The sequence below is a fragment of the Serratia sp. CoH_122_TC_1 genome (assembly GCF_058191755.1).
Genome location: NZ_JBXWLA010000006.1, coordinates 1 through 115,343 on the forward strand (window position 1 = coordinate 1; position 115,343 = coordinate 115,343).

Annotated in this window: 101 protein-coding genes (1 of these 101 running past the window's edge); 57 read left to right on the forward strand and 44 right to left on the reverse strand. The window is 54.1% G+C overall.

The annotated features are described in order from the left end of the window. Positions 1–179: 179 nt before the first annotated feature. Positions 180–869 (forward strand): FadR/GntR family transcriptional regulator, encoded by a 690-nt coding sequence (locus AC2FC2_RS09020; RefSeq protein ID WP_490659103.1) that lies wholly within the window; start codon positions 180–182, stop codon positions 867–869. A 67-nt stretch (positions 870–936) separates the two neighbouring features. Then, a complete protein-coding gene (mdtD, locus tag AC2FC2_RS09025; protein WP_490659104.1) occupies positions 937–2,352 on the forward strand; it encodes a multidrug transporter subunit MdtD in 1,416 nt (471 codons plus the stop codon). Here the strand turns inward: mdtD and rbsR are convergent. The 7 genes from rbsR to kup form a co-directional block, all read right to left on the reverse strand. Then, the gene (gene rbsR / locus AC2FC2_RS09030) at positions 2,349–3,350 is read right to left on the reverse strand and encodes a ribose operon transcriptional repressor RbsR (protein WP_209638117.1); all 1,002 of its coding nucleotides are present in this window, start codon (positions 3,348–3,350) and stop codon (positions 2,349–2,351) included. The genes mdtD and rbsR overlap by 4 nt on opposite strands. Positions 3,351–3,355: 5 nt before the next feature. Next, positions 3,356–4,282, reverse strand: a complete 927-nt coding sequence (gene rbsK / locus AC2FC2_RS09035) for a ribokinase (RefSeq protein WP_490659105.1) — start codon at positions 4,280–4,282, stop codon at positions 3,356–3,358. 49 nt (positions 4,283–4,331) lie between these two features. Further along, entirely contained in the window at positions 4,332–5,219 is an 888-nt protein-coding gene (gene rbsB, locus AC2FC2_RS09040) for a ribose ABC transporter substrate-binding protein RbsB (RefSeq protein ID WP_037421308.1), read from the reverse strand. Between the two features lie 24 nt (positions 5,220–5,243). Next, positions 5,244–6,209: a ribose ABC transporter permease gene (gene rbsC, locus AC2FC2_RS09045; protein WP_037421280.1), complete on the reverse strand. Its 966-nt coding sequence runs from the start codon at positions 6,207–6,209 to the stop codon at positions 5,244–5,246. Positions 6,210–6,215: 6 nt separating this feature from the next. After that, on the reverse strand, positions 6,216–7,721 hold the full coding sequence (gene rbsA / locus AC2FC2_RS09050; protein WP_209638113.1) for a ribose ABC transporter ATP-binding protein RbsA: 1,506 nt from the start codon (positions 7,719–7,721) through the stop codon (positions 6,216–6,218). 7 nt (positions 7,722–7,728) lie between these two features. Beyond that, complete coding sequence (rbsD, locus tag AC2FC2_RS09055) at positions 7,729–8,148, reverse strand: D-ribose pyranase (protein ID WP_209638111.1); 420 nt, start codon at positions 8,146–8,148, stop codon at positions 7,729–7,731. Positions 8,149–8,323: 175 nt separating this feature from the next. Then, complete coding sequence (gene kup / locus AC2FC2_RS09060) at positions 8,324–10,192, reverse strand: low affinity potassium transporter Kup (protein ID WP_209638109.1); 1,869 nt, start codon at positions 10,190–10,192, stop codon at positions 8,324–8,326. A 283-nt stretch (positions 10,193–10,475) separates the two neighbouring features. Between kup and ravA the strand changes: the two genes are divergently transcribed. Both ravA and viaA read left to right on the forward strand, forming a co-directional pair. Beyond that, positions 10,476–11,984 (forward strand): ATPase RavA, encoded by a 1,509-nt coding sequence (ravA, locus tag AC2FC2_RS09065; RefSeq protein WP_209638107.1) that lies wholly within the window; start codon positions 10,476–10,478, stop codon positions 11,982–11,984. A gap of 2 nt (positions 11,985–11,986) precedes the next feature. After that, positions 11,987–13,450: an ATPase RavA stimulator ViaA gene (gene viaA, locus AC2FC2_RS09070; protein ID WP_265556626.1), complete on the forward strand. Its 1,464-nt coding sequence runs from the start codon at positions 11,987–11,989 to the stop codon at positions 13,448–13,450. Positions 13,451–13,453: 3 nt separating this feature from the next. On the opposite strand, the gene asnA is transcribed toward viaA, so the two are convergent. Next, a complete protein-coding gene (gene asnA, locus AC2FC2_RS09075) occupies positions 13,454–14,446 on the reverse strand; it encodes an aspartate--ammonia ligase (protein ID WP_209638103.1) in 993 nt (330 codons plus the stop codon). Positions 14,447–14,601: 155 nt separating this feature from the next. Between asnA and asnC the strand changes: the two genes are divergently transcribed. The 24 genes from asnC to AC2FC2_RS09195 all read left to right on the forward strand — a co-directional run bounded on the left by asnC (position 14,602) and on the right by AC2FC2_RS09195 (position 38,169). Beyond that, complete coding sequence (gene asnC / locus AC2FC2_RS09080; protein WP_004950461.1) at positions 14,602–15,063, forward strand: transcriptional regulator AsnC; 462 nt, start codon at positions 14,602–14,604, stop codon at positions 15,061–15,063. 97 nt (positions 15,064–15,160) lie between these two features. After that, entirely contained in the window at positions 15,161–15,601 is a 441-nt protein-coding gene (gene mioC, locus AC2FC2_RS09085) for an FMN-binding protein MioC (RefSeq protein ID WP_265556628.1), read from the forward strand. A gap of 381 nt (positions 15,602–15,982) precedes the next feature. Then, entirely contained in the window at positions 15,983–17,872 is a 1,890-nt protein-coding gene (gene mnmG, locus AC2FC2_RS09090; protein WP_265556629.1) for a tRNA uridine-5-carboxymethylaminomethyl(34) synthesis enzyme MnmG, read from the forward strand. A gap of 136 nt (positions 17,873–18,008) precedes the next feature. Beyond that, the gene (gene rsmG, locus AC2FC2_RS09095; RefSeq protein WP_404760653.1) at positions 18,009–18,629 is read left to right on the forward strand and encodes a 16S rRNA (guanine(527)-N(7))-methyltransferase RsmG; all 621 of its coding nucleotides are present in this window, start codon (positions 18,009–18,011) and stop codon (positions 18,627–18,629) included. A 640-nt stretch (positions 18,630–19,269) separates the two neighbouring features. After that, positions 19,270–19,653 (forward strand): F0F1 ATP synthase subunit I, encoded by a 384-nt coding sequence (gene atpI / locus AC2FC2_RS09100; protein WP_209638099.1) that lies wholly within the window; start codon positions 19,270–19,272, stop codon positions 19,651–19,653. A 21-nt stretch (positions 19,654–19,674) separates the two neighbouring features. Beyond that, entirely contained in the window at positions 19,675–20,451 is a 777-nt protein-coding gene (gene atpB, locus AC2FC2_RS09105) for a F0F1 ATP synthase subunit A (protein WP_265556630.1), read from the forward strand. 49 nt (positions 20,452–20,500) lie between these two features. After that, complete coding sequence (atpE, locus tag AC2FC2_RS09110) at positions 20,501–20,740, forward strand: F0F1 ATP synthase subunit C (protein ID WP_004093904.1); 240 nt, start codon at positions 20,501–20,503, stop codon at positions 20,738–20,740. Between the two features lie 58 nt (positions 20,741–20,798). Further along, on the forward strand, positions 20,799–21,269 hold the full coding sequence (atpF, locus tag AC2FC2_RS09115) for a F0F1 ATP synthase subunit B (RefSeq protein ID WP_004950476.1): 471 nt from the start codon (positions 20,799–20,801) through the stop codon (positions 21,267–21,269). A gap of 14 nt (positions 21,270–21,283) precedes the next feature. Then, on the forward strand, positions 21,284–21,817 hold the full coding sequence (gene atpH, locus AC2FC2_RS09120) for a F0F1 ATP synthase subunit delta (RefSeq protein ID WP_209638095.1): 534 nt from the start codon (positions 21,284–21,286) through the stop codon (positions 21,815–21,817). A gap of 12 nt (positions 21,818–21,829) precedes the next feature. Next, entirely contained in the window at positions 21,830–23,371 is a 1,542-nt protein-coding gene (gene atpA, locus AC2FC2_RS09125; RefSeq protein ID WP_209638093.1) for a F0F1 ATP synthase subunit alpha, read from the forward strand. A 58-nt stretch (positions 23,372–23,429) separates the two neighbouring features. Further along, entirely contained in the window at positions 23,430–24,293 is an 864-nt protein-coding gene (gene atpG / locus AC2FC2_RS09130) for a F0F1 ATP synthase subunit gamma (RefSeq protein ID WP_209638091.1), read from the forward strand. Between the two features lie 155 nt (positions 24,294–24,448). Then, positions 24,449–25,831, forward strand: a complete 1,383-nt coding sequence (gene atpD, locus AC2FC2_RS09135) for a F0F1 ATP synthase subunit beta (RefSeq protein WP_020837712.1) — start codon at positions 24,449–24,451, stop codon at positions 25,829–25,831. 20 nt (positions 25,832–25,851) lie between these two features. Beyond that, positions 25,852–26,271: a F0F1 ATP synthase subunit epsilon gene (locus AC2FC2_RS09140; RefSeq protein WP_209638090.1), complete on the forward strand. Its 420-nt coding sequence runs from the start codon at positions 25,852–25,854 to the stop codon at positions 26,269–26,271. A 297-nt stretch (positions 26,272–26,568) separates the two neighbouring features. Continuing rightward, positions 26,569–27,939: a bifunctional UDP-N-acetylglucosamine diphosphorylase/glucosamine-1-phosphate N-acetyltransferase GlmU gene (gene glmU, locus AC2FC2_RS09145; RefSeq protein ID WP_404760652.1), complete on the forward strand. Its 1,371-nt coding sequence runs from the start codon at positions 26,569–26,571 to the stop codon at positions 27,937–27,939. 280 nt (positions 27,940–28,219) lie between these two features. Continuing rightward, the gene (gene glmS / locus AC2FC2_RS09150; protein ID WP_490659106.1) at positions 28,220–30,049 is read left to right on the forward strand and encodes a glutamine--fructose-6-phosphate transaminase (isomerizing); all 1,830 of its coding nucleotides are present in this window, start codon (positions 28,220–28,222) and stop codon (positions 30,047–30,049) included. A gap of 336 nt (positions 30,050–30,385) precedes the next feature. Further along, positions 30,386–31,426: a phosphate ABC transporter substrate-binding protein PstS gene (gene pstS / locus AC2FC2_RS09155; protein WP_265556633.1), complete on the forward strand. Its 1,041-nt coding sequence runs from the start codon at positions 30,386–30,388 to the stop codon at positions 31,424–31,426. 91 nt (positions 31,427–31,517) lie between these two features. Beyond that, positions 31,518–32,474, forward strand: a complete 957-nt coding sequence (pstC, locus tag AC2FC2_RS09160) for a phosphate ABC transporter permease PstC (protein ID WP_037421236.1) — start codon at positions 31,518–31,520, stop codon at positions 32,472–32,474. Position 32,475: 1 nt separating this feature from the next. Beyond that, positions 32,476–33,366, forward strand: coding sequence for a phosphate ABC transporter permease PstA (gene pstA, locus AC2FC2_RS09165; RefSeq protein WP_265556634.1), 891 nt, complete (start codon positions 32,476–32,478; stop codon positions 33,364–33,366). Positions 33,367–33,420: 54 nt separating this feature from the next. Then, the gene (pstB, locus tag AC2FC2_RS09170) at positions 33,421–34,191 is read left to right on the forward strand and encodes a phosphate ABC transporter ATP-binding protein PstB (protein WP_369804765.1); all 771 of its coding nucleotides are present in this window, start codon (positions 33,421–33,423) and stop codon (positions 34,189–34,191) included. Positions 34,192–34,202: 11 nt separating this feature from the next. Next, positions 34,203–34,937 carry a phosphate signaling complex protein PhoU gene (gene phoU, locus AC2FC2_RS09175; protein ID WP_209638080.1) on the forward strand — a complete coding sequence of 245 codons (735 nt, stop codon included), beginning with the start codon at positions 34,203–34,205 and terminating at the stop codon, positions 34,935–34,937. A 168-nt stretch (positions 34,938–35,105) separates the two neighbouring features. Then, a complete protein-coding gene (locus tag AC2FC2_RS09180; RefSeq protein WP_209638078.1) occupies positions 35,106–35,945 on the forward strand; it encodes an ABC transporter substrate-binding protein in 840 nt (279 codons plus the stop codon). Positions 35,946–36,024: 79 nt separating this feature from the next. Further along, positions 36,025–36,738, forward strand: a complete 714-nt coding sequence (locus tag AC2FC2_RS09185; RefSeq protein WP_490308404.1) for an amino acid ABC transporter permease — start codon at positions 36,025–36,027, stop codon at positions 36,736–36,738. 1 nt (position 36,739) lies between these two features. Next, entirely contained in the window at positions 36,740–37,480 is a 741-nt protein-coding gene (locus tag AC2FC2_RS09190; RefSeq protein ID WP_265556638.1) for an amino acid ABC transporter permease, read from the forward strand. A gap of 368 nt (positions 37,481–37,848) precedes the next feature. Beyond that, complete coding sequence (locus tag AC2FC2_RS09195) at positions 37,849–38,169, forward strand: glycine zipper domain-containing protein (protein WP_490659107.1); 321 nt, start codon at positions 37,849–37,851, stop codon at positions 38,167–38,169. Between the two features lie 263 nt (positions 38,170–38,432). Here the strand turns inward: AC2FC2_RS09195 and AC2FC2_RS09200 are convergent, their stop codons facing one another. From AC2FC2_RS09200 to AC2FC2_RS09210, 3 genes are read right to left on the reverse strand one after another with little or no spacing between them, the layout of a single operon-like run. Next, positions 38,433–39,080 carry a CPBP family intramembrane glutamic endopeptidase gene (locus AC2FC2_RS09200; protein ID WP_490659108.1) on the reverse strand — a complete coding sequence of 216 codons (648 nt, stop codon included), beginning with the start codon at positions 39,078–39,080 and terminating at the stop codon, positions 38,433–38,435. A gap of 11 nt (positions 39,081–39,091) precedes the next feature. Then, complete coding sequence (locus AC2FC2_RS09205; protein WP_490659109.1) at positions 39,092–41,191, reverse strand: peptidase domain-containing ABC transporter; 2,100 nt, start codon at positions 41,189–41,191, stop codon at positions 39,092–39,094. Then, positions 41,184–42,458, reverse strand: coding sequence for an HlyD family secretion protein (locus AC2FC2_RS09210; RefSeq protein WP_490659110.1), 1,275 nt, complete (start codon positions 42,456–42,458; stop codon positions 41,184–41,186). Before AC2FC2_RS09210 ends, AC2FC2_RS09205 begins: the two co-directional genes overlap by 8 nt. Positions 42,459–42,973: 515 nt before the next feature. On the opposite strand from AC2FC2_RS09210, the gene AC2FC2_RS09215 reads away from it, so the two are divergent. Next, positions 42,974–44,311, forward strand: coding sequence for an NCS2 family permease (locus AC2FC2_RS09215; protein ID WP_037421216.1), 1,338 nt, complete (start codon positions 42,974–42,976; stop codon positions 44,309–44,311). Positions 44,312–44,346: 35 nt separating this feature from the next. Here the strand turns inward: AC2FC2_RS09215 and AC2FC2_RS09220 are convergent, their stop codons facing one another. From AC2FC2_RS09220 to rpmH, 9 genes are all read right to left on the reverse strand, one after another. Further along, positions 44,347–45,399 carry an alpha/beta hydrolase gene (locus tag AC2FC2_RS09220; RefSeq protein WP_490659111.1) on the reverse strand — a complete coding sequence of 351 codons (1,053 nt, stop codon included), beginning with the start codon at positions 45,397–45,399 and terminating at the stop codon, positions 44,347–44,349. A gap of 93 nt (positions 45,400–45,492) precedes the next feature. Next, positions 45,493–46,059 (reverse strand): NADPH-dependent FMN reductase, encoded by a 567-nt coding sequence (locus AC2FC2_RS09225; RefSeq protein WP_490659112.1) that lies wholly within the window; start codon positions 46,057–46,059, stop codon positions 45,493–45,495. 174 nt (positions 46,060–46,233) lie between these two features. After that, positions 46,234–46,959, reverse strand: a complete 726-nt coding sequence (locus AC2FC2_RS09230; protein WP_209638066.1) for a 4'-phosphopantetheinyl transferase family protein — start codon at positions 46,957–46,959, stop codon at positions 46,234–46,236. Positions 46,960–47,135: 176 nt separating this feature from the next. Then, complete coding sequence (locus tag AC2FC2_RS09235; RefSeq protein ID WP_209638063.1) at positions 47,136–47,936, reverse strand: MBL fold metallo-hydrolase; 801 nt, start codon at positions 47,934–47,936, stop codon at positions 47,136–47,138. A gap of 154 nt (positions 47,937–48,090) precedes the next feature. Next, positions 48,091–49,455, reverse strand: a complete 1,365-nt coding sequence (mnmE, locus tag AC2FC2_RS09240; RefSeq protein WP_265556642.1) for a tRNA uridine-5-carboxymethylaminomethyl(34) synthesis GTPase MnmE — start codon at positions 49,453–49,455, stop codon at positions 48,091–48,093. 222 nt (positions 49,456–49,677) lie between these two features. Beyond that, the gene (gene yidC, locus AC2FC2_RS09245; RefSeq protein WP_037421197.1) at positions 49,678–51,315 is read right to left on the reverse strand and encodes a membrane protein insertase YidC; all 1,638 of its coding nucleotides are present in this window, start codon (positions 51,313–51,315) and stop codon (positions 49,678–49,680) included. Between the two features lie 2 nt (positions 51,316–51,317). Then, complete coding sequence (yidD, locus tag AC2FC2_RS09250) at positions 51,318–51,575, reverse strand: membrane protein insertion efficiency factor YidD (protein ID WP_012004505.1); 258 nt, start codon at positions 51,573–51,575, stop codon at positions 51,318–51,320. Beyond that, positions 51,539–51,898 (reverse strand): ribonuclease P protein component, encoded by a 360-nt coding sequence (rnpA, locus tag AC2FC2_RS09255; RefSeq protein WP_004950547.1) that lies wholly within the window; start codon positions 51,896–51,898, stop codon positions 51,539–51,541. The genes yidD and rnpA overlap by 37 nt, the downstream gene beginning before the upstream one ends. A gap of 18 nt (positions 51,899–51,916) precedes the next feature. Beyond that, complete coding sequence (rpmH, locus tag AC2FC2_RS09260; RefSeq protein WP_003849659.1) at positions 51,917–52,057, reverse strand: 50S ribosomal protein L34; 141 nt, start codon at positions 52,055–52,057, stop codon at positions 51,917–51,919. Positions 52,058–52,739: 682 nt separating this feature from the next. Here rpmH and dnaA point away from each other — a divergent pair. The 5 genes from dnaA (at position 52,740) to yidA (ending at position 59,974) form a co-directional block, all read left to right on the forward strand. Next, positions 52,740–54,131, forward strand: coding sequence for a chromosomal replication initiator protein DnaA (dnaA, locus tag AC2FC2_RS09265; RefSeq protein WP_037421193.1), 1,392 nt, complete (start codon positions 52,740–52,742; stop codon positions 54,129–54,131). Positions 54,132–54,135: 4 nt separating this feature from the next. Continuing rightward, positions 54,136–55,236 carry a DNA polymerase III subunit beta gene (dnaN, locus tag AC2FC2_RS09270; RefSeq protein WP_012004507.1) on the forward strand — a complete coding sequence of 367 codons (1,101 nt, stop codon included), beginning with the start codon at positions 54,136–54,138 and terminating at the stop codon, positions 55,234–55,236. A 161-nt stretch (positions 55,237–55,397) separates the two neighbouring features. Then, on the forward strand, positions 55,398–56,483 hold the full coding sequence (recF, locus tag AC2FC2_RS09275) for a DNA replication/repair protein RecF (RefSeq protein ID WP_209638060.1): 1,086 nt from the start codon (positions 55,398–55,400) through the stop codon (positions 56,481–56,483). 18 nt (positions 56,484–56,501) lie between these two features. Continuing rightward, positions 56,502–58,916, forward strand: a complete 2,415-nt coding sequence (gene gyrB / locus AC2FC2_RS09280; RefSeq protein WP_209638058.1) for a DNA topoisomerase (ATP-hydrolyzing) subunit B — start codon at positions 56,502–56,504, stop codon at positions 58,914–58,916. Between the two features lie 242 nt (positions 58,917–59,158). Beyond that, positions 59,159–59,974, forward strand: coding sequence for a sugar-phosphatase (gene yidA / locus AC2FC2_RS09285; protein WP_209638056.1), 816 nt, complete (start codon positions 59,159–59,161; stop codon positions 59,972–59,974). A gap of 41 nt (positions 59,975–60,015) precedes the next feature. Here the strand turns inward: yidA and AC2FC2_RS09290 are convergent, their stop codons facing one another. Then, complete coding sequence (locus AC2FC2_RS09290) at positions 60,016–60,957, reverse strand: ornithine cyclodeaminase family protein (protein ID WP_490659113.1); 942 nt, start codon at positions 60,955–60,957, stop codon at positions 60,016–60,018. After that, a complete protein-coding gene (locus tag AC2FC2_RS09295) occupies positions 60,944–61,912 on the reverse strand; it encodes a threonine/serine dehydratase (protein ID WP_404760645.1) in 969 nt (322 codons plus the stop codon). The genes AC2FC2_RS09290 and AC2FC2_RS09295 overlap by 14 nt, the downstream gene beginning before the upstream one ends. 172 nt (positions 61,913–62,084) lie before the next feature. Here AC2FC2_RS09295 and AC2FC2_RS09300 point away from each other — a divergent pair, with 172 nt between their 5' ends. Continuing rightward, positions 62,085–63,365 (forward strand): YidR family protein, encoded by a 1,281-nt coding sequence (locus tag AC2FC2_RS09300; protein WP_209638049.1) that lies wholly within the window; start codon positions 62,085–62,087, stop codon positions 63,363–63,365. Positions 63,366–63,398: 33 nt separating this feature from the next. On the opposite strand, the gene AC2FC2_RS09305 is transcribed toward AC2FC2_RS09300, so the two are convergent. Next, positions 63,399–63,743, reverse strand: a complete 345-nt coding sequence (locus AC2FC2_RS09305) for a YceK/YidQ family lipoprotein (RefSeq protein WP_209638047.1) — start codon at positions 63,741–63,743, stop codon at positions 63,399–63,401. Between the two features lie 307 nt (positions 63,744–64,050). Between AC2FC2_RS09305 and ibpA the strand changes: the two genes are divergently transcribed. From ibpA to AC2FC2_RS09320, 3 genes are all read left to right on the forward strand, one after another. Next, positions 64,051–64,464 carry a small heat shock chaperone IbpA gene (gene ibpA / locus AC2FC2_RS09310; protein WP_209638045.1) on the forward strand — a complete coding sequence of 138 codons (414 nt, stop codon included), beginning with the start codon at positions 64,051–64,053 and terminating at the stop codon, positions 64,462–64,464. Positions 64,465–64,570: 106 nt separating this feature from the next. Then, positions 64,571–64,999, forward strand: a complete 429-nt coding sequence (gene ibpB / locus AC2FC2_RS09315) for a small heat shock chaperone IbpB (RefSeq protein ID WP_037421171.1) — start codon at positions 64,571–64,573, stop codon at positions 64,997–64,999. Between the two features lie 168 nt (positions 65,000–65,167). Further along, positions 65,168–66,826: a putative transporter gene (locus tag AC2FC2_RS09320; RefSeq protein ID WP_209638043.1), complete on the forward strand. Its 1,659-nt coding sequence runs from the start codon at positions 65,168–65,170 to the stop codon at positions 66,824–66,826. A gap of 42 nt (positions 66,827–66,868) precedes the next feature. Here the strand turns inward: AC2FC2_RS09320 and AC2FC2_RS09325 are convergent, their stop codons facing one another. The 10 genes from AC2FC2_RS09325 to AC2FC2_RS09370 all read right to left on the reverse strand — a co-directional run bounded on the left by AC2FC2_RS09325 (position 66,869) and on the right by AC2FC2_RS09370 (position 78,124). Beyond that, entirely contained in the window at positions 66,869–68,122 is a 1,254-nt protein-coding gene (locus AC2FC2_RS09325; RefSeq protein WP_209638041.1) for a valine--pyruvate transaminase, read from the reverse strand. Between the two features lie 134 nt (positions 68,123–68,256). After that, a complete protein-coding gene (locus AC2FC2_RS09330; RefSeq protein ID WP_490659114.1) occupies positions 68,257–70,323 on the reverse strand; it encodes an alpha-amylase in 2,067 nt (688 codons plus the stop codon). 160 nt (positions 70,324–70,483) lie between these two features. After that, positions 70,484–71,461, reverse strand: coding sequence for a glyoxylate/hydroxypyruvate reductase GhrB (ghrB, locus tag AC2FC2_RS09335; protein WP_209638038.1), 978 nt, complete (start codon positions 71,459–71,461; stop codon positions 70,484–70,486). 114 nt (positions 71,462–71,575) lie between these two features. Beyond that, positions 71,576–72,844 carry an MFS transporter gene (locus AC2FC2_RS09340; RefSeq protein WP_490659115.1) on the reverse strand — a complete coding sequence of 423 codons (1,269 nt, stop codon included), beginning with the start codon at positions 72,842–72,844 and terminating at the stop codon, positions 71,576–71,578. Positions 72,845–73,133: 289 nt separating this feature from the next. Then, the gene (locus tag AC2FC2_RS09345) at positions 73,134–74,093 is read right to left on the reverse strand and encodes a sugar kinase (protein WP_490659116.1); all 960 of its coding nucleotides are present in this window, start codon (positions 74,091–74,093) and stop codon (positions 73,134–73,136) included. Between the two features lie 5 nt (positions 74,094–74,098). Further along, entirely contained in the window at positions 74,099–74,851 is a 753-nt protein-coding gene (locus tag AC2FC2_RS09350) for a sugar phosphate isomerase/epimerase family protein (protein ID WP_209638032.1), read from the reverse strand. Between the two features lie 183 nt (positions 74,852–75,034). Then, entirely contained in the window at positions 75,035–76,069 is a 1,035-nt protein-coding gene (locus AC2FC2_RS09355) for a LacI family DNA-binding transcriptional regulator (RefSeq protein WP_490659117.1), read from the reverse strand. A 127-nt stretch (positions 76,070–76,196) separates the two neighbouring features. Next, positions 76,197–76,859, reverse strand: coding sequence for an OmpA family lipoprotein (locus tag AC2FC2_RS09360; protein ID WP_209638030.1), 663 nt, complete (start codon positions 76,857–76,859; stop codon positions 76,197–76,199). A gap of 267 nt (positions 76,860–77,126) precedes the next feature. Beyond that, positions 77,127–77,561, reverse strand: a complete 435-nt coding sequence (locus tag AC2FC2_RS09365; RefSeq protein WP_209638136.1) for an N-acetyltransferase — start codon at positions 77,559–77,561, stop codon at positions 77,127–77,129. After that, positions 77,558–78,124 (reverse strand): DNA-3-methyladenine glycosylase I, encoded by a 567-nt coding sequence (locus AC2FC2_RS09370; protein ID WP_209638028.1) that lies wholly within the window; start codon positions 78,122–78,124, stop codon positions 77,558–77,560. The genes AC2FC2_RS09365 and AC2FC2_RS09370 overlap by 4 nt, the downstream gene beginning before the upstream one ends. 197 nt (positions 78,125–78,321) lie before the next feature. On the opposite strand from AC2FC2_RS09370, the gene AC2FC2_RS09375 reads away from it, so the two are divergent. From AC2FC2_RS09375 to AC2FC2_RS09410, 8 genes are all read left to right on the forward strand, one after another. Next, the gene (locus tag AC2FC2_RS09375; protein WP_209638026.1) at positions 78,322–80,313 is read left to right on the forward strand and encodes an autotransporter outer membrane beta-barrel domain-containing protein; all 1,992 of its coding nucleotides are present in this window, start codon (positions 78,322–78,324) and stop codon (positions 80,311–80,313) included. A gap of 699 nt (positions 80,314–81,012) precedes the next feature. Then, positions 81,013–81,756, forward strand: a complete 744-nt coding sequence (locus tag AC2FC2_RS09380; RefSeq protein WP_490659118.1) for a helix-turn-helix transcriptional regulator — start codon at positions 81,013–81,015, stop codon at positions 81,754–81,756. A 157-nt stretch (positions 81,757–81,913) separates the two neighbouring features. Then, the gene (gene glyQ, locus AC2FC2_RS09385; protein WP_012004542.1) at positions 81,914–82,828 is read left to right on the forward strand and encodes a glycine--tRNA ligase subunit alpha; all 915 of its coding nucleotides are present in this window, start codon (positions 81,914–81,916) and stop codon (positions 82,826–82,828) included. 9 nt (positions 82,829–82,837) lie between these two features. Further along, complete coding sequence (gene glyS, locus AC2FC2_RS09390) at positions 82,838–84,907, forward strand: glycine--tRNA ligase subunit beta (RefSeq protein ID WP_490659119.1); 2,070 nt, start codon at positions 82,838–82,840, stop codon at positions 84,905–84,907. Positions 84,908–85,182: 275 nt separating this feature from the next. Next, the gene (locus AC2FC2_RS09395) at positions 85,183–85,902 is read left to right on the forward strand and encodes a DUF3053 domain-containing protein (RefSeq protein ID WP_490659120.1); all 720 of its coding nucleotides are present in this window, start codon (positions 85,183–85,185) and stop codon (positions 85,900–85,902) included. A 548-nt stretch (positions 85,903–86,450) separates the two neighbouring features. Then, positions 86,451–88,367 (forward strand): PTS mannitol transporter subunit IICBA, encoded by a 1,917-nt coding sequence (locus AC2FC2_RS09400; protein WP_209638019.1) that lies wholly within the window; start codon positions 86,451–86,453, stop codon positions 88,365–88,367. Positions 88,368–88,428: 61 nt separating this feature from the next. Beyond that, on the forward strand, positions 88,429–89,583 hold the full coding sequence (locus AC2FC2_RS09405) for a mannitol-1-phosphate 5-dehydrogenase (protein WP_265556652.1): 1,155 nt from the start codon (positions 88,429–88,431) through the stop codon (positions 89,581–89,583). Between the two features lie 173 nt (positions 89,584–89,756). Next, on the forward strand, positions 89,757–90,308 hold the full coding sequence (locus AC2FC2_RS09410) for an MltR family transcriptional regulator (RefSeq protein WP_037421127.1): 552 nt from the start codon (positions 89,757–89,759) through the stop codon (positions 90,306–90,308). Here the strand turns inward: AC2FC2_RS09410 and AC2FC2_RS09415 are convergent. Continuing rightward, positions 90,305–90,913: a LysE family translocator gene (locus tag AC2FC2_RS09415; RefSeq protein ID WP_209638015.1), complete on the reverse strand. Its 609-nt coding sequence runs from the start codon at positions 90,911–90,913 to the stop codon at positions 90,305–90,307. The two genes, AC2FC2_RS09410 and AC2FC2_RS09415, sit on opposite strands and share 4 nt — an antisense overlap. Positions 90,914–91,052: 139 nt before the next feature. Here AC2FC2_RS09415 and AC2FC2_RS09420 point away from each other — a divergent pair, with 139 nt between their 5' ends. Both AC2FC2_RS09420 and AC2FC2_RS09425 read left to right on the forward strand, forming a co-directional pair. After that, a complete protein-coding gene (locus tag AC2FC2_RS09420) occupies positions 91,053–92,519 on the forward strand; it encodes an aminotransferase-like domain-containing protein (RefSeq protein WP_209638013.1) in 1,467 nt (488 codons plus the stop codon). Between the two features lie 72 nt (positions 92,520–92,591). Beyond that, positions 92,592–92,954: a YibL family ribosome-associated protein gene (locus AC2FC2_RS09425; protein ID WP_209638011.1), complete on the forward strand. Its 363-nt coding sequence runs from the start codon at positions 92,592–92,594 to the stop codon at positions 92,952–92,954. A gap of 107 nt (positions 92,955–93,061) precedes the next feature. On the opposite strand, the gene AC2FC2_RS09430 is transcribed toward AC2FC2_RS09425, so the two are convergent. The 5 genes from AC2FC2_RS09430 to fdhD form a co-directional block, all read right to left on the reverse strand. Beyond that, complete coding sequence (locus AC2FC2_RS09430) at positions 93,062–93,841, reverse strand: class I SAM-dependent methyltransferase (RefSeq protein WP_209638009.1); 780 nt, start codon at positions 93,839–93,841, stop codon at positions 93,062–93,064. 111 nt (positions 93,842–93,952) lie between these two features. Then, positions 93,953–94,624, reverse strand: a complete 672-nt coding sequence (gene yiiM / locus AC2FC2_RS09435; RefSeq protein WP_490659121.1) for a 6-hydroxyaminopurine reductase — start codon at positions 94,622–94,624, stop codon at positions 93,953–93,955. Positions 94,625–94,717: 93 nt separating this feature from the next. Then, positions 94,718–96,646 (reverse strand): methyl-accepting chemotaxis protein, encoded by a 1,929-nt coding sequence (locus tag AC2FC2_RS09440; RefSeq protein WP_490659122.1) that lies wholly within the window; start codon positions 96,644–96,646, stop codon positions 94,718–94,720. A 124-nt stretch (positions 96,647–96,770) separates the two neighbouring features. Next, the gene (sodA, locus tag AC2FC2_RS09445; protein WP_037421110.1) at positions 96,771–97,391 is read right to left on the reverse strand and encodes a superoxide dismutase [Mn]; all 621 of its coding nucleotides are present in this window, start codon (positions 97,389–97,391) and stop codon (positions 96,771–96,773) included. A 127-nt stretch (positions 97,392–97,518) separates the two neighbouring features. Next, positions 97,519–98,337 (reverse strand): formate dehydrogenase accessory sulfurtransferase FdhD, encoded by an 819-nt coding sequence (fdhD, locus tag AC2FC2_RS09450; RefSeq protein WP_265556673.1) that lies wholly within the window; start codon positions 98,335–98,337, stop codon positions 97,519–97,521. A 154-nt stretch (positions 98,338–98,491) separates the two neighbouring features. Here fdhD and fdnG point away from each other — a divergent pair, with 154 nt between their 5' ends. From fdnG to selB, 8 genes are all read left to right on the forward strand, one after another. After that, the gene (gene fdnG / locus AC2FC2_RS09455; RefSeq protein WP_490659123.1) at positions 98,492–101,539 is read left to right on the forward strand and encodes a formate dehydrogenase-N subunit alpha; all 3,048 of its coding nucleotides are present in this window, start codon (positions 98,492–98,494) and stop codon (positions 101,537–101,539) included. Between the two features lie 12 nt (positions 101,540–101,551). Then, positions 101,552–102,451 carry a formate dehydrogenase subunit beta gene (fdxH, locus tag AC2FC2_RS09460; RefSeq protein WP_209637999.1) on the forward strand — a complete coding sequence of 300 codons (900 nt, stop codon included), beginning with the start codon at positions 101,552–101,554 and terminating at the stop codon, positions 102,449–102,451. Beyond that, positions 102,448–103,083 (forward strand): formate dehydrogenase cytochrome b556 subunit, encoded by a 636-nt coding sequence (gene fdoI / locus AC2FC2_RS09465; RefSeq protein ID WP_209637997.1) that lies wholly within the window; start codon positions 102,448–102,450, stop codon positions 103,081–103,083. The genes fdxH and fdoI overlap by 4 nt, the downstream gene beginning before the upstream one ends. Beyond that, complete coding sequence (gene fdhE / locus AC2FC2_RS09470) at positions 103,084–104,013, forward strand: formate dehydrogenase accessory protein FdhE (protein WP_209637995.1); 930 nt, start codon at positions 103,084–103,086, stop codon at positions 104,011–104,013. Between the two features lie 358 nt (positions 104,014–104,371). After that, positions 104,372–105,019: a DcrB-related protein gene (locus AC2FC2_RS09475; protein WP_209637993.1), complete on the forward strand. Its 648-nt coding sequence runs from the start codon at positions 104,372–104,374 to the stop codon at positions 105,017–105,019. Positions 105,020–105,053: 34 nt separating this feature from the next. After that, a complete protein-coding gene (locus tag AC2FC2_RS09480) occupies positions 105,054–105,659 on the forward strand; it encodes a glutathione S-transferase (RefSeq protein ID WP_209637991.1) in 606 nt (201 codons plus the stop codon). A gap of 68 nt (positions 105,660–105,727) precedes the next feature. Beyond that, positions 105,728–107,119, forward strand: a complete 1,392-nt coding sequence (gene selA / locus AC2FC2_RS09485) for an L-seryl-tRNA(Sec) selenium transferase (RefSeq protein WP_490659124.1) — start codon at positions 105,728–105,730, stop codon at positions 107,117–107,119. Further along, on the forward strand, positions 107,116–108,957 hold the full coding sequence (selB, locus tag AC2FC2_RS09490) for a selenocysteine-specific translation elongation factor (protein WP_490659125.1): 1,842 nt from the start codon (positions 107,116–107,118) through the stop codon (positions 108,955–108,957). The genes selA and selB overlap by 4 nt, the downstream gene beginning before the upstream one ends. Before the next feature lie 23 nt (positions 108,958–108,980). Here the strand turns inward: selB and AC2FC2_RS09495 are convergent, their stop codons facing one another. Then, positions 108,981–110,228 carry an MFS transporter gene (locus AC2FC2_RS09495; RefSeq protein ID WP_265556663.1) on the reverse strand — a complete coding sequence of 416 codons (1,248 nt, stop codon included), beginning with the start codon at positions 110,226–110,228 and terminating at the stop codon, positions 108,981–108,983. Between the two features lie 219 nt (positions 110,229–110,447). Between AC2FC2_RS09495 and AC2FC2_RS09500 the strand changes: the two genes are divergently transcribed. After that, positions 110,448–111,440 (forward strand): acyltransferase, encoded by a 993-nt coding sequence (locus tag AC2FC2_RS09500; RefSeq protein WP_490659126.1) that lies wholly within the window; start codon positions 110,448–110,450, stop codon positions 111,438–111,440. On the opposite strand, the gene AC2FC2_RS09505 is transcribed toward AC2FC2_RS09500, so the two are convergent. From AC2FC2_RS09505 to xylB, 4 genes are all read right to left on the reverse strand, one after another. Next, the gene (locus AC2FC2_RS09505) at positions 111,435–112,358 is read right to left on the reverse strand and encodes a GlxA family transcriptional regulator (protein WP_490308383.1); all 924 of its coding nucleotides are present in this window, start codon (positions 112,356–112,358) and stop codon (positions 111,435–111,437) included. The genes AC2FC2_RS09500 and AC2FC2_RS09505 overlap by 6 nt on opposite strands. An 8-nt stretch (positions 112,359–112,366) precedes the next feature. Beyond that, complete coding sequence (locus AC2FC2_RS09510; protein ID WP_265556666.1) at positions 112,367–112,912, reverse strand: cysteine hydrolase family protein; 546 nt, start codon at positions 112,910–112,912, stop codon at positions 112,367–112,369. A 100-nt stretch (positions 112,913–113,012) separates the two neighbouring features. Continuing rightward, positions 113,013–114,407: an amidohydrolase family protein gene (locus AC2FC2_RS09515; protein WP_490659127.1), complete on the reverse strand. Its 1,395-nt coding sequence runs from the start codon at positions 114,405–114,407 to the stop codon at positions 113,013–113,015. Positions 114,408–114,700: 293 nt separating this feature from the next. Next, positions 114,701–115,343 carry the 3' end of a xylulokinase gene (gene xylB / locus AC2FC2_RS09520; protein WP_490659128.1) on the reverse strand. 809 nt of this gene lie beyond the right edge of the window, so 643 of the gene's 1,452 nt are visible here — the last part of the coding sequence; the start codon falls outside the window, past its right edge; it ends in the stop codon at positions 114,701–114,703.

Below are 115,343 nucleotides of genomic sequence, written 5' to 3' on the forward strand. Positions count from 1 at the left end.
TATAGGGAGTTCTCAGAAGGCCGCAACCCCTAAATGCAAAAAACTTTTCAAGCGCGTTTTTTTTCAACAAAGCGCTGCACAAGTCAGCGTTTTCGTCACTTTTTCCGGTAAACAGCCACAAAAGCTGGCGGTCCGTGGAGTAAAATAAGAGTAACAATGTCAGTAAAGGAATCGCAGCCATGCAATTTAATGCTCAACAACAGGCCGCCCAACGCAATCTTTCTTATCTTCTTGCAGAAAAACTCGGCCAACAAATTCTGGCAGGCGATTATCAGGCCGGTAGCATCCTGCCCGGGGAGATGGAGCTGGGTGAACAATTCGGCGTTAGCCGCACAGCGGTACGCGAAGCTGTGAAGATGCTGGCGGCCAAAGGCATGCTGTTACCTCGCCCACGCATCGGTACCCGTGTGATGCCGCAAAGCCAATGGAATTTTCTCGATCAGGATTTACTGACCTGGTGGATGACCAAAGAGAACTTCGATCAGGTGATGCAGCACTTCCTTATATTACGCACCTCATTGGAACCTCAGGCCTGCTCACTGGCGGCGGCCCATGCCAGCACTCAGCAAACCGCCCGGCTGGCTGAACTGATGGCAGAGATGCGAGCACTGCATATCCAGTTCGATCGCGAACACTGGATTCAGGTTGATACCCAGTTCCACCAGCTCATCTATGAGGCCAGCGGCAATCCGTTTCTAACGTCGTTCGCTAATTTGTTCAGTTCGGTGTATCAAAGTTACTTCCGTGCCATTACCGGTAACGAAGTGATTAAGCTGCAGCACCATCAGGCCATCGTCGATGCAATACTCGCCGGTGACAGCGCAGAGGCATTATCCGCCTGCCAAATTTTGCTCAGAGAAAAAGACTAACTCACTCCCTACTTATATATAGAAGAAAGATGAAAGGGACGAATACGACGGTTAACCAGGACTCATAATGATTAAATCCGCGCGCAGTATGGCAGGGCTACCTTGGATCGCCGCAATGGCGTTCTTTATGCAGGCGCTGGACGCCACTATCCTCAATACCGCGTTACCGGCAATAGCTCAAAGCCTGGAGCGCTCTCCGTTGGCAATGCAGTCGGCCGTGATCAGCTACACCTTGACGGTCGCCATGCTGATCCCGGTCAGCGGCTGGCTGGCAGATCGCTTCGGCACCCGCCGCGTGTTTATCATCGCGGTTTCGCTGTTTACTCTCGGCTCCCTGCTGTGCGCCCTTTCCCCGACGCTCAGCGTTCTGGTGACGTCACGCGTCATTCAGGGCGTCGGCGGTGCGATGATGATGCCCGTGGCACGCTTGGCGCTGCTACGCGCCTACCCGCGCAGCGAACTGTTACCGGTGTTGAACTTCGTGACCATGCCCGGGTTGGTTGGTCCGATCATGGGCCCGATGCTGGGCGGTTGGCTGGTAACCTATGCCACCTGGCACTGGATTTTCCTTATCAATATCCCCATTGGCCTGCTCGGCATCTTCTATGCACGCAAATATATGCCGGATTTCACCACGCCCAAGCGCCGCTTCGACTTTATTGGCTTTATGTTGTTTGGTTTGAGCCTGGTGCTGGTTTCCACTGGGTTGGAGCTGTTTGGTGAACAAGTCCTGGCCAGCTATATCTCTCTGGGCATTCTGCTCAGCGGCGTGGTGATGCTGTTTGGCTATATCGCCCATGCCCGCAGACACCCCCAGCCCCTCATTGGCCTGGATTTATTCCAGACCCGGACCTTCTCGGTAGGCATTGCCGGTAATGTTGCCTCACGCCTTGGTACCGGCTGTGTTCCGTTTTTGATGCCGTTGATGCTGCAAGTCGGTTTTGGTTACTCAGCAATAATTGCCGGTTGCATGATGGCACCGACAGCCGTCGGTTCGTTGATGGCAAAATCCACCGTCACTCAAGTGCTGCGGTGGTTTGGCTATCGCAAAACATTGGTTGGTATCACCATCATTATTGGCGTACTGATAGCTCAGTTCGCACTGCAAAGCCCTGGCATGCCGCTGTGGTTGATGATTCTGCCGCTGTTTGTGCTGGGAATGGCCATGTCTACGCAATTCACCGCCATGAACACCATCAGCCTGGCTGACCTGAACGACAGCAATGCCAGCTCCGGCAACAGCGTGCTGGCCGTCACGCAACAATTATCCATTAGCTTCGGCGTGGCGATCAGTGCGGCGGTACTGCGTTTCTATCAAACGATGTCACTCGGCACCATGGTTGATCACTTCCACTACACCTTTGTTACCATGGGCATTGTCACCGTGGCGTCGGCATTTGTGTTTCTATTATTAAGAAGAAAAGACGGCCGTAACCTGATCAGCGGCCAAGACCCAAAGAAACCGGCAAAGGTCACAGGTTAACGCCACCCCACCGAGGCGCGTTCCACCAGCTCAGGCGTTAAAACCAAAACCTGAGCGTCACGTTCTGGGTTTTGCAGGCGGTTGATCAACGCATCGATCGCCAGCTCCCCCAGAGAATCTTTTGGCTGGTGAATAGTACTGAGTGGCGGAGCCAGGTATTTGGCTAGCTCAATATCATCGTAGCCCATCACTGCCATGTCCTGCGGTACCGATAACCCGGCCTGGTACAAGGCCTGATAGGCCCCTACCGCAACAGCGTCATTACCGGCAAATACCGCATGCGGTGGCTCAGCCAACGCCAGCAATTGTTTCATGGCATCAACGCCACCTTCAAATTCAAAATCACAGTGCACTTCATATCCCGGCAGGACAGCCAACCCGGCGCGTTGCATCGCCCGGCGATAGCCTTCTAACCGATGGCGTGCCGTGGTTTTATCCTGTGGCCCGGCAATACAGGCAATTTTGCGATACCCGCGGGCGATCAGGTGATCGGTCGCCATCTCACCGCCCAGCAACGAATTGTCCTGGATAATGTCGTTAGCCCCCTCGAACGGAGCCCAGTCCATCATCACTATAGGGAGTGAGGGATAACGGCTCAGCGCATCTTGCGATGGCCGGTGGTTCTCGGTGCACATTAATAGCAAACCATCGACACGTTTTTGCAGCAGCGTTTCCATGTTGCGATTCATGCGCGCGGCGTCCTCTTCCGTATTGCACAGGATCAGGCTGTAGCCACGCTCATAGCAACTGCGTTCAACGCCGCGTACGACCTCAGCATAGAAAGGGTTGTTACTGGAGGTGACCAACATGCCGATGGTGCGCGTCTGATTCAGTTTGAGGCTACGCGCAAGTGCAGAGGGGGCATAGTTAAGGTGTTCAACGGCCGCCATGACTTTAGCTCGCACACTGTCGCTGACAAAGCGATTGTTATTAATGACGTGCGAGACCGTCGAGGTTGAAACACCCGCCAGACGGGCGACATCTTTCATGGTGGCCAAAGGGGTTACTCCTGCTGCTGCAAAAAGGCATCAATCTCTTCGCGCCAAGGCACGGAAGGCTGTGCGCCCGGTCGGGTCACCGCAATCGCCGCCGCCGCATGAGCAAAACGCACCGCATCAGCCATCACTTTCCCTTCCAATAGCGCCGTTACCAGTGCGCCATTGAACGTGTCACCGGCAGCGATGGTGTCTACCGCTTTGACCTTAAAACCTGGCACCAATTTGCCGTTACCCTGCTCACTCAGCCAGACACCTCGGCTACCAAGAGTGATGATCACCGTGGCAATGCCTTTATCATGCAAAGCCTGGGCGGCTTGTGCAGCATCATCGTCATTGTTGACCGTAATACCGGTCAGGCGGTGGGCTTCTGTCTCGTTTGGCGTGATCATATCGACCATTGCCAGCAGCTCATCCGGCAATTCACGTGCCGGTGCCGGATTGAGGATCACCTGAGTTTGGTGCTGTTTCGCCAGTTTGGCGGCGCCAATAACGGTCTCCAACGGAGATTCGAGCTGCATCAGCAGCGCATCGGCATCCACAATCTTTTGCTGGTAACGCGCCAGATAGTCTGGTGTCACTGCGGCATTGGCGCCGGCATCAATGCCGATCACATTCTCGCCCTCCGCGTTGACGAAAATCAGCGCCACGCCGGTGGTGCTGTTGGCAATAGCTTCAATCGGTTGGGTATCAATGCGATCGGTCGCCAGCTGTTTGCGGATGCGTTCGCCGATATCGTCAGCCCCCACGCAGGCGATAAAGGCAATATCTGCCCCGCTGCGCCCTGCAGCCACCGCCTGGTTAGCGCCCTTGCCACCGAACGCCACCTTATACTGTTTCCCGATCACCGTTTCACCCGGATGTGGGAAATGCTCAATATTGAGGATATGGTCGGCATTAATGCTGCCCAGAACCACCAGCTTACCTGTTTCCATCGCATTGATTCCTGAATTGCGCGCCATCATAAGATGGCGCGGGTGTGTCTTATTTGGTGACCAGTTTCAAATCTACCGGAATCGTGGCCGGTACTTTTTCGCCCTTCAGCACTTTGTCGGCAGTTTCTACGCCGATCACACCAATTTGATCTGGACGCTGTGCCACGGTTGCCGCCAGTTTGCCGCCTTCAACCGCTTTCACGCCATCGGCAGTGCCGTCGAAGCCTACCACGACCACATCGGTTTTACCGGCGGTTTGCAGTGCACGCAATGCACCCAGCGCCATTTCATCATTCTGTGCAAAAACGGCCTGCACGTCTGGGTGAGCGGTCAGCAGGTTCTGCATCACGTTCAACCCTTTGGTGCGGTCGAAGTCTGCCGGTTGGCTAGCCAACAGTTTGAATTTGTTCTGATCCAGAGACTGTTTAAACCCTTCGCCGCGTTCACGTGCCGCAGAAGTACCGGCAATCCCTTCCAGCTGGATCACTTTAGCGTCTGCACCGACTTTTTTGGCAATAAAATCACCGGCCATTTTACCGCCGACACGGTTATCAGACGCGATATGGCTGACGACGTCACCTTTGCTCGCCACACGGTCCAATGTGATGACAGGGATCTTGGCCTGATTAGCCATCTTGATAGCATTACCAACGGCATCAGAATCCGTTGGGTTGATCAACAGCAACTTAGGTGCTTGCACCATCAGGTCCTGCACGTTTGCCAGCTCTTTCGCCGGGTTGTTTTGCGAATCAAGCACCACCAGGTTGTAGCCCAGTTTATTCGCTTCTTGTTGTGCGCCTTCCTTCATCGAAACGAAGAACGGGTTATTCAGGGTAGAGACCACCAGCGCGATGGTGTCTTTAGCCAGTGCGTTAGCACTCAGGGTAGCGCTCAGCGCGAAGGCTGAAGCCAGAATTGCCAATTTTTTCATTTTCATCATCGTGATTCCTGTAGGGGGAGGTTATTTGTTGCTTTTGTTCTCTACCAGAACCGCCAGCAGTATCACCACTGCCTTCACGATCATTTGGTAGTAGGAAGAAACACCCAATAAATTCAGGCCATTATTCAGGAAGCCAAGGATCAGCGCCCCGATCAGCGTGCCAACAATGCGGCCTTTGCCACCCGCCAGGCTGGTACCGCCCAGCACGACTGCTGCAATGGCGTCCAACTCATAGCCGGTACCGGCGGTTGGCTGTGCCGAAGACAAACGCGCCACTTCAATCACGCCCGCCAGCGCAGCCAGCAATCCACAGAGTGAATAGACGATAATCTTTACTTTATCGACGCTGATACCGGACAGGCGGGTCGCCGCTTCGTTACCGCCCAGGGCATAAATATAACGGCCCAAACGGGTATGGTGCAGCATGTACCAGGCGGCGATAAATACGATCGCCATGATCCAGATCGGGGTTGGAACCCCCAATGGGCGGCCGATGCCGAACCAGCCGAAAGTATCCGCCACGTCGGTAAAGCCGGTATTCACCGGGCTGCCGTTGGTGTACACCATGGTGACCCCGCGCAACAACAGCATCATGACCAGGGTGGCAATAAATGCCTGAACCTTGCCTTTGGCAACGATCACCCCGGTACAGGCCCCCACTGCCGCACCCAATGCCAATGCCGCCGCGACGGCAACCACCGCGTTAATTTCAAAACCGACGATCGACGCCGCCACTGCGCCAGTCAATGCCAGCAACGATCCTACCGACAAATCAATGCCGGAAGTGAGGATCACTAATGTCATCCCTACCGCCATAATGGCGTTCACCGACGTTTGCTGCAGAATATTGAACAGGTTGTTTACCGTGAAGAAATTCGGGCTCATTGAAGAAACCACGGCGATCAGCACCAGCAGAGCAATCAGTGATTTTTGCTCTAACAGCCACTCTTTACTGAACCAGCGCTTTGCCACACTCTGGGAACTCATATCTGATTACTCCTGCTTTACGCCGTATTGCTTGCCAACAGCCGCAGCCATCAACGCTTCCTGGGTGGCCTGTTCAATCGGGAACTCGCCGCTGAGATGTCCTTCGTGCATGACCAGAATACGGTCACTCATGCCCATAACCTCCGGCATTTCCGACGACACCAGAATGATGCTCAACCCTTCCTGCTTGAACTGGTTGATTAACTGATAGATTTCTTTTTTGGCACCGACGTCGACCCCCCGCGTTGGTTCATCGAGGATCAACACCTTTGGCCGCGTCATCAGGCCGCGGGCAATTGCCACTTTCTGCTGGTTGCCGCCGGAGAGCAGGCCTATCGGCTGTTCCATCGACGGTGTCTTGATATTGAACAAGCGGATGAAATCGCCCACCGCCTGCTGTTCTTCGGCCTGTTTCAGGCTGCCACCGGCGCGGCTGAAATAACGCAGCGCAGTCAGCGACATGTTTTCCTTCACTGACATCCCCAACACCAGGCCATCGCGCTTACGGTCTTCTGAGATATACACAATGCCGTTTGCCAAGCCATCCTGTGGAGAATGGGTGACCACCTCATGCCCGTCGAGTTTGACGGTACCGGCTTTACGCGGTGCGGCACCGTAGAGAATTTTCATCAACTCGGTACGCCCAGCGCCCATCAACCCGGCAACGCCAAGTATTTCGCCGCGGTATAGCGTAAAGCTGACGTCATGCACGCCCGGGCCGGAGACCTGGCTGACTTCCAGCCTTTTTTCACCACGCGGCTGATTCAAACGCGGATATTGTTCTTCCAGCTTGCGGCCTACCATCATTTCTATCAGCGAATCTTCCTGCAGCTCGCTGACCGGTCGTTCGGCGATGAACTGCCCATCACGAAATACCGTAACGTCATCGCAAATTTCAAAAATCTCTTTCAACCGGTGCGAAATGTAAACAATGCCTCGCCCTTCGGCCTTAAGTTCGTTGATCACTTTAAATAAAGAAGCGGTTTCGGTGTCGGTCAACGCATCCGTTGGCTCATCCATGATGATGACCTTCGATTCGAAGCTCAGCACCTTGGCGATTTCCACCATCTGCTGATCGCCAATCGACAGTTCACCCACCAGCCGGTGACTGCTGTAACTCAGGTTCAACCGCGCCAGCAGTTTGTCGGCTTCGGCATACATGCGTTTCCAGTCGATGCGGCCGATACGGTTGACAAACTCACGCCCGAGAAAGATGTTCTCCGCAATCGTCAATTGCGGGATCAGATTAAGTTCCTGATGGATGATACCTATACCCGCTTCCTGCGAATCCTTCGGGCCGTTGAACGCCACTTCTTTACCGAGAAAATACTGACTGCCGGCGTCTTTGTTATAAATGCCGGTCAGCACTTTCATCATGGTGGATTTTCCCGCACCGTTTTCCCCCACCAGCGCCATCACCTTGCCGGGATAAACGCTGAGCGCAGCGCCGGAAAGCGCCTTCACGCCGGGAAAGGCTTTATCGATCCCTTTCAGTTGCAGTAAAGGTTGCATAGACGCCTCAGAAAGTTACGCCGGCACAGAGGATCACATTCGCGTATGGCGAGCATTCCCCGCTGCGGATCACCGCCCGGCTGTGTTCAGTTTGCGCTTTGAAGGCACGGTGACTGATATAGCTCACGCTAATGGTATTGCCCTGGTGTTGGCCGAGTTCGGTCAGTTGAGCCAACAATGCGTTGTGGAGCGGCGGATTTTGTTTGATGATCTCTTCTGCCAGAATGGCGCTTTCTACCTGCATCTCCTGAGTCACCACCTCGAGCACCTGTAAAAACGTCGGCACTCCCTGCGTCAGCGCCAGATCGATACGCTGCGTTGCCGCTGGAATAGGCAACCCCGCATCGCAAATGGCGATCTGATCGGTATGGCCGAGGCGGGAAACCACGGCAGAGACATCAGCATTCAGCAGCACGCCTTTTTTCATTTTCTTTTTCTCATTCCGCCAGCGAAACGTTTCGCTTGTGTCTGGAGTTTAAAAAAACGTCAGGAGAAGGCAACCGGGATAATGCAGAAATGTGATCATTATCGAAACGTTTCGCTCGTGTTACCGAGAACATCAACAGAAAGGGCCCAGCGATTGCTGAGCCCTTGAGGGAGAGTTAAATCTCGACCTGGGTGCCGAGTTCGATCACCCGATTCGGTGGGATCTCAAACTGGTCTGGCGCGCGCAGCGCGTTACGGCTCAATGCGATAAACAACTTGCCACGCAGGAACAAATACCAAGGGCGTTTAGTGAGAATCAGCGACTCGTGCGACATAAAGAACGAGGTTTCCGTCATCCTGCACGGTAGCCCTTCCAGCCCGCAGCGGTGGAACACCTCCTCAACGTTCGGCGTTTCGCGCCAGCCATAGCTAGCCACCACCCGCCAGAAGGTCGGTGACAGTTGCTCGATAGTCACCCGGCGTACGTTATGTACGTAAGGCGCATCCTCAGTACGCAGCGTCAACAGCACCACCCGCTCATGCAGCACCTTGTTGTGCTTCAGGTTATGCAGCAGGGCAAAAGGAATCACGTTGATGGCACGCGACATAAATACCGCAGTACCAGGCACACGCACCGGCGGTGATTTCTCCAATGAAGCAATCATCGCCTCAAGGGAATTACCGTGCTCATGCATGCGACGCAGTAAGCGGAAGCGTTCGCTTTTCCAGGTTGTCATGATGATGAACATCACCAGCGCCAGCAGCAGCGGCAGCCAACCGCCAGAGAACAGCTTCAAGGCGTTTGCAGCGAACATCGGCACGTCAATAATCAGCAGGATGACCAGAATGCCCACCGCGAAGAAGCGGTTCCAATGCCAGTTTTTGATCGCCACGGAGGTCACCAGAATACTGGTCAGTACCATGGTCCCAGTTACGGCAATACCGTATGCCGCGGCCAAATTACTGGAGTGTTCAAACCCGACAATCACTAATACCACCGCGATATACAGTGTCCAGTTAATCACCGGAATGTAAATTTGGCCCGACTCCATTTCCGACGTATGAATAATGCGCATCGGTGACAGGTAACCCAAACGTACTGCCTGACGCGTCAGTGAGAATACGCCGGAGATCACCGCCTGAGAGGCGATAACCGTGGCCAGCGTCGCCAGGATCAATAACGGGATCAGCGCCCAGTCCGGGGCTAACAGGAAGAATGGGTTCTTGATGGCCTCAGGGTTTTTCAGTAGCAGCGCACCTTGGCCGAAATAGTTCAGCACCAGTGAAGGCAACACGACGGTGAACCAGGCCAGGCGGATAGGGAATTTACCAAAGTGCCCCATGTCGGCGTACAACGCCTCGACACCGGTGATCGACAGCACTACCGCCCCCAGCGCAAAGAACGAAACCTTCTTATATTCAATAAAGAAGTTCAGCGCCCATTTCGGGTTTAACGCCTGCAGCACTTCTGGGTTGGCCATAATGCTACGTGCACCCAACACAGCCAGCACGATAAACCACAGTAACATCACTGGCGCAAACAGCTTACCGACGCTCCCCGTACCGTGCTTCTGAATGGCAAACAGCACCGTCAGCACCAAGATAGACAGCGGAACGATATAGGGATCAAGCGACGGGGCAGCAATTTCCAGCCCTTCTATCGCCGACATCACCGATATTGCTGGCGTGATTACCACCTCGCCATAGAAGAAGCTGCCACCAATCAGGCCCAGAATCACCAATATAGCGGTGGTGCGCGCCGACGTGTGGCGCCCAGCCAATGACATCAACGTCAGAATACCGCCTTCACCAGCGTTATCCGCTCGCATGACGTAGGTAAGGTATTTCAGGGAAACAATGACGATCAGCATCCAGAAAATCAGTGACAGGAAGCCGAAAACAACGTCTGGACGAACATCGAAGCCATAATGGCCGGAGAAACACTCTCTGAGAGTATAGAGAGGGCTGGTGCCGATATCACCGTAAACGACCCCAATCGCTGCAAGGGTTACCGCCGATAAAGACTGTTTATGCTCTGTGCTCATAATTCGTTTCTTTATTAGAACATCCGTTAGCGATGCATCCGCATCAGCCAGAGATACGGGCTCTAAGATCCGTTACGCCCACTAAAAGGCGCACAGTATGCACGATTTATACTGCTTGCCTACTCTTATATCAGACCCTAAAAATAAACAAAATGTGAACCAGCCGCTCTTTTGATAATAGAAAGATTTTACTAATCAACAAGCTATACCATTAAAAATAATGGTGGTTTATCATCGGATTATCCACCAAGATTGGCTAACTCTCGGACAACACGGCAATAATATGGCGCCATCATCACTTCTGGCAGAACGGATATCCCGCCTCAGCAACGCGCTTGAGAGCGGCCTTTATGAACGACAGGAAGCAATTCGCCTGTGTTTGCTGGCAGCGCTAAGCGGTGAAAGCGTGTTTCTGCTTGGCCCACCCGGCATCGCCAAGAGCCTGATCGCACGCCGGTTAAAATTTGCCTTTCGCAGCGCGCGCTCATTTGAATATCTGATGACGCGTTTCTCAACGCCAGAAGAAGTGTTCGGCCCATTGTCTATCCAGGCATTAAAAGATGAAGGCCGCTATCAGCGCCTGACCGCCGGTTATCTGCCCGAGGCAGAAATCGTGTTCCTGGATGAGATCTGGAAAGCGGGCCCGGCGATCCTCAATACGTTACTCACGGCGATCAACGAACGTCGCTTCCGTAACGGTAACGCGGAAGAGCCGATCCCACTAAGATTGCTGGTCACGGCCTCTAACGAACTGCCGGAATCCGATAACAGCCTGGAAGCCCTGTACGACCGTATGCTGATACGTCTGTGGTTGGATAAAGTGCAGGACAAACAGAATTTCCGCTCACTGCTGGTCAGTCGTCAGAACGAGAATGAAAACCCGGTGCCGGAAGCGCTGAGCATCAGTGACGAGGAGTATCATCAATGGCAGCCACAGATAGACAAAATCAAGCTGCCAGAAACGTGCTTTGAACTGATCTTCCAGTTGCGCCAACGGCTGGATGCATTAGACCACGCCCCTTATGTCTCCGATCGTCGGTGGAAAAAAGCACTTCGGCTGTTACAGGCCTGTGCTTTCTTCAGCGGCCGCGATGCCGTGGCTCCGCTTGACCTGATGCTATTGAAAGACTGCCTGTGGCACGACCTCACCTCATTGAAACTGCTGCAACAGCAAATTGACCAGTTGCTGACCGAGTCAGCCTACCAACAGCAAACGTTATTGATTCAACTTCAACAGATTCACACCCGTTGGGTGCAGCATCAGCAACAGCAGAGTGACAGCCGAGCGATCGCCTTAGTAAAAAAAGGCGGCATGTTCAGCAGGAAACCGCAGTATGCCCTGGCAACACCGCTTGGGACCGGCGCCCTGACCTTGTTACTGCAAAAACCACTGCAACTGCATGATATTCAGGTTAACCATCTGAGTATTGAAAATAGCGTTCTGGAAAACTGGCTGCAAAAAGGCGGTGACGTACGCGCTAAGCTCAATGGCATTGGCTTTGCACAACAAATTGATCTGGAAGTAGACGAACAACTGCATCTCACCGTGTTGGATGTTAGCCGTCAGCCTTCACTGTTGGCCCTGCCCGGCATACAGACCGGCGGAACACCCCAGGCGATGCTGGATGAAATGGACGCACTGGCGCAGCGCCTGGCGGAGCAACGTCGGTTGTTCAGTCAGCATCAGCCCTGCTTGTTTACCCCCGCGGCTGGCCTGGCAAAAATTGAAGCCAGCCTGTTGCAAGTGGCGGAACAAATCAAACAGCAGCACCAGCAGATGCGCGGCCAGTAATTATGCTCAGTCTGGAAACACTCGATCTGCTGTTAGCGATCACCGAAGGTGAGCTGATCGAGGAGATGATCATCGGCATGCTGGCCGCGCCGCAGCTGACGGTTTTCTTCAAAAAGTTTCCAGCAATACGTCGAGCGTTGGATAACGATCTACCGCGCTGGAAGCTGCAACTCAAAGAACGCCTTCATGAGGCCATGGTACCGCCCGCGCTGGCACAGGAATTTTATCGCTACCAACAGTGCCAATTAGAAAACAACACCCAGTTCTTTCATAACCTTAATGACACCCTGGACCTACTGCGCCAACTGGTTTCTCCTTTCTATGAGCAGGCCCGCACGCTGGTGGATGCAGCGGATCTGCCTAACCATCCGCTGGATGACAGCTTCCAAACCCTGTTTCTACAGCGCTGGCGTATCAGCCTGACGCTGCAGGCTACCATGATGCATCATCAGTTATTGGAACAGGAACGTGAACAACTGATGGCCGAATTGCAGGAACGCCTGGCGTTGAGTGGTGCGCTAGAGCCGGTATTGTCGGAAAATGACACTGCCGCGGGGCGGTTGTGGGATATGAGTAAAGGCCATTTGCAGCGCGGTGACTATCAGAGGCTGGTGGAGTACGGCAACTTTTTACAGCAACAGCCCGAGCTGAAAAAGCTGGCGCAGCAGCTTGGTCGCAGCTATCAGGCCAAAGCGGTGCAGCAACAGGATGCGCTGCCGGAGCCGTTTCGCGTGATGGTGCAGGTGCCGGCCACGCTGCCTGAGGAAGTTAGCGGTATTCATCAAAGCGACGACATTCTTCGTCTGCTGCCGCCCGAGCTGGTTACGTTGGGCATTGAAGAGCTGGAGTTTGAATTTTATCGCCGGCTGCTGGAAAAACGGCTGTTAAGTTATCGTCTGCAAGGCGATGTCTGGCAGGAACAGATCACGATCCGTCAGGTTACCCACCAGCAACAGGATCAACAGCCTCGCGGGCCATTTATTGTCTGTGTGGATACTTCAGGTTCCATGGGCGGGTTTAATGAACAGTGCGCAAAAGCCTTCTGCCTGGCGCTGTTACGCATTGCGTTAGCAGATAACCGCCGCTGCTACATCATGTTATTCGCCAATCAAATCGTGCATTACGAACTCACGGCGGCCAGCGGTATTGAGCAAGCAGTGCGTTTTCTTGGTCAACACTTTCGCGGCGGTACCGATCTGGCGGCATGCCTGAACGCTACGGTGAGCAAAATGGCTGAAAGCGGTTGGTTTGACGCCGACGCGGTGATCATTTCAGATTTTATCGCCCAGCGGTTGCCGGAAGACGTAATAAAGAAGGTGAAACAGCAGCAGCAGAGCCACCAACAGCGTTTTCACGCGGTGGCCATGTCCAGCTACGGCAAACCCGGCATCATGCGCATATTCGATCATATCTGGCGCTTTGATACCGGGTTAAAAAGCCGTTTGATGCGCCGCTGGCGGCGCTGATAATTACAACAGCCCGTCGACCGCTTCGCGTACTTGCGGTGACCACACACCGCATTGTACCTGGCCGATATGAGACAGTTGCAGCAGCAGCATCACCAGACGCGACTGACCGATACCCCCACCGATAGTTTGCGGCATGTCGCCACGCAACAGTGATTGATGCCATTCCAGTGCTAAGCGGTCTTCATCACCGGTTTGCGCCAACTGGCGTTTCAGTGCGCCGGCATCAACACGAATCCCCATGGATGAAAGCTCAAACGCGTCCTGCAGAACCGGGTTCCATACCAGAATATCGCCGTTCAAACCGGCCAGGCCGTCTGCTGCTGGCGTCGTCCAGTCATCATAATCCGGCGCTCGCACATCGTGTGATTTACCGTGTGACAGTTTGCCGCCAATGCCGATCAAGAATACCGCGCCCAATTCTTTGGCAATCGCGCGTTCGCGGCCTTTGGCATCCAGCTCAGGGTAGCGTTGTAACAGGGTTTCGCTGTGCACGAAATGAATCTGTTCTGGCAGGAACGGCGTTAAGCCATATTCGCGGCTGACCTCACCTTCGGTCGCTTTAATCGCCGCATAAATGCTGCGCACGGTGCTTTCGAGGTAATCCTGGCTACGTTCGCCATCGCCCATCACTCGCTCCCAGTCCCATTGATCGACATAGACCGAATGGATCGCGCTCAGACGATCTTCGTCCGGACGCAGCGCTTTCATATGGGTATACAGGCCTTCACCAGCGCCGAAGTCGTAGCTGCCCAGTGTCTTACGCTTCCACTTGGCCAGTGAATGCACCACTTCAAAGGTCGCATCCGGCAACGTTTTTACCTTTACCTGCACAGCTTTCTCGCTGCCAGACAAGTTGTCCTGGGTACCATCGCCCAAGCGGCTGAGGATCGGTGCTTGCACCTCGATCAAACCCAGCTGCTGTTCTAATTGGCGAGAGAAGAAGGATTTAACCAGGCTGATTTGTTGTTGTTTTTGGATAAACTGTTTTTTCATTGCCGTATCTCTTATAAATCTGTCTCTGTTGCCACTGATTAAGCAACAGAATCGCACCGTAATTCAATATCCACTAATCAATATTGCCTTTTCACTTTTAATCATTCATTTTGATACGGTAATAATTCAATAATCAGCAATGAGTGGGGGATTAAATGGCTGAAAATTATCAGATCGATAATCTCGATCGCGGCATCCTTAACGCCCTGATGGAGAACGCACGCACACCGTATGCCGAACTGGCGAAGAATTTTGCAGTGAGCCCCGGCACTATTCATGTGCGGGTAGAGAAGATGAAACAAGCCGGTATCATCACCGGTGCGCGGGTAGACGTAAATCCCAAACGATTGGGTTACGACGTCTGTTGTTTTATCGGCATTATATTAAAGAGTGCTAAAGACTATCCTTCCGCGCTGAAAAAGCTCGAAAGCCTGGAAGAAGTGGTAGAGGCTTATTACACCACCGGCCATTACAGCGTGTTCATTAAGGTGATGTGCCGCTCGATAGATGCGTTGCAACAAGTACTTATCAACAAGATCCAGACGATAGACGAGATCCAGTCTACTGAAACCCTGATCTCGCTGCAGAACCCCATCATGCGTACCATCACTCCTTAGCCAATTATTTACTATACCCATATTATCCACAGGTAGATCCCAGCCGATTCACAGCGTACAATGCTGCCACTTTGAGAAGGTTGGGATCATTCATTTCATGGCAGACATTACTCTGATCAGTGGCAGTACCCTTGGCAGTGCTGAGTACGTAGCCGAGCACCTGGCTGAAAAGCTGGAAGCCGCGGGCTTTACGACTGAGACCCTGCATGGCCCTGAATTGGATGAACTGACCCTGTCCGGGCGTTGGCTGGTGGTGTCTTCTACCCACGGCGCCGGTGATTTACCGGATAATCTGCAACCCCTGCTGGAACAAATAGAAGAACAGCTTCCTGACTTATCCCAGGTGCAGTTCGGTGCAGTGGGTTTAGGCAGCTCTGAATACGATACTTTCTGTGGTGCGATCCAACGGATCGACGATCTTCTGATTGCTCGTGGAGCGAAAAGGATCGGCGATCGGCTAGAGATCGACGTGACTGAACACGAAATTCCTGAGGATCCAGCTGAGGAATGGGTGAAAAAGTGGATTAATTTACTCTAATTCGTACAAAGTTCACCCGAACGATTGTGGATAACTAAGCTTAAAAGCAGGGTAAAACCAGTAGTTATCCCAATAACAACCTTAGGTCGCTTTTTGTCCTGTGCATAACATGCCATTTAGATCCCAGCTTATAAGCCTTAGGATCACCGATCATTCACAGCTAACGATCCTCCTTAATTCGCTGATCTCAATCACGAATAATCACTTATCCACAGAAGATCGCGATCCTAATAAGAGATCTAATAAAGAGATCTTTAAATAAAAAAGATCTTCTTTTAATTACCTACGATCCTGACCACTTGGTCGATCGACTAAACTTGAGTAGAATCGCCCACCCCAGGGCAAACAACGATCGTTCGCAATACGGCGAGGTGCAGTTCCATGTTTTATCCAGAGCAATTTGACGTCATCATCATCGGTGGTGGACATGCCGGTACCGAAGCCGCTATGGCTGCGGCACGCATGGGGCGTCAGACTTTATTATTGACACACAATATCGATACGTTGGGGCAGATGTCTTGCAACCCGGCGATTGGCGGTATTGGTAAAGGGCATCTGGTTAAGGAAATTGATGCACTTGGCGGCCTAATGGCGACTGCGATCGATCATGCAGGCATCCAGTTTAGGATACTAAACGCCAGCAAAGGCCCAGCGGTGCGAGCCACTCGTGCTCAGGCAGACCGTGTGCTGTATCGCCAAGCTGTACGCACCGCACTGGAAAACCAGCCAAACCTGATGATCTTCCAACAGCCCGTCGAAGATCTGATTGTGGAAAACGATCGCGTCGTCGGGGCGGTGACCCAAATGGGGTTGAAATTCCGCGCCAAGGCGGTTGTGCTGACCGTCGGTACCTTCCTGGACGGCAAGATTCACATCGGCCTGGAAAACTACAGTGGTGGCCGTGCAGGGGATCCTCCGTCGATCTCATTGTCACAGCGCTTACGTGAGTTACCTTTGCGTGTTAACCGCTTGAAAACCGGTACGCCTCCGCGTATCGATGCCCGGACTATCGATTTCAGCGTATTGGCACCGCAACACGGTGATACTCCTATCCCCGTATTCTCGTTTATGGGCAATGCGGAACAGCACCCAGAACAAATGGCGTGCTACATCACCTACACCAACGAAAAAACGCACGACGTGATCCGCAATAACCTCGATCGCAGCCCGATGTATGCCGGGATCATCGAAGGGATCGGCCCACGTTACTGCCCGTCGATCGAAGACAAAGTGATGCGTTTTGCCGATCGTAACGCGCACCAGATCTTCCTCGAGCCAGAAGGCCTGACCAGCAATGAGATTTATCCAAACGGCATTTCCACCAGCTTGCCGTTTGACGTGCAGATGCAGATTGTTCGCTCAATGGAAGGGATGCAAAATGCTCGGATCATTCGACCAGGCTATGCCATTGAGTATGATTTCTTCGATCCACGCGATCTGAAACCGACACTGGAAAGCAAATTTATCCAGGGCCTGTTCTTCGCTGGGCAAATTAACGGTACTACCGGCTATGAAGAGGCGGCTGCTCAAGGCTTATTAGCGGGTCTGAATGCAGGCCGTTATGCCAACGAAGATGAAGGTTGGTCTCCACGCCGCGATCAAGCTTACCTCGGCGTCTTGGTGGACGATCTCAGCACGCTGGGTACCAAAGAGCCGTACCGTATGTTCACCTCTCGTGCCGAATATCGCCTGATGTTGCGTGAAGACAATGCCGATATCCGCCTAACCGAAAAAGGCCGCGAGTTGGGTTTGGTTGACGACACCCGCTGGGCACGCTTTAGCGAAAAACTCGAGCGTATCGAACAAGAACGCCAGCGCCTGCGTGACATTTGGATGCATCCGCATGCTGAGAACGTCGATCAGGTCAACGCACTGTTGAAAGCGCCGTTATCGCGTGAAGCCAACGGTGAAGAGCTGCTGCGTCGTCCAGAAATGGATTACACCCAATTGACCTCTGTCGCGGCATTCGCACCACCGCTGGCTGATGTTCAAGCCGCTGAGCAAGTTGAGATACAGGTAAAATACGAAGGTTATATTGCTCGCCAGCAGGAAGAGATCGAAAAACAGCAGCGCAATGAAAATACGGTGCTGCCTTTGGATCTCGATTATCAGCAAGTTTCCGGTCTGTCGAATGAAGTAATTGCCAAACTGAATGACCATAAGCCGAACTCGATCGGCCAGGCTTCACGTATCTCAGGCATTACCCCTGCGGCAATCTCAATTCTACTGATTTGGCTGAAAAAGCAGGGGCTGCTGCGCCGCAGCGCATAAATACTGCTTTTAGGCGATCGTTTGTTTACTTGATAAACAAACGATCGCTGACATCACCCCAACCCTGAATTATCATAGTCGCCACCTTGGCCAGCCCTAACCGGCTTGCCGTTCCGCGCCTGTCAGAGGACACGTTGTGCAGAAAAAATTAGACTCGCTGCTGTCGGCAGCAGGCATTGCGCTTCCCGATCAGCAAAAACAGCAGTTGCTGGGTTATGTTGGTATGTTGGACAAGTGGAACAAAGCTTACAACCTCACTTCAGTGCGTGATCCGCAGCAAATGCTGGTACGCCATATTCTCGACAGCATTGTGGTAAATCCACATCTGCAAGGTTCTCGTTTCATCGACGTTGGCACCGGCCCTGGCTTACCAGGCATTCCGCTGGCGATCGTTCGTCCTGATGCTCACTTCACCTTACTGGACAGTTTGGGCAAGCGCGTGCGTTTCTTACGCCAGGTACAACATGAGCTTGGTCTGACTAACATTGAACCGGTGCAAAGTCGTGTTGAGGATTTCCCGGCGGAGCCGCCGTTTGACGGTGTTATCAGCCGTGCCTTTGCTTCTCTGCAAGATATGCTGTCCTGGTGTCATCATCTGCCGGCAAAAGGGCAGGGGCGCTTCTATGCGCTGAAAGGGGTGCGTCCGGACGAAGAACTGACTCAGCTGCCAGAAGGCATACAACTGGAATCGGTGGTACGTCTGCAGGTGCCGGAGCTTGAAGGTGAACGCCATCTGATCATCCTTAAGGCAAACTGAGTTTGTTTTTGATCAAATAAGCGTGAATTAAAAGATAGTGGCAATAGGGAAGATAAGCAGGCTAATTAAATGATGGTTTTTTTAGTTAATTTACTTTTTATTAACACAAAAATAGCCGCCAATTAGCGACAATAAGGTAATTGCAGATCGTAATAGTTACGTTAGCAACGATAAGTGAAGGATCTTGCTTTACTGCTAATGTTAATTGCCTGTTGTAATATTGTCCCCGAAGCTGTCAATAAAAGGTTTTTATCGGGTATACGGATTGTTTTTGAACAGTTAACTTGTAATATTTTGATTTATAATATCTTTTTGATCGCCCAATTTGCTAAAGACGCTTTTGCTTTTGATGGGCTATAAATCAGAAACAGGTATTACTGTGAGCAGTACCACGTTTCTTACTGTAACGCTGGAATAATCAGACAATTAAATGAGCCCTATTATTCCGACTGTTTTCTTGTGAAAATAGCCTCAAATGGGGAAATTTAAATAATTGTTCACCTTTTCGCTACTTATCGATTGAATTCGTTGGTATGCCCCGTATAATTTGCTCGTTTTTTGCAGCTTGACTCAGAGCAGCAAAGACAGTTTTATACGTCACTCAGCATACCCACTCTGGGGTACGGAGAGAACAAACGTCATGTCTGTGTCCCTTTACAGCGGAAAAGTTGCTCGCAAATTGCTGTTTCTGCAGTTAATGACTTTTGTTCTGATCAGCGCTGCTTTCGGTCTGAAAAGCCTGGAATGGAGCGGTTCGGCACTGGCGGGCGGTCTGGCTGCCTGGTTGCCGAGTACCATGTTTATGCTGTTTGCCTTGCGCCATCAGGCGCAGACGCCGGCACCCGGTCGGGTTGCCTGGTCGTTTGCCATCGGCGAAGGATTGAAGGTCTTGATCACCATAGTTTTGTTGATCGTGGCGCTTGGGGTGTTCAAAGCGGCGTTTATACCGCTTGGCCTGACCTATTTAGCGGTGTTAGTGGTGCAGATAGTGGCACCCGCCGTGATTAACAGTTACCGAAATTAACTAAATAAGGGTAGAGGCATCATGTCTGCAGAGGGATACAACAGTCCACAGGAGTATATCGGTCACCACCTGACGCAACTTCAGGTCGGGACTGGTTTTTGGTCGATTAACCTCGACTCGATGTTTTTCTCCGTTGTCCTCGGGGTTTTGTTCCTGGTGATTTTCCGCAAGGTTGCCAAAAACGCCACCAGCGGTGTGCCGGGCAAACTGCAAACCGCAGTGGAACTGGTCGTTGGATTCGTCGACAGCAGCGTCAAAGATATGTATCACGGCAAGAGCAAGGTCATTGCTCCGCTGGCGCTGACGGTGTTTGTTTGGGTATTCCTGATGAACATGATGGACCTGATCCCGGTAGACTTCTTGCCGTTCATCGGGGCTCAGCTCGGTCTGCCGGCATTACGCGTGGTGCCAACAGCTGACGTAAACGTCACCCTGTCGATGGCGTTGGGTGTGTTTATCCTGATTCTGTTCTATAGCATTAAAATGAAAGGCGTTGGTGGGTTCGTTAAAGAGTTAACCATGCAGCCGTTCAACCACCCAGTATTCATTCCTATCAACCTGATTCTTGAAGGTGTCAGCCTGCTGTCCAAGCCTGTTTCACTCGGCCTGCGACTGTTCGGCAACATGTATGCGGGTGAGTTGATCTTCATCCTGATTGCTGGTCTGTTGCCGTGGTGGTCACAGTGGATCCTGAGCTTGCCTTGGGCTATTTTCCACATCCTGATCATTACGCTTCAAGCCTTTATTTTCATGGTTCTGACGATTGTCTATCTCTCGATGGCATCTGAAGAGCACTGATTTTCTTAAAACACTTGCACTTTTAAACTGAAACAAACTGGAGACTGTCATGGAAAACCTGAGTATGGATCTGCTGTACATGGCTGCCGCTGTGATGATGGGTTTAGCGGCAATCGGTGCTGCGATCGGTATCGGCATCCTGGGTGGTAAATTCTTGGAAGGCGCTGCACGTCAGCCTGACCTGATTCCTCTGCTGCGTACACAGTTCTTTATCGTTATGGGTCTGGTTGACGCCATCCCGATGATCGCTGTTGGTCTGGGTCTGTACGTGATGTTTGCTGTCGCGTAAGTAGAGAATTTCTCTACACTGAAACCACACTATTTAACTTTTAAAGAGGCATTGTGCTGTGAATCTTAACGCAACAATCCTCGGCCAGGCCATCGCGTTCGTTCTGTTTGTCTGGTTCTGTATGAAGTACGTATGGCCGCCGATTATGGCAGCCATCGAGAAGCGTCAGGGAGAAATTGCTGACGGTCTCGCTTCTGCAGAACGTGCCAAAAAAGATTTGGACTTAGCGCAAGCCAATGCGACCGACCAGCTGAAAACTGCTAAAGCAGAAGCTCAGGTGATCATCGAGCAAGCAAACAAACGCAAAGCTCAGATCATGGATGAAGCGAAAGCCGAAGCCGAGCAGGAACGTAACAAAATCGTGGCGCAGGCTCAGGCTGAGATCGAAGCCGAACGTAAGCGCGCTCGTGAAGAGTTGCGTAAGCAAGTCGCGATGCTGGCAATTGCCGGCGCCGAGAAGATCATCGAACGTTCCGTGGATGAAGCTGCTAACAGCGACATCGTTGATAAACTGGTCGCTGAACTGTAAGGAGGGAGGGGCTGATGTCTGAATTTGTAACTGTAGCTCGCCCCTACGCCAAAGCAGCTTTTGACTTTGCCGTTGAGCATCAAAGCGTAGAGCGCTGGCAGGATATGCTGGCGTTTGCTGCTGATGTCACTCGCAATGAACAGATTTCTGAACTGCTGTCTGGCGCTATGGCGCCAGAGATGCTGTCCAAGACGTTCATCGCGGTATGTGGCGATCAACTCGACGAACATGGCCAGAACTTTATCCGTGTAATGGCCGAAAATGGACGTTTACTGGTTCTTCCTGCCGTGCTGCAGCAGTTCACCGAACTGCGCGCCTTGCTGGAATCCACCGTCGAAGTCGACGTGCTCTCTGCGAGCGCACTGAGCGACAAACAGCAGGCAAATATTGTCGCTGCGATGGAAAAACGTCTGTCACGCAAAGTTAAGCTGAATTGCAAAATTGACAAGTCTGTACTGGCCGGCGTAATTATCCGTGCTGGCGATATGGTGATTGATGGCAGCGTTCGCGGTCGTCTTGAACGCCTGACAGACGTCTTGCAGTCTTAAGGGGACTGGAGCATGCAACTGAATTCCACCGAAATCAGCGAACTGATCAAGCAGCGCATTGCTCAGTTCAATGTGGTGAGCGAAGCTCACAATGAAGGTACTATTGTTTCCGTCAGTGACGGGATCATCCGCGTACACGGTCTGGCCGAAGTTATGCAGGGCGAAATGATCGCACTGCCAGGTAACCGTTACGCAATCGCATTGAACCTGGAGCGCGACTCCGTAGGTGCCGTGGTTATGGGTCCGTACGCGGATCTGGCCGAGGGCATGAAGGTAAAATGTACTGGCCGTATTCTGGAAGTTCCGGTTGGCCGTGGCCTGCTGGGCCGTGTAGTTAACACCCTGGGCGCACCTATTGACGGTAAAGGCCCGGTTGATAACGACGGTTTCTCCCCGGTTGAAGCTATTGCCCCTGGTGTTATCGAGCGTCAGTCTGTAGATCAACCAGTTCAAACTGGCTACAAATCTGTTGACGCCATGATCCCAATCGGCCGTGGCCAGCGTGAGCTGGTGATCGGTGACCGTCAGACAGGTAAAACTGCTCTGGCAATCGATGCGATCATCAACCAGCGCGATTCAGGCATCAAATGTGTCTACGTGGCTATCGGCCAGAAAGCGTCTACCATCGCTAACGTGGTGCGCAAACTGGAAGAGCACGGTGCACTGGCAAACACCATCGTTGTGGTTGCTACCGCGTCTGAATCTGCTGCATTGCAATACCTGGCACCGTATGCAGGTTGTGCGATGGGCGAATACTTCCGTGACCGCGGTGAAGACGCGCTGATCGTTTATGATGACCTGTCCAAACAGGCCGTTGCTTACCGTCAGATTTCCCTGCTGCTTCGTCGTCCACCAGGTCGTGAAGCTTACCCAGGCGACGTATTCTACCTCCACTCCCGTTTGCTGGAGCGTGCTGCGCGTGTTAACGCCGAGTATGTTGAAGCCTTCACTAAAGGTGAAGTCAAAGGCCAAACCGGTTCACTGACTGCTCTGCCAATCATTGAAACCCAGGCGGGTGACGTTTCCGCGTTCGTTCCGACCAACGTAATCTCGATTACCGATGGTCAGATCTTCCTGGAATCCAACCTGTTTAACTCCGGTATTCGTCCGGCAGTTAACCCGGGTATCTCTGTATCCCGTGTGGGCGGTGCAGCGCAAACCAAGATCATGAAAAAACTGTCCGGTGGTATTCGTACCGCATTGGCACAGTATCGTGAACTGGCTGCGTTCTCTCAGTTCGCTTCCGATCTGGATGATGCGACCCGCAAACAGCTGAGCCACGGTCAGAAAGTGACCGAGCTGCTGAAACAGAAACAGTATGCGCCGATGTCCGTCGCACAACAGTCTCTGGTCCTGTTTGCCGCAGAACGTGGCTACCTGAACGACGTTGAAGTCGCGAAAGTCGTGAGCTTCGAAGCCGCGCTGGTTGCTTACGCAGACCGCGAGCATGCCGAGTTGCTGAACCACATCAACCAAACTGGCAATTTCAATGATGAGATCGAGGGCAAGCTGAAAGGCATCCTCGAGACCTTCAAGAAAACCCAGTCCTGGTAACGCTCAGCGGCCTGCAGTTGAAAGACAGCAGGCCGTCTGGCAATGAGGAGAAGCAGAGATGGCCGGCGCAAAAGAGATACGTAGTAAGATCGCGAGCGTGCAAAACACGCAAAAGATCACTAAAGCGATGGAAATGGTCGCCGCCTCCAAAATGCGTAAATCGCAGGAACGCATGGCGGCCAGCCGTCCTTATGCAGAGACCATGCGCAAAGTGATTGGTCACCTTGCTCTGGGTAATCTGGAATATAAGCACCCGTACCTGGATGAGCGTGACGTTAAGCGCGTCGGGTATCTGGTGGTGTCGACTGACCGTGGTCTCTGTGGCGGCTTGAACATCAACCTGTTCAAGCGTCTGTTGGCAGAGATGAAAGGCTGGTCCGAAAAAGGCGTTGAAGTTGATTTGGCGCTGATTGGCTCTAAAGCGGCTTCTTTCTTTGGTTCCGTTGGCGGTAACGTTGTTGCCCAGGTCACCGGCATGGGGGATAAACCTTCCCTGTCAGACCTGATCGGACCGGTGAAAGTGATGCTGCAAGCCTACGACGAAGGTCGTTTGGACAAGCTGTACATTGTCAGTAACAAATTTATCAATACGATGTCCCAGGAACCGCAGATCGTTCAGCTGCTGCCGTTGCCGCCTTCCGATGACGGTGAGCTGAAGAAAAAATCTTGGGATTACCTGTATGAACCCGATCCAAAAGTGCTGCTTGATACCTTGCTGCGCCGCTATGTGGAATCGCAGGTTTATCAGGGCGTCGTGGAAAACCTGGCCAGCGAGCAGGCCGCACGAATGGTAGCGATGAAAGCCGCAACCGATAACGGCGGTAGCCTGATCAAAGAGCTGCAGTTGGTATACAACAAGGCTCGTCAGGCCAGCATCACTCAGGAACTCACCGAGATCGTTTCGGGAGCCTCCGCGGTTTAACCAGGTTATTACCCTAAATCGTTCAGATTGCGGGAAGGCGACAACTGGCACGTCCCCAGGCGCTTACTAAAGTAAGCCACTGGGGTGAGATAAGACAGTCAACGCACCAGCAGTTTGAACTAGGCCGGGTAAACGAATTACGTAGAGGATTCAAGATGGCTACTGGAAAGATTATCCAGGTAATCGGCGCCGTAGTGGACGTCGAGTTCCCTCAGGATGCCGTACCAAAAGTGTACAATGCTCTTGAGGTAGAAAACGGTACCGAGAAGTTGGTGCTGGAAGTTCAGCAGCAGTTGGGCGGTGGCGTAGTTCGCTGTATCGCGATGGGGACCTCAGATGGTCTGCGCCGCGGTCTGAAAGTGAACGATCTGGAACACCCAATTGAAGTACCGGTAGGTAAAGCTACCCTGGGCCGTATCATGAACGTATTGGGTGAACCAATCGACATGAAAGGCGACATCGGCGAAGAAGAACGTTGGGCGATTCACCGTCCGGCGCCAAGCTACGAAGATCTGTCCAACTCCCAGGACCTGCTGGAAACCGGTATCAAGGTTATGGACCTGATCTGTCCGTTCGCTAAGGGCGGTAAAGTCGGTCTGTTCGGTGGTGCGGGTGTGGGTAAAACTGTAAACATGATGGAGCTGATCCGTAACATCGCGATCGAGCACTCCGGTTATTCCGTGTTTGCAGGCGTGGGTGAGCGTACTCGTGAGGGTAACGACTTCTACCACGAAATGAACGACTCCAACGTACTGGACAAAGTATCCCTGGTTTACGGCCAAATGAACGAGCCACCGGGTAACCGTCTGCGCGTTGCTCTGACCGGTCTGACCATGGCGGAGAAATTCCGTGATGAAGGCCGCGACGTTCTGCTGTTCGTTGACAACATTTACCGTTATACCCTGGCCGGTACCGAAGTGTCCGCACTTCTGGGCCGTATGCCATCTGCGGTAGGTTATCAGCCAACGCTGGCGGAAGAGATGGGCGTTCTGCAAGAACGTATCACCTCTACCAAGACCGGTTCTATCACCTCCGTACAGGCCGTTTACGTTCCTGCGGATGACTTGACTGACCCGTCACCAGCCACCACCTTTGCTCACTTGGATGCAACCGTGGTACTGAGCCGTAATATCGCTTCTCTGGGTATCTACCCGGCCGTTGACCCGCTGGATTCCACCAGCCGTCAGTTGGATCCGCTGGTAGTTGGCCAGGAGCACTACGATGTAGCGCGTGGCGTGCAGTCCATTCTGCAACGCTACCAGGAACTGAAAGATATCATCGCAATCCTGGGTATGGACGAGCTGTCAGAAGATGACAAACTGGTCGTATCCCGTGCGCGTAAAATCCAACGCTTCCTGTCTCAGCCGTTCTTCGTGGCAGAAGTCTTCACCGGTTCTCCGGGCAAGTTCGTATCGCTGAAAGACACCATCCGTGGTTTCAAAGGCATTATGGACGGCGACTATGACCACCTGCCTGAACAAGCGTTCTACATGGTTGGCGCCATTGAAGAAGCAGTGGAAAAAGCCAAGAAACTGTAACGCCTTGAGAGGAGGGTGATATGGCTATGACTTACCATCTGGATGTAGTCAGCGCGGAAAAACATATGTTTTCCGGCCTGGTACAAAAGATCCAGGTGACAGGTAGCGAAGGCGAACTGGGGATTTTCCCTGGCCATGCGCCGCTGCTGACTGCCATCAAGCCTGGCATGGTACGTATTGTTAAACAACACGGTGAAGAAGAGTTCATCTACCTGTCCGGCGGTATCCTTGAGGTACAACCGAGCGTGGTCACCGTGCTGGCTGACACTGCTATCCGTGGAACGGACCTCGACGAAGCGAGAGCGTTGGAAGCTAAGCGTAAAGCTGAAGAACATATCAACAGCTCTCATGGCGATGTCGACTATGCTCAGGCATCTGCAGAACTGGCGAAAGCGATCGCAAAATTGCGCGTTATCGAGCTCACCAGAAGAACGATGTAATATTTTGGCTCGTTTATAACGCAGTCAAAATTAAGAAAGCGGCCTATTTGGTCGCTTTTTTTTTGCTTTAAAATAAGCATTTCAGCCAGGTTGGCACAGTGGTGTTATAACCGGTTATAGAGGCTAAAAATGTCTCCGATCGCCGACAGTTCTGCCAATCTCTGGGCTGTGAGCGTCTTAGCGGCGGCGTGCTTAGTGCCCCATGGTCTGGGCCGGGTTCGTGAAGAGAAATATGTAGTAATATCGTCACTAAAAGGTTCTACTTTCGTCTATTAAAATGGAGTTATCAGGTAGCTTATGTCTAACAGCACAATGAGTGTGGTGATCCTCGCCGCGGGCAAGGGAACACGCATGTATTCCGATCTTCCCAAGGTGTTACATCCATTAGCCGGTAAGCCCATGGTGCAGCACGTCATTGATGCCGCAATGAAATTGGGCGCGAAAAATGTCCATCTGGTATATGGCCACGGCGGCGATCTGCTGAAAAGTACGTTGACTGACGGCGCACTGAACTGGGTGTTACAGGCCGAGCAATTGGGTACGGGTCATGCCATGCAACAGGCTGCACCACATTTTGCCGATGACGAAGACGTGCTGATGTTGTACGGCGATGTCCCGCTGATTTCTGTCGATACCTTGCAACGCTTGATGGCCGCGAAGCCACAAGGTGGCATTGGCTTGCTGACGGTGAAACTGGCTGACCCAAGCGGCTACGGCCGAATCGTGCGTGAGAACGATGCAGTGGTGGGGATTGTCGAGCATAAGGACGCCAGCGAAACCCAGCGCCAAATTAATGAAATCAACACCGGTATCCTGGTGGCTAATGGCGGCGATCTAAAACGCTGGCTGGGGATGCTGAACAACGACAACGCGCAGGGTGAGTTCTACATCACCGATATTATTGCGTTGGCTCATGCTGACGGTAAGAAAATTGAAGCGGTGCACCCATCGCGCCTGAGCGAAGTAGAAGGTGTGAATAACCGCCTGCAGTTGTCGCGGCTTGAACGTATTTATCAGGCAGAACAGTCTGAAAAGTTGTTGTTGGCGGGCGTAATGCTGCTGGATCCGGCGCGTTTTGACCTCCGTGGGGAACTTGTGCACGGTCGTGATATCTCTATTGATGCCAACGTTATTATTGAAGGGTCGGTTAAGCTGGGAGATCGCGTGAAAATCGGTGCCGGCTGCGTGTTGAAAAACTGCGTGATCGGCGATGATTGCGAGATCAGTCCGTACAGCGTGTTGGAAGACGCGGTGTTGGCCGCTGAATGTACCGTGGGTCCTTTTGCTCGCCTGCGTCCTGGGGCTGAGCTGGCTGTCGGTGCTCATGTCGGTAACTTCGTAGAAATGAAAAAGGCGCGCTTGGGCAAAGGCTCAAAAGCAGGTCATTTGAGTTACCTTGGCGACGCCGAGATTGGCGATGATGTAAATATCGGTGCCGGAACCATCACCTGCAACTACGATGGCGCCAACAAGCATAAAACCCTTATCGGCGACGGTGTGTTTGTCGGTTCTGACACCCAACTGGTGGCACCGGTCTCTGTGGGTAAAGGCGCGACGATTGCTGCCGGTACTACAGTAACCCGTGATATCGCTGATGACGAACTGGTGCTGAGCCGCGTCAAGCAGGTGCATATTCAGGGCTGGCAGCGCCCGGTGAAGAAGAAATAACGAGTGTGTTTTGCGTTGGGCTCTGCTTACGAGCCCAATACAAAACATAAAAGTCCTCAATAGATTTTGCGTTGCTGCTAGGCGGCAAGAGTGTGAATTCCCAGGAGCTTAGTTCGCTAAGTGACTGGGATGAGCACTCGTAGCCAACAACGCAGCAGCGCGAAAGATGAAGAGGATAATCCCCACCATCTACAGGCTCGGGGAAGCACGGTAATAACCGGCAAAATCAGGTCAAGACATCGAAAGCGCCCCGAAAGGCGTTTAATTAGGAATACAACTAATGTGTGGAATTGTAGGCGCAGTAGCGCAACGTGATATTGCAGAAATTCTGTTGGAAGGGTTACGCCGACTTGAATACCGTGGCTACGACTCAGCGGGTTTGGTTGTGGTGGACGCGGAAGGGAGCGTCAACCGCTTACGCCGCGTAGGCAAAGTGAATAAACTGGCCGAAGCCGCAGAACAACATGAATTGCATGGGGGCACTGGTATTGCTCACACCCGCTGGGCAACGCACGGTGAACCTACCGAAGCTAACGCGCACCCGCATGTTTCTGATTACATTACGGTAGTGCATAACGGCATTATCGAAAACCACGAACCGCTGCGTGAACTGCTGATCGAACGCGGTTATCACTTCAGCTCCGAGACCGACACCGAGGTTATTGCTCACCTGGTGCATTGGGAGCAGCGCCAGGGTGGCACTTTGCTGGAAGTCGTTCAGCGTGTGATCCCTCAGCTGCGCGGCGCTTATGGTACCGTGGTGATGGACAGCCGTGACCCAAGCGTGCTGGTGGCCGCACGTTCCGGAAGCCCGTTGGTTATCGGTCGTGGCGTGGGTGAAAACTTCCTGGCATCCGATCAGTTGGCACTGTTGCCGGTTACCCGCCGCTTTATCTTCCTTGAGGAAGGTGACGTGGTAGAAATGACCCGCCGCAGCGTGAGCATTTTCGATAAGCAGGGCAACGCCGTTGAGCGTCCTGAGATTGAATCCCAGGTGCAGTACGATGCGGGTGATAAAGGCGCTTACCGCCATTACATGCAAAAAGAGATCTATGAACAGCCGCTGGCGTTGAAGAATACCCTTGAAGGGCGTTTCAGCCATGGCCAAATCAACCTGAGCGAGCTGGGCCCGCGTGCCGACGAACTGCTGTCGAAGGTTCAGCACGTGCAAATTATCGCCTGTGGGACGTCTTACCACTCCGGGATGGTTGCGCGTTATTGGTTCGAATCCCTGGCTGGCGTCCCTTGCGACGTCGAAATTGCATCCGAATTCCGTTACCGCAAGTCTGCCGTGCGTCCAGGTAGCCTGATCATTACGCTGTCGCAGTCCGGTGAAACCGCCGATACGCTGGCGGCGCTGCGCCTGTCGAAAGAACTGGGGTATCTGGGGTCGCTGGCGGTGTGCAACGTGGCCGGTTCTTCACTGGTGCGTGAGTCCGATTTGGCGCTGATGACCAAAGCCGGTACAGAGATCGGCGTTGCTTCGACCAAAGCCTTCACCACCCAGCTTGCGGTATTGCTGATGCTGGTGGCGCGTTTGGGCCGTTTGAAAGGCATGGCAGAAAGCGTTGAGCATGACATTGTGCATGGCCTGCAGGCGTTGCCGGCACGTATCGAACAGATGCTGTCGATGGATAAGAGCATCGAGGCGCTGGCGGAAGGTTTCTCCGACAAGCATCACGCATTGTTCCTGGGCCGTGGCGATCAGTACCCTATCGCGATGGAAGGGGCGCTGAAGCTGAAAGAGATCTCCTATATTCACGCGGAAGCCTATGCTGCCGGTGAATTGAAACACGGCCCGCTGGCGTTGATCGACGCCGATATGCCAGTGATCGTGGTTGCGCCAAACAACGAACTGCTGGAAAAGCTGAAGTCCAACATTGAAGAAGTGCGCGCGCGCGGCGGCCAGCTGTACGTGTTTGCCGATCAGGACGCCGGTTTCGTCAGCAGCGAAGGCATGACCATCATCCCGTTGCCGCATGTTGAAGAGATCGTGGCTCCTATCTTCTACACCGTGCCGTTGCAGTTGCTCTCTTACCACGTTGCGCTGATCAAAGGCACCGACGTTGACCAGCCGCGTAACCTGGCGAAGTCTGTCACAGTAGAGTAATCCCTCTTTGTTAGACTCTGGAAGCCGGCCACTGCGCCGGCTTTTTTCATGGCCTAATCAAATATGACAATGATGCGACAGCCGGGATAAAAGTTGTCATATTCAAGCGGATAGATGAGATGTAATGTGTTTTTTTATTGATTAATTATTGCGTGTTTTTGTCTTTAACTGCATGATTTTTATTTGATTACTGTGTTTCTTTTTGCGTTGTAATATAACTGTCATATTTCGTACATTTTACTGTCACCAAACTGTCCTATTTTCCCTCCTGCAGCAATACTTACTCTGATGAAAACGACTCGAAGTCGATTTTTAAATATCCCATTAGGAGGGATTATGAAACTGATGCGTACCACCGTCGCCAGTATTGTGGCAGCGACTTTCTCCCTGACCGCCGTGTCCGCGTTCGCTGCTGCTAGCCTGACCGGTGCAGGTGCGACATTCCCCGCTCCGGTATATGCCAAGTGGGCAGATTCTTATCAGAAAGAAACCGGCAACAAAGTTAACTATCAGGGCATCGGCTCTTCTGGCGGCGTGAAGCAAATCGTTGCCAACACCGTTGACTTTGGTGCTTCTGATGCGCCTTTGACGGACGAAAAACTGGCTGCTGATGGCCTGTTCCAGTTCCCTACCGTGATCGGTGGCGTCGTACTGGCGGTGAATATTCCGGGTATCAAATCCGGCGAACTGATCCTGGACGGCAAAACCCTGGGCGATATCTACCTGGGTAACGTGAAGAAATGGAACGACCCGGCGATCACCAAACTGAACCCAGGCGTTAAGCTGCCGGATCAGAACATTGCCGTTGTCCGCCGCGCTGACGGTTCAGGCACTTCGTTCGTGTTCACCAGCTACCTGTCAAAAGCCAACGCACAGTGGAAAGAGAAAATCGGTGCAGGCTCTACCGTTAACTGGCCAACCGGTCTGGGCGGCAAGGGTAACGACGGCATCGCAGCCTTCGTACAACGTCTGCCAGGCTCTATCGGTTACGTTGAATACGCTTACGCCAAGCAAAATAACCTGGCTTACACCAAGCTGATTTCTGCCGACGGCAAAGCCGTTAGCCCAACAGAAGAGAGCTTCAGCGCTGCCGCCAAAGGCGTGGATTGGAGCAAAACCTTCGCTCAGGATCTGACTGACCAGAAAGGCGACAATGTGTGGCCAATCACGTCCACCACCTTCATTCTGGTGCACAAAGAGCAGAAAAACCCAGCTCAGGGCACTGAAGTCCTGAAGTTCTTTGACTGGGCATACAAAACGGGCGCCAAACAGGCTAATGACCTGGATTACGCTACTCTGCCGAACGAAGTTATCGAGCAGGTGCGCGCAGCATGGAAATCCAACGTAAAAGACAGTTCAGGTAAAGCGCTGTACTAACAACGCAGGGGCGCGTGTTTCAGCGCGCCCCACTCAGTTTTCAGGGTCTAACCCATGTTGGGCCTGCCAGGGTTAAAATAGAGAGTGATCTATGGCTGAGTACAAGCCGACCATTAAAGCACCGAGTAAAAATGGTGACGTTATCTTCAGCGCGCTGGTAAAACTGGCAGCGCTGATTACCCTATTGTTGCTGGGCGGCATTATTGTTTCACTGATCTTTGCCTCCTGGCCGAGCATGCAGAAATTCGGCTTCTCCTTCCTGTGGACAAAAGAGTGGGATGCACCTGCTGAGCAATTCGGTGCATTGGTACCTATCTACGGCACCGTTGTCACCTCGCTGATTGCTCTGATTATCGCCGTGCCTGTCAGCTTTGGTATTGCGTTGTTCCTGACCGAGCTGGCACCTAACTGGTTGAGACGCCCGCTGGGTATCGCCATTGAATTGCTGGCAGCAATCCCGAGTATTGTGTACGGCATGTGGGGCCTGTTCGTGTTTGCCCCGCTGTTTGCCAAATATTTCCAGACCCCGGTCGGCGACGTTTTGTCGGGTATCCCTATTGTCGGTGAGCTGTTCTCTGGCCCGGCATTCGGTATCGGTATTCTGGCTGCTGGGGTGATCCTGGCGATTATGATTATTCCTTACATCGCCGCGGTAATGCGCGACGTGTTCGAACAAACCCCGGTGATGATGAAAGAGTCGGCCTACGGCATCGGCTGCACCACCTGGGAAGTGATCTGGCGTATCGTGCTGCCATTTACCAAGAATGGTGTGATCGGGGGCGTGATGCTCGGCTTGGGCCGCGCGCTGGGCGAAACGATGGCCGTGACCTTCATCATCGGTAACACCTATCAGCTCGACAGTGCTTCACTGTATATGCCGGGTAACAGCATCACCTCGGCACTGGCCAACGAATTCGCTGAAGCAGAATCAGGGGTGCACACCGCAGCGCTGATGGAGCTGGGGCTGATTCTGTTTGTTATCACCTTTATCGTCCTGGCGCTGTCGAAGTTGATGGTTATGCGTCTGGCCAAGAATGAGGGACGCTAACGTGGCGACTATGGAAATGCAAAACGACCTGGCGCTGTTAGAAAGCCGCCGCAAAATGCAGGCATGGCGCCGCCAGAAGAATCGATTGGCGCTGTTTTTGTCGATGGCGACCATGGCCTTTGGCCTGTTCTGGCTGGTGTGGATCCTGTTCTCTACCGTGACCAAAGGCATTGATGGCATGTCGCTGGCGTTGTTCACCGAAATGACGCCGCCACCGAACACCGCAGGCGGCGGTCTGGCGAACGCCATCGCCGGCAGCGGTCTGCTGATCCTGTGGGCTACCGTGTTCGGTACGCCGTTGGGCATCATGGCTGGCATTTACCTGGCGGAATATGGCCGTAAATCCTGGCTGGCAGAGGTGATCCGTTTTATTAACGACATTCTGCTATCAGCACCGTCGATCGTCGTGGGCCTGTTCGTGTACACCATCGTGGTGGCGAAGATGCAGCACTTCTCCGGCTGGGCTGGGATCATCGCGCTGGCGCTGTTGCAGGTGCCGATCGTTATCCGAACCACCGAGAATATGCTGAAGCTGGTACCGGATACGCTGCGTGAGGCTGCCTACGCGCTGGGTACGCCGAAATGGCGCATGATTTCCGCCATCACGTTGAAAGCGTCGGTTTCCGGCATCATCACCGGTGTGCTGCTGGCGATTGCGCGTATTGCCGGGGAAACAGCACCGCTGCTGTTTACCTCGCTGTCGAATCAGTTCTGGAGCACAGACCTGATGCAGCCGATCGCCAACTTACCGGTGACTATTTTCAAATTCGCCATGAGCCCGTTTGCCGAATGGCAAGAGCTGGCCTGGGCAGGGGTGCTGTTGATTACCCTGTGCGTACTGCTACTGAATATCTTGGCGCGTGTGGTTTTCGCCAAGCAAAAGCATTCATAAAATTTTGAGCGCTGCCATGGCGGCGCTGATGAAAAGAGAGAAGTCTTGATGAGTATGGTTACTGACGCTTCCAGCAGCAAAATTCAGGTACGCGATCTGAACTTCTACTATGGCAAATTCCATGCGCTGAAAAACATCACGCTGGATATCGCCAAAAACAAGGTCACCGCGTTTATCGGTCCGTCCGGCTGCGGCAAATCTACCCTGCTGCGCACCTTCAACAAGATGTATCAGTTATACCCCGAGCAGCGTGCTGAAGGCGGCATCCTGCTGGATGGGCAAAATATTCTGACGGATAACTCGGATATCGCCCTGCTGCGCGCCAAGGTTGGCATGGTGTTCCAGAAACCGACACCGTTCCCAATGTCGATTTACGACAATATCGCCTTCGGTGTACGTCTGTTTGAAAAGCTCTCGCGTGCCGATATGGATGAGCGCGTGCAATGGGCTCTGACCAAGGCAGCGCTGTGGAACGAGACCAAAGACAAGCTGCACCAGAGCGGTTATAGCCTGTCTGGTGGCCAGCAACAGCGTTTGTGCATCGCCCGCGGGATTGCTATTCGCCCTGACGTCTTATTGCTGGACGAACCCTGCTCGGCGCTGGATCCGATTTCCACCGGTAAAATTGAAGAGCTGATCAGCGAGCTGAAGTCTGACTACACCGTGGTGATCGTCACTCACAACATGCAGCAGGCCGCGCGTTGTTCTGATTCCACGGCATTTATGTATCTGGGCGAACTGATCGAGTTCAGTGATACTGATACCCTGTTCACCGCGCCACAGAAAAAACAGACCGAAGACTACATCACTGGCCGTTATGGTTGATAGGATGCATCATGGATAACCTGAATTTAAATAAACACATTTCCGGCCAGTTCAACGCAGAACTTGAGCACATCCGTACCCAGGTGTTGACCATGGGTGGGCTGGTGGAACAGCAACTGACTGACGCCATTACCGCGATGCATAACCAGGACGGTGAGTTGGCCAAGCGGGTGATCGAAGGCGACGCCAAGGTCAATATGATGGAAGTGGCAATCGATGAGGCCTGTGTGCGCATCATTGCCAAACGCCAGCCGACCGCCAGCGACCTGCGTTTGGTGATGGCGATCATCAAAACTATCTCTGAGCTGGAGCGTATCGGCGATGTGGCAGACAAAATCTGTCGCACGGCACTGGAGAAATTCTCGCACCAGCACCAGCCTCTGCTGGTCAGTCTGGAGTCTCTTGGCCGCCATACCGTGCAGATGTTGCATGATGTGCTGGATGCCTTTGCGCGCATGGATCTGGACGAAGCGATCCGAATTTATCGCGAAGACAGAAAAGTCGATCAGGAATATGAAGGCATTGTACGCCAGTTAATGACTTATATGATGGAAGACACACGCACTATTCCAAGCGTGCTGACTGCATTGTTCTGCGCACGTTCTATTGAGCGTATCGGTGACCGTTGCCAGAATATTTGCGAATTCATCTTCTACTTCGTGAAAGGCCAGGACTTCCGCCATATTGGTGGTGATGCCTTGGAAAAACTGTTGTCTTCCGACGGTACAGACGAGAAAAAAGAGTAATTCTCTTCGCGAGTTACCCTATAAAGGCGCAGAAAACTGCGCCTTTATGCCGTTTAAAACCCTTAAATACAAAATGGTTATAAATATAGCTTTTTATATTATTTCCTGACCTAAGTGGGTCTTGCTAGCGTAGCAGCCAGCAGGACATCAACCCCTTAGGAGCTTCCCATGAAACATCGCGTTTTGGCCTTAACGTTATTAGCCAGCTTGACCAGCCTCGCTACCGGTGCCGCGCATGCGGACAAACTCGACGACATCAAGAAAGCTGGCGTAGTGCGTATCGCGGTATTCGACAGTAACCCGCCGTTCGGTTATATCGATCCGCAAACTAAAAAGCTGGTGGGTTATGACGTTGATGTGGCCGATGCGATTGGTAAAGCGCTGGGTGTAAAGGTGGAGCTGCGTGCCACCAATCCAGCTAACCGTATTCCTTTATTGGTCTCGAAAAAGGTCGATCTGATCGCCGCCAATTTCACCATTACCGATGAGCGCGCCAAGGAAGTGAACTTCAGCGTACCCTATTTTGCTACCGGCCAGAAATTTATTGCCCATAAAGGCGTGCTGAAATCCCCGGAAGATATCAAAAAGCTGCGTATCGGTGCGGACAAGGGGACAGTGCAGGAAATCACGCTGCGTGAGCATTATCCAACGGCGAAAGTGATCTCCTACGATGACACACCGCTGGCGTTCGTTGCGTTGCGTAACGGCAACGTGCAGGCAATCACCCAGGATGACGCCAAGCTGGTGGGCCTGTTAGGCAACCTGCCGGCCGCGCAGAAAGCGGACTTCGAAATATCCCCGTTCAGCATTACCAAAGAGTACCAGGGCGTCGGTATTCCAAAAGGGGAAGATCGCCTGACGGCCACGGTTAATGACACGCTGATCGCGCTGGAAAAAGACGGCGAAGCGGTGAAGATCTACGATCGCTGGTTCGGACCGGAAACCAAAACCGCACAGCCGCGCGGCGATTTCAAAATCGCGCCGTTGGATCAACAGCCGAAGGCCTGATTTTTTGCGGGGCTGAGATCTGTTTGTAGGGGCGCAGCTTGCTGCGCCCCTGACGCATTTTGTAAGACAAGGATTGACCATGAATCTGGACTGGTTGCTGGCGCCGCAATACCTAAACTGGCTGTGGCAGGGTTTTCTGTTGACGCTGTGGCTTTCTGCCTGTGCGAGCCTGGCCGCCACGTTGTTGGGTTTTTTACTGACGACGATGCGTGACAGCCACCTGCGCCCATTGCGATGGCTGGCGATGGGCTACAGTTCGTTGTTTCGCAATACGCCGCTTCTGGTACAGCTGTTCTTCTGGTATTTCGCCGCCGGGCAGATCCTGCCTTCAGCCACAATGCAATGGCTTAACACCTCACATCACATTGGCCCGCTTGAATGGCCGTCGTTTGAATTTCTTGCCGGTTTCTTTGGCCTGACGTTGTACTCCAGCGCCTTTATCGCCGAAGAGATCCGATCCGGTATTCGTGGCGTTGCCAGTGGGCAAAAATATGCGGCCAATGCGCTGGGATTAACCGGCTGGCAGGCTATGCGTTATGTGGTGTTGCCGCAGGCGCTAAACATCGCCATGCCGCCGCTGCTGGGTCAGTATATGAACGTGATAAAGAACTCCTCGTTGACGATGGCGATCGGCGTGGCCGAACTGTCTTATGCTTCGCGTCAGGTGGAAACTGAGACACTACGCACCTTCCAGGCATTTGGTGTGGCGACGGTGTTGTACATCGCCATCATTGCCTTGCTGGAAGGCTGGGGAATGTGGCGACAGCAGCGCAAGCCGCTGAGAGGACATTAAGATGGATTTCAGCATTATTCATGACAACCTGGGCTATCTGCTGTGGGGAACCTGGCCCGACGGGCCATTGGGCGGTGCGGCGCTGACGCTGGCGATCAGTCTGATGGCCGGTGTGGCCTCGGCCATTCTCGGCACGCTGCTGGGCGTGGCATTGGCAATGTCGCGCGGTGTGGCGGCTGGCTTGCTGGCGGCGGTGTTGGGTTTCTTCCGCGCCATCCCGGTGATCATGCTGATTTTCTGGACCTATTTCTTATTGCCGATGGTGTTTGGCGTCGATATCCCGGAAATCACCACCGTGGTATGCGCGTTGGCGCTGATCGCCTCCGCGTATTTGGCCCATGCGGTGAAGGCCGGCATTGTCGCTATCGGCGCTGGGCAGTGGCAAGCCGGCTTGTCACTGGGGCTGACCCGTTGGCAAACACTGCGCATGATCGTGCTGCCGCAGGCGCTGCGTATGATGGTGCCGTCGTTTATCAACCAATGGATTTCGTTGATCAAAGACACCTCCCTGGCTTATATCGTCGGCGTCGGAGAACTGACCTTCTTGGCGACTCAGGTCAATAACCGCAGCATGGTGTACCCGATGGAAGTGTTCCTGTTTGTCGCATGGGTGTACTTCGTGTTTTGTCTGGCGCTGGATTTGCTGGCCAACGCGGCCAACCGCCGCTTCAGCCCACAGACCCGAGCGCTGAAACGGTCATGGCGCTGGTGGCGCAATAAACCACCGCTACCAGCCAGTTAATCTGCCGTTAGCTGCCAACCCCGCTCGCGCCACAGCGCGGGCAGCTGCGCCAGATCGTCAAAATTTTTGGTCTGGGGTTGCAAGTAAAAAACGTTAAATATCTCTGCATATTTTTTATTTATAAATAAAAAGTAATGCTCTTGCTTAAATGATGTTTTTTTGTATAAAAAATTGATTTTAATCATGAAAACAAAAGAATTAATGTAACGAGTAGGACGGGTTAAAGCGGTGATGTATCGAAAAGCATAAAGGATAAACAAAAATACATAAAATATTCTAACCAAACCCGTTGAAAGATTTACACATAGGGATTAATAATTACTCGCTTTACATAAATTTACATAGGCCATTATCAAAGGGAGTTGTTTATGAAGGTTCTTGACTCATCCATGCTCGATCATGTTTCTGGCGGCCGAGGTAATAACGGTGGCGATCGTTGTGACAATGGTGGTAGAAATAACGGTTCTAACGGAAATTCTGGTAACAAATCAGGCTTAGGGGAATCTGTCGGTTCATCGTTAGGAAGTTATCTTGGCGGCTATTTGGGCGGGAAAGTAGGCGGGGGTCCAGGTAAGGCCGTAGGTGCTGGTGTTGGCGGCTATGTTGGTGGGAAAGTAGGCGGGAGTATGCACGAAGCTCCTAGCGTGTCACATACTCCAGCAGGTATAGGCACCTGTAATAAATGGTAATGATTTTTAAGGCAAAGGTAAGACTTTGCCTTATTATTAAGGAGGTGAAAATTGTTGAAATATAACGTCACGAATTTCCTTCAGTCCTCTCCAGTTATTGTAAAACTACTGATTGTTTTTCTGGTTGAATATTTTACAAAGTATGTGGTGAAAGTTGCAACGAATCAAGATGACTTGGTATTCCCATATAACTTACTCCCCTTTACTTTCATGGTGTTTACGGTTTGCGTTTTAATCCCAAGAGGTAAAAAAGAAAGTGGTTTTCATAAATAAATAACAATTAAGTTCATTGATATGTGTAAAGTGATGGGTAGGACAATCCCATTGGATTTCTGCTTTGCAACGCCAAAAACTATTGAGACTAAGAACAATGCAATGAGTATTCTATAGTCTTCATACTGCGAATGAAAATAAACAAATGCAGCAGAGCTCAAGATTATTGTTGCAATGGTATTATTAAACCAATGTTGAATCAATTTAAAAAGGCAACCTCTAAAAATCATCTCTTCATATATCGGCGCTAAAAAAACAGTAGATAATAATGTTATGATTACACTGGGGGTATATGCTGAAGCCTCAAAAATGTCAGACGGCTTTTTATCATTAATCCCCATTAGTGGTAACACTAAAAATTGTACAATAACGATAATAGACAGATAGAAAAAGAAATCTACTGCTTTCAATTTCCCCTTCCCGAACCCAGATCTTTTAACGAAAAATGTAAGATATACAGGTACAATAATAGCAAACTCAATCAGAAACAATACTGGATAAATACTACCATTTAAAGCTGAGTGGATAGAGGTTGGTAATTCATTGATAATATAAGCAACGCCATACATGAGTAAGGTCATCGATAGGCAGCCAGAAACATCTTTATGCCTTCTGATATATTCCTCATCGTAAACCATATAAACCCATCCTATATTAATTCAATAACTCTTTCTGCAGACGCAATGGTGCTTTCACGGTGTGCAATGATAACCCGTGTAATATTAAGATTCTGTATAGCCTGATTTACCATTGCCTCACTCTCCTTGTCCAGAGCACTGGTCGCTTCATCCATAAACAGGAGTCCAGGTTTTTTATAAATGGCCCTGGCGATGAATAGGCGTTGCTTTTGTCCGCCAGACAACCCTTCGCCCAGTTCGCCGATCAATGTTTCATACCCCATTGGCATGCGCATAATGACCTCATGAAGATAGCTGGCTTGGGCGCATTCCTGCATCCAATTCTCATCCACGACATCCGTAAATCCGCAGATATTTTCGCGGATAGAGCCCGAGAACAGCTTATCGTCCTGCATTACGCAAGCGATCATCTTGTGGTAGTTATTAATCCCCAATTGCTGAATGTCGATACCGTTCACCTCAACTCTACCGTTGTCGGGAGCAAAGAGCCCACACAACACCTTCATCAGGGTCGTTTTTCCTGCACCGGAAGGCCCCACTATTGCCACGCTTTCTCCTGCCGCAATGGTGATATTCAGTGCGCTGAAAATGGTTGGTGACTGACTGTCGTAGCGATAACTCAGCGCATGAGTGCTGAGGGAAATCGGCTGCAGTTGGGCTTCATAGGGGAGATCGGGTTTGCGATTATCACACGAATGCAGGGCAATATCGGCAATACGCTCGTTGTGCATGCTCATCATACGTAACTGCAGCAAGAAGTTGGTTAATGAGCTCACGCGATCAGAGAACTGCCCCCTGAATGCACTGAACGCCACGAACATGCCAATAGTCATCTGATTGCCGATCACCAGACTGGTTCCCAACCACAGGATTACCACCTGATCACAGGCGGCAATCAGGGTGTTGATACCACCAAACAGCATGTCCATCTTGGTCACTCGTATACCGGTATTAATGCTGTCGATTTCGAGGTTAAGCCAGTGGGCACTGCGCCTTTCCGTCATACCTTGCATCTTGACGGTGGCGATGCCGTAAAGTGTTTCCATAAAATACGAGCCGGCCCGGGCGTTTCTCACCAATGATTCCTCGGACAACTGCCGGTAGTAGCCGTAGGTCAGCAAACGCAGTAGCACGTACAGGGCTGTGAAAGCCAGTACGACCCAGGTCAACCATCCTCCGTACAGCACCATCATCACCAGTACGCCGATCACCATGATGCTATCCATGATGGCGCCGACGACACTGGCTGTGAAGGTGGTATGCAACGCATCGAGTGAACCAAAACGTGACTGGATGTCACCTAATTTGCGCCGTTCGAAATACGCCAACGGCAAACGCAGCAAATGATTGAACAGTCCAGATTGCCACTGAACGTTGATGAGCGTTGTCATGACCAGCGACGACCAGGCGCGTACCATGCTGACTGCTGCACGCAGCAGAATAAAGAATAATAAGCCGATGCATATGATAGTTAACAGTCCGCGATCCCCAGCGGGTATCGCGTGATCCATAATCAGTTGCGTGCCAATCGGCATTACCAGGTTGATGGTCTCAATCACCATTGAAAGGCAAAATATCTTCCCGAGTGTGCCCTTTAGTCCGTGCACGCTACCCATCAATGTGCTGAGGCTGAACTGGTTGCGCTCAGTGCGCGCTTTAAATGCACTGCTGGGCCAAGCTTCAAGTGCTACGCCGGTAAAACTTTGCGACAGCTCTGTCATACCCACGATTCGACGCCCACGCGCCGGATCGTGTAAAATCGCACGGTTGTGCTTAACACTCACTAGCACTACAAAGTGGTTGAACTCCCAGTGCAGTATGCAAGGCATTTTCAGGGCACCAAGCTCGTCGATATCCAGTGACAGGGGGCGGGTGGTCAACCCCAGTTGTTCGGCGATGCCGGTCAGTCCGGACAACGTGGCACCACGAGCCGACAGATTAAACTGCTGTCGCAGTGCAATCAGATCAACGTTCTTGCCATAGTGGCCGCAAATCATCGCCAGGCAGGCTAAACCGCACTCAGAGGCTTCGGTTTGATGAACCAGCGGAACGCGTTGACGCAGCCGCATATCCAATTGGTTGACCAAATTTTTAAAGCGGCGTTTACTCATTAACTGGCCCCGTCGCACTGTGTTTCATGTCGTAGAACGGGGATAGCATCCATTGATAAATCTTCCTTTTTTCCAGAAATAGAGTGCTTTGTGCCTTCATGCCGTTTTCCAGGCTTAGACGTTTGCCGTTGTAGGCAACGGCCTGTTCCGTCGGTCTGACAATCACTTTGTAGTAGGGTATGGCAGCGGTCAGTGCGGTTTTGGGTGCCCCCTGGTAGGTCAGCATTTCCTGCGGTGAGGCCGGGCTTTTGGATATGACGGAGACCGTACCGGCGAACTGGCCGAATTTTTCCGCCGGGAAGGCGTCATAACGTACATTGACCTTATCTCCAGATGCAATGTAGGGGATGGCATCGTTGGGTACCCAGAGCACCAGGGCATAGTGATCAATGTCATGTGGTAGCACCTGCAACAGGCTGTCGCCGACGTTGACCATTTGTCCGACCGTGACGCTCAGTGAATCGACGCAACCGTCTGCCAGCGTGCGGACGACGATAACTCCGCTGGCATCGATGTTTTGCAGCTCCTTTTGCAACTCGTAGCGTTGTAACTCCATCTGATAAATCCGGTTATCGAATTCGGAGGCTTGGGTATGGATCTGGCTTTCCAATGTGGTGATCTGTAGGGCGTTTTGCTCGTTTTGGCCGGAGAGGCCCAGCAGGTTGTTCTGCTGTTGATAATAGAGCGCCACCTGGTTGGTCAATTGATCTTTGTTGATTAGCCCCTTGGTTTGATAGTGTCGGTAGTTATCCATGTTCACCTTCATGATACGTATCCCTTCCTGTGCCCGCAGGAGGATGTCGGTGGAGTGGGTGAACGCGGCGATATACTGTGCCTTTTGTTTTTCCAACATCGCGAGGGTAGCTTGCTTGCTGCTTTCCAATCGGCTGATGATTTGTGCAATGCGCGCCAGTTGGCCATTTATGTCCTGGCGCTGGTTGTCGCTAACCACGCCGCTACGGGTACTTTTGCTGACGTCGATCTGGTAAATGGGTTCACCGGCTTTGATCGTTTGCCCTTCGATAACGAATTGCTTGACCACCACACCTTGAACAGTGGAATAAACATTGGCGGCGCGCGGATAGGTACTGATCTCGCCGGTCACGTTGACCCGCCGGGTATAGGTGCCAGCGATAACGAAGGTAAGAAAAGCGACGAGAAAAAATAGACACAACACAGCAGTGAGCCAAAAAGGGATTCCGGGGAGGAGAAGCGCCCGGCCGCGCCATTTCATTTTTTGATTATCAATCGCTTCCTGGCGAAACACCGTCTGTCTTCCTTAAAAAAGGGATGGTATGGGTCACATCTTATTATTCTGATAGATATTCGCTATGCACTTGTCTTGCTGCGAGCCTGCATCCGATACGCCATTGGCCGTGAGATTGAAAAAAACTCTGCCAGATCGCTGATTGAATACTGCCCGGTTTCATGTGTTCGGCACAGCTCTTTTTTTGTTTATCAGACAGTTTAAGTTAATTCCCCTTAGAACATCGTAAAATGTAACCGGCATGTTGAAGCATATTTTCCATTGGGTCTGCCGGATCATGAACCTGGTTCATCAGCGTCATGTCCTTTAATTAAGCAGCGATAGTGGCACTTTACCCAGATCGGATGCGATTACGACAGCAGAATCCCGGTTTGCCTATCAATTTCAGTAAATACAATCTGTTGAGGGTTATAGCCGTAAAGACGGCGAAAAAAATCTGTGAGCGGCGTCAAAACCCCTACTTTTTGTTATAGGATAGCCGGCGACTCTCCATTCCCTTCTTCGGAATTCTGATAATGAGCAAACCAGTATCTGGCCTTGACGTTGAGCAAGGCTTGCTTGGGCGCGTGTTTAAACTCAAGCAACATGGAACTACGGCGCGTACGGAAACGATTGCCGGTATTACGACCTTTTTGACTATGGTGTATATCGTGTTCGTTAACCCCCAAATTCTGGGCGCGGCGGGCATGGATACGCAGGCCGTGTTTGTCACAACCTGTCTGATTGCCGCTTTCGGCAGTATTTTGATGGGCTTGCTGGCAAACCTGCCGGTTGCGCTGGCACCCGCGATGGGCCTCAATGCGTTCTTCGCCTTTGTGGTCGTGGGTGCAATGGGCATTTCATGGCAGGTTGGCATGGGAGCCATTTTCTGGGGCGCGGTCGGTTTACTGTTGCTGACTATTTTCCGTATCCGCTATTGGATGATTGCCAATATTCCCATGAGCCTGCGGGTGGGGATTACCAGTGGTATCGGCCTGTTTATCGGCATGATGGGGCTGAAAAATGCCGGTATCGTGGTGGCTAATCCGGACACGCTGGTGACCATAGGCAGCCTGACCTCGCACAACGTGCTGTTAGGTGCGCTGGGCTTCTTTATCATCGCTGTGCTGTCTTCGCGTAACTTCCACGCGGCGGTGCTGGTTTCTATCGTGGTGACAACCCTGATCGGTTGGGCATTGGGTGATGTGAAATACGGCGGTCTGTTCTCCATGCCACCGAACATTACTTCGGTCGTGGGTCAGGTTGATCTGGCAGGCGCGCTGAACATTGGTCTGGCAGGGGTCATTTTCTCCTTCATGCTGGTAAACCTGTTCGACTCCTCCGGTACTCTGATCGGGGTGACTGACAAGGCTGGGCTGACCGATGACAAAGGCAAGTTCCCGCGCATGAAGCAGGCACTGTATGTTGATAGTATCAGCTCGGTAGCAGGTTCGTTTGTCGGCACGTCTTCCGTTACAGCCTACATTGAAAGTTCCGCCGGGGTTTCTGTCGGTGGCCGTACCGGCCTGACCGCAGTGGTGACCGGTATCTTGTTCCTGTTGGTGATTTTCCTGTCACCGCTGGCGGGTATGGTTCCGGCTTATGCCGCTGCCGGTGCGCTGATCTACGTTGGCGTACTGATGACATCCAGCCTGGCACGGGTGAAGTGGGATGACCTGACCGAAGCCGTACCGGCGTTTGTTACTGCGGTGATGATGCCGTTCAGTTTCTCGATTACCGAAGGTATCGCACTCGGTTTTATTTCGTACTGTGTGATGAAATTGGGTACCGGCCGCTGGCGTGAAATCAGCCCATGCGTGGTCGTTGTCGCGCTGTTGTTTGTGCTGAAGATTGTCTTTGTCGACGGACATTAATGCCACCGGGGTCGACAAGCGTCGGCCCCGGTGTTCTATGCGTCAGGCGTTGCATCCGGCGCCTGATTCAGTAGCCACTGTAATGGCCGTTTGAAGCGTGCCTGCCAGCCCGCGTCTGGGTTCTCTCCCTGCGCAAAATGCAGTGCCTCAACCTGATTATCTTCGCTGAACAGATTGGCAAAGTGCATTGCCAGCGCTTGATCGCTAAATTTTTGCCGATCGTAATACACCACCACCATCCGTTTATTTTTCGCCAGAGATTGCTGTGCCTGTTTGATCTCGCCCTGAGGCGCAATTAACAGAGCACCAGCATAATGCTGTGGGTACTTGGCTAACAGATTGGCGGCATGCAGCGCTCCCTGGCCACGAGCGCTCAGATAGACCTGTTGTGGGTTGAGTTTTAATTCCACTATTAACGGTTGCAGTGCCCGCTGAATGGCGCTTTGGGTGCTCTCGTCACTGTAATTCGACCAGCGGAAACTGTTTTCCGACAGCATCTGGGTGCCGTTGATTTCAATATAGGCGACGCCCATCTCACTAAACAGCACGCGCTCCTCGGGAGATATACCGGCACTTTTGCCATAGGCATGCAGATATACCACCGTTGGCCATCCTTCGGGGGGCGGTGTGCCAGCCGGAATGGCGTAGCTGGCTTTGCCTTCAAACCAATGCGCATGCTGCAGATAGCGGGCCTTGGTAACGGCCAAGATCGACTGATAGGTGCTGCTGTGTTGGATACTATTGAAGGCGTCGTCTTCCAGCAGATTGTAGTAATACCATAATCCGCGATCGGCGCTCAGCTGCAGGTACCGCTCTGCCAGTTCGGTTTGGCCTTTTTCCGCTGACGAAGCCGCCAGCTGGTAGGGGGCCCAGATGTTGCGACCGTCTTCTCGCATGAGCGTCAGATATAACGACATGGCTGCGATCTTTTTATCTTCCTGATTCTGAGCCGTGCGCGACAGTTGAGCATTGAGTGGGCTATGTACCGGCAGCGCGATGGGCTCTTCTCCGGCGGGGTAGCGCATTTCTGTGGCTAATAATGGTCTGGTGATGAAAGCCAGTAATATGGCTAAAATGAAAAAATACATAATGTAATGACTTTATTTTTAATGGGTTGGCAATGGTTCTCTCATTAGCGTGACGCCCCCATTCGGCTTTCTGCTGAGGGCGTCAAAAAACATTTACTCCACGCGGCGGATATAATCGCCGAACGCGGAGAGCTGCCCGGTCAGGAAGTCCAGCGTACCTTGGTCGATCAATTCACCTGCCTGAGCATCCACTTTATTTTGGATCACGCCACCCATAAATTCCGGCTTATTCATCACCATGGCATCAAGGAATACCAGAATCTGGCGCAGGTGATACTGGCATCGTGCGCCGCCAATAGGCCCCATGGAACTGGTCTGAATGGCCACTGGTTTACCGGCTAAGGGTTGATTTGGCAGACGAGAAAGCCAGTCGATAGCGTTTTTTAATCCGCCTGGCACAGAATAGTTATATTCCGGGGTTACGATGATAACGCCGTCAGCCTGACGAATTTGCTCGGCAATGGCTTCCACCGTAGCGGGGAAACCCTCTTCCTGTTGCATATCGGCATCGTATAACGGGATATCACGGATTGAAGGAAGCGCTTCAATGGTGACGCCTTGTGGTGCAAGGCTTGGCAGCGCGTGCGCAACCATCGCGTTGTACGAACCTTTGCGCAAACTACCGAGCAGAGTGACGATTTTTAATGCTTGGTCTGACATGGTGATTCTCCCTTTCGAATGAACAGATTCAGCTTAGAACACCTGAAGATAGTAGGGCAAAGCGTGCGGAGAGAATAGACGATTTCTGAATATTTAGCTGACTTTACATTTTTATTAAGAAATTTATATGGTAAAGAAAGTTTTATCTTGGTTTTTGCGCTATTTCCGCCCTTTTTAACCAGGCGTCGCCAGGCTGGTCAGTTTGACGAAGCGCGTTGAAACGGCTGGGTTGCGCGGTGATATCTCGCCGTCTTTTTGCAGGCCCTGCTGTTCTGCATATTGCCAACACACCAAGCGTTCCAAGCCGGGAGTGTGGGCACAGGCCCAGCTCAGATACTCATCGGCGTCGCTCATCACATGGACATCTGGTGTAGTGCTGGAACGCAGGTGGCCGGAAAAAGGATGCAGACGTAGGGTTGATTGGCCGCTGTTGCCCTGGCCGGAAAGTTTCAGCACGCTCTGGCGGATGCTCCACAGTTGCGTTTCTGCCTCCAGTCTATCGTACTGCGCGCTTATCCAGGCACTTTCAGCTGGTGTAAGATATTGGTGCTGAAGCTCTTTATGTTGCCCGCCGCGTGCGCGCATCACTTCAATATCCAGGCCAACCTTGCCTTCTTCGCTGAGTAAAACTCCCACCGTATTGCTGGCATAGGCCAGACTGAAATCGGGCAGATGATTGTCGATAAAACAAGGACGTCCGGTGGGGGTAGTGGCAATAGGAGGGAGTGTCGGTAGCCCGTAAAGATAAAACATCATTTCTGCGAGCAGAACACGCCCTTGCAGGAATCTCTGGCGGCGTTTAACGGAAAAAGCAGTAGCTGCAGCAATCACGTCGGTGGGGAGTCTACGGGTATCCAATACGGTGGATGTGGGGATCCATCGGGCAAAATGACACGCCATTATTCACTCCATGACAGAGGGTTCACTGAAAATGCTGGGGGATTAGATTAAGCATAAGCCTAGGATTTATCATCAAAAAACAGTATGCGTTTTATCCTATTTATTGGTTTTTGCTATGTATTTTCCCGTGAGGAAAGAGGGCGGAGGCCATGAGGGGCCGCCGCCGGAGACGGTATTTATTCCAGAACGAAAGTCTCTCCCGTTGCTGGCGCAATCACTTTCGGCAGCCATAGCCGGCCCCATGCACCGGTACAATGGCATCCCATTAATTTTTCCGGTTTTTGCTGGTTTAGAAACCGTCTGACCTGCCATATTGTGTGCGGTGACGCACAGCGCAGATGAAAACCGCCGATCAGCGCATGGATCTGATTTATCCCGGTGATTTTTTGGCAGTGACGAACGATGTTAACGATCCCCCGATGTCCGCAGCCTGTAATGATCACCAATCCGCGGTCAGATTTATAAATCAGTACACCTTCGTCTATCACGTAATCCACAGACTCCGTTTTGCCACTGAGCACACCATAGGCCTGCGGTTGGGTAACCGAGATTTCCCCTGACCATATAAAGCGCTCGCTGATATGCAGAGGTTCACTGCTGTATTCCATGTGATGGCGTGAGTAATCAATATTCAGTGATAATTTTTTGATTTTCCTGGTATATCCAAGAAATGTTACCGCTGAGTGGCGTTCATTAGCTATGTGCGGGTGGCAGATGATGCGACTGTTATCGGGTAACCAGGGTACGCCACCGCAGTGGTCGTAGTGGCCGTGTGAAAGCACCGTTGCGGTCATTCGGGAGAGGTCGACGCCCATTTGCGCTGCGTTATGCAGAAAACTGCCATCGGGGCCGGTATCGAACAAAACCGCGTCTGTTTCATCCTGGATCCACAGGCTCAACCCGGCTTTCGCTTTTAGCGATTTGTCTACGCCAGCGGCACGCCGGTTTTCCAGTAATACCTTGATGGTTAACGGCATGTTCGCTCTTTCCTGAGAGGGGATCCCTTATTGCTCAGTATATAGCGCTTATTCTGAAGGGGCTGTGACATATCGCGCAGACATTATGCGATAAGCCAACGGTGGAACAGGCGGCAGTGCGTCGCCTGCTCCGATCGTTAATACCTGCGGTTGTTTACTTACCGATACAGAAGCTGGAGAAAATGCGTCCCAGCAGATCATCAGAGGTAAATTCACCGGTGATTTCACTTAACGCCTGCTGTGCCAGGCGCAGTTCTTCGGCCAACAGCTCCCCCGCGTAAGCGCTCACTAACTGTTCTTTACCCTCTACCAGATGCTGTGCCGCTTGCTCAAGCGCCTGCAGATGGCGACGGCGCGCCAGGAAGCCACCTTCCATATTGCTGGTAAAGCCCATGCTTTGCTTCAGGTGATCACGTAGCAGATCGATACCTTCACCGGTACGCGCCGACAGGCGAATAAGCGAATGGCCGTTTACTTCGGTCATACCCAAGGTTTCACCCGTGATGTCGGCTTTATTGCGCACAACGGTAATGGGCAGGCGGTGTGGCAGACGCGCCATAAATTCAGGCCAGATCTCTACCGGCTCGGTAGCGGTGGTGGTCGTACCATCGACCATAAACAAGACGCGGTCTGCCTGTTCGATCTCGTTCCATGCACGTTCGATACCGATACGCTCAACTTCGTCACTGGCTTCACGCAGACCGGCGGTATCTATGATATGCAGCGGCATGCCGTCGATGTGAATATGTTCGCGCAGTACATCGCGTGTGGTGCCGGCGATATCGGTGACGATCGCGGCTTCACGGCCAGCTAATGCGTTCAGCAGGCTGGATTTGCCCGCGTTTGGTCGCCCGGCAATGACCACTTTCATACCTTCACGCAGCAGACTGCCTTGGCGCGCCTCGGCACGTACGCTGTCCAGGTCGGCCATGACGCCGTTGAGTTGCGCTTCGATCTTACCGTCAGACAGGAAGTCGATTTCTTCATCAGGGAAGTCGATTGCAGCTTCCACATAGATTCGCAGGTGAGTGAGTGCTTCCACAAGCTGGTGGATACGGGTAGAAAATGCCCCTTGCAACGAGTTCATTGCTGAACGTGCTGCTTGCTCTGAGCTGGCGTCGATCAGGTCGGCAATTGCCTCCGCCTGTGCCAGATCGAGTTTGTCGTTGAGGAATGCGCGCTCGGAGAACTCCCCGGGCCGTGCGATACGCACGTCAGGCAACGCCAGTACACGTTTTAGCAGCAGATCGAGAATAACCGGCCCACCGTGGCCTTGCAGTTCCAGCACGTCTTCACCGGTAAACGAATGGGGGCCAGGGAACCACAATGCAATGCCCTGATCCAACGTCGCTCCATCGGCATCACGGAATGGCAGATAATCGGCGTAACGCGGCTTGGGCAGTTTGCCGAGCAGCGCTTGGGCGACATCTTTGGCGCCACGGCCGGAAATGCGCAAAATGCCGACGCCGCCGCGTCCCGGCGGGGTGGCTTGGGCTACGATGGTATCAGTAGTGCTCATATACCCTTTATCCTTCAAGTTGCAGCGGTGTTGGCTGCCTTCTCTTACCCCGGTCACCTGGCTTACCAGGCTCTCGGGGACGCGTTCCGTTGCCGCCAACCTGCAAGCTTTAACGCTGTCGGGTAACGCGGCTCTGACAATTCAATATGCAAAAAGGCGGTCTTAATGACCGCCTCTTGGTGTTACTGCAAGGGTTCGGCATGCCGAACCCCTACAATACGCTTAGGTTTTTTTCTTGTCGCGGCTGTGTAAGCCACGTTTTTCCAGACCGCGGTAAATCAACTGCTGCTGGAGGATGGTCACCAGGTTACTGACGATGTAGTACAGCACCAGACCAGACGGGAACCACAGGAAGAACACTGTGAAGATTACCGGCATAAAGGTCATGATTTTTTGCTGCATCGGGTCAGTCACGGTGGTCGGCGACATCTTCTGGATGAAGAACATCGTCACGCCCATCAGGATTGGCAAGATGTAGTATGGGTCTTGCGCCGACAGGTCATGGATCCACAGGGCGAACGGCGCATGACGCAGCTCAACGGAACCCATCAACATGTAGTACAGCGCCAGGAAGATTGGCATCTGGATAACCAGCGGCAGACAACCCCCTAGCGGGTTCACTTTCTCAGACTTGTACAGCGCCATCATTTCTTGGCTCATGCGCTGTTTGTCATCACCAATACGCTCACGCATCGCCTGCAATTTTGGCTGCAGCATGCGCATTTTTGCCATCGAGGTGTACTGCGCTTTGGTCAGCGGGTACATGATGCCACGCACGATGAAGGTGATGATGATAATTGAGAAGCCCCAGTTACCGATAAAGCCGTGGATGAACTTCAACAATTTGAACAGCGGCTGGGAGATGAACCACAACCAACCGTAATCTACGGTCAGATCCAGATGCGGTGCCAGCTGGGCCATCTGATCTTGCAGTTCTGGGCCAACCCACAGGGTCGCATTCAGTTGTTGCTGCGCACCAGGCTGCACCACTACCGGCGTAGATTTGAAGCCGATGGTAGACAGGTTATCGCCAGGCTTGGCGGTATAGAAGGTGTTGCTACCCTGCGTTGCCGGTACCCAAGCCGTGGCGAAGTACTGTTGCAGCATCGCAACCCAACCGCCTTGCGTGGTGACACTCAGGTTCTCGTCCTTATCGAACGCGTACTTCTGGTATTTGTCATCGCTGGATGAATACGCCGCACCACGGAAGGTGTGCAGAGCGAAGTTGTTGCTGCCGGTGTCACGGTGCTTAGGCAGCTCAGTCGTCTGCTTCAGTTGGCCGAACAGGGTCAGTTCCAGCGGAGTTGTGCCTTTGTTGTCAACGTTGTAGTCAACGCCAACTGCGTAATGGTTACGCTTGAGCACGAAAGTCTTGGTGTAGATCGCACCGTCTTTACCGGTAAAGGTCAGCGGAATGCGCAGCTCATCCTGGCCTTCTGGCAGGGTGTAGCTGTCTTGCGCCGCCTGGAACAGAGGACGTTCGCCGTTTGCCGGGTTATCCGGACCGTTTCTGCCAGTCAGGCCGCTTTGCGCCTGGTAAACAAATGACGGTGTGGTTTCCAGCAGCTGGAATGGCGTCGATGAACCCAGAGTGTCCGGGTAGGCCAACAGTTTAGCCTGCTCGATATCACCACCACGGGTGTTGATGGTCAGCGACAGCACGTCAGTGTTAACGGTAATCAGTTTACCCTGGCCACTGGCTGGAACTGCTGAGCTTGCGGCATCACCGGTAGCAGTGTTCGAAGTCTGTTGCGTGGTCTGAGCGACTGGTTGCGGAGCATTGTCCGTTTGCCAGGCTTGCCAGATCATGAAAGACACGAACAGCAGAGCGATGAGGAGAAGATTGCGTTGCGAATCCATCGTTAGTGTTCTCTGTTATCGTCGGGTTTCGGCGGCACGGGATCATCGCCACCTGGGTTCAAAGGGTGGCATTTTAATACGCGTTTCAATGCTAACCAACTGCCTTTTATCATGCCAAACCTGCTTAATGCCTCAATTGCGTAATGAGAGCATGTCGGCTGGAAGCGACAACGAGGCCCAAGCAGCGGACTGATGACGAGCTGGTAAGCTCGCACCAGCCCGATCAGGATGCGGGAGCCTGGCGACAGTGGCGACGCCATAATTTTTCCAAAGCTTCCGTCAGCGCGCGGTTATCCAAATCCGCTATCCCTTTTTTGGCCACTACGACAAAATCCATCGCCGGTAACTCGTGCTGACGTAAACGGAAGCTTTCGCGGGTTAGGCGTTTTATCCGATTGCGTTCATGCGCGCGTTTGACGTGTTTTTTGGCGACAGTAAGACCGATGCGGGGATGCCCCAGCTGGTTCAGGCGGCCGAGGATGGTGATTTGCGGCGTGCCAGCCCGTTGTGGCTGCTGGAAGACGAAAGTGAAGTGAGTGGGAGTTAACAAACGTAACTCCCTGGGAAAAGCGAGCTTAACCACTCAGCGGGTTAGCTTTTATTACTTAGAAACAGTCAGACGAGAACGGCCTTTCGCACGACGGCGGGCCAGAACTTGACGACCATTTTTGGTGGCCATACGAGCACGGAAACCGTGGCTACGGTTACGCTTCAATACGGACGGTTGGAAAGTGCGTTTCATGGCGATTTCTACCTAAACTTAAAATAATTACTGATCAGTAAACGCGTTTGGCTACTCGGCGTGAAGACGACCGACGCCTCAATCGCAATATATAAAGAGGCGGGATTGTAATAATTGTACAGTCCTGAGTCAATTCACATTGCGCTAGCCTACCTGGTTGTCTGCCAATTCGGAGTAAAATCCGGTCTTGGCCCGTGGTCACCGCAGAATCCTGTCCGGTTAATGACTCACCATTAAGGAACCAGGTACACACGTAGGGCGAAGATTATACGGACTCAGGGGTAAATCGCAAGGATCCCGATGCGATCCTTAGCGTGAAAACCCAGGATCCGGCGTGGATAACAGGGTATAACCGGTTGACAATGTAAAAAATACCGTTACTCACACGGTATTTTGCCTGCAATTTAGCGTGACTGGCGAAAAGATCGCCGCAGGCCGGGGCCTGTGGATAAAATGGATCTAATCTGTGATGAAGGGGAGGATCTCTTGCGCGGATTGCGCTATGATCCGTCATTCCGATCGCGATCTCTCAAGCGGGGATCGTGAGGGACATAAACCGTGAAAGGCGGTTCGCATCCCCCACAGGCAAACTGCCGATGCCGGGTATGTGTCAAAAATCATGAGTTATAAAAAAGTAGCCTGATTCTTTTCTTTTATTGATCTTGTTCGAGTGGAGTCCGCCGTGTCACTTTCGCTTTGGCAGCAGTGTCTTGCCCGATTGCAGGATGAGTTACCTGCCACAGAATTTAGTATGTGGATACGCCCATTGCAGGCGGAACTGAGTGACAACACCCTGGCGCTTTATGCGCCAAATCGTTTTGTGCTGGATTGGGTTCGCGATAAGTACTTAAACAATATCAATGGCCTGTTAAATGATTTCTGCGGTACGGATGCGCCATTGCTGCGTTTTGAAGTGGGCAGCAAACCGCTTTCCCAAATCATCAGCCAAACCGTCACCGCCAGTGTTAGCGCCCCGAGTGCACCCGTGGTGCGCGTTGCTGCGCCTACCCGCCCAAGCTGGGACAACGCGGCACCGCAGCCGGAGCTTTCTTACCGTTCCAACGTTAACCCAAAGCATACCTTTGATAACTTTGTTGAAGGTAAATCCAACCAGTTGGCGCGCGCGGCGGCTCGCCAGGTTGCGGATAACCCAGGCGGCGCCTATAACCCGTTGTTCCTTTATGGTGGCACCGGCCTGGGTAAAACCCACCTGTTGCACGCGGTTGGCAACGGCATCATGGCGCGCAAAGCTAACGCCAAAGTGGTCTACATGCACTCTGAACGCTTTGTGCAAGACATGGTCAAAGCGTTGCAGAACAATGCCATTGAAGAATTTAAGCGTTATTACCGTTCGGTCGATGCGCTGCTGATCGATGACATACAATTTTTTGCCAATAAAGAGCGTTCGCAGGAAGAGTTCTTCCATACCTTTAACGCGCTGTTAGAAGGCAATCAGCAGATTATCCTGACGTCGGACCGTTATCCTAAAGAGATTAACGGGGTGGAAGACCGTCTGAAATCCCGCTTCGGTTGGGGATTAACGGTAGCCATCGAACCGCCGGAGCTGGAAACCCGCGTAGCGATCCTGATGAAAAAGGCTGACGAAAACAATATCCGTCTGCCAGGAGAAGTGGCGTTCTTTATCGCCAAGCGCCTGCGTTCCAACGTGCGTGAGCTCGAAGGGGCGTTGAACCGCGTGATCGCCAACGCAAACTTTACCGGACGTGCCATTACCATTGATTTCGTGCGTGAAGCGCTGCGCGATCTACTGGCACTGCAAGAAAAGTTGGTCACCATCGATAATATTCAAAAGACGGTGGCGGAATACTATAAAATTAAAATCGCAGATTTGTTGTCCAAGCGGCGCTCGCGTTCCGTTGCCCGTCCACGTCAAATGGCGATGGCGTTAGCGAAAGAACTCACCAACCACAGCCTGCCAGAAATCGGCGATGCGTTTGGTGGCCGCGACCATACCACGGTGTTGCACGCCTGCCGGAAGATCGAGCAGTTGCGTGAGGAAAGTCACGACATCAAAGAAGATTTCTCCAATTTAATCAGAACATTATCTTCCTAGCGCTATGAAATTTATCGTTGAACGTGAGCATCTGCTAAAACCGCTGCAACAGGTGAGCAGCCCGCTGGGCGGCCGCCCAACGCTGCCTATTCTGGGTAACCTGCTGTTGCAGGTCACAGAAGGCTGCCTGCTGTTGACCGGCACCGATCTGGAGATGGAGATGGTGGCGCGCGTTGCCCTGTCCCAACCTCATGAAGCGGGCGCGACTACCGTCCCCGCGCGTAAATTATTTGATATCTGCCGTGGTTTGCCTGAAGGGGCTGAGATCACTGTGACGTTGGAAGGCGAGCGTATGCTGGTGCGTTCTGGCCGCAGTCGCTTCTCCCTTTCTACGTTGCCGGCGGTAGATTTCCCGAACCTGGACGATTGGCAGAGCGAAGTTGAATTCTCTCTGCCGCAGGCGACCCTTAAGCGCCTGATCGAAGCCACGCAGTTCTCGATGGCTCATCAGGACGTGCGCTACTACTTAAACGGCATGCTGTTCGAAACCGAAGGTGAAGAACTGCGTACCGTGGCGACCGATGGTCACCGCCTTGCTGTGTGTTCGATGCCTATTGGCCAGCAATTACCGTCGCATTCGGTGATCGTGCCGCGTAAAGGGGTGATGGAACTGGTGCGTCTGCTGGACGGTGGCGATACGCTGCTGCAATTGCAGATCGGCAGTAACAACATCCGTGCGCACGTCGGTGATTTCATCTTCACTTCCAAGCTGGTTGACGGCCGTTTCCCTGATTATCGTCGTGTATTGCCGAAGAACCCGGACAAAACGCTGGAAGCCGGTTGCGACTTGCTTAAGCAGGCTTTTGCCCGTGCGGCCATTTTGTCGAACGAAAAGTTCCGCGGTGTGCGCCTGTACGTCAGCCAAAACCAACTCAAGATCACCGCCAATAACCCTGAGCAGGAAGAAGCGGAAGAGATCCTCGACGTCAGCTACGACGGCACCGAGATGGAAATTGGGTTCAACGTCAGTTATGTGCTGGACGTATTGAATGCACTCAAGTGTGAAGATGTACGCTTGTTGCTGACCGACTCGGTCTCTAGCGTGCAGATCGAAGACGGTGCCAGTAAGTCTGCCGCCTATGTCGTCATGCCAATGCGGTTGTGATCGATATCCGGGCTATCTTGCTTGCCATTTTACGCTTGGGCAGTGCTCGCAATCCTCACGTACTCTGTGTACGCTCCGGTTGCTGTGCGCTGCCTGCACGTAAACTGCCAGCGCCGATAACGCCCTCACATTGAGCGTAATTTCCCGGTGATGGAATTGGCATGGCATTAACGCGTTTACTGATTAAAGATTTCCGCAATATAGAAGCTGCGGATTTGGCGCTGGCGCCGGGGTTCAATTTCCTGGTGGGTGCCAATGGCAGCGGCAAGACCAGCGTGCTTGAGGCGGTGTATACCCTCGGTCACGGGCGGGCATTTCGCAGCCTGCAGGCGGGGCGCGTGATTCGTCACGACCAGCCGGAGTTCATTTTGCACGGCCGCATTGACGGTGCAGAGCGTGAAATATCCGTAGGATTAAGCAAGAGCCGTCAGGGGGACAGCAAGGTACGTGTCGATGGCAGCGACGGCCACAAAGTGGCTGAACTGGCGCAGCTACTGCCGATGCAACTGATTACCCCCGAAGGTTTTACCCTGCTAAACGGCGGGCCGAAATTCCGGCGCGCCTTCCTGGACTGGGGTTGTTTTCATAACGAACCCGGTTTTTTCACCGCCTGGAGCAACCTGAAACGGTTACTGAAGCAGCGCAATGCCGCGCTGCGCCAGGTCAGTCGCTATGCGCAGATCCGCGCGTGGGATCAGGAACTGATCCCCTTGGCCGAGCGCATCAGCGAATGGCGGGCAGCTTACAGCGACGCGATTGCCGCGGATATTACCGCGACATGCGCGCAGTTTTTGCCCGAATTTGCCCTGAGTTTCTCTTTCCAGCGTGGCTGGGACAAAGAGAGCGACTACGGAGAGCTCCTGGAGCGCCAGTTTGAGCGAGACAGGGCGTTAACCTATACCGCGGTGGGGCCGCATAAAGCGGACTTTCGCATTCGTGCCGACGGCACGCCGGTAGAGGATTTGTTATCGCGCGGTCAGCTTAAGCTGCTGATGTGCGCGTTGCGCTTAGCGCAGGGTGAGTTTCTCACCCGGCAGAGCGGGCGGCGTTGCCTGTATCTGATTGATGATTTTGCCTCCGAGCTGGACACCGGCCGTCGCCGGTTGCTGGCCGATCGCCTGAAAGCCACCCAGGCCCAGGTCTTTGTCAGTGCTGTTAGCGCTGAACAAGTGACCGACATGGCCGGTGAAAAGGGCAAGATGTTCCGCGTGGAACAGGGTAAAATAGAGGTTCAACCACAGGACTAAAATGAGCGAGAAACGTTGATGTCGAATTCTTATGACTCCTCAAGTATCAAGGTATTAAAAGGGCTGGACGCGGTGCGTAAGCGCCCGGGCATGTATATCGGCGACACCGATGATGGCACCGGTCTGCACCACATGGTATTCGAGGTTGTGGACAACGCTATCGACGAAGCACTCGCTGGCCACTGTAGTGACATTCAGGTGACCATCCATGCCGACAACTCCGTTTCGGTACAGGATGACGGCCGTGGTATCCCGACCGGTATTCACGAAGAGGAAGGGGTTTCTGCGGCACAGGTGATCATGACTGTGTTGCATGCCGGCGGTAAATTTGATGACAACTCCTACAAGGTTTCCGGCGGTCTGCACGGTGTAGGCGTATCGGTTGTTAACGCCTTGTCCGAGAAGCTGGAACTGGTTATCCGTCGTGAAGGCAAGGTTCACGAACAAACCTATGCGATGGGCGAACCACTGTCACCCCTGAAAGTGGTCGGTGAAACCGATCTGACCGGTACCACAGTGCGTTTCTGGCCGAGCTACGAAACCTTCACCAACAATACCGAATTTGAGTACGACATTCTGGCCAAGCGCCTGCGCGAACTCTCATTCCTGAACTCTGGCGTGTCTATCCGCCTGAAAGACAAACGTACGGACAAAGAAGACCACTTCCACTACGAAGGCGGTATCAAGGCGTTTGTTGAGTACCTGAACAAAAACAAAACCCCAATCCACCCGAACGTCTTCTATTTCTCTACCGTGAAAGACGACATCGGTGTGGAAGTGGCGTTGCAGTGGAACGACGGTTTCCAGGAAAACATTTACTGCTTTACCAACAACATTCCGCAGCGTGATGGCGGTACCCATCTGGTCGGTTTCCGTACCGCGATGACGCGTACCCTGAACAGCTACATGGATAAAGAAGGTTACAGCAAAAAGGCCAAGATCAGCGCTACCGGTGACGATGCGCGTGAAGGTTTGATTGCCGTTGTGTCAGTAAAAGTACCGGATCCTAAGTTCTCTTCTCAGACTAAAGACAAGCTGGTTTCTTCCGAAGTGAAAACCGCTGTTGAAACCCTGATGAACGAGAAGCTGGTCGATTACCTGATGGAAAACCCGGGCGATGCGAAAATCGTCGTCGGTAAAATTATCGATGCAGCGCGTGCCCGTGAAGCCGCACGTAAAGCGCGTGAAATGACTCGCCGTAAAGGCGCGTTGGATCTGGCCGGCTTGCCGGGCAAACTGGCGGATTGCCAGGAACGCGACCCGGCACTGTCCGAACTGTACCTGGTGGAAGGGGACTCAGCGGGCGGCTCTGCCAAGCAGGGGCGTAACCGTAAGAACCAGGCGATCTTGCCGTTGAAAGGTAAAATCCTCAACGTTGAGAAAGCCCGCTTCGACAAGATGCTGTCTTCACAGGAAGTTGCCACGCTGATCACTGCACTTGGCTGCGGTATCGGCCGGGATGAGTACAACCCGGACAAGCTGCGTTATCACAGTATCATCATCATGACCGATGCCGACGTCGATGGCTCGCACATCCGTACGCTGCTGCTGACCTTCTTCTATCGTCAGATGCCGGAAATCATTGAGCGCGGTCACGTGTTCATTGCCCAACCGCCGTTATACAAGGTGAAAAAAGGCAAGCAGGAACAGTACATCAAAGATGACGAGGCGATGGATCAATACCAAATCGCCATCGCGATGGACGGCGCCACTCTGCATACCAACGCCAGTGCACCGGCGCTTGCGGGCGAGCAGTTGGAAAGACTGGTTGCTGAGCATTACAGCGTGCAGAAGTTGATCGGCCGTATGGAACGCCGCTACCCACGCGCGTTGCTGAACAACCTGATCTACCAGCCAACTCTGGCAGAGGGCGATCTGAGCGATCAGGCCAAGGTTAAGACCTGGATTGATTCGTTGGTGAAACTGCTGAACGACAAAGAACAGCACGGCAGCAGCTATGATTCGGTGATCTTTGAGAACCGTGAGCGCCAAATGTTTGAGCCTGTACTGCGCATTCGTACTCACGGTGTGGATACCGATTACGCGCTGGACTTTGACTTCATCCACGGCGGCGAATACCGCAAAATCTGTGTCCTGGGTGAGAAGCTGCGCGGTTTGATCGAAGAAGATGCCTTCATTGAACGTGGTGAGCGTCGTCAGCCGGTTGAAAGCTTCGAACAGGCATTGGAGTGGCTGGTGAAAGAGTCGCGCCGTGGTCTGTCAGTACAGCGTTATAAAGGTCTGGGTGAAATGAACCCAGAGCAGCTGTGGGAAACCACGATGGATCCGGAAAGCCGCCGCATGCTGCGCGTGACCGTGAAGGACGCCATTGCTGCTGACCAACTGTTCACCACCCTGATGGGTGATGCGGTTGAACCTCGTCGTGCCTTTATCGAAGAAAATGCCCTGAAAGCGGCAAACATCGATATCTGACGTCCTTATCCCCCAAAATAATTCGAGTTGCATCAAGGCGGCAACTGAGCGAATCCCCGGGAGCTTAGATAACTAAGTGACTGGGGTGAGTAAAGGCAGCCAATAAGAAGCGACTTGAAGTATGAAGGGGATCGTTGAAAATCCGCGCCGGGTGACTTGCGCGGATTTTTTTACGCTTTTTTGGCGCTGACATTACCGGCTGAAACGCGTTAGCATGGAAAAAACCACTGGGAGAGGCTCGAATGGCTATTGAACTGATTGCAATTGATATGGACGGCACGCTGCTCAACCCGCAGCACCAGATTACGCCGGCGGTAAAGCAGGCGATCACCGAGGCACGCCGCAAAGGGGTGCATGTCGTGCTGGCTACCGGGCGACCTTACGTCGGCGTGCAGGATTATCTGCGTCAGTTGGACATTCAGGGTCCCGGTGATTTCTGTATTACCTATAACGGCGCGCTGGTTTTGAAGGCGGTTGACGGTGACTGCATCCTGCAGGAAACGCTGGGCTTTGAGGATTATCTCTACTTCGAGCAGATGGCGCGTGAATTCGGCGTCCACTATCAGGCATTTGATTTCGATACGCTGTATACGCCGAACAAAGATATCGGCAAATATACCGTGCACGAGTCGGAAATGACCGGTATCCCGCTCAAATACCGCAGTGTGGAAGAGATGGATCGTTCGATTCGTTTCCCGAAATTGATGATGGTTGACGAGCCTGAGTTGCTGGATCGCGCTATCGCCCGTATTCCGGCCGAAACGCATGAGCGCTACACCATCCTGAAAAGCGCGCCTTATTTCCTGGAGCTCCTGCATAAAAATGTGGATAAAGGTGCCGGCGTGAAAATGCTGGCCGATCATCTTGGCATTGCGCGTGAAAACGTGATGACGTTGGGCGACCAGGCTAACGACACCGCGATGATCGAGTATGCCGGTGTCGGCGTTGCAATGGGTAACGCTATTCCGGAACTGAAGGCGGTGGCACAGTTTGTTACCACCACCAACACGGAAGACGGCGTAGCGCGCGCCATTGAGAAGTTTGTGCTCAATGCCTAATGCTGTTTGGCATTACAGGGGCGCAACTGCGCCCTTGTACGTTATAGCCGTGCCAAAATGCCTTTCACAATTTGCACATCCTGAATCGCCAGCCCGGTGAGATCGGCGAGGGTGATTTGCCGAGGATCACTACGCACTTTTATCCCCTGAGCCAATGCCGTACCGAATTCGACGATTGGCGTCGATTGAAGTAAACCCTGCCGATAAGCCGTGGCGATCTCGCCGTATTCTGTGCACTGGGACACCGCGTCGACCAGCAACACATCCGCGCTGGCAACCAGGCTGCTCTCCAGTTCCTGCTTACCCTGAGCATCGGCGCCGACGGCGGTGATGTGGGTACCGGGTTGAATATCTGCTGCCCGCAGAATGGGTTCACGGCTGGGTGTTGTGGTGACAATCAACCGGCAATGTTCCGCCAATTCTGCGGCATCCTGCGTGGTCTGTACCCGAAATCCTTCCGCCTCCGCTTCGCGACGGAAAGCGTCTAATGCCGGTTCGTTACGGCCCCACACCCAAAGGTCGCGACAGGCCGTCTGCGGTTTGAGGTGTTGCAATTGCAGCCTGGCCTGCATGCCACAACCGATGAGGCCAATCGCCGGGATATCCGCTGGTGCGCACAGTTCGGCGGCGATACGTCCGGCCAGCGCGGTGCGTAACGCGGTCAGCCAACCTTCGTCCAACAATAATGCCTGCGGCACGCCGGTCTGCGCCGAGAAGGCCATCATCAGCCCTTGATTGCTGGCCAGGCCCTGCAACGCATTGTGATAAAAGCCGGAAGAAACCTTGATGACAAATTGTTCGTCCCCTTCCAGCCACGCTGATTTAATGCAGCAGTCACCCGACGCCTGCTCGAAGAGGAAGTGCTGAACTGGCGGCTGTTGCACCCGTTGCTGTGAATAGGCAATAAACCCCTGTTTAAGCAACAAAGTGACTGCATCAGCATCGAAAGCGTCAAGAATCTGCCGTTTATTAATGATTCTCATCGGAGATGGCCTTGAGGTATTTTTCCAGTACGATGTTTTTGCCACACAGCACTACCGCCACTTTCTTCCCCTGAAATTCCGGCGCGAGTTTGATGGCGGCAGCTAAGGCTACTCCGGCTGCGCCCTCAATAATCCAGCGATCGCTGGCGGCAATCTGGCGCATGGCCTGCTTGATTTCCGCTTCACTGACCAATATTTTGCGGTCAATCACCTGCTGGCACAGCGGGAAGGTGATTGCGTTCGGCTCGACACCGCCAGCGGTGCCATCGGACAGCGTGTCCCGTTCTTCCACCGGATAAATATGGCCGGCTTCCAGTGCGCTATACATGCTGGTGGCATTTTCTGGCCAGCAGGCGATAAGCTGGGTTTTGGGAGACAATCGCTGCAGAACGGTACCAATTCCTGAAATATAGCCGCCGCCTCCCACCGCGACAAACACCGCATCCAAATCCGCTTGCTGCTCCACGAGCTCCATGCCGCAGGTGCCCTGACCGGCAACCACCTGTGGGTCGTTATAGGGTGAGATATAGACTTTACCTTGCTCAATGGCCGCCTTTTCTCCCGCCTGTTCGGCATTCAGTGCATCGCCCGGTATCAATTCCACCTTACCGCCGAGCGCACGGATGGTCTCCAGTTTGATCGCTGCCGCCGTTTCTGGGGCATACACCGTCACGCTGACACCCATCAGTTTGCCTGCCAACGCGACGGCTTGGCCATGATTCCCGGTAGAAGCGGCGATCACCCCGCAGCTGCGCTGTTGGTCATTGAGCAACCGCAGTTTGTTGCTGGCACCACGAAACTTGAAGGAGCCGGTATGTTGCAGATGGTCGCATTTCAGATACAGCTCGCAGCCCAACTGCTGTGACAGCAATACGCTGCGGTCCAGCGGGGTCACGCGAACCTGCGGGCGCAATTGCTGATGGGCGGAAACAATGGCATCGAATAGATTGCTCATACGGGCTCCTGTAGAAAAGATTAATGTAGACTTTAAAATCCAGTGTGTACTTTTTAGTATTGCCTGTAAACCTTCATTTGTGCGTGGACACAGTGTGCCAATGGGCAATGTGAACCCACAGCCCATTCCGGTAAGATGGCTGTTCAGTACCAGCCTATGCAGGAGAGCCGCCATGAGCCATCGGGAACAACAACTGACTTTTGATCCACGTGGACATCAGTTAACCAATATTAACGTCTGGACGCCGGACAGCCAGTGGTTGGCTTACGATGTACGCCCGAATGGGGCTTCCTTCACTGGCTTGAGTATCGAGCGGGTGAACGTCGATAGCGGCGTGGTAGAGGTGGTCTATCGCGCGCAGCAGGGGGCCCACGTTGGCGTGGTAACCGTCAGCCCGGATGCACCGGCTCGCTATGCCTTTATTCACGGGCCAGAGTATCCGGACAGCGTTTGGCATTATGATTTTCATCACCGGCGTGGGGTGATCGTCAGCGAGCCGGATCGTGAATTGGCCATAACGCTCGATGCGATGGATATCACCGCCCCCTTTACCCCTGGTGCGCTACGTGGCGGCACTCACGTGCATGTCTTTAGCCCGGACGGTAGCCGCCTGAGCTTCACCTACAATGACCACGTAATGCACGAGTTGGACCCGGCGCAGGATTTGCGCAACGTGGGTGTGGCTGTGCCATTGCAGGGAGTGAACCCGCCGAAGCAACATCCGCGTGAATATGACGGTAGCCATTACTGTGTATTGGTGAGCGAGACGACATCGCAGCCACAGCCAGGCAGCGACCAAATTAACCGCGCCTATGAAGAAGGTTGGGTCGGTCAGCGTGGTTATACCCGGCCTGATGGGCGGCAACAGCGTTGGGCGCTGGCATTTATCGGCGATACGCTTTCCAGCAGCGGTGAGAAGCTACCTGAGGTTTTTATTGTAGATCTGCCACAGGATGATACCGATTATGCCAAAGCCGGAGCCAGGCCGTTACAGGGCACCGCACGCCATTTGCCTGCACCGCCGTTGGGAGTGCGCCAACGCCGGTTGACGTTTACCGGCCAACGCTGTTACCCCGGTGTTGTGACCACGCCTCGCCACTGGCTGCGCAGTTCGCCCGACGGTAGCATGATCGCCTTTCTAATGAAGGATGATAGAGGGGTTGTGCAATTGTGGACAATCTCACCCAATGGCGGTGACCCGCGGCAGATCACCCATGGTGAACACGGGATTCAGTCGGCATTTAGCTGGCATCCACAGGGGGGCAGGATCGCGTTGGTGTGTGATAACAGCCTCATGGTGTGTGAGGTCGCAAGTGGCCGAATGCAGCGCCTGACACAGCGTACTGCGCTACCGCCGTCGGGGGACGCTATCGTGTTCTCACCGGACGGCAATAAAGTGGCGTTTATGCGTGAGATTGGCGGATTCAGCCAGATTTTTGTGGTCGGGCTGTAATCAACCGCGGGCAAGTGGCCCGCGTCTGATACGTTAATGTGGGGTTGTGGTGGCTGCGTGGGCAGGATCGCCGCTGGCGGCCAGATTCTGCTCTTCGCCGCGGAGAATGCGCGCCTTAGGTGAGTCTGAGGTCGCGTCACTGCCAGATCGCATATAGTCGTAAGGCAGCAATACCGTGTCCATGACGGCTGATAACGGCAGATCCAACGCAACCAGTGGCATCATTGCCCAACTGGTGTTGTCATCCTTCAGAATATCCACGCTGGCGCGAGTGCCGGGGTAATAGCCCTGATTTGGGCCAGTGTGGCTCATCACGCTTGAGCAGCCGTTAGTCGCTAACAGCATGCAACTGGTTGCTATCACTCTCATCGTTTTCATTATTATTCCATCCTGCAGGGTGCTGTTCCCCAAAATCTGCTGATCTATAACATCTTGTGGATGTTTTAAAAGGAGCAAGGACCCGCTCTGTGGCAGTAGTCTCAGTTTATTGTAAGGGATAAAAAAAATTTCGCCGAACTGATTGTCATTTTTTTGATCGTCGCCAGTTGAAATGCTGAAAGCAATCCCCATTTTCTTATCAGTACCCAATTAAGAATTCGCCGTAAGGGAATTCCGATTATTTAGTCTGTCCCGTGTGGAAGGCTTAATTATTAAACCTCGCTGAAGTGTCTTAGGAGGCTGTTTTATGCGCAATTTTGATCTTTCCCCACTCTATCGTTCCGCGATTGGTTTTGATCGTTTGTTTAACACGTTAGAGGCAAGCCAAAGCCAGAGTAATGGCGGTTATCCTCCTTATAACGTTGAACTGGTAGATGAAAATCATTACCGCATTGCGATAGCGGTAGCCGGGTTTGCCGAGCAGGAGCTGGAAATAACCAGCCAGGATAATCTGCTGATTGTTCGCGGCGCTCATAATAATGAACCGGCGGAAAGAACCTACTTATATCAAGGTATTGCCGAGCGGAACTTTGAACGTAAATTCCAGTTGGCCGAGCATATCCAAATTAAAGGCGCCAAGCTGGAAAACGGTTTGTTGTATATAGATATGGAACGAATTGTTCCAGAAACATTAAAACCGCGCCGGATCGAAATTAAATAATTCCTATTTCATCGGTGGAATGAATCGCCGGTGGGACGTTAGTTAACTTGCCTGCCGTCAGGGGGCAAATTAAACATAATCTCGCTTCATAGAAGGAGTTTACACTATGCGTAATTACGATTTATCCCCACTGCTGCGTCAGTGGATTGGTTTTGACAAACTGGCCAGTTCAATGGGCGGTCAGGAGCCGCAAGGGTTCCCGCCTTACAATATCGAGAAAAGCGACGACAACCATTACCGCATTTCTCTGGCGTTGGCCGGGTTTAAGCAAAGCGAGCTGGATATTGAGGTTGAAGGCCCACGGCTGACTGTGCGGGGCAAACCGACGCCACCAGAAAAACAGGTGGAATATCTGCATCAAGGGCTGGTGTGTAAAGAGTTTACGTTGACCTTCACGTTGGCTGAGCATCTGCAGGTGTCAGAAGCCCAGTTTGAAAACGGCCTTCTGCATATCGATCTGGTGCGTCAGGTTCCGGAAGCCCTGCAGCCGCAGCGTATTGCCATCGGCACCACGCCGGGGTTGGAATCAAAATAACCGACTGAAAAACGGCAAAATTATACGGGGGAAGTCCAAACGGACTTCCCCCGTTGCATTCTGTGGCGCACCCCACAGTCGTACCTTCCCGCTTATGCCAAAATCCTTGTTAATTGTGCGTATTTAATCGCAAAACCGGTTGTTAAACTTCTGGCAAGGATGTGACCAATGAGCGAAATCGCCCTGACCGTCAGTATGTTGGCGTTGGTGGCCGTTCTCGGGCTGTGGATGGGTAACTGGAAGGTCTACGGAGTTGGGCTGGGTATTGGTGGGGTGTTGTTCGGTGGCATTATCGTTGGGCATTTCGCCCAGAGCTGGCAGCTCAATCTTAATGGCGACATGCTGCACTTTATTCAGGAGTTTGGCCTGATCCTGTTTGTTTATACCATTGGTATTCAGGTCGGCCCTGGTTTCTTCTCTTCGTTGCGGGTATCCGGGCTGCGGCTCAACGGCTTTGCCATTTTACTGGTGTTGCTCGGTGGGGGCGTGGCGGCGGTGGTTCACAAATTGTTTGCCGTACCACTGCCAATCATTCTGGGCGTGTTCTCCGGCGCGGTCACTAATACGCCAGCGCTCGGGGCCGGGCAGCAAATTCTTACCGATTTAGGATCAGATCCTGCACTGGTCGATCGCATGGGGATGGGATACGCCATGGCGTACCCGTTCGGCATTTGCGGCATTTTATTGGTGATGTGGCTGATACGCCTGTTTTTCCGCATCAATATCGAGCGAGAGGCGCAGATCTTTGAAAGCAGCCTGGGCAACCAGCGCGAGCTGCTGCATACCATGAACGTCGCGGTGCGTAACCCCAACCTGCAGGGGATGGCAATCAAAAATGTGCCGCTATTGAACGGTGAAGACATCATCTGTTCACGCCTGAAACGCGGCGAGCTGCTGATGGTACCGGCACCGCTCGAGAAGCTGGAGCTGGGCGACTACCTGCATCTGGTGGGCAAGCGTGAAAATTTGGAAAATGCCCGGTTGGTGATTGGCGAAGAAGTAGACGTTTCACTGTCGACACGCGGTACGGAGCTGCAGGTGGTGAGAGCGGTGGTGACCAATGAAAAAGTCTTGGGCAGCAAAATCCGCGATCTGAACCTGAAGCAAAAATACGACGTGGTGATTTCACGTCTCAACCGTTCTGGGGTGGAATTGGTTGCCGGCAGCAATGTCACGCTGCAATTTGGCGATATCCTCAACCTGGTTGGGCGGCCGGAGTCCATCGAGGCGGTGGCGGCCATTGTCGGCAACGCTCAACAGAAGCTGCAGCAGGTGCAAATGCTGCCGGTATTTATTGGCATTGGTTTGGGTGTGCTGCTGGGGTCTATTCCACTGTTTGTACCGGGTTTCCCGGCGGCATTGCGATTGGGGCTTGCCGGTGGGCCGTTGGTGGCGGCCTTGATCCTCGGGCGTATTGGCAGCATCGGTAAGCTGTATTGGTTTATGCCACCGAGCGCCAACCTCGCGTTGCGCGAACTGGGCATTGTGCTGTTTCTGGCGGTGGTGGGGTTGAAGTCAGGGGGGAACTTTGTCGATACCTTGATTAATGGCGAAGGATTGGAGTGGATCGGTTATGGCGCGCTGATTACGGCTATCCCACTGCTCAGTGTGGGCGTGTTGGCGCGGTGGGTGGGTAAGATGAATTATCTGACACTGTCCGGCATGCTGGCAGGTTCAATGACGGATCCACCGGCGCTGGCCTTCGCCAACGGCCTGCACCCGACCAGCGGCGCTGCTGCGTTGTCTTATGCCACGGTTTATCCGTTAGCGATGTTCCTGCGTATCATGTCACCGCAGTTGCTGGCGGTGCTGTTCTGGGCGATGTAAGACGATGGGGCGCACGTGTTGAACGGTGCCCCATCGCTATGATCAGTTCGCCTCTTGGTGAGCGCGTTCGATCTCTTCCGCCAGTATGGCTACGCCGCGCTCAATCTTCTCTGGGTCAGGCACGTAGTTCATGCGCATACACTGATGGGTGTGTGGCCATTCATGCTCCAACCCCGGGAAGAAGTAGTGCCCTGGCACCATCAGCACACCACGCTTTTTCAGGCGTTGATACAGCAATTCGGTGGTGATCGGCAGGTCCTTAAACCACAGCCAGAGGAAAATTGCCCCTTCCGGTTTGTGGATCAGGCAGCGTTCTGGTGACAGGTAGCGGCGAATGATCTCGATCGTGTGCTCAACGCGCTGTTTGTAGAACGGACGGATCACCTCGTTGGACAAGCGCAGCAAATCACCACGTTCGATCATTTCTGTCGCCATTGCCGGGCCCATGCTGCCCGGTGACAGGCTGATGATACCGTTCATGTTGGTCAGCGCACTGATCACCTTCTCGTCAGCGATCACAATACCGCAGCGTGAACCCGGCAGGCCGAGTTTCGACAGACTCATACATAAGATGATGTTGGGGTTCCACAGCGGTGTTGCGTCGCTGAAGATGATGCCTGGGAAGGGTACGCCATAGGCGTTATCGATCACCAGCGGGATATTACGTTGTTGCGCCAGCAGGTCGAGCTTCATCAGCTCTTCGTCGGTGATCACGTTACCGGTTGGGTTCGTGGGGCGTGACACACAGATCATGCCGATATCATCGCCAATATTCAGATGTTCGAAATCAACGTGATACTTGAACTGGCCCTCTGGCAGCAATTCGATATTAGGCTTGGCCGACACAAACAGGCCTTCGTCCAACCCTGCATCGGCATAGCCGATATATTCCGGGGCCAGCGGGAACAGCACGCGGCGGCGGCTGCCGTCGGCGTAACGCCCGGCAAACAGGTTAAACAAGTAGAAAAACGCACTCTGACTGCCGTTTGTCAGTGCAATATTCTGTGGTGAGATCTGCCAGCCGAGTTCATCGTGCAGCAAATTGGCCAGCGCTTTCAGTAAAGCGTCTTTGCCCTGCGGGCCGTCATAGTTACACAGAGCCTCAGTCAGTTTGCCTTGATCGAGCATGTCCTGGCACAGCTGTTTGAAGTAGCTTTCCATCTCTGGAATCTGTGCCGGATTGCCGCCGCCGAGCATGATGGCACCGGGGGTGCGCAGGCCTTCGTTCAGGTCATCCATTAAACGGGTAATGCCCGCATAACGGGTAAATTTGTCGCCGAAAAGTGAAAAAGTCATAGGTGCAGCTGTATTGTTTTTAGCAGGTAATCGCCCACCATACCGCCAGACAATTTCTGGTGCAATGCAGTTCATAAATCAACCACCAGGAGTAAATTTTACCTGGTGGTTTTAATTAAGCATATTACGCTAAATTATTGTGACCGATCGCCAACCCATACCACCATGACCTTATCGCCATTGAGCTGGCGGCTAAAAGCGTAGTAGCGTGAAGTGTGCTGCGATTGCTGTGTACCGGAGCCAATCGCCGGGTGGCGGGCGCGGAATTGCCCTAGTCGTTGCCAGTGCGTCAGTAACGGGGCTTTGTCGCCGTTGAGCTCGTTCCAGTTCATATCGGAACGCGTGCCCTGCAGCGGATCTGAGCCTGTGGGCCCAAGTTGGCGGCCACTTTCATCTCCGTAGTAAATCTGGACCGCGCCGGGGGCCAACAGCAGCAGGTCGGCGGCACGTTGCTGCAGCGCCAATGACCCTTTGGCATCGCTGGCGAAGAACAATCGCGTATCGTGTGAGGATATATAGCTCAGCACGTTGAAATCTTGCAACTTGTCCGCCATCTGCTGGTAGGTGTCATCGATGCTGGAGAAACAGCTCAGTGCCTGTGACGCCTGGTCCTGGAAATCAAAATTGATCATCGCGTCGAAGCCATTCTGGTAATAGTCGCTTTTCATCACGCCATGGCCCCAGGCTTCTCCGGTCATCCAAAATGGGCTGTTATCCAAAGCCTGTTGCGGATGGGCGGCTTTCCACTCAGCCAGCGCTGCCGTGGCGCGTTGTTTCAGCAGCGCCAGCGTGGGTTTCTCCACGTGCTTGGCCGTATCGACGCGAAAGCCGTCGATGCCGTAGTCACGTACCCATTGGCTAAGCCAAATGGTCAAGTAGTCGCGGGGGGTGGCACCGGGAATATCCCGTGCGGCAGTATCAGGTTTATGGCGATAAAACAGCGGTAAACCGCTGGCTCCGGGCGCTTCAGTTTTGATGTCCGGGAGGAAGGCCAGCGACAGGGTAAGATCGTCGTAACCCGGCGAGTCATAGTCGCCGATATCGGTACGGATCCAATTTTTTCCCCACCATTGGCTCCAGCCGGCCTTGTCGCTGAAGTTGATATAATCGTTGAAACTGTGCCAGTTCTGCCCTGCACCGGGTCGCCAGTCCCCCCAATTCTTGCCCAGCGTTTTTTCAATCTCTGTCCCCTTCAGATACAGCGAACCGAACTGGAAGGTTTGCATGTCCGCTAACGTGGCATAACCGACATGATTCACCACCACATCAAACAGGATACGAATACCCCGTTGGTGAGCCTGCTCAACGAGAGTACGCAGGTCTTGTTCGCTGCCCATGTTGGCATCGAGTCGTGTCCAATCCAGCGCATAGTAGCCGTGGTAGGCGTAATGCGGGAAGTCGCCCTTGGTGCCGCCGCCAACCCAACCGTGGATCTGCTCTAACGGCGAACTGATCCACAGCGCGTTGACGCCGAGTTGTTGCAGGTAATCCAGTTTTTGCGTCAGGCCAGCCAGATCGCCGCCGTGAAAGGTGCCGATTTCCTGCATGCCGTCACTGCGACGGCCGTAGCTGTGGTCGTTGGCAGGGTTGCCGTTGTTAAAGCGATCGGTGAGGGCGAAATAGACCGTGGCGTTGTGCCAGTTGAAAGGTGCAGGCTTCTCGCTGCCGGCAGACTCCAGCAACAGCAATCCCCCGCTGTTGGCGGCGGGCAGCAGGGTGATTTTGCCTTGGTTGACCTTTGCCGTTTGGCCTGAATAGAAATCACGCACCGACTCGCCTTCGGCAAAGGTTGCCGTTACGTCAAGGGTGACGGGGTTGCCGTCCCAACGTTGACAGGTACGCGCGATTGCAGCGGTCGTGGTTTCCTGTGCGGTTTTTAGACTGAGTTGTAGCGTCGGAGTGCCGCTGCGGGTGTCGACACGCACCTGGTATTCCCCGGCGCGGAACAACCGCCAGGTGGCCGGTGGGTTATCGCTGCAAGGCTGAAGCGACAGGGTTTGATTCAGTTTCACCGGCTCGGTGGGCTGCCAGCACTGCTGATCCTGATAAATCTTCAGCGGCAGCTCGCCTTTGGCCAGCGTGGCGTGGCTGGTGAATAAGCCACTGGTGGATTCATCAAACGTCGGGAAGCTTTGCAGCGTCCAGCTTGCCATTGCGGGCGGTGACAGCAGCATCAACAGGGGCAGGGTTAAATTTTTCATAGCTCTCCGTACGCGTGGCAGGAAGCGTTTTTTTGTAGGGTAATGCCCAGTGTGACAAGTGACGAATAAATCGCCTCATCCCAGCGAGAGATTTTCGGGGAGGAGAAGGTGGGGGGATATAAGAAAAAGAGAGGGGCGGGAAAACGCCCGCCCGTTAACACTATTTTTTCAACAGCTGCGGGTTAACGCAGTTTTCAGTTACCGTGCCGGTTAATGCGGCTATCAGGTTGTCCACGGCGCAGGCAGCCATGCCGTAGCGGGTTTCATGGGTAGCGGACCCAATATGCGGCAGTGCCACCACGTTTGGCAGCGTCAGCAGCGGTGATGACACCGGCAATGGCTCTTTTTCGAATACATCCAGCCCGGCGGCGTGGATGGTGCCATTTTGCAGCGCTTCGATCAGCGCGGCTTCGTCCACGACGGGGCCACGGCCAGCATTGATCAGAATGCCGCTTTTTTTCATCTTCGCTAATTGATCACGGCTGATCATATGGAAGGTTTCATCGGTCAGCGGCAGTGTAATACAGATGAAATCAGACTCGGCCAACAGCGTATCGAGATCGCAACGGCGGGCGTTAAAGCGTTGCTCTGCCTCCTCATGCGTGCGGCGCGCGTTATACAGCACCGGCATACCAAAACCGAAGTGTGCACGTTGTGCCAGCGCCAGGCCGATACGGCCCATACCAAGGATGCCGATAGTTTTATGGTGTACGTCGACACCAAACCAATCTGTACCGATGCTGCCTTGCCATTCGCCGGCTTTTACTCGCTCTGCCACTTCCACGACTCGGCGTGCTGTCGCCAGTACCAAGCTCATGATGGTGTCGGCGACGGTTTCGGTGAGTACGGTAGGGGTATGCATCAGCAAGACGTGATGGGCGTTCAGTGCATCAACGTCAAAGTTATCGTAACCGACGGAAATGGTTGAGGCCGCACGCAGTTTGGGTGCCTGCTGCAGGAAGGCCTCATCAATTTTGCCGCCGGAACCGATAATCCCTTCCGCTTGTTGCAATGCTTGGCGCAGTGCATCGCGGTTATCCGGGTTCAGGCCATCAAAGGCATGCACAGTGAAGTGCTGTTCCAGTCGTTCACGCAGATCGGTGGGAATGCTTTTGTACAACACGATAGAAGGCTTCATCACGAACTCCAGCAGTACCCTCCGTCTTTCAGGCTGCAGCGTTGTTGGCTTTAAACACCGGCTGCAGCCTGAAATCCATTGGGTTTGTTCAACAGAAAGTAAATTATAACGAGACTACGCCAATTGCGGTTGGGCCTCGTTACGAGCCGGCTTGACGACCAGCGTCAGCACGACCGCCACCAACAGGGCAATGGCCATAAACATATAGGAGGCCGCCGGGCTGCCGGTCGCACCGTTCAGGTAACCGACGAACCAGGAACCGAAGAAAGAACCCAGTGCCCCCATGCTGTTGATCAGCGCCATAGCGCCACCGGCAACGTTTTTCGGCAACATCTCAGGAATGATAGCGAAGAACGGCCCGTAAGGGGCGTATATGGCCGCACCGGCAATGACCAGCAAGGTATAAGAGATCCAGAAATGGTTGGCACCGACGGCGTAAGAGCCGAAGAAAGCCAGCGCACCAATCAACAGCAGCGGCCAGACGAACAGCTTACGGTTTTGCATTTTGTCGGAAGCCCAGGACACCAGGATCATGGCGATAGTCGCTGCCAGATAAGGTACCGCGGATAGCCAGCCGGCCTCCACCATTCCCATCTGCATGCCACTGCGCAGGATGGAGGGCAGCCACAGCACAAAGCCGTATACGCCGATACTCCAGGCAAAATATTGAACGCACAGCAAGATCACGTTGCGTGAGCGGAAGGCTTCGCTGTAATTACGCACCGCTTTAATGCCTTTTTGTTCTTCTGCCAATTGTTGCTGCAAGGCCAGCTTTTCGTCATCACTCAGCCAATTGGCCTGTGCTGGTTTGTCTTTAGCCAACACCCACCAGCAGAAGGCCCAAATAACCGCAGGAATGCCTTCGAAGATGAACATTTCACGCCAGCCGTAGGCGTGGATCAGGTAGCCGGAAACGACGGACATCCACAGCACGGTCACTGGGTTGCCGAGGATCAGGAAGGTATTGGCACGTGAACGTTCTGATTTAGTGAACCAGTTACTGATATAAATCAGCATCGCCGGCATCACGGCGGCTTCTACCACTCCGAGAATAAAGCGGATCGCAGCCAGCATTGGGATATTGCTGACCATGCCGGTCAGGGAGGCACAAGCCCCCCACAGGATCAGACACCAGAAGATCAGTTTTTTAACGCTACGGCGTTCGGCATAAATTGCGCCAGGGATCTGGAAAAAGAAATAGCCGAGGAAAAACAAGGCGCCCAGCAATGACGACATGCCTTTGGTGATACCCAGATCGTCATTGATGCCGGCAGCGGAGGCAAAGCTAAAATTGGCTCGGTCGAGATAGGCCAGGCTGTAGGTGATAAACACGATGGGCATGATGTACCACCAGCGTTTAGCCGCGATAGTCGCTTTGTTCATGTTCAGATTCCTTCAGTGGTGTCGTATTCCCGTCGTCTTCCACGCTGCAGCGCTGCTGACTGCGTTTGCCCATCCCTGTGACTTAATTCAGCGTCTGGGGTAAGCGAACGGGTTGCAGCATGAAAGTCACTGGGTATCGTTATCTCCCAACGCAATCTGGTTGTAGGGCCAGAGGTACACGTCATAAGGAGAAGTCTGTTTACCGATTATGTTTGTTATTACCCTAAATCATTCGAGTTGCAGGCAGGGCAAGAGCACTCACCTGCAGCTTGAAGCATGACGGGTATATTTATTCGGCCAATGCCGCGCGGGTCGGTAGCCCTTCGCTGTCGCCGATGGCCTGGATCGCCAGCGAGCCGATTTTATTGCCGCGTTGTACCGCTTGTTTCAGCGTTTTGCCTTCCAGCAGGGCGCTGATAGTGCCGACGGCAAAACCGTCTCCCGCCCCCACGGTATCCACCACGTTGTTGACTTTGATTGCGGCGACCGCCGCCTGATCGCCTGCTGCAGTTTTAAACCAGGCGCCCTCTGGACCGGTTTTGATGATCACTGCCTGCACACCACGCTCCAGGTAAAAATCGGCGATGCCTTCTGGTGTTGATTGGCCCGTGAGGATTTGTCCTTCTTTCAGCCCCGGCAACACCCAGTCGGCGGCAAACGCCAGTTTATTCAATTGCTCGATCATCACCTGCTGGCTGGACCACAGCACCGGGCGCAGATTCGGGTCAAATGAAATGGTTTTTCCCATGGCGCGCATTTCTCGGGCGGCATGGTGACACAGCGCCAACGATTGGCCGGACAGGGCTGCTGCAACGCCGCTCAGGTGCAGATGGCGTGCGGAGCCGAAATAATCGCGGTTGAAATCGTCGACTGATAGGTGGCTGGCTGCCGAGCCTTTGCGGAAATACTCCACACTGGGATCGGTACCATCCGTGGTTTTAGATTTGATCTGAAAACCGGTCGGGTAATTGCCATCTACCGTGGCCTGTTGCGCGTTAATGCCTTCTTTTTTGAGCTGTTGCAGGGTGAAACGACCGAAAGTATCGTTGCCCACCCGGCTGACCCAACCGACGTTCAACCCCAGGCGTGCAAGGCCGATCGCCACATTCAGCTCGGCCCCTGCAATGCGTTTGGTGAAGGTTTCTACATCCGCCAGATCCCCGGTTTGTGTTGCCACGAACATCGCCATGGCTTCACCCAAGGTGACGACATCCAATGGCCCGTTATGTGCAGTTGCTAGCATGGTCATGATGTTTACTCCGCACGCAGAAGGTTAACGTAGTAGCGGGTGACCTCTTCCAGGTTGTCGCCTTGCAACGGGAATTCAATGCCGCGGGGTGCATCCAGCGGCAAGCGGGTCAGCAGATCGCGCCAACTGCCATCGCTGTCGTCCAGCGCGACGGCTCGCCAACCGCGTTGGCCATGGGTTGCAGCCTTAACGTGGACATAGCTGACGTGGCGCGCCAGGCGTTCGGCAGCGGCGAAGGCGTCTTGCCCCACCCAGAGCCAGTTGGCCATATCGAACGTCATGCTGACAGGCAGGCGGTTATCTTCCGCAGCGTGGAAAAAGGCATTGAGCTGCGACAAAATGCCGCAGTCAGGGGTTTGGTCATTTTCTACCACCAGGCTGACCGGATGCTGTTCCAGCGCCACTTTCAGTTCAGTAAAATCGAAGCCCGGCTGGTAGTGGCCCAACGATAATTTTAACTGACGTGCATTCAGGATTTGGGCTTCTGCCAGCAGTGCCGGCAAGTTAGGATTCAGCTGGTGCTGCGGAGTAAACAGGGCTTCAGGTGCGGAATAAACGGCGAACAGCTGGTGTTGTTCGATGGCCTTGGCCAGCGCTGGCAGGCTTTGCAATTCCTGTTCAGAAAACAGTTCACGGCGGATCTCGACGCCGTCGGCATCGGCATCGGCAATAATGGGCAATAAAGCGCTTTGGCCGCCGAGCTGCCGGACGGTATCGGTGCCGTAGGCACCGGTCACCACGATAATTTCTCTTGTCATCTTTTGTGCTCCTGAGGTGGCGTTATTCCCACCGCTGCTGTTAACTACACGTTAAATGGTACCGGTTCCATTCGAAAGCGACAGAATGTAAAAATATGATCGCAATCACGAACATGAGCAAAAAATAATCTGGGTAGTGTGGTGAGGGCGCCACAAACCGCGCCCTGACAGGAAAGAAGAGGGTTATCGGGTGGTGGAGCCGCGCACGATCAGTTCGCCGGGGAACATCTGTTCGCTGATGGGGGTATCCAGCCCTTGAATACGTTGCACCAATTGTTCAAGTGCGGCATGGCCCATTTGATAGGTGGGTTGTTTCAGCGTGGTGATGCCGACACCGGCCAGTTCGGCCCACTCCAGCTCGTCAAAACCCAGCAGGCCAATATCGCTACCCCATTGGATACCCAGGCGGCGCATGGCACGTGCCACCTGAAGCGTCAGGGCGCCGTTGGCGGAAATCACCGCTTTGCGCATGCCACGATGGCGGGTATTGAAGTTGCTGAGTACGTCTTCCAGTTGCTTCACGTCGTTAAGCGGGGTTTCTGCCTGCTCAGCCAATAATCCGCCATGTTGCGCCATGGTTTGATTAAAAGCGTGCAGTCGCTCCAGCCGGGTATTCACCGTGCCGATCGGTTCGCTGAGGAACAAAATGGCTTCGAATCCCTGTTGCAGCAGGTGCTCCGTGGCGACAGTTGCCGCTTCGTGGTTATTGAGGCCCACGACGTCACAGGCGAAATCATGAATTTTGCGGTCGATCAGCACCATAGGCAGCATGGATTGTTGCAGTGTCGACAGTGCCTCTTCGCGCATACCAACGGCATTAACCACAATGCCTTCTACCCGATAGCTGCTGAGCAGTTGCAGGTAGTGCTGTTCTTGGTTGACCTCATTGTTGGTGTTACATACCAACAGGGTAAAACCGTGCTGGCGGCAGGCCGCTTCGATGCCGCGCATGACGTCTACTGAATAGGGATTGGTGATATCGGCGATGATGAGCCCAATCAACCGGGTTTGTCCGCCCTTCAGGCTACGCGCCATCTGGCTGGGCCGATAGTCGAGCTGGTGGATCGCCTGTTCAATACGCTGTTTGAGATCGTCAGAAAGCAGGTGCTGCTCACCATTCAGATAGCGCGACACGCTGGTTTTACCTGTCTTGGCGGTTTTCGCCACATCGCTAATGGTGGCTCGCCCCGAGGCGCGTATTGCCTTAACACTGCTCACAGCCGATCTCCCCTGTGGTTAATTGCCAAGGAGACTAACACACCCGATGCGGAGCCGGGAATGTTCAATGGGAGACAGTCAGGAATGCGGGGATAAGTAGCGGCGGGGCATAACACCCCGCACGAGATTACTGCAGTGGGCTGAGCGTGATCTCAACGCGACGGTTTTGCGCTTTGCCTTCTGCCGTGCTGTTGGAGGCGATCGGGTTATCCGGGCCGGCACCTGACGTACGGATACGGTTTGCCGCCACACCCTGAGTGATCAGCGCACTGCCAACGCCGTCGGCGCGTTGCTGCGACAAGGTCATATTCAGTGAACGGGAGCCGGTGCTGTCGGTATAACCGATCACGTTAACTGCCGTTTTCGGATATTCCTTCAGAACCATGGCAACGCCGGTCAGGGTGTTGGCGCCTGCCGGTTTGAGGGTGGCGCTGCTGCTGTCGAAGGTGACATTGTTCGGCATGTTCAGCACGATATTGTCGCCCTGACGGGTGACGCTAACGCCAGTGCCTTTCATTTTGTCGCGCAGTTTGGCTTCCTGCACGTCCATATAATACCCTGCGCCGCCGCCAAGGGCTGCACCGGCCGCCGCGCCGATCAGCGCGCCTTTGCCGCGATCTTTCTTCGATGAGGACAGCATGCCTACGCCTGCGCCCAATGCCGCGCCGATCCCTGCGCCAATACCGGATTTGCCGGCTTCAGATTCCCCGGTATACGGGTTAGTGGTACAGGCAGACAGCGTGAGCGCAACGCTCACCGCGCCGGCAATAATCGCAATGCGTTTTTTCATGTTTTTTCCTTTGTGGCATCAGAATCTGTGTGCGTCAGTCCAATTTGGGGGACGCTAAAAAAACCATTGGCAACCCGGCATACCGAGCTGCGGCGCTACTATGACGCGTATCCTCTCCAGCAGTTCCGGAAAGAAACGTGACAAATTATAAGTAGCTACAGGCTGCGGCAGTTATCCGGGAAAAAGCAGGGGAATACTATGCAGCGGATTCTGAATTGAGCGCACTTCGGAGCGGAGTGCGCCATTTTTAACCAAAAGTGACAGAGTTTAACGCGTGGATGCCCAGTTCATGATCAACGTATAGGCCTGAGTTTCTTCATTAAACAGGCGTTGTGTGACCTGGAAACCTTGCTTGTGGTAGAACGCGCAGGCCCGCAGATTTTGCTGGTACACTTCCAGGCTTAGCTGAGGGTAACGTTGTTGTACGTGCGCCATTAGCGCCTGAGCGACGCCATGCCCGTGAAACGCCTGTTCAACAAATAACGCACCAATGAAGCGTTGATCCAACACGCTGATAAACCCGACGATCTCCCCCGCATGCCAATATGCCCAGCTATGTGCTCGCGGCAGGTAGTTTTCCCGCACCAGGGTTTCGCTTTCCTGCCAGTAGCTTTCTTTTACAAATGGATGGGCTGCGACAGTGCTGGGCAACCACAGGGCCATCAACCGTTCAATATCGGACGGCTGACATGGGTGGATCAATGCGGCTTTGGGTAGCAGAGGCACCCTGTTAGATGATCGTTCACCAGCCCGCTGGCTTGCATAAAGGCATAGCAGGTGGTGGAACCAATAAATTTGAAGCCGCGCTTTTTCAGCGCTTTGGACAAGGCGTCTGAACGTTCGGTTTTCGCTGGCACCTGGGCGAGTTCTTGCCAGCGATTGAGTTGAGGTTCGCCATCGACAAATGCCCAAATAAAGGTGACAAAATCCTCACCGGCCGCTTCCATCGCCAGATAGGCCCGGGCGTTGGCAATGATGGCTTCAAGTTTGCCCCGGTGGCGGATGATACCGCTATTTTGCATCAGCGCTTCCACCTCTTGTTCGCCCATGGCGGCTATCCGGTGCGGATCGAAATTGTGGAAGGCACGTCGGTAATTTTCACGTTTTTTAAGCACGGTGATCCAGGACAGGCCAGCCTGTTGCCCTTCCAGGCACAGCATTTCAAACAGTTCGTGCGCATCCGTGGTCGGCGCCCCCCATTCCTTGTCGTGATACTCGAGGTATAACGGATCTGCCGTCACCCAACCGCAACGTTCGCTGGTCATACTGACTGTCCTTATGCTGTGTTTATCTACAGTAATCATCGCCCGAAGCGGTGAACTTGGCAAGCCCCTGATTGTTTTATCATCAGCCAGCTTGACGTGACGAAAAAGCCAGCAATATTTACTACATGGCCGGCAATTAAAAAGGCCAATGATAAGACCGTATTTTCCTTCATTTGCTGGCTCTCAGGAGTCTATTCATGCCTCTAAAAATAACGTGCATGTCCCGCCCAGCGGCGCTTGCAGTGGCGATATTATGCAGTATGACTACCCCGGCGCAGGCCTATGACCAACTTTATGTGTTTGGCGACAGCCTGAGCGACACGGGCAACAATGGCCGTTTTACCTACGACAGTAATAAGCATCCGTTATATGACGAAGTGTTGGCGCAGCGCATTGGTGCTGCATTAGTGGCTTCAGATGATGGGGGCTATAACTACGCTGCGGGTGGTGGGGTCGCGGTACCGGCACTCAACCCGGCGGACAACACTCAGGATCAGGTACAGAGCTACCTCAACCGGGTCAATGGCCGGGCAGATGGCGAGGGTCTGTATATTCACTGGATTGGCGGTAACGATCTGGCAGCGGCGGCGTTAAATCCGGCAACCGCGCCGGGGGTTGCCTATAACAGCGCGGCGGCAGCGGCGGCGCAGGTTCACTCGTTGCTGAATGCTGGCGCCGGAACGGTGATCGTACCGACGGTACCGAATATTGGATCTACGCCACAGTTGATGGAGCTGATTATCCAGCAGGCGCTAACCCCGGTGCAAAACGCGGCGGTACAGGCTGCCTATGCCACGCTTAATTCATTGGCCACGCCAGATAATGCCTCGCGGACTCAGGCTATCCACCAAGCCCTGACGGCCGCAGCGGCGCAGGGCAGCACAATCCCACAGGTACAGCAGGCAATTGCCGCACAGTTGATTGCCGCTTTTGACAGCCTAAGTGCGCAAGCCGGGCAACTGACCGATTTTTATAATCAGAACGAAGATCGCCTGCTGGCGCAGGGGGGCGGTAATATCGTTCGGGTTGACGTGAACAAACTGTTTAGTGAGGCGATCGCCAATCCGGCGCAGTTCGGTTTCACCAATACCGCAGGCATGGCGTGCCCGCCGGGTGTTTCTTCAGCAGTGTGCAGTTCGGCCATGCCTGGTTTCGACAGTAGCCAGTCCTATCTGTTTGCTGACCATTTCCACCCCAGCCCGCAGGCTCATCTGCTGATCGCCGATTACATTCAGGCGGTGCTGGACGGCCCGGCACAGGTTGTGGCGCTGAATCAGGCGACAGCGGCTATGGCGCGTGACAGCCGCGCGACCCTCGACAGCCGGTTCCAACAGTTGCGCAGTAACGATAATAACCCGCAAGGGGCGTTGGGCGTGTTCGGTGGTTACGCCGGGCAACACTATGATTACTCTTCCAATCTTGCAGCGGGTGACGGCAACGCCACCACCCATAACTTGACGGTTGGGGTGGATTACCAACTGACGGATGCCTGGCTGGTCGGCGCGCTGATCTCGGGCTCCAATGATGACCAACAACCCTCTAGTCGCTATGAATACAAAGCGCGTGGCCTGCTGTTTTCGGCTTTTACCTCTCTCAGCGTGTTTGAGCACGGTTGGGTGAATGCCGATGTGCACTATGCGACGATGAATTACGATGATATTCGCCGCAGCATGCAGCTTGGATCGCTAACCCGTACTGAAACCGGCAGTACCGATGGTAAGCAATGGGGGGCTCGCGTGACGACCGGTTACGATTTCCCCATTACCTCTTACCTGACTACGGGGCCTATGGCGCAGTTTGCCTGGGATTACAGTAATGTCTCTGGCTACAGCGAGGACGGCAACGACAGCACGGCGATGCGATTTAATGACCAGACCTACCATTCGCAGATCGGTGCCTTGGGTTGGCGGCTGGACACGAAATTTGGCCTGTTCAACCCGTACGCTGAGGTGAGCTACCAACATCAGTTTGGTGATGATGTTTATCGCGCTGGCGGCGGGCTAAAATCCACGCAGACTTCGTTTACCCGCGACAGTGCCAACCAGGATAAGAATTGGGTGGACGTGACGCTGGGAGCGAACATGCCACTGACCGATCAGGTCGCGGCATTCGCCACCGTTTCACAAACCGGCGGCCTGAGCAGCGGCGAACAGTTTATGTATAACGTTGGTGTTAGCGCGCGGTTTTAAAAGCTTGGGTGGGACCTAAGTGCGGGGCCCACCCACAGAATTTTTATTGCGATTAAGCCCGTCAACTTATGCGACAAAAATCACAGAATTGCCACAAGGTACGGTCCTTTCTGGGACGGGCTGATATAGCGTGTCATTTGATGATAAATCATTAAATTTCAATTTGATAAAAATTCCTGTGTGTTTTCCCAGTTAGGGGATCTTTATCGTTGTGGTGTTAAAAAAAGCGTTTTCTTGGAATCAGATACGAAGATTCCAGAGTGGCTACTCTTTCGAGCTATTTACATATCTGATGAAAAGGCATAGTGTAAGCACTGTACTTTAGTAGGGTGCTTGGTGATTTGAGCGCCAACAGCGACGAAATAGAAAATTTAAAAAAAGGTCGCTTTACAACTTATGCTCCAACGCCAGGGAATCATTATCTATCAACAAGATAACGTTTTTTAGTCGCTCAAGCCACATGAGTGGACTGTCGGTAATCCTCCTGCTCTCAGCACTGCCCAGGCATGTTCATCCTGGGCCAATTCACCACATTGCTTGCTGATTTCTCAGCATACCCAATCATTCCTTGCCTTAGCCTTATCTTGGAAAATCTTAGGCAAGTTAATATAACTATCAGTGTGATCATTTCGATATATTGTGCTAATCCTATTGGCATTATCATGCTATGTTATATTTTTGTTTCAAGGAGGTGTGTAGGTGTCTAGATCATTCTTCGATAATGAAATTATCAATAATGAAATCAAAAGAGATTTAGAGAGTGAGCTTACTAATTATAATAATATAAAATATGTTTATGCGATAATGAACAAAAGGAATCCGGTTGATTTTTCTGTCATCTCAAACAGAACAGATTGGTTTGAACTTTATACAAAAAATAACTTTCAGTTTATTGATCCTGTGCTTATCACCGCTTCCAATCGTCTAACACCTTTCTCTTGGGATGAAAACCTCATTGTTGAGCCTGGGGTGAAGTTCTCTACGTTATTCGACGCGGCAAAAGGGTATAACATCGTTAATGGCTATACTTTTGTGCTTCATGACCATCACCATAACCTTGTTGTGTTATCTTTTTTTCTGGATGGCCAACATTCTGGTGACGTGGGAAAATTAGAGAAAAACAAAAATAAACTGCAGATGTTATTAATAATTACCCATGAGTCATTAATCACAAAATACCAGAATATAAATAGCGTCGGGTACTTTGAAAGAATAAATGGAAAGGAAATCTTCTCTGTGCGTGAAAATGAGGTGCTTTACCTGGCAAGTATGGGGAAATCCTATCAGGAAATAGCTCTTATTTTGGGGGTGAAGCTGACGACGATAAAATATCATATTGGTAACGCAGTAAAAAAATTGGGTGTTACCAATGCCAAACACGCCATTAGGCTTGGGATGGAGCTGCAGCTTATCCGGCCGGTGCTCCTTGATGTGGAAAAATGATGCGGTCCATTGAGTTTAACGGCTCTAAAAGGCGGTATTAAACCGGTTTCTTCTCGAAGATTCGCACTTGTTGCTGGATTCAGGCTGTATATCTTACGGTCAACGGGTATACTGGCGCATCCCATTTAAATCCACTTGTATCGCGTGCGAATTCAACATGCAAAAGTTTGATACCAAGACCTTTCAGGGCCTGATCCTGACACTGCAGGACTATTGGGCGCGCCAAGGCTGCACCATCGTTCAACCGCTGGACATGGAAGTTGGCGCGGGAACCTCACACCCGATGACGTGCCTGCGCGCACTGGGGCCGGAGCCAATGGCCACCGCCTATGTGCAACCGTCCCGCCGTCCAACTGACGGCCGCTACGGTGAAAACCCGAACCGCCTGCAACATTACTACCAGTTCCAGGTCGTGATTAAGCCATCGCCGGACAACATTCAGGAACTTTACCTGGGCTCGTTGAAAGAGCTGGGTCTGGATCCGACCATTCACGACATCCGCTTCGTTGAAGACAACTGGGAAAACCCGACGCTCGGCGCCTGGGGCCTGGGTTGGGAAGTGTGGCTGAACGGCATGGAAGTGACGCAATTCACTTACTTCCAGCAGGTTGGCGGTATGGAGTGCAAGCCAGTCACTGGTGAGATCACTTACGGTCTTGAACGTCTGGCGATGTACATTCAGGGCGTGGACAGCGTTTACGATCTGGTGTGGAGCGACGGTCCGTTGGGCGTTACCACCTATGGCGATGTGTTCCACCAGAACGAAGTGGAACAGTCCACTTACAACTTCGAATACGCTGACGTGGACTTCCTGTTCTCCTGCTTCGAGCAGTACGAGAAAGAAGCCCAGTCGCTGCTGGCACTGGAAAAACCACTGCCGTTGCCGGCGTACGAACGAATTCTGAAGGCTGGCCACACCTTCAACCTGTTGGATGCGCGCAAGGCGATCTCCGTGACCGAGCGCCAGCGTTATATTCTGCGTATCCGCACGCTGACCAAAGCCGTTGCTGAGGCCTACTACGCTTCCCGCGAAGCGCTGGGCTTCCCAATGTGCAAAAAGAACAAGAGCTAAGAGGCAGCCATGACTCAACAGACTTTCCTGGTGGAAATCGGCACGGAAGAGCTGCCGCCGAAGGCTCTTCGTTCACTGGCAGAAGCTTTTGCCGCGAATTTTACCGCCGAGCTGGATAACGCCAATCTCGAACACGGCGAAGTGAGCTGGTTTGCCGCTCCGCGCCGTCTGGCGTTGAAAGTGGCTAACTTGAGCGCTGCACAGGCCGATCGTGAAGTCGAAAAACGCGGCCCGGCAATTGCTCAGGCGTTTGACGCCGAAGGCAAACCCAGCAAAGCGGCCGAAGGTTGGGCTCGCGGTTGTGGTATCACCGTCGATCAGGCCGAACGCCTGGCTACCGACAAAGGTGAATGGTTGCTGTATCGCGCCCATGTTAAAGGTCAGTCCGCACAAGCGCTGCTGGCGGGCATGGTCAGCAGTTCGCTGGCCAAGTTACCGATCCCGAAATTGATGCGCTGGGGTGATTCCGACGTGCAGTTCGTGCGTCCGGTCCACACCGTGACGATGCTGCTGGGTGCAGAGCTGATCCCGGGCACCGTGCTGGGTATTGATTCTGCCCGCACCCTTCGCGGCCATCGCTTTATGGGCGAAGCTGAATTCACTGTCGATAACGCCGACCAATACCCGCAGATCCTGCAGGAACGCGGCAAGGTCATCGCCGATTACGATACGCGCAAAGCGCTGATCAAGCGTGACGCTGAACTGGCGGCAGCGAAGCTTGGTGGTAAAGCCGATCTGAGCGAAAACCTGCTGGAAGAAGTGGCTTCGTTAGTAGAATGGCCGGTGGTATTGACCGCTAAATTCGAAGAAAAATTCCTGGCAGTACCGGCGGAAGCGTTGGTGTACACCATGAAGGGCGACCAAAAGTATTTCCCGGTGTATGACGCCGCGGGCAAACTGATGCCGAACTTTATCTTCGTCGCCAATATCGAATCCAAAGATCCGCAGCAAATCATCTCCGGTAACGAGAAGGTAGTGCGTCCGCGTTTGGCTGATGCCGAATTCTTCTTCAACACCGACCGCAAGAAACGTCTGGAAGACAATCTGCCGCGTCTGGAAACCGTGCTGTTCCAACAGCAACTGGGGACCCTGCGTGACAAGACTGACCGTATTCAGGCGTTGGCAGGCTGGGTTGCCGGCCAGATTGGTGCCGACGTTAACCACGCTACCCGTGCAGGCCTGCTGTCGAAGTGCGATCTGATGACCAACATGGTCTTCGAATTCACCGACACCCAGGGCGTGATGGGCATGCATTACGCGCGCCATGACGGCGAAGCGGAAGACGTTGCCGTAGCGCTGAACGAGCAGTACCAGCCACGTTTTGCTGGTGATGCGCTGCCAGAATCACTGGTGGCTTGCTCACTGGCGATCGCCGACAAGATGGACACCCTGGCCGGTATTTTCGGCATCGGGCAGTATCCAAAAGGGGATAAAGACCCGTTTGCGCTGCGTCGTGCCGCATTGGGCGTGCTGCGTATCATCGTTGAGAAGAACCTGACGCTGGATCTGCAGACGCTGACCGAAGAGGCTGTGCGCCTGTATGGCAGCAAGCTGACCAACGCCAAGGTTGTCGATGACGTTGTCGAGTTCATGCTGGGTCGTTTCCGCGCTTGGTATCAGGAAGAGGGCCACGCGGTTGACACCATTCAGGCTGTGCTGGCACGCCGTCCAACCAAACCGGCTGACTTTGATGCGCGTGTGAAGGCGGTAACGCACTTCCGTACGTTGGAAGCCGCGGCAGCGTTGGCTGCGGCCAACAAACGCGTTTCCAATATCTTGGCTAAGTCTACCGATACCTTGAATGACCGTGTACATGCCTCGGTATTGAAAGAATCGGCTGAGATCAAACTGGCGACCCATCTGGTGGTGTTGCGCGATAAGCTGGAGCCGTATTTCGCCGCAGGCAACTATCAAGATGCGTTGGTAGAGCTGGCTGACCTGCGTGAACCGGTCGACGCCTTCTTCGACAACGTGATGGTGATGGCAGAAGACGACGCGGTGCGTGTGAACCGTCTGACGTTGCTGAGCAAGCTGCGTGAGCTGTTCCTGCAGGTGGCGGATATTTCCGTACTGCAGTAAACCGTCCTGTTAGGAAAAGGCGCCTTAGGGCGCCTTTTTTATTGCTGCTGGCGTGTCCCCCGGTTTTTTCCTTTGGCATCGCCAATAGCCCGCCGATTTGGGGGGAAGGCTTTGTTTCAGATACTGCCATTAGCCGCTATTGCCAAAGAATAGCCCCTGAACGGTGAATCGCGTATCGGATCGCACTCAGTTGATCTATTCTTATAGGCGCAAGGAGTGCAGCAAAAGGGACGGAGTCCGATGAAAAAGCAGGTTTATAACAGGAGTTATGTCACATGGCGGTAGGGATCCAGAGCAGGAGTTTCGCGCGTTGGTTGGCCCCGGTATTGGCATTGTTGGTGGTCATGCAGCTGACTGCCTGCGGCGATAAAGAGCCGGAACAACGCAAGGCGTTTATTGATTACTTACAGAATACGGTGATGCGCAGCGGCGTGAAAATCCCGACGCTGAGCGAAGACCAGAAACAGAAATTCGGTAACTATGCCGGGGATTACGCCATCTTGGTCGGTTTTTCCCAGCAATTGTCCAAGTCATTGGATGCGAGCCTGACACCGGCGTTGGATCAGATTAACCAGATCCGCACCGCACAGGACTACATGAGCAAACGTGATACGTTGCAGCAGTCCGTTGGAGCGCTGAACCTGCTGGGGCAGCAGATTCAGTCGGCGAAGTCACAGGCAGACACTGCCCGGGCAGCACTGAAGCAACCCGACGATCTGAAAGCCGTGTATAACCAGGCTTATGACAAGATTGTCACCGGGCCGGCCAATGCGCTGATGCCGGTTATTCCTACCACCGCCAGTTTCGTCCAGGATCTGGTTCAGGTCGGGGATTTCCTGCGTACCCAAGGTAATCAGGTTAGCTTCAACAATAACGGCGTGCAGTTCCGTACTTCCCAGCAGGCGACGCAGTACAACACCATGATGTCGAATCTGGTGGCCAAGCAGCAGGATTTGCTGAATGCACAGAAAACCGTCTCAAGCGTGACCCAGTAATTGTAGAAAGGCCGAAGCCGATGTTCCGGCTTCTGCCTTTCTGTTCCAGGTATTCCCTTCCAGTCTTTCCAACAGCTTGCCCACTTCTTGCGCGACGCTTCTGTACTACACTTCAATTAATCATCGTTTTTCGACATGTAGTTTTCTTTCATTCATCGCCCCGTTATTTCCCGACGGGATGAATGCTCACAGGGAAGACCACCCCCAAGCCAGGATTCGGTAGTGACCGAAAAATAGATTGTGATAAACATCACAATTTAAAAACAAACACGCATCAATTAAATGTGACCAGCATCACATTTAATTGAGTTTTAGGCGCATTTTGTTCTCGTTGTGGCTTTTTTACACTCATTAAATGTGAGCTGAATCACTATAAGTAACCTGTTTATGGGGGTGTTTGTGTGATGTTAATCACAAAAAATCCGTGAAGTTCGCGCGGTAAAAACAGCGTGATAGAGTCCATTGCGCATACAGCAACAACACGGCTGGATCGTAACAACAATAATCACGCGCTCTATTGTCAGCGCGTAACAATAGGGGTGTGTTTTATGTTTTCACCAGACATCAAAGTCAAAGTTCAAAACTTTGGCCGCTTCTTAAGCAACATGGTGATGCCCAACATTGGCGCATTTATCGCCTGGGGTATCATCACTGCCTTATTCATTCCTACAGGTTGGCTGCCTAACGAAACCTTAGCCAAGCTGGTTGGCCCAATGATCACCTATCTGCTGCCGTTGCTTATCGGTTTCACCGGTGGCCGGTTGGTCGGTGGCGATCGCGGTGGCGTGGTCGGTGCGATCACCACCATGGGTGTGATTGTCGGGGCTGACATGCCGATGTTCCTCGGCGCGATGATTGCGGGTCCGTTGGGTGGCTGGGCGATAAAGCATTTTGACCGCTGGGTAGACGGCAAGATCAAAAGCGGTTTTGAGATGCTGGTGAACAACTTCTCTGCCGGCATTATCGGCATGCTGCTGGCAATTCTGGCCTTCTTGGGCATAGGCCCACTGGTCGAAGTGCTGTCGAAGCTATTGGCAGCCGGCGTGCATGTGATGGTGGTGAACAACCTGCTGCCACTGGCGTCGATCTTCGTCGAACCGGCGAAAATTCTCTTCCTGAACAACGCTATCAACCACGGCATATTCTCGCCACTGGGCATCCAGCAGGCGACCGAAGCCGGCAAATCTGTCTTCTTCCTGATCGAAGCTAACCCAGGCCCGGGTATGGGCGTGCTGATGGCCTACATGTTCTTTGGTCGCGGTAGTGCCAAGCAGTCTGCGGGTGGTGCGGCAATCATCCATTTCCTGGGGGGTATCCACGAAATTTACTTCCCGTACGTGCTGATGAATCCACGCCTGCTGCTGGCGGTAATCCTGGGCGGCATGACCGGCGTATTCACGCTCACCATGCTGAACGGCGGCCTGGTGTCCCCGGCCTCACCGGGTTCGATCCTGGCGGTGTTGGCAATGACGCCAAAAGGCGCTTACTTCGCCAACATTGCAGCCGTGGTCGCGGCCTTTGCCGTGTCCTTCGTGGTGTCAGCGTTCCTGCTGAAAACGTCAAAAGTGAAAGAAGAGGATGATCTGGAAGAAGCGACTCGCCGCATGCAGGAAATGAAGTCTCAGTCCAAAGGGGGTGCAGCGGCACACGCAGCGGTAGATGGTGATCTGACGACGGTGCGCAAAATCATCGTCGCCTGCGATGCCGGTATGGGGTCCAGTGCGATGGGCGCTGGCGTACTGCGCAAGAAGGTGGCGGACGCTGGGTTGAAAAACATTTCGGTGACCAACAGTGCCATCAACAGCCTCCCGGATGATGTCGATCTGGTGATCACCCACCGTGATCTGACTGAGCGTGCGATGCGCCATGCGCCTCAGGCTCAGCATATTTCGCTGACCAACTTTCTCGACAGCAAGCTGTACAGCGATCTGACCGAGCGTCTGGTGGCCGCTAACAAAACCACGGATAACCAGCAGAAAGTCATCAGCACACTGGACGATAGCTTTGAGGCATCCGAACAAAACCTGTTCAGACTCAGTGAAAGCAACGTGTTCCTTAACTTACAGGCCAGCGACAAAGAGCAGGCGATTCGCTTTGCCGGTGAACAGCTGGTCAAAGGCGGCTACGTTGAGCCGGAATACGTCCCGGCGATGCTGGAACGCGAAAAACTGACCTCTACCTACCTGGGTGAGTCGATCGCCGTACCGCACGGCACCATCGAAGCCAAAGACCGGGTATTGCGTACCGGTGTGGTGTTCTGCCAATACCCACAGGGTGTGCGTTTCGGTGATGAAGAGGATGAAGTGGCGCGGTTGGTTATCGGTATCGCAGCACGCAACAACGAACACATCCAGGTGATTACCAGCCTGACCAATGCATTGGATGACGACGGTGTCATCGAACGGCTGGCGAACACGACCAGCGTGCAGGAAGTGCTGGATCTGCTGGGCGGCAAAAAAGCCTGATAACAGAATCATTTTAAGGGGTGCAGCTTGCTGCACCCTTCGACATTAGAAAGGTAGGACTATGAAAGCATTACATTTCGGTGCGGGAAATATTGGGCGAGGTTTTATCGGCAAGCTGTTGGCGGATGCGCACGCCGAACTGACCTTTGCCGACGTTAACCAGACGGTGCTGGACCTGCTGAACAGCCGCAAAAGCTATCAGGTTCACGTGGTTGGCGAGCAGGCCCGGGTCGAACAGGTCAACAATGTCAGTGCAGTTAACAGCGGCAGTGACGAGGCGGTTGCATTGATCGCCGAAGCGGATATCGTGACCACCGCCGTGGGCCCACAAATCCTGGCTAAAATTGCGGGCACGATCGCCAAAGGGCTGAGCAAACGTCATCAGCAGGGTAACAGCCAACCGCTAAACATCATTGCCTGCGAGAACATGGTGCGTGGCACCAGCCAGTTAAAACAGCACGTGTTCGATGTGTTGCCGCAGGAAGATAAGGCGTGGGTCGAACAGCATGTTGGCTTCGTTGATTCGGCGGTTGACCGTATTGTGCCGCCGGCGGAAGCGGGTAGCAGCGATCCGCTGGAAGTGACGGTAGAAACCTTCAGCGAATGGATTGTTGACCAGACCCAGTTCAAAGGCCAACCACCGGCGATCGCCGGCATGGAACTGACCGATAACCTAATGGCATTTGTTGAGCGCAAGTTGTTTACGCTCAATACCGGCCATGCGATCACGGCTTATCTCGGGCAACAGGCTGGCTTGCTGACGATCCGCGATGCCATTCTCGACCCGGCGATCCGCCGCGTGGTAAAAGGCGCGATGGAAGAGAGCGGTGCCGTGTTGATCAAACGCTACGGCTTCGATGCTGCCAAGCACGCTGCTTACATCGACAAAATCCTCAGCCGTTTTGAGAACCCGTACCTGCATGACGACGTTGAGCGTGTGGGCCGTCAGCCGCTGCGTAAATTGAGTGCCGGCGACCGTCTGATCAAACCTCTGCTCGGTACGCTGGAATATGGCTTACCGCATGCCAATCTGATTCAGGGCATTGCTGCCGCGATGAGCTACCGCAGCGAACAGGATCCGCAGGCCAAAGAGCTGGTAGAACTGTTGGCCGAGTTGGGGCCAAAAGCCGCGCTGGCGCAAATTTCCGGTTTGCCGGCTGAAAGTGAGGTTGTAGAACAGGCCATTGCTGTGTATAACGCCATGCAGCGCCAATAGGCTATTTTACTTGCCATTTTACGGTTGGGCAGTGCTCGAATTCCTCACGTACTACGTGTACGCTCCGGATTCTGCGCGCTGTCCGCTCGCAAACTGGCTGCGACAATAACGCCTATGGTATTAAATTAGTGACCGATACAGCATACCCCTCACACGCCATTCGAAAAGCGACGATGGAAGAAGCACAGGCATTTGAAAATAAGGTTCTGGAAAGGCTGAACGCTGGCAAGACGGTGCGCAGTTTTCTGATCGCAGCGGTAGAGCTGTTGGCAGAAGCGCTCAACGTGCTGGTGGTGCAGGTGTTCCGTAAGGACGACTATGCGGTGAAGTATGCCGTCGAACCGCTATTGTCCGGTGCGGGCCCGCTGGGTGAACTGTCGGTGCGTCTGAAGCTGATGTATGGGCTGGGCGTGATCTCTCGCCATGAGTACGAAGACGCCGAGCTGCTGATGGCAATGCGTGAAGAGCTGAACCACGACGGCTCGGAATACCGTTTTGTCGATGATGAAATCCTCGGGCCCTTCGGCGAACTGCACTGCGTGGCTGCGCTGCCGCCGGTACCGACCTTCCTGCAGCCCGGCGAAGCGGAAGAATCGCTGATCGCCATGCAGCGTCAGCGATACCAGCAGGTGTTGCGCTCTACTATGGTGCTGTCGGTGACCGATCTGATCGCCGGTATCGGTGCCAAACAACCCTCCCGGCTTTCACCTCTCGGTCGCAGTTAAGCAAAGGCCGCACGCCACTCGTCGAATAACAGCCACAGCGCCGTGGCTGCCATCAATCCTGCCATTACGCCATTGAACAACCGCAGTTTCCAGGTCACCCGTAGCGCATCACGCAGACGATCGCCCAATATCGCCCACACCAATACGCAAGGAATGTTCAATGCGGTAAAACCGGCAATGATCATCAGCGTGTGGCTGAGGCTGGTCCCTTCGCGTGGGGTGAAGAGAATAGCCACGTTAATTGCCATCAGCCAGGCCTTAGGGTTTACCGCCTGGAACAGGGCGCCGTTGATTAAGCGCATCGGTTGCGCCTGTTGTTTGCCGTCCGGTGACGCGGCCTGGAATAATTTCCATGATAGCCAGAGTAGATAGGTACAACCGATCACCGCCAGCGGAAAGCGAATCATACCGGCCCAACTCAGAATGAGCGCCAGCAGAGTGGTGGTCAGGGCCAGCTGCACCGCGCAACCGACGCTAATGCCAAATACCATCGGCAGCGTGCGGCGCAGGCCAAAGTTCACTCCGGACGATGCCAGCAGCAGGTTGTTGGGACCCGGCGTAATCGACATAACGGTGACATAACTGATAAAGGCTGAGTCCAACATAACGGGTTCCTTAAAGGGGATGGGAGCAAAGGAACCAGCATAAAACCTGCGGACGGATGGTGACAGAACCAGAAACAAGCTATTGTCATGGGTACAGTTTCTGCAATATGAAACTGTACCCATTGCCTGGAGACAAACTGTGACCCTGCTCGATGAAATACCGGAAACGCGCTACCAGCAACTGGCGGATACGCTGGCGGAAGCCATACGCCGTGGTACCTTGCTGCCCGGCAGCCGTTTACCTTCGGTGCGCCGCTGCGCGCAGACCCATAACGTCAGTATCAACACCGTGGTGGCGGCTTATCGCACATTGGAAGATCGCGGGTTGATAGAGGCACGACCGCAGTCGGGCTTTTATGTCTGCAACACCTTACCGGCGTTAAAGGCGGCCTCGCCGACCAGTAACCGCATAGAGCCTCCGGCGGACGATGTGCTGGCGTTGATCGACACCGTGTTTGCCGCCCAGCAGAATCCGGCCTTCACCAACCTTTCGCTTGCCTGTCCCCAAACCTCAGATTTTTATCCCGGCGGCAAGTTGGGGCGGATGCTGTCGTCGCAACTGCGCCGTCAGCCAAACCTGATCGGGCAGTACGCGCTGCCGCCGGGGAGCCTGCGGCTGCGCCAGCAGATCACACGGCGTTCGATGGCGCTGGGCATGTTGCTGGAGCCAAACGACATCACGCTGACGCACGGCTGTATGGAAGCGCTGCAGCTGGCGCTGCGGGTGACGACCAAGCCGGGGGACTGCGTCGGGCTGGAGTCGCCGACCTATTTTTACCTGTTGCCGTTGCTGGCCAGTCTGGGGCTAAAGGCGTTGGAAATCCCAACCGATCCGCAACACGGGTTGTCGCTTGACGCGCTGGAACTGCTGCTGAACGAGAAGCGGCTGAACGCGGTCATTGCCATGCCGACGGTACAGAATCCGCTGGGCTGCACCATGCCGCTGGCGGCGAAAAAACGCCTGGCGCGGCTGATGAACGATCATCAGGTGCCGCTCATTGAGGACGGGTTATACGCGGAGATCCAGTTCGGGGGGGCACTTTCTCCCGCGGTGAAGTCTTTCGATCGTGGTGGCTGGGTGCTGTTTTGTTCCAGCTTTACCAAGACGCTGGCTCCGGATTTCCGCATCGGCTGGATTAGCGGTGGGCGTTTCAACGACGCGTTGCGCAAACTGAAGGCGGTATCGTCGATGTCCGAGTCACAGTTACTGTCGGAAACGTTGGCGATGTTTCTGGAAACCGGCGGCTACGATCATCATCTGCGTAACCTGCGCAAACGCTACGCAGCCCAGGTGGATGAGGCACGGGCGTTGATCGCACGTCACTTCCCGCAGGGGACTCGAGCCACGCAGCCTGCAGGCGGCTTTGTCTTTTGGGTAGAATTCCCGAGCGGGGTCGACAGCGTGGCACTGTTCCACCAGTTACTGGAGGAGCAGATCTGTCTGACGCCGGGTACGCTGTACTCTCCCAGCGGTCGTTACCGCAATGCGCTGCGACTCTCCTGTTGTTATCCGTTTAATGCACGTTACAGCCAGGCGTTGGCGCGTGTCGGTGCCAAAGCCTGCGAGATGAGCGGCCTGCCGCCGGGCATTGCGCAAGACGGGTAACCACGCGCGCATTTTGCTACAATGTGGGCATCATTGATTAGCGTGCCGTACAGGCACAACAGGCCAGACACCATGAAAGAGATAGAAAAGGCAGAGATTAAGCGCCTTAGCGACCTGCTGGACGCACTGAACCACAAAGACACCCTGGTGATCCAACAGGGTAATCTTGATTTGATTGCGCAGCACACCAAAGAAAAAGAGAAGCTGGCAGCGGAAATCGAACGTTTGAAAGGCGTTCGCGTTGAGAAGCTGAGTGCAGAAGCGCAAAAGCTGAACCAATTGCCGTTCAGCCGTGAAATCACCAAGAAAGAACAGGCGGATATGGGCACGTTGAAGAAAAACGTGCGCGGCCTGATCGTGGTGCATCCGATGACTGCGCTGGGCCGTGAGATGGGCCTGAAAGTGGTCACCGGCTACGCCAAAAAAGCCTTCTGATCGCCGATATCCGTCATACTTGACGTTGAATTCCCCGTCACTGACTTGAGTCTGTGACGGGAGTTCTTGCCGCAACGCCGATTATTTTGGCTATGTGGCGCCCAGCGTTATAGCTTGGTAGTGAAATACGCTTTGGTTTGATAGGGCACAGTGACGGTTTCTCTGCCTTGCAACTCCCCCTCTTCTGCCACCAATTGCCGAATCTGATCGATCACCTGTTCTTGCTGTTGCTGCGGCAACGCGGCGATAAAGCTGGTGGAACGCACCCGGTTATAAATCACATCCTCTATCGCGCCTTGATGGCCAAGCATAAATACCTGTTCTTGTAGCGCATCCAGCCCTTTGAACGGGAAAAGTTTACGCCATTCGCCGGTGTAAAAACGCGGCGCGTCGCCTTCGTGGCGGTCGACAATCTGATTCAGCTTACGTACCCAGCTCACGCGAGCATCACGCATATTCCACACCAAACCAAGCTTGCCACCGGGCTTGAGGATACGTTGGATCTCGGCCAACGCCTTCGGCGTGGCAAACCAATGGAAAGACTGCGCGCAGACCACTGCGTCAACCGACTCATCCGGCAGCGGGATCGACTCGGCCGTGCCCGCCAATGTCTTCACCTGCGGCAGCGCTGCCGAGAGTTTTTCCAGCATCTGTGCCACGGGTTCAACGGCGATGACCTGCGCCCCCGTTTCCAGTAAGCGTGGGGTGAACTTGCCGGTGCCGGCCCCAAGATCGATCACCGTCATACCTGCATGAAGGCCGATGGTATCGCGCAGCCAGGCAGCGATCTCCGGTGGATAATCCGGCCGTCCTTTAACGTAACGATCGGCGTTGGCCTGGTAACCCGCGGCTGCGGCATGGTGGATCGGATGAGACGAGGTGTTCATAACGTTGCTCCTGCCTGAAAGAGGTTGTCGGAACGACCGACGCTGAACAGTATAGGCGGATGAAAAGGGGTGGCGCAGCATGCCGCGCCACGTTTATTCCCAACAACCTATTTAGCGGCCCAACAAACGGCGATTAAAGTCTTCGAGACGGCCTTCGGTGATACGCATGAGCATGGTTTTGCTCCAACTGGCAGATAGCCCAGCAACGGCCAGCAGGCGGCGATATTGTTCTTCATCAAACGGCATATGCCAGGCGATGCTAATGGCTTCGGCGACAGAAACATCACTGTTGCGCATGACCCGTTCCAGCGGATGATCGCCGCTGACTTTACCGGCAGACACCACGCGGTACAGCCAGCCACACCGGCCACTTTGCTGCATCAGCACTGAAATGTCATCGATATCAAAATGGTAGTTGAGCTTGAAGCAGGGGGAGCGTGGCTGGGTGACCTGGATCAGCGCTTCGCCCCAGCGGAAGATGTCGCCCATAAACACGTTGTGTTCGGTCAGCCCCAGGGTAGAGATATTCTCGCCAAAAGCGGGTGCGCTGAACTGTTCGGCCTGCGCCGGGAACTGTTCACGCCAGTGGTCATAATGCTCACGTGGATAGTGGCACAGCGCGCGGTCTGGCCCGCCGTGATAACTTTTCTCCGCCTGTTCGTCGCCTTCCAGGCCAAGCGGGGTCAGCTTGACTGCACCGTCCACCAAGCGCTTGGCGATGCCGCTAGGCCGCCCGCCTTCGTAGGGTTGGACAGTGCCGATATAAACCTCAGGTTGATGCATATGCGCCTCCATGTCTCGCGTCGATGGACAAGCATAGCCTGAGTTGGTAGAGGGGAACAATAACCCGCCCGAGAGGTTTCGGGCGGGAGATCATTAGAACGTAGTCCAGTTGTCTTGTGCGTCGGTATGGGGGACAGGTTGTTTACTGATTGAGGCTTTCGGTGCTGAGGTTCTCACCGCAGCAGGTGCCTGCTGCTCCGCCAAACGGAACACCGACACGCTTTGCAGCAGCATTTCCGCCTGTTCTTCCAGGGAGTCGGCAGCGGCGGCAGATTCTTCCACCAACGCGGCGTTCTGCTGGGTGGTGTGATCCATTTCGACAATGGCTTGGCCGATTTGGGCGATGCCGCGGGTTTGCTCGTCGGAGGCTGCGGCGATTTCCGCCATAATGTCACGCACATGGGTAACCGACAGGACAATTTGCTCCATGGTATTGCCGGTGTTTTCCACCAGGGTGGTACCGGTCTGTACCCGACTGACGGATTCGGTAATCAGTCCTTCGATCTCTTTCGCTGCCTGGGCGCTGCGCTGTGCCAGATTACGGACCTCGCTGGCCACTACCGAGAAGCCGCGGCCTTGCTCCCCGGCGCGCGCGGCTTCTACTGCCGCGTTAAGCGCCAGAATATTGGTCTGGAAAGCAATGCCGTTGATCAGGGTAGTAATTTCGGCGATTCGCTGCGAACTGCTGGAAATGTCGCGCATCGTGCTAACCACATTCTCGACCAGCTTGCCGCCCTGCTGGGCCGTTTGTGACGCATCGGTGGCCAACTGATTGGCGTGGTGGGCGTTTTCGGCGTTTTGTTTCACCGTAGCGGTCAGTTGCTCCATGCTGGCGGCCGTCTCTTCCACTGCGGCAGCCTGTTGTTCAGTACGTGAGGACAAATCGGTATTACCCGCGGCAATCTCTGCGGCGGCGGTGGACACCTGGCTGACCCCCATCTGGATTTTCTCAATCATATCGCGCAGGTTTTGGCTCATGGCCGCGACGGCGTTCAGTAACTGGCCCAGTTCATCACGACGGGTGCTGGTCTGTGCCTGTCGCAGATCGCCACTGGCGATGCGTTCCGCCAGCGCGAGAGTGCTTTGCAACGGCCGGGTGATCTGCAATGTGATACGCCAGGCAACCAGCAAGCCGACGATGATGGCAATCAGCGTGGTAATGCCCATTTGCATCTGTGCCGAATTGATGTCGTTATGGGTTTGCGTCAATTCATCCTGTAAGAAGGCGTTGACCAGTGTGCCGACTTCCTGCGCACTGTTGCCCAGGCGTTGGCTGATTAACTGTTCCTGTTGATAGGCCGGCAGGTAGGCTTCAATGCGGTTTTTATAGTCGTCGAGAGCGGTCAGCAAGGGTTGCAGCAGAGGACGTTGGGCGTCGCTGAGCCGTCGGCTCAGCGCATTTGCGGCGCTACGTGCGTCGTCAATTGCTGCGATCAGCGGTGCTTCGGATTCGGCGCTCAGGCTCAGTAACAGGCCGCGTGCCCCGTAGCGCACCAGCGTCAGCTTCTGGTTCAACTGAATAAAGGCCAGCTGCAGGTCACCATTAGTAAGTTGGCGCTCCACCTGGTTCAGGTTGTCCTGCACTTCCGACATGTTCCAGCTTTGGCGCACGGCATCTTTCGCCGCCACCGCCTTTTCGAAGGCGTTTTGCTGCTGCTGGTATTGGCTGATCAGCACGACCAAACGCTGAAGGTCTTTTTTGCTCTGAGGATCCCAATTCAGGTTCTGGCCCTGGTTGATCAGCTTCACCGCATTTTCGATGCTGGTGCGGTTATTGTTGAGGTATTCCGGTTTGTAGGTTTGCCCGAAGAGCGCACGGTTATATTTGGCCTGATTGATTTCGTCGTTCAGACGATTGCTAAAATCGATGCGATAGGCCCGTGATTCAATGATATGGAGATACTGTGCGCCAGTACCGGCGATGATTGCGGTCAGCAACAGCATGAGACCAAATCCGAGACCGAGCTTTTTACCGACGGTGAGATGAACGAACTTTCCTGCCAATGTTTGCAATGCCGCCATAATGATTTTCCTTTCCGGGCGAACGTCAATTGAACAAACCATCGGCAAAGAGCGGTCAAACTTTAGCGAATTTTGGTCAAAAAAATACCCGCATTAAGCGGGTATCTTTATTGCCGAGTGCGAATTACTTCTTCGCAGCGAAGCGTGCAGCGGCTTCATCCCAGTTAACCACGTTCCAGAATGCTTTGATGTAGTCTGGACGTTTGTTTTGATATTTCAGGTAGTAAGCGTGTTCCCACACGTCCAGGCCCACAATTGGGAAACCTGAAGCGCCGGCAACGGCTTCGCCCATCAGCGGGCTGTCTTGGTTAGCGGTAGAGACTACAGCCAGTTTGTCGCCTTTCAGCACCAGCCAAGCCCAACCTGAACCGAAGCGGGTCGCTGCGGCTTTCTCGAACTCTTCCTGGAATTTCTCAACGCTGCCGAAATCACGTTCGATAGCCGCTTTCAGATCGCCACCCAGGGTGGTGCCGATTTTCAGGCCTTTCCAGAACAGGCTGTGGTTAGCGTGACCGCCAGCGTTGTTACGCATGAAGGTGCGTTTGTCAGCAGGCACTTTATCCAGATCCTGGATCAGTTCTTCAACGCTGTATTGAGCCAGTTCTGGGTAAGCTTCCAGCACGGTGTTGGCGTTGTTAACGTAAGTCTGGTGGTGTTTGGTGTGATGGATTTCCATCGTCTGCTTGTCGAAATGCGGTTCCAGTGCGTCGTAGGCGTACGGCAGGGATGGCAGTGAGTAACTCATAATCATCATCTCCAAGGGTATATGGGCGGCGCATTATGTGAGCACCGCGTAAGCAGTCGGATCATTATAGTTATTTAAATGATATTGAAAATGATTATCAATGCCCTACTTATTGTGTGGCTTTAGCCTAATCAACAATGCGCTGCGGGTGGGTAAACACCGTGGCACGGCCGGGTTTACTGAAGCCGACCAACGTGAGGTTACTGCGTTCGGCGATCTCCACGGCCAGTGAGGTTGCCGCAGACACCACGAATAAAATCTCCACGCCACACATCGCAGCCTTCTGCACCATTTCATAGCTGGCACGGCTGGACGTTAATACCGCACCCTGCTGCCAACCCTGTTGTGCACGGACGCCGAGCAGTTTATCCAGGGCAACATGACGGCCAACGTCTTCACATCCACCGAGCAATTCCCCTTGCGGCGATAACCAGGCGGCGGCATGGGTACAACCGGTCAGTTGCCCCACTTCCTGCACTTCTCGCAGTTGTTTCAATGCGGAATCAAGATGGGTGAGGGAAAAGCGCTGGGTGAAAGGTAGCGCAGGCAGCGGACGGAAAATATCCGCCAACTGTTCAATACCACATACGCCGCAGCCGGTGCGGCCTGCCATGGCGCGACGGCGTGCCTTCAAACCGGTAAAACGACGGCTGGAGAGCTCTATTTGTACCTCCAGCCCGTTACAGGTTTGGTTAATCTCTATACTGTAGATATCGCGTGGTGATTCGATGATGCCTTCCGACAGGGAAAAACCCAGGGCGAATGCCTCCAGATCTTTGGGCGTGCACATCATGACCACGTGAGAGATGCCGTTATAGACCAGCGCAACCGGGACTTCTTCCGCCAGCCAGTCCGGCTGTGCGGTGGCGAGTTGCCCGCGTTGATGAACCTGAGCCTGGGTCACCCCTGTGAGCTGTGTCTCATTTATAAGTTGGTCTGAGTTTATATTGTTCACTTAACTGGCACCTGTTTGTAACAACCACATACACGCTGTGGTAATATTGCCACCGTAAAAACAACAGTAATTTTAGCGCTTCCCGCTTCCAGGGGGAAAGCGCCATTTGAAACAATGTGACAATCGCGAGTGAAAGGAGACCCCCATGCAGGTCAGCAGAAGGCAGTTCTTTAAGATCTGCGCTGGCGGTATGGCAGGAACGACGGTGGCTGCGCTGGGTTTTTCCCCAGAAGTCGCGTTAGCGGAAACCCGGCAGTACAAACTGCTGCGCGCCCGTGAAACCCGTAATACCTGTACGTATTGTTCCGTCGGCTGTGGGCTGTTGATGTACAGCCTTGGTGATGGCGCCAAAAACGCCAAAGAAAGCATTTTCCACATTGAAGGGGACCCGGATCACCCGGTCAACCGCGGCGCGCTTTGCCCGAAAGGCGCGGGTCTGGTCGACTTTATCCACAGTGCAAGCCGTCTTCAGTATCCAGAATACCGTGCGCCAGGCTCTGACAAATGGCAACGCCTCACTTGGGACGACGCCTTCACGCGCATCGCCAAGCTGATGAAAGAAGACCGTGACGCCAATTTCGTGAAAACGAACGACCAGGGCGTGACCGTCAACCGCTGGCTCAGCACCGGCATGTTGTGTGCCTCCGCGTCCAGTAACGAAACCGGGTATTTGACCCAAAAATTTAGTCGCGCTCTCGGCATGCTTGCCGTAGACAACCAAGCACGTGTCTGACACGGACCAACGGTAGCAAGTCTTGCTCCAACATTTGGTCGCGGTGCGATGACCAACCACTGGGTTGATATCAAGAACGCGAATCTGATTATCGTCATGGGCGGTAATGCGGCGGAAGCGCATCCGGTGGGGTTCCGCTGGGCGATGGAAGCCAAAATTCATAATAAAGCCAAGCTGATCGTGATCGATCCGCGCTTTACCCGTACCGCATCGGTGGCGGATTTTTACACGCCTATTCGTTCCGGGACCGACATTGCTTTCCTGTCGGGCGTGTTGCTGTACCTGATGACCAACGACAAAATTAACCGCGAATACGTTCACGCCTACACCAACGCCAGCTTGCTGGTGCGAGAAGACTTCACCTTCGAAGATGGCCTGTTCAGCGGTTACGATGCAGAAAACCGCAAGTACGATAAAACCACCTGGAACTACCAGCTCGATGAAAACGGCTTTGCCAAGCGTGATCTGACGCTGCAGGATCCGCGTTGCGTGTGGAACATGCTGAAACAGCACGTCAGCCGTTATACGCCAGAGGTGGTGAACAACATCTGTGGTACGCCTACCGACGATTTCATCAAGGTGTGCGAATACATTGCCGAAACGTGCGTGGCGGATAAAACCGCGTCGTTCCTGTACGCCCTGGGCTGGACTCAGCACTCGGTCGGCGCACAGAACATTCGCACCATGGCAATGATCCAGCTGTTGCTCGGCAACATGGGTATGGCTGGCGGTGGCGTCAATGCGCTACGTGGCCACTCCAATATCCAGGGGCTGACCGATCTGGGCCTGCTGTCACAGAGCCTGCCAGGCTATATGACATTGCCTTCAGAAAAGCAGACCGATATCGACACTTACCTGAAAGCAAACACGCCGAAAGCGGTGCTGCCGGGCCAGGTGAACTACTGGAGCAACTACCCGAAATTCTTCGTCAGCATGATGAAGAGCTTCTACGGTGATAAGGCGCAGAAGGACAACAGTTGGGGCTTTGACTGGTTGCCGAAGTGGGACAAAGGCTACGATGTGTTGCAGTACTTCGAGCTGATGTCACAAGGCAAGGTCAACGGTTACTTCTGCCAGGGCTTCAACCCGGTGGCGTCGTTCCCGAACAAGAACAAGGTGGTGGCGTCGCTGTCAAAACTGAAGTTCCTTGTGACCATTGATCCACTCAATACCGAAACGTCCAACTTCTGGCAGAACCACGGCGAATTTAACGACGTCGATCCGTCGAAGATTCAAACCGAGGTATTCCGTTTGCCGTCCAGCTGCTTCGCCGAAGAGAACGGGTCTATCGTGAACTCCGGGCGCTGGCTGCAATGGCACTGGAAAGGGGCTGATGCTCCAGGTGAAGCGAAGCACGACGGGGAAATCCTGGCGGGCATCTTCATGCGTCTGCGTGAGATGTATGCGCGTGATGGCGGTGCAGTGCCGGAGCAGGTACTGAACATGACCTGGGATTACCTGACGCCGGAAGATCCCGCTTCGGAAGAAGTGGCGATGGAAAGCAACGGCAAGGCTTTGGCAGATATCCTCGACGCTGACGGCAAAGTGTTGGCGAAGAAGGGTGAGCAACTCAGTACTTTTGCGCATCTGCGCGATGACGGTACCACTGCCAGCGGCTGTTGGATCTTCGCCGGTAGCTGGACGCAGGCCGGTAACCAGATGGCGCGACGCGACAATGCCGATCCGTCTGGCCTCGGCAATACGCTGGGCTGGGCCTGGGCTTGGCCGCTCAATCGCCGCATTCTGTACAACCGTGCTTCGGCCGATCCGCAAGGCAAGCCTTGGGATCCAAAACGTCAGTTGCTGGAGTGGGACGGTGCCAAGTGGGGCGGGGTGGATATCCCGGACTACAGTGCCGCTGCACCAGGCAGTGACGTCGGGCCATTCATCATGCAGCCAGAAGGCATGGGCCGCTTGTTTGCCGTCGATAAAATGGCGGAAGGGCCGTTCCCGGAACACTACGAGCCGTTTGAAACGCCGCTCGGCACTAACCCGCTGCACCCGAACGTGGTTTCCAACCCAGCGGCGAGGGTGTTCAAGGACGATCTGGCGGCGATGGGAACCTCTGACAAGTTCCCGTATGTCGGTACGACGTACCGGTTGACCGAGCACTTCCACTACTGGACCAAGCATGCGGTGCTAAACGCTATCGCGCAGCCGGAGCAGTTTGTGGAAATTGGCGAGTCGCTGGCGGCGAAAAAAGGCATCCAGCATGGCGATACGGTGAAGGTCAGCTCCAACCGCGGCTTTATCAAGGCCAAGGCTGTAGTGACCAAGCGCATTCGTACCTTGCAGGTGCACGGTCAGGATGTGGACACCATCGGTATCCCGATCCACTGGGGTTACGAAGGGGTGGCGAAGAAAGGCTTTATTGCCAACACGCTGACGCCGTTTGTCGGTGATGCCAATACGCAGACGCCAGAGTTCAAGGCGTTCCTGGTTAACGTGGAAAAGGTGTAACGGAGACGAATTATGGCAATGCAATCTCAAGACATCATTCGTAAATCCGCCACCAATGGCTTCACGCCGGCGCCCCGCGCCCGTGACCACCAGGAAGAAGTGGCTAAACTGATCGATGTCACCACCTGTATCGGCTGTAAGGCCTGTCAGGTGGCTTGTTCCGAATGGAACGACATCCGCGATGAAATCGGTCACAACGTCGGGGTATACGATAACCCCGCCGATCTGACGGCCAAGTCGTGGACGGTGATGCGCTTCTCCGAAGTGGAGGAAAACGGCAAGCTGGAGTGGCTGATCCGCAAAGACGGCTGCATGCACTGTGCCGATCCGGGCTGCCTGAAGGCGTGCCCGTCGGAAGGGGCGATCATCCAGTACGCCAACGGCATTGTCGACTTCCAGTCAGAGCACTGCATCGGCTGTGGTTACTGCATCGCGGGTTGCCCCTTTGATGTGCCGCGCATGAACAAGGACGACAACCGGGTTTACAAATGTACCCTGTGCGTCGATCGCGTTGATGTCGGCCAGGAACCCGCGTGTGTGAAGACCTGTCCGACCGGTGCCATCCATTTCGGCACCAAGGACGCCATGAAGGAGATCGCCGCCGAACGCGTCAGCGAGCTGAACAGCCGTGGTTATCAGAACGCCGGTCTGTACGATCCGGCAGGCGTAGGCGGCACCCATGTGATGTACGTGCTGCACCATGCCGACAAACCGCAGCTCTATCACGGTTTGCCAGATAACCCGACGATCAGCCCGGCGATCACGTTCTGGAAAGGCGTGTGGAAGCCCCTGGCGGCCATCGGCTTTGCCGCCACCTTTGCAGCCAGCGTGTTCCACTATGTCGGTGTCGGTCCTAACCGCGTCGACGAGGACGAAGACGATGAGCCGCACGATGAGGAGACGCGCAAATGAAGAAGGAAAAGCGTATTCAGCGTTATAGCGCGCCGGAACGAATCAACCATTGGATTGTGGCGTTCTGCTTTGTGTTTGCCGCCATCAGTGGGTTGGGATTCTTTTTCCCCTCCTTCAACTGGTTGATGAACATTCTCGGTACGCCGCAGTTGGCGCGTATTCTGCACCCCTTTGTCGGGGTGATTATGTTTGCGGCCTTCCTGCTGATGTTCCTGCGTTACTGGAAGCACAATCTGATCAACCGTGAAGACATCGTCTGGGCTAAAAACATCCAAAAAATCGTCATGAACGAGGAAGTGGGTGACACCGGGCGTTATAATTTCGGTCAGAAGTGCGTATTCTGGGCGGCAATCATTAGCCTGGTGCTGCTGTTGGCCAGCGGTGTCGTGATCTGGCGGCCATACTTTGCGCCAGCCTTCCCGATACCGCTGATCCGTATCGCGCTGTTGGTGCATTCGCTGGCGGCGGTGGGTCTTATCATCGTGATTATGGTGCACATTTACGCCGCGCTTTGGGTAAAAGGCACCATTACTGCCATGGTGGAAGGCTGGGTGCCGGCGGCCTGGGCTAAAAAACATCACCCGCGCTGGTACCGAGAGGTCCGCGAGAAACAACAGGAAGACAAACCCTGAATGAGTATCCGCATTGTTCCTAAAGAGCAGCTAGGGGCACAGCGCGAGAAGTCCACAACGGCGGAAACCATCCCGCCGTTACTTTTCGCGAATCTGAAAAGCCTGTATAGCCGCCGCGCTGAACGTCTTCGCACGTTGGCGACTGATAATCCGCTGGGCGACTATCTGAACTTTGCCGCACAGTTGGCTGAAGCGCAGCACCACGCGCTGCATGACAACCCGCTACAGCTTGATCTTACCGAAGCCCTGCAGCAAGGGGCCGCCAGCGGCAAACCGCCCTTGGATTTGAGCATTTACCCGCGTAGTGAGCATTGGCACAAGCTGTTGAACTCGCTGATCGCGGAGCTGCGCCCGGAAGCGCCAGAGCATGTTCTGGCGGTGCTGGATAATCTGGAAAAGGCATCGGCACATGAGTTGGAACTGATGGCTCAGGCGCTGCTTAACCAAGAATTCAGCAAAATCGGCAGTGAGAAGGCCCCCTTTATCTGGGCGGCGTTATCGCTCTATTGGGCGCAGATGGCCAGCCAGATCCCGGGCAAGGCACGGGCTGAATATGGTGAGCATCGCCAATTCTGCCCCGTTTGCGGCAGCATCCCGGTAGCCAGTGTCGTGCATATTGGCACCGTCAGCGGTCTGCGCTATTTGCACTGTAACCTGTGTGAAAGCGAGTGGCATGTGGTGCGGATAAAATGCAGCAACTGCGAACAGACCCGCGATCTCAACTACTGGTCGTTGGACAGCGAACTGGCTGCGGTGAAGGCGGAGAGCTGTGGCGACTGCGGCACCTACCTGAAAATTCTTTATCAGGAAAAAGACCCGCAGGTTGAGGCGGTGGCGGACGATTTGGCCACGCTGGTGCTCGATGCCAAAATGGAAGACGAAGGTTTTGCCCGTAGCAGCATCAACCCATTCCTGTTCCCTGGGGAATGATGGCCTCCGGCTACTGCGCTGCGGCATGTTGACCTTGGGCAGTGCCGGCCTCCTCAGATACTGCGTGTACGCTGCGGGGCCTGTGCGCTGTCCGCGCTCACACTGCCGTTGCTCGCTACGCGTCTTCGGCAGTGGACAACAATGATCAATTTCAGACTGGGCTTCTGGCATTCGCCCGGGCGAGTTGCTACGTTTATACCCGTCATACTTGAAGCAGCATCTTTGTTGGCTGCGCCTACTCACCCCTGTCACATAGTTGGCTATGTTCCCGGGGATTTGCAGACTTGCCGCCTCGATGCAGCTCCAATTATTTAAGGTATACGCAATGACGTGCAAAGCGAAAGGAAAGGGACGGACGATGTTGAAGACCATTGCGAAATTCACTGCGGTTGCTGTTGTCGCTATCGGGCTGGCGGCCTGTGACAACAAGGACGATACCAAACCGGCAGTACCAAAACCGGATACCAAACCGACCGTCACGCAACCCGCGCCGCCCCCAGCGGTAGTGGAGACCCAACCGGCCCCGGCTCCCGGGCTGAAAGTCTTGCTGCAAAAAGGCAGTATTAGCTTTGAACTGCCGCCGGGCTTTAGCGATCAGACCAAGAACAGCGGCATCATTAACGACAACAAGTCGACGATTCAACGCTTCCTCGACGGAAAATCGCGCCAAAGTACGGTATCTTCTGAGGTGATCCCGCCTGACGATATGAAGCTCAATACCAGCGATAAAATGCTCAAAGAGCTCACCCAGAGCATTATCACCGAGCTGGGGGATCGCTATCAAAATATCCAGACCACCAAAGAAGAGACGTTTACCGTGGGTAAACAGAAATTCCACCGGGTGGATACTGAGCAGAGCGTCAACGGGCAGAAGGTGGTGTCTACCATCGTGTTAACGGTGTTCAATAAGCGGGTGGTGACATTGCAAATGTTGTCGCCGGCCAAAACGCCGGAGGCGCATCAGGCGCTGGTTCAGCGGATTATCGACTCGCTGGCGGTGAAATAACAACGCTGTGGTTTGCAAGCCGAGGGGAAGACTGATGAAGCTTATAGGCAGTTACACCAGCCCTTTTGTCCGCAAGATTTCCGTGATGCTGCTGGAAAAGGAGATCGCGTTCGAATTTGTTAACGATCCGCCCTATGAGCCCGGCAGCCGGGTAGTGGAGCTAAATCCGCTTGCCAAGGTACCGGTGCTGGTGGCCGATGACGGCGCGGTATTTTACGATTCGCGCGTGATCGCCGAATACCTGGAAACCTTGCCCCTGGCGCCGGCGTTTTTACCTGCCGACCGCATGGCAGCACTGCATATCCGCCAGGTAGAAGCGTTAGCCGATGGCGTGACTGAGGCCGCCGCCACGCTGTTTCGCGAGAGCAAACGGGCATCGGAGAAACAGGACGAAAACTGGATCCTACGGCACCGTGACAAGCTGACACACGGGCTGGATGCGCTGGAAAAACTGGCGCAGGAAAAAAAACGCCTGAATGCCGAGGTGCTGACGCTGGCGGATATAGCGACCGGCTGCGCGCTGGGTTATCTCAATTTTCGCCGTATCATGCCTAACTGGTGCGTTGAGCGCCCTGCGTTGATCAAACTGGCCGAACGCTTGTTTGCCCGCGAAAGCTTTGCCCGCACGATGCCCCCCTGATTTTCTCTCACCCCGCTGCGGCGGGGTTCTGCTTTATGCCGAGACCACAACACTTAAACCGAGCGACCATGAGCACTGAATCCCAGCACCTTTACAGCCAGTTACCCGCCATTGATCGTCTGCTGCGTGACCCCGCGATCGAGCCCTTAGTGGCGCAGCATGGCCAAACGTTGATAAGCGAACTGTTGCGCCAACTGCAATTGCAGGCGCGTGAGACGATAAAACAACAGCAACAGTTACCCGACTGGTGCGGTGACTGGCCGCAGGCGCTTGGCGCCGCGTTGATGCAACGGCAGCGTTCAGCATTGGCGCCCGTGTTTAACCTGAGCGGTACCGTGCTGCACACTAACCTTGGCCGCGCCTTACTGGCGCAACCGGCTATCGAGGCGGTAACGCGCTCGATGGGCTCGGCGGTGACGCTGGAATATGATCTGGATGGTGCCGGTCGTGGGCATCGCGACCGTGCTATTGCAGATGTGCTGTGTCAGCTGACGGGGGCGGAGGATGCCTGCATCGTCAATAACAATGCGGCGGCAGTATTGCTGATGTTGGCGGCGATCGCGCCGGGTAAGCAGGTGGTCGTGTCACGCGGTGAGCTGGTAGAAATTGGCGGGGCTTTCCGTATCCCCGACGTGATGCGTCAGGCGGGCTGCCAGTTGGTCGAAGTGGGCACCACCAACCGCACTCATCTGAAAGACTACCGCAATGCGATTAACGATCAGACTGGCCTGCTGATGAAAGTACATACCAGTAATTACAGTATTCAAGGATTTACCGCTGCGGTAGACGAAGCTGAACTGGCGCAGCTTGGCGCAGAATATGGCCTGCCAACGGCTACCGATCTGGGCAGTGGCTCGCTGATTGATATGGCGCAGTACGGCCTGCCGGCCGAACCTATGCCACAACGGCTGCTGGCGGCCGGGGTGGATCTGGTGACATTTTCCGGCGACAAACTGCTGGGTGGCCCGCAGGCGGGCATTATCCTGGGCAAAAAGGCGCTGATTGCTCGGTTGCAGCAGCACCCACTGAAGCGTGCACTGCGCGTTGGCAAACTGACGCTGGCTGCGCTGGAGGCCACCTTGCGCCTCTATCAACAACCCGAACTGCTGGCGCAACATCTGCCGACGCTGCGTTTATTGACGCGCCCACAGCAGGCAATGGAAGACGCCGCACAGCGTCTGTTACAGGCGCTCATACCGCAGTTCAGTGCGCAATTCCGCCTGCGAGCCGAACCCTGTTGGTCGCAGATTGGCAGCGGCTCGTTGCCGGTGGATCGGCTACCGAGCTATGCATTGACCTTTGAGCCGCTTGATGGCCGTGGGGCAACCCTGGAGGCATTGGCTGAGCGTTGGCGCCGCCTGCCGCAGCCGGTGATTGGCCGGATTAACGACGGCAGGCTCTGGCTGGATCTACGCTGTCTGGAGCAGGAAGACGCATTGATTGAGGCGCTGAGCGCATGATTATTGCCACCGCCGGCCATGTCGATCATGGCAAAACGACCCTGTTACAGGCGATCTCCGGGATCAACGCAGATCGCCTGCCGGAAGAAAAACGCCGTGGCATGACCATAGATCTGGGTTATGCCTACTGGCCACAGCCTGATGGCCGAGTGCTGGGTTTTATCGACGTGCCTGGCCATGAAAAATTCCTCGCCAATATGCTGGCGGGCGTTGGCGGCATCGATCATGCCTTATTGGTGGTGGCCTGCGACGATGGTGTGATGGCACAAACCCGAGAGCATCTGGCCATCCTGCGTTTGAGCGGGCGCCCGGCATTGACGGTGGTACTCACCAAGGCCGATCGAGTAGATGACGCGCGTGTTGATGACGTGCGGCGGCAGATTGACGACGAGCTGACGCGGCAGGGCTGGCCTCAAACCCCCCTGTTCGTTACGGCTGCACAACAGGCTCGGGGTATCGACGCATTACGTACGCACCTGCTGGCGTTGCAACCTGATGAACACGCGTTAACGCGCCGCTTCCGCCTGGCGGTGGATCGCGCGTTCAGCGTGAAAGGCGCAGGTTTGGTGGTGACAGGCACCGCGTTGGGGGGGCAGGTCGCGGTGGGCGATACCTTGTGGCTGACGGGCGCAGATGCCCCCGTGCGGGTACGCGGCTTGCACGCCCAAAACCAATCGGTTGAGCAGGCGCAGGCCGGGCAGCGTATCGCATTAAATATCAGCGGTGATATCAGTAAAGAACAGGTGGCGCGCGGTGACTGGCTGCTGGCCAAGAAACCGCGGGTGGCCACCGAGCGTATTCTTGTCGCGTTGGATGCCGACCAGCCGATACGGCACTGGCAGCCTTTGCATTTGCATCATGCTGCCAGCCATATCACCGGGCGGATTTCTCTGCTGAATGAGACGTTGGCGGAGCTTATCCTCGATCGCCCGCTGTGGTTGGCGGAAAACGACCGGCTGGTGCTGCGGGATATTGGCGCACGCCAGACACTGGGCGGCGCAAGGGTGTTGAGTTTGACGACGCCGAAGCGTGGCAAGCGCCAACCGGAATATCTGGCCTGGCTGGCATCACTGGCTCAGGCTGACAACGACCGGCAAGCCTTGGCACTGCATCTGCCCAATGGGGCGCTGGATCTGGCGGCGTTTGCCTGGGCACGGCAGCTCACCGACAGCGAGCTGGCAGCGATGTTGGCGGGCCACGAGCTGCTGATTGCCGGCGATATGGCGCTAGCGCAGGAGAAGGCGCTGCAGAGCCAACAGAGGTTGTTGCAGGTATTGGCTGAGTATCACCAACAGCATGCCGATCAACTCGGCCTCGGGCGTGCCCGGGTGCGGCGTATGGCTCTGCCACAGCTCTCTGAACCACTGGTATTTATGATGATCGATCGGCTGTTGTCAGCCGGGTTGATCATTAATACGCGAGGCTGGTTGCACTTGCCGGAGCATGGCCTGGCGTTCAGTGCAGAAGAACAGACACTGTGGGGACGTATCGAACCCCTGTTCGGCGACGAGGCCTGGTGGGTGCGCGATCTGGCTGCTGAGTTGGGCGAGGACGAGGCGCGCGTGCGGGCGACATTGCGTAAAGCCGCACAGTTAGGCCAGGTTACGGCGGTGGTGGTGGATCGGTACTATTCAAGTCGGCGTATTGAACAGTTTGCCGCGTTGATTCGTGAGCTGGATGCGGCGCAGGGCAGTGCGAACGCGGCGGACTTCCGCGATCGGCTCGGCGTCGGCCGCAAGCTGGCCATTCAGGTATTGGAATTCTTCGATCGCAGCGGTTTTACCCGCCGCAAGGGTAACCAGCATCTGCTGCGAGATGCTGGTCTTTTTGGCGGGTAAGCGGGGCGAAGGCCCCGCTTGGTTTAAAGCGCTTCGGTCGGCGTCGAGGTTGCGTCGCCATTGCGGCGTTTGCTGAGGAACAGCGCCACCAGTGCCAGCCAACACAGGCCGCTTATCAGGTTGAACAGATTGAACAGCCCACTGCCGCCCCACACGTAAGCCACTTTTGCCAGTTCGATGCCGACGGTAAATACCATCATGCTCAGCATGCCCATGGTGGCGGAGACGGTGCCTTTACTGACGTTACTGGAGAACAGCGTCAGGCGGTACAACCCGGCGTTAGCCAGCCCAATACCGTAAGCGTACAGGCTTAGGCCCGCAGTCATCCACAGGTAAGCGTGGCTAGAGAATAGCGTAGCCAGTGCCGCAATCAGCAGCCCCAGCATCATGGGTACCGCACCCAGTTTGATCAGGCGTTGTACGCTGTTCTTACCGGTCATGCGTGCCAGCGTTAGGTTACCGAGGATCAGCGCGCCAAATACCGGGATTTGCAGCAGACCGTAATCCAGCGTCGACAGTGACTCGCCGCTGATCAGGATCACCGGTGATTGGGCGATCCAGGCCAGCAGCGGCAGGCTGGCGAAGCCGATAGCCAGCGCTCCACAGATAAAGCGGCGGTTGGCCAGAACCTGGCGATAGTCGCGCCACAGATTGGCTGCCGAGAGTTTTTCACCCTGTAGCGAAGCGGTTTCCGGCATGGCTTTCCACAGGCCGTAAAACGCAAAAGCCGCCAATGCCGCAAACAGCACGAACATGCTCTGCCACGGCGCGACGTGGATCAGCGCGGCACCGGCCAGCGGCCCGAGCAGCGGGGCAATCAGCGCCACGTTGGCCATCAGCGCGGTGATTTTTATGCACACCGACTCTTCAAAGGATTCCTGTATCGTGGCGTACCCCACCGCACCGATAAAGCACAAGCCAATCCCCTGCAAGAAACGCATAAAGATAAACTGCTCGATGTTGGTCACCAGCAAAATGGCCAGACAGGCAACGATAAAGAATGCCACGCCAGCCAGCATCACCGGACGACGACCACGGCGATCCGACAACGGCCCCAGTAGCCATTGCAGAAAAATACCGCCAGCCAGATAGGCGGTCATTGAGGTTGGCACCCACTCTTCACCGGCGTTGAAATCTGCCACCACGGCCAGCATGCCCGGCTGGATCATATCGTTAGCGATATAGGTGGCAAATTCAAACAGCACCAGACAAAGAGGGAATAAAAGCGCCTGTCGACCCAAGCGAGCCGCAGGTGGTAATGTTGTTTTCATATTTATTGTACTGAAAGTAAAGAGAAAATAAGGAACTGTCAGGGCGGGAAGCGCAATCTGAGCGAGTTGTGGCGGCTATTTTGCCGCCAATTGTTCACCTTAGCAATAATAAGGTGTTGTTTCAGCACATTCTGATATTACCCGCCAGGGTTGCCACCCACACTTTCGCTCGTTAACCTCTTTTTAACAGACAAAGATGACAACACTGCGGACGACCTTTTGAGTAATAAAATTGGCTGGATAGATAACTTGCGTGCGGTGGCGTGCATGATGGTGGTGATGATCCACGCGACCACCTATTACGTCACCAGCGGGGTGACTGTGGGTGAGCATAACTGGGACATTGCCAACGTGCTCAATTCTATGTCGCGCGTCTCGGTGCCGTTATTTTTCATGATTTCCGGCTATCTGTTTTTCGGTGAAAAAAGTGCCGGCAAAAAGCATTTCATTCGCATTGGTTGTTGCATCCTGTTCTACAGCGCCATCGCGCTAATCTATATTGCTGCGTTCACTAAAATCGGTTTTTGGCCGTCGCTGCGCGGCATCCTGTTGAAGCCGGTGTTTTACCACCTGTGGTTCTTCTATGCGATCGCAGTGATTTATCTGCTGTCGCCGCTGATCAACGTCAAACCGGTATCACGTCGCTATCTGGCCGGCGTACTGGTGATCCTGGCGGTCATCGCCAACCCCAATACCCATTCCATGACGCTGGGGAATACTCACTTACTGCCGGTCAATTTGTACATCTACGGCGATACTTTTTACTACTTGCTGTATGCGTTGGCTGGCCGAGCCATTGGCATGATGAACACACAAGGGCGCGGTGTCAGCGGGTTGGCGGCATTGGGCTTTGCGGTGAGCGTGGTGTTGATCATCCATGGCACTAAAAGCCAGATGTTTATCAACGGCAACTTCGCCGATACCTACTACATCTACTGCGGCCCACTGGTGTTTATCGCGGCGGTATCACTGATGATCTGGTTTAAGAACTGTTTGCCGGAGCCGATTGGCTGGTTGAGCGTTTTTTCCCGACATTCGCTGGCGATATACGGTTTTCACGCCATTATCGTCAATTTTATGCGTAGCCGACACCTGGAGCTGACGCCCCACCCGTTATTGGATATTTTCTGGGTATTCGGTGTGGCACTGGCGCTCAGTCTACTGCTGTCGATGGGGTTACAGAAAATAGACGGCCGACGGCTGGTATCATAACAGCGTCGCACCGCGCTGCTGGGCGCGGCGCAGTTGGCGGCCAGAGGAAAACCCGGCGGCCAACGCCGCTTTCTCCAGCCCGTACCCTTGCTGCAAGCGCTGTTGCGCCACCGCCAGCCGCAGCTGCTCATGATATTCTCGCACGCTGATGCCGATATGGCTGCGGAACAAGCGCGCCAGATGGCGGCTGCTAACGTGGGCTTTTTCCGCCACCTGTGGCACTGACCATTCGGCTTCCGGTTCGGCGGCCATGACATCCTGTGCGCGATGCACCGCCGGGTGCAAATGGTTGCGGTAGCGCAGCCAGGGCGAAAGCTGTGGGTCGTCGCCGGAGCGGCGAAAATAGACCACCATCTCGCGAGCGATTTCCATCGCCCGTGTGGCACCGCACTGGCGGCTAATCAGGTGCAGCGCCAGATCGATCCCCGCGGTAATGCCTGCGCTGGTGAATAGGCTGCGATCTTCAACAAAGATACGGTTTTCTTTTACTAATGCGCGGGGTGCCTGCTGGCGCAGGCGTTCGATCACGTCGTGATGCGTCGTGCATTGATGGTTGTCGAGTAAACCCGCCTGTGCTGCCAGCAGCGCACCGGAGCAGACGCAGACCAGCGTGATACGCTGCCGTTGCAAATCGGGTTGCAGTGTCGCCAGCCAGTGGCGGGCCTGTTCTGCCGGTTCATTGGCGAAGAAACGCTGCGAATCGCCCACCCCAGGGACCACCAAAATAGCGCCGTCTTCCAGCCGTTCGGGCAAGGGCAGCAGCTGACTCAGCGTCATGCCTATAGAACAGGTTATCTGCGGTAGCGGGCTTATGTAGTGCAGACTGAACTGCCCGGCCAGACGCAAGGTTTCTGCCGGGCCGCTGACGTCCAGTGACAGCACGTTGGGCAGCATCAGAAAGTAGACGGCCTGCAGCATGATGACTCCTATGAGAGTTGCGCCAGCACCTCATCCACACTGGCGAGCTGGGCGAAGCGGTCGACCAGCACGGTCTCAGTATGCCGTTTGAGCTGTTCAGTGGTAAAGACTTCCCCGTTGGGGTGCTGCATTGGAAACGTCATCGTGGCTTCGGTGACGAAAGTCACCCGATAACCCAGATCGGACGCTACCCGAGTGGTGGTTTCGCAGCACTGTTCAGTGCGGATACCGGAGATAATGAGATGATCAATATTCCGTTCGCGCAACCAGGCGTCCAGGCCGGATTCGGTCAGCGCGTTGTGCACGTGTTTGTGTACTGTGATATCGGCCTGATGATCGAGGAACGGCAGGCGTTTCACCCAACCTGAGGCCAATGAAAAAGGCCCCTGTGGGGACACGTGGAATACATCAACCAGCGCGACACCTTGCTGGTGACACCCCGCGATCAGCCGCGTCAACGCCTGTTGGAAAGCGGGAACATCCTCCTCTTGCCAGAATGGACGGTGCTGGAATGATTGCTGAACATCGATGATCAATAACGCGCTACGTGACATTTTCGGCCCTCCGCCAATTAGGTATAACGCCATACTGCGCCGTTACCTTTCATGGTAGAAGGCCAAAAACGGCCATCATAGTGACATCAGCGGACCAGCATCAGGCTTTGCCAACCTGACCTGCCACCAGCCGTCCCCGATGGAAGGTCGCACTGCGCGCCGGTAGGCGAGCGACGGCCTCGGCGGAGCAACTGGCATTGACCAGCACGAACTCCGCGCTATCACCGGCTTTGGGCCAGACCCGTTGGCCTTTATCGTTCAACGGCAGCACACCGCCGGTGGAAATCGCCATGGCGCGTGACAGGTGGAACTCGTCGGAACCCCGATAGAGTTGGGCGTAAAGGTTGGCCTTTTCCAGGATGTCACCGGTGCCGAACGGCGACCAGTGGTCGATCACACTGTCGGTTCCGGTCATCACAAATACCCCTTTTTCACTGAGCTGCGGCAGCGGCATCATCAGCCCGCCAATCGGCACCGTAGAGGCAATGGTGATTTGCTGCGCTGCCAGTCGGGTGGCGGTTTCCTCGAGTTCTTTCGGGTTTAGCACAGTCAGGGCAAAGGCGTGGCTGATGGTGACTTTTCCGCGCAAAGAGGGGGTCTTTTCTACGGTGGCGATCATGTAATTGATTGCCGCCACGCCGGCCGGGCTGGTTTCATGCAGGTGTATATCGACGCCTTTACCGGTGTCGAGCGCAATCTGGAACATCGCATCCAGCGACTTCTCCATGGCGCCGTCGACGTTGGTCGGATCCAGCCCGCCAACGTATTGCACCCCCATCTGCATAGCTTCACGCATCAAACCGTCGACTTTCGAATGCAGCAGGCCGTGCTGCGGGAAGGCAACGATTTCGCAGCTGAAGTCTGCCTGATGTTTTTCCAGTGCCAGTTGCAGGTGTTCCAGGCTTTTCAGCCCGCTGACCGGATCGATATTGCAGTGGCTGCGCGCCACGGTGCTGCCTTTGGATTGCAGCAGGGCGATCAGGTTTTCTGCGCGCTGTTGCGAGGTGGGCAAGAGTTTGGGGATCAGCGTCTGTTCCAGCGCGATCATGTCCATGATGGTTTTGCCCTGACGCGGGCGCGGTGCCTGCCATGGGCCGCTGTAAAAAGTTTTATCCAGATGGATATGCATGTCGCGAAATGCCGGTAGCAGCAACTGACCCTGCGCCTGATAGCGCGGTACACCGGCAGGTGCCGCCGCATCCTTGGCGTGGATAGCGGCAATGTTGCCGTCTTTGATTTCAAGCTGATAGAGCGCAGTGCGGGTGCCGATGACGGTGTCGCCGTCATACTCAAAACCCTCTTCCAGCCGAACGTCGCTCAGCCAGTAGTGGCTGTCGGTCAGGGTCATAGGTGTGGTCTCCGGGACGCATGTGCTGCCCGTTGGTGTGGCGGCCTGCGCCACGCCACCCGTCAGGCCGATTACTGCACAGGCGGTGGTGATTTTGCCGGTTTGGCTGAGGAAAGCTCTGCGGCTTTGTTGTTGGTTTTTTTCCACGTTCAGTTCCTTAATCCAGAGGTGAGGTGCGTCAAAAGACAGCCACCAATTTAGGAGAGGAACCGATGGGGTGGCAGTGACATTTGCCACTGGCGACTATTCGATTTGGCAATAATAAGGGGGCGCTGTTTGCCCCCAGAGACTGCTGACAAAGTCCATTGCGGTTAAAAGCTCTGATCTGAGGGCTAATAAGAACAAAGGATTATATCTTCTGATTTACCCCAAACACCCGAAAACCACGTTTTTCGGGTGTTTGTCATCAATCTGGGGGCGCTGTTTGCCCCCTCCCGGTTTTACATCAAGGGTAACAGGCGGGAATAGAGTTCGCGGAAGGTGCTGCGCAGCGCGGTGTAATGCGAGTGGCGCTCGGCATCGGGGATATGCACCTGCTCCAGCGGCAACTCAGGCAGCAGCGCGCTGAGTGGGCGCTGCGGGTTCAGGGCAATCTGGGCCAGTCGGGCGGCACCCAGCGCCGGGCCAACGTCGCCGCCGGTGCGATACTCCAGCCGTTGACCACTGATATCTGCCAGCATCTGCCGCCAGAATGGGCTGCGTGCGCCGCCGCCAATCAGGGTGATGCCAGAAGGTTGCAAGCCGCTGGCATGCAATACATCCATACCGTCCGCCAGGGCGAAGCCGACGCCCTCCAGCACGGCTCGCGCCAGATCGTTCGGCCCATGTTGATGGGTCAGGCCCCAGAAGGCGCCTTTGGCATTGGGGTTGTTGTGCGGCGTGCGTTCGCCGGACAGATAGGGCAAAAACCACAGCGGGGCCGCCGCCGGGGGGGCCTGTTCGACATTGCGCAGCAAAGTGGCGACGTCATCGACGTTGGTCAGTTTGCACACCCAGTCCAGACAGGATGCTGCACTGAGGGTAACTGACATCAGGTGCCAGGTGTCAGGCAGCGCATGGCAAAAGCTGTGCACCGCGCTGGCC

Bases quoted from the DNA above. Each gene is read 5' to 3' on its own strand.
- AC2FC2_RS09020 (WP_490659103.1), top strand. From the start codon at position 180: ATGCAATTTAATGCTCAACAACAGGCCGCCCAACGCAATCTTTCTTAT.
- mdtD (WP_490659104.1), top strand. From the start codon at position 937: ATGATTAAATCCGCGCGCAGTATGGCAGGGCTACCTTGGATCGCCGCA.
- rbsK (WP_490659105.1), bottom strand. From the start codon at position 4,282: ATGGAAACAGGTAAGCTGGTGGTTCTGGGCAGCATTAATGCCGACCAT.
- rbsB (WP_037421308.1), bottom strand. From the start codon at position 5,219: ATGAAAATGAAAAAATTGGCAATTCTGGCTTCAGCCTTCGCGCTGAGC.
- rbsC (WP_037421280.1), bottom strand. From the start codon at position 6,209: ATGAGTTCCCAGAGTGTGGCAAAGCGCTGGTTCAGTAAAGAGTGGCTG.
- rbsA (WP_209638113.1), bottom strand. From the start codon at position 7,721: ATGCAACCTTTACTGCAACTGAAAGGGATCGATAAAGCCTTTCCCGGC.
- rbsD (WP_209638111.1), bottom strand. From the start codon at position 8,148: ATGAAAAAAGGCGTGCTGCTGAATGCTGATGTCTCTGCCGTGGTTTCC.
- kup (WP_209638109.1), bottom strand. From the start codon at position 10,192: ATGAGCACAGAGCATAAACAGTCTTTATCGGCGGTAACCCTTGCAGCG.
- ravA (WP_209638107.1), top strand. From the start codon at position 10,476: ATGGCGCCATCATCACTTCTGGCAGAACGGATATCCCGCCTCAGCAAC.
- viaA (WP_265556626.1), top strand. From the start codon at position 11,987: ATGCTCAGTCTGGAAACACTCGATCTGCTGTTAGCGATCACCGAAGGT.
- asnA (WP_209638103.1), bottom strand. From the start codon at position 14,446: ATGAAAAAACAGTTTATCCAAAAACAACAACAAATCAGCCTGGTTAAA.
- asnC (WP_004950461.1), top strand. From the start codon at position 14,602: ATGGCTGAAAATTATCAGATCGATAATCTCGATCGCGGCATCCTTAAC.
- mioC (WP_265556628.1), top strand. From the start codon at position 15,161: ATGGCAGACATTACTCTGATCAGTGGCAGTACCCTTGGCAGTGCTGAG.
- mnmG (WP_265556629.1), top strand. From the start codon at position 15,983: ATGTTTTATCCAGAGCAATTTGACGTCATCATCATCGGTGGTGGACAT.
- atpI (WP_209638099.1), top strand. From the start codon at position 19,270: ATGTCTGTGTCCCTTTACAGCGGAAAAGTTGCTCGCAAATTGCTGTTT.
- atpB (WP_265556630.1), top strand. From the start codon at position 19,675: ATGTCTGCAGAGGGATACAACAGTCCACAGGAGTATATCGGTCACCAC.
- atpE (WP_004093904.1), top strand. From the start codon at position 20,501: ATGGAAAACCTGAGTATGGATCTGCTGTACATGGCTGCCGCTGTGATG.
- atpH (WP_209638095.1), top strand. From the start codon at position 21,284: ATGTCTGAATTTGTAACTGTAGCTCGCCCCTACGCCAAAGCAGCTTTT.
- atpA (WP_209638093.1), top strand. From the start codon at position 21,830: ATGCAACTGAATTCCACCGAAATCAGCGAACTGATCAAGCAGCGCATT.
- atpG (WP_209638091.1), top strand. From the start codon at position 23,430: ATGGCCGGCGCAAAAGAGATACGTAGTAAGATCGCGAGCGTGCAAAAC.
- atpD (WP_020837712.1), top strand. From the start codon at position 24,449: ATGGCTACTGGAAAGATTATCCAGGTAATCGGCGCCGTAGTGGACGTC.
- AC2FC2_RS09140 (WP_209638090.1), top strand. From the start codon at position 25,852: ATGGCTATGACTTACCATCTGGATGTAGTCAGCGCGGAAAAACATATG.
- glmU (WP_404760652.1), top strand. From the start codon at position 26,569: ATGTCTAACAGCACAATGAGTGTGGTGATCCTCGCCGCGGGCAAGGGA.
- glmS (WP_490659106.1), top strand. From the start codon at position 28,220: ATGTGTGGAATTGTAGGCGCAGTAGCGCAACGTGATATTGCAGAAATT.
- pstS (WP_265556633.1), top strand. From the start codon at position 30,386: ATGAAACTGATGCGTACCACCGTCGCCAGTATTGTGGCAGCGACTTTC.
- pstC (WP_037421236.1), top strand. From the start codon at position 31,518: ATGGCTGAGTACAAGCCGACCATTAAAGCACCGAGTAAAAATGGTGAC.
- pstB (WP_369804765.1), top strand. From the start codon at position 33,421: ATGGTTACTGACGCTTCCAGCAGCAAAATTCAGGTACGCGATCTGAAC.
- phoU (WP_209638080.1), top strand. From the start codon at position 34,203: ATGGATAACCTGAATTTAAATAAACACATTTCCGGCCAGTTCAACGCA.
- AC2FC2_RS09180 (WP_209638078.1), top strand. From the start codon at position 35,106: ATGAAACATCGCGTTTTGGCCTTAACGTTATTAGCCAGCTTGACCAGC.
- AC2FC2_RS09185 (WP_490308404.1), top strand. From the start codon at position 36,025: ATGAATCTGGACTGGTTGCTGGCGCCGCAATACCTAAACTGGCTGTGG.
- AC2FC2_RS09190 (WP_265556638.1), top strand. From the start codon at position 36,740: ATGGATTTCAGCATTATTCATGACAACCTGGGCTATCTGCTGTGGGGA.
- AC2FC2_RS09195 (WP_490659107.1), top strand. From the start codon at position 37,849: ATGAAGGTTCTTGACTCATCCATGCTCGATCATGTTTCTGGCGGCCGA.
- AC2FC2_RS09200 (WP_490659108.1), bottom strand. From the start codon at position 39,080: ATGGTTTACGATGAGGAATATATCAGAAGGCATAAAGATGTTTCTGGC.
- AC2FC2_RS09205 (WP_490659109.1), bottom strand. From the start codon at position 41,191: ATGAGTAAACGCCGCTTTAAAAATTTGGTCAACCAATTGGATATGCGG.
- AC2FC2_RS09215 (WP_037421216.1), top strand. From the start codon at position 42,974: ATGAGCAAACCAGTATCTGGCCTTGACGTTGAGCAAGGCTTGCTTGGG.
- AC2FC2_RS09220 (WP_490659111.1), bottom strand. From the start codon at position 45,399: ATGTATTTTTTCATTTTAGCCATATTACTGGCTTTCATCACCAGACCA.
- AC2FC2_RS09225 (WP_490659112.1), bottom strand. From the start codon at position 46,059: ATGTCAGACCAAGCATTAAAAATCGTCACTCTGCTCGGTAGTTTGCGC.
- AC2FC2_RS09230 (WP_209638066.1), bottom strand. From the start codon at position 46,959: ATGGCGTGTCATTTTGCCCGATGGATCCCCACATCCACCGTATTGGAT.
- AC2FC2_RS09235 (WP_209638063.1), bottom strand. From the start codon at position 47,936: ATGCCGTTAACCATCAAGGTATTACTGGAAAACCGGCGTGCCGCTGGC.
- mnmE (WP_265556642.1), bottom strand. From the start codon at position 49,455: ATGAGCACTACTGATACCATCGTAGCCCAAGCCACCCCGCCGGGACGC.
- yidC (WP_037421197.1), bottom strand. From the start codon at position 51,315: ATGGATTCGCAACGCAATCTTCTCCTCATCGCTCTGCTGTTCGTGTCT.
- yidD (WP_012004505.1), bottom strand. From the start codon at position 51,575: ATGGCGTCGCCACTGTCGCCAGGCTCCCGCATCCTGATCGGGCTGGTG.
- rpmH (WP_003849659.1), bottom strand. From the start codon at position 52,057: ATGAAACGCACTTTCCAACCGTCCGTATTGAAGCGTAACCGTAGCCAC.
- dnaN (WP_012004507.1), top strand. From the start codon at position 54,136: ATGAAATTTATCGTTGAACGTGAGCATCTGCTAAAACCGCTGCAACAG.
- recF (WP_209638060.1), top strand. From the start codon at position 55,398: ATGGCATTAACGCGTTTACTGATTAAAGATTTCCGCAATATAGAAGCT.
- gyrB (WP_209638058.1), top strand. From the start codon at position 56,502: ATGTCGAATTCTTATGACTCCTCAAGTATCAAGGTATTAAAAGGGCTG.
- yidA (WP_209638056.1), top strand. From the start codon at position 59,159: ATGGCTATTGAACTGATTGCAATTGATATGGACGGCACGCTGCTCAAC.
- AC2FC2_RS09290 (WP_490659113.1), bottom strand. From the start codon at position 60,957: ATGAGAATCATTAATAAACGGCAGATTCTTGACGCTTTCGATGCTGAT.
- AC2FC2_RS09295 (WP_404760645.1), bottom strand. From the start codon at position 61,912: ATGAGCAATCTATTCGATGCCATTGTTTCCGCCCATCAGCAATTGCGC.
- AC2FC2_RS09300 (WP_209638049.1), top strand. From the start codon at position 62,085: ATGAGCCATCGGGAACAACAACTGACTTTTGATCCACGTGGACATCAG.
- AC2FC2_RS09305 (WP_209638047.1), bottom strand. From the start codon at position 63,743: ATGAAAACGATGAGAGTGATAGCAACCAGTTGCATGCTGTTAGCGACT.
- ibpA (WP_209638045.1), top strand. From the start codon at position 64,051: ATGCGCAATTTTGATCTTTCCCCACTCTATCGTTCCGCGATTGGTTTT.
- ibpB (WP_037421171.1), top strand. From the start codon at position 64,571: ATGCGTAATTACGATTTATCCCCACTGCTGCGTCAGTGGATTGGTTTT.
- AC2FC2_RS09320 (WP_209638043.1), top strand. From the start codon at position 65,168: ATGAGCGAAATCGCCCTGACCGTCAGTATGTTGGCGTTGGTGGCCGTT.
- AC2FC2_RS09325 (WP_209638041.1), bottom strand. From the start codon at position 68,122: ATGACTTTTTCACTTTTCGGCGACAAATTTACCCGTTATGCGGGCATT.
- AC2FC2_RS09330 (WP_490659114.1), bottom strand. From the start codon at position 70,323: ATGAAAAATTTAACCCTGCCCCTGTTGATGCTGCTGTCACCGCCCGCA.
- ghrB (WP_209638038.1), bottom strand. From the start codon at position 71,461: ATGAAGCCTTCTATCGTGTTGTACAAAAGCATTCCCACCGATCTGCGT.
- AC2FC2_RS09340 (WP_490659115.1), bottom strand. From the start codon at position 72,844: ATGAACAAAGCGACTATCGCGGCTAAACGCTGGTGGTACATCATGCCC.
- AC2FC2_RS09345 (WP_490659116.1), bottom strand. From the start codon at position 74,093: ATGACCATGCTAGCAACTGCACATAACGGGCCATTGGATGTCGTCACC.
- AC2FC2_RS09350 (WP_209638032.1), bottom strand. From the start codon at position 74,851: ATGACAAGAGAAATTATCGTGGTGACCGGTGCCTACGGCACCGATACC.
- AC2FC2_RS09360 (WP_209638030.1), bottom strand. From the start codon at position 76,859: ATGAAAAAACGCATTGCGATTATTGCCGGCGCGGTGAGCGTTGCGCTC.
- AC2FC2_RS09370 (WP_209638028.1), bottom strand. From the start codon at position 78,124: ATGACCAGCGAACGTTGCGGTTGGGTGACGGCAGATCCGTTATACCTC.
- AC2FC2_RS09375 (WP_209638026.1), top strand. From the start codon at position 78,322: ATGCCTCTAAAAATAACGTGCATGTCCCGCCCAGCGGCGCTTGCAGTG.
- glyQ (WP_012004542.1), top strand. From the start codon at position 81,914: ATGCAAAAGTTTGATACCAAGACCTTTCAGGGCCTGATCCTGACACTG.
- glyS (WP_490659119.1), top strand. From the start codon at position 82,838: ATGACTCAACAGACTTTCCTGGTGGAAATCGGCACGGAAGAGCTGCCG.
- AC2FC2_RS09395 (WP_490659120.1), top strand. From the start codon at position 85,183: ATGGCGGTAGGGATCCAGAGCAGGAGTTTCGCGCGTTGGTTGGCCCCG.
- AC2FC2_RS09400 (WP_209638019.1), top strand. From the start codon at position 86,451: ATGTTTTCACCAGACATCAAAGTCAAAGTTCAAAACTTTGGCCGCTTC.
- AC2FC2_RS09405 (WP_265556652.1), top strand. From the start codon at position 88,429: ATGAAAGCATTACATTTCGGTGCGGGAAATATTGGGCGAGGTTTTATC.
- AC2FC2_RS09410 (WP_037421127.1), top strand. From the start codon at position 89,757: ATGGAAGAAGCACAGGCATTTGAAAATAAGGTTCTGGAAAGGCTGAAC.
- AC2FC2_RS09415 (WP_209638015.1), bottom strand. From the start codon at position 90,913: ATGTTGGACTCAGCCTTTATCAGTTATGTCACCGTTATGTCGATTACG.
- AC2FC2_RS09425 (WP_209638011.1), top strand. From the start codon at position 92,592: ATGAAAGAGATAGAAAAGGCAGAGATTAAGCGCCTTAGCGACCTGCTG.
- AC2FC2_RS09430 (WP_209638009.1), bottom strand. From the start codon at position 93,841: ATGAACACCTCGTCTCATCCGATCCACCATGCCGCAGCCGCGGGTTAC.
- yiiM (WP_490659121.1), bottom strand. From the start codon at position 94,624: ATGCATCAACCTGAGGTTTATATCGGCACTGTCCAACCCTACGAAGGC.
- AC2FC2_RS09440 (WP_490659122.1), bottom strand. From the start codon at position 96,646: ATGGCGGCATTGCAAACATTGGCAGGAAAGTTCGTTCATCTCACCGTC.
- sodA (WP_037421110.1), bottom strand. From the start codon at position 97,391: ATGAGTTACTCACTGCCATCCCTGCCGTACGCCTACGACGCACTGGAA.
- fdxH (WP_209637999.1), top strand. From the start codon at position 101,552: ATGGCAATGCAATCTCAAGACATCATTCGTAAATCCGCCACCAATGGC.
- fdoI (WP_209637997.1), top strand. From the start codon at position 102,448: ATGAAGAAGGAAAAGCGTATTCAGCGTTATAGCGCGCCGGAACGAATC.
- fdhE (WP_209637995.1), top strand. From the start codon at position 103,084: ATGAGTATCCGCATTGTTCCTAAAGAGCAGCTAGGGGCACAGCGCGAG.
- AC2FC2_RS09475 (WP_209637993.1), top strand. From the start codon at position 104,372: ATGTTGAAGACCATTGCGAAATTCACTGCGGTTGCTGTTGTCGCTATC.
- AC2FC2_RS09480 (WP_209637991.1), top strand. From the start codon at position 105,054: ATGAAGCTTATAGGCAGTTACACCAGCCCTTTTGTCCGCAAGATTTCC.
- selA (WP_490659124.1), top strand. From the start codon at position 105,728: ATGAGCACTGAATCCCAGCACCTTTACAGCCAGTTACCCGCCATTGAT.
- selB (WP_490659125.1), top strand. From the start codon at position 107,116: ATGATTATTGCCACCGCCGGCCATGTCGATCATGGCAAAACGACCCTG.
- AC2FC2_RS09495 (WP_265556663.1), bottom strand. From the start codon at position 110,228: ATGAAAACAACATTACCACCTGCGGCTCGCTTGGGTCGACAGGCGCTT.
- AC2FC2_RS09505 (WP_490308383.1), bottom strand. From the start codon at position 112,358: ATGCTGCAGGCCGTCTACTTTCTGATGCTGCCCAACGTGCTGTCACTG.
- AC2FC2_RS09510 (WP_265556666.1), bottom strand. From the start codon at position 112,912: ATGTCACGTAGCGCGTTATTGATCATCGATGTTCAGCAATCATTCCAG.